The sequence below is a fragment of the Aeromonas sobria genome (genome assembly GCF_000820145.1).
Classification (GTDB): domain Bacteria; phylum Pseudomonadota; class Gammaproteobacteria; order Enterobacterales; family Aeromonadaceae; genus Aeromonas; species Aeromonas sobria.
Window position 1 is genome coordinate 402,985 of the sequence record NZ_CDBW01000006.1, and the last position, 112,881, is coordinate 515,865.

A 112,881-nucleotide genomic window follows, 5' to 3' on the forward strand; every position below is an offset into this window, starting at 1 on the left:
TCTCGGCTCTACCGGGGGCGACTGGCAAACCTGACCGAACTCCCAGAACACCTGACCAAGCTGCGCCAGCGCCACAACGTGCCTGGCACCCGCATCAACATTCAACTGAGGTATCGCTAATCATGACCACGACAACCACCCACACAAATGGCCAACAACCTGCCGTTCCAGACCAGCCAACGCGGATTTTTGCGCAGTGGGGCTTGCCCCACACCGTTACACCGCGCTTTGGCGCTCGTCTCATTCAGGAGCATCATCGCCTACACTTGTTGTCAGACCGGGCCTCATTGATTGGCGAATGGGAGGAGGTGGCTATCGACAGGCTGGAAGCAGCATTCCCTACCATCATCATAGAATTGGAAAGCAAACTGCTGACTGGCGAGCTGGGTGCCCGATGCCAGCAACGAATCACCATCCAGCATTGTGGGTTTACCTGCGAAGCAGATACCTTGGGCAGCCATGGCTATGTCTATATCGCGATTTACCCTGCGACGAGCATGGACGCCAATCCTGACCGCAAGGCGTGACCACACATCCGCTTGTGGTAACATTTTTACACCTACTCGTCCGTGAAAAGTGTGTAGGTCGTGGGGAAGGCCAATACGCGGCCTTCCCTTTGTTTTTTATGACCTTAACCTGGGCGGCATCATCACGTCCTGAACCTGACTGGCTCCAACTTTTCCGGTATCATGAGTGCCATATTTCATTAGAGAACAAGGTGCCGACATGCCATTTTGGAATTGAGTAAATAAGAATCAAGCTAGGGAACTTGGCACCAAAGTGCCATACAACCTGCTGCAAGCAGAGGGGAGATTTGGACCCCATTGATATTCCAAGATGATAACCGGCTGGAACTACACGCCTTGATACGCCACTCATGACAAGCGAGATTCATTTACCTCCCACCAATTTGAATGCGATAATGACAAGCTGAAACGGCGCCATCCACACTTGGTCATCAATGGTCTTGAGACACAAGCTCTACTCCATCAGACAAGTAAGTACAGGACTAGCTAACATCAAAGAGATATGATTGTCCGAGCTGAAATCAGAGTTAAGCAAGCACAGGGCTATTACAGGAAGACTCCCAAGAAAATGTACTAATGATGAGCAAAAAAAACGAATAAAATAACCTAAAAGTCTCTCCTGCTTTGTAGAATCTCTAATTTCGCCATCGCGAGTTAAATCGAAGTAAAACTAAAGGGTTCTGGTATGGATAAAGTACACAATAAAAGCTGCGTAGATAGATGGCGATTTACCCTCTCTTTCTTTCTTTCTTTCTTTCTTTCTTTCTTTCTTTTTATCTGGATAATAACCTGCGCCTTAATCACAGTTAAGTATCTTTTCCTTACTTGGACTGGAGATTATACCTTTCTAACCTTATTACTTCAGCCCGCTGGCGAGTTGGTGATTAGTGATGAAATAAGATTGGCTACATTTACGATTGCCGGTGCTTTGCTTGGTGGTTCAACCCTCAGCATAACTTCGCTGCATAAGTATTCGGCAGTAACTAAAACGTTAGATATAGATCATGTATGGGGTTATCTCATGGCTCCAGTACTTTCAATTGTAATCGGTTTACTTATATTCTGCCTGCTCTATAGCGGATTAATGGTTCTGAACGGTGGAGCTAGTGTAAATTCCGAATTATCCAGTGTTAGGATTGGATATCTTTCTCTTGGGGCAATTTGTTCTTATAACTGGGATGTATTTGTACTAAAACTACAAAGATTATCAAAACATGTCGACAATGGGTAAAGAGGGCATCGTTCTCTTTACCCATTACTCTAGTTTACTGTATGCCTGAACCCATATTGGTGTAATAGGGTTTTAATTGCGTACACCAAGACTTGAGGGTATTGGCTCGCCGTGAAATCGTGTCTCCAGAAAGAGATGGACAGCATTGGCTTAAGAACTCCATCGCAGTACTGGCATCAATGTCAGCCAGACTTGTAATGTCACAATAATTCATCCATGCCCAAGCACACTCGCTACCCTCAAAGGCATTCGCTGTAATTCGATATCTTGTACTCTCATCAGAGAGCGCCAATCGCTCACCCTGAGGGGTTAATTCTCCATTGTATTCTAGGAATCCAAGAATAAGTGCAGCATGGCGATAATAATCAACCAAGCGTTTATCTACATTCAAACTTTCCGCTGTGATTGGCTCATTTCTCCATTTTAGCTCAACATACTGAAATACTGTTTCAACATTATTTCCCTGTGGGACCTTTATGGAGGAAATATAGGTCATAGCTCGTGACTTAAGCTTCGACAAATATAATTCAGCATCAAGCTTATAGAGCTTAATAATCTGTTCTGGTAACGCTGATGACCGAAGCTCAAAGTCAACACTTGATAACTCAATTGCTTTCAAAAAATTAAGAAAAACCTTGATATCGATATCATTTGATTCCAATAGATGGATGATATCCTTCTTGTGGATCATGAGTGATGATACTTGACCTAAAAATTCTTCAAATTTTGAGAGCTCTTCTGCATGTAACGAAATAGCGAAAGAACCATAACGCGCATTCAGCGCCTGCATATTTCCTTTCACACCTATTGAGCGATTGAAGCCGAATACCAACTCACTGAAGCGATCACACACTTGACTCATGTGTTCAAGTGAAACATTTTTCTTCGCCTTCTTATTATATTTTGAGACAATAATTTCATGTGTAGGCACAAGATTGTCATTCAATAAAGTAGGTGAATAGGCCACAACTCGTTTAACAAAAATCCCTAGTGCTGGTAGAGTGATTTCCGCTATTTTGTTTTTATGCTTAAATTCAAAATTTAACGAAAGCTCTGTTGAAAAAGGGAGTGCCAGTGCGCAAAAATAGTCTTGCTCTTGACGTTCAAGCATATCACGCAGACCGACCTTTGCTTTTTCATAAGCAATTATCCGAGCTTTAGAACATGGGATGATGTACCAATTTTCATAATCAGCATCATCGCCTACCCAGTAAACGAAGAAGGTTGAACCACTTTCATTTTCGGCATAGAAAATCTTAGGTCCCTCAAAATCAAGATAGACGTTAACTATTCTAAGCTGACCTAATGCTGGGAAACTGGCAAATATATCCATTTATTTCACCTCGCTAAAATTCAGGTGAACACGACTGTTCTTTTTGAGCCACAGCGTGAAATGCCCCGTAACTAGCGTTTTACGTATCTTCCCCACACCCGCACTTATCGTGCCACATGCGAGTTTTCGCTCCTTTAAAGCCTCGGGCAATGAAGCCATAACCTCAACTAATAAATCTTTGCTATTCCACACACTGGTACCATAAACAGCCTGCTTTTCCTCCACTGTGTGACAGTGTTTATGCCTATTTGGTTGCTCCTGATGAGTACATAGAAAGCATTTCTCAGTCGGAGGAATCGACTTGACTAGTCTATACACCATTTCCTCTGCATTTGCATCCGAAGCATCCTTTGGAGGAAGTGCCAGATCGGAAGGGTAGAAATCCGGCCAACCATCCTTATCATCGTTTTTCTGCACTTTGTTTCTTTCTCTAGCAAGTCTCAGGAATATGCTTCTACAACCCATCAAAAAGTGAAAAGCATTATAAAATCAGTTAGATGTTTTATCGCGATAACGTTCATTTAATGGTCTCGCATTATAAATGGATTCGTAAGTAAAGAAAATTTTTATTCGTATACAATCTCTACAAAACTTACCATCTGCATACATCTGGTAAGCGTCGACTAGGGGCTGACGTCTTGAACTGATGAATTTCGGTACAATACCTGCTCCGTTAATGTAAAAATCATCGTCTCATGTCAACACCCACCCTTCGTCGCTTTTGTCGCTGGCGCGACAAGGGTATTTGGGCCCACCTTCAAGAACGGCCTATGATTGACGCCAGCCATATCAAGGTCCATCCCCTCAAGGTCCATCCCCATGCCAGTGGTGCTCAAGGTCGCAACTAGGATATGGAGGTCACCAAGGGGGACCAAACAGAGCAATCCATTTGGAAATCAACGGACATGGCAGGTCGATAAAATGCATGATTACAGCAGGAACGACAGCGGATTGTACGCAAGCCGCGACCTTGATTGACGACCTGGATGCTGCCTATTTATTGGCAGATAGAGGATATGATGCCAATGCGTTGATCGCGTTAGCCAAAGCCGGGGGAAAGAGTCACTAATTCCTTCGAAACGTAATCGCAAGGAGCTACGAAAGCATGACAGGGAGCTTTGCAAGGCAAGGCACTTGGTCGAAAACGCCTTCCTTCATCTGAAGCAATGGAGGGGAATTGCGACAAGATACGCCAAAAAGACAAGCTCGTTTGTGGCAGCAATACAGCTTTGCTGCACGTACTTTTGGGCCGAGGTCTCATGACGACAGCCTCTGGACAGTCCAACGGAGTACAAGACAGTTCCGTACCAGCCGACATCAAATGGCATAGTGGATGGCATAACGAAAAACGCACATAAAGAAAAAGCCCAAGCAATTCAATTGCTTGGGCTTATCATTTGGCGGTGAGGGAGGGATTCGAACCCTCGATACGTTGCCGTATACACACTTTCCAGGCGTGCTCCTTCAGCCACTCGGACACCTCACCAAATTTTGGTCTGTGGTTTAACGTGTTCAGCCAACACGTTGTTCGCTGCGCTGTTGCGCTGGAACGGGGCGTAATTTAGGGGAAAGGGCTGTGTGGGTCAACCTCTTTTCCCCTTATTTTTCATAATCTTTTCCGAATGCCTAACCCTTGCGCAGAATGCCGGTTTTTTAAACCGGATCAGGGCTTATCGAGGATGATCAGACTGTCCGGCAGCTCATTTTGATCCCGGGTGGCCGGGAAGGCATCGGTCAAAATGGCGCTGACGCGCGCCACGCACTCCAGAAAACCCTGTTCGATCTCCTTGTTGCGCACTCGCGCCACGAAGTCGTCGATGATCTCCTGCCACTGGCCATTGTCGATATGCTGGGCGATGCCGTCATCCACCAGTATTTCTACATAGTGCTCGGCGGCCGAGACGAAGATCAGCACCCCGAGCCGATCACGGGTGCGGTGCAGCCCCTGCTCGACAAATTGCAGCCGAGCCATCAGGGCTGCCCGGTGCTGGCTGACCTTCTTCGGGATCAGCCGCATCTTGATGGGCGTCCAGTGGAACAGCAGGCTGAGCAGCAGCCAGACTGACCACTGCACCAGCAGGATCTCGTACCAGCCGAGCCAGAAACCGAGCTGGAACACCAGCAGCGGGGTAAGCATGGCCAGCAAGGCTGCCCAGAGGGTCGGAATGTAGCGATAGCCATCGCTGGCTGGGGCCAGCACGGTGACCAGCTCGGCATCAGTCTCTAGCTCCGCCTCGCGAACCTTGGCCTGAAGCGTGTGGAAGAACTGTTTAGAAATCATGATTTTTCTCTTTACTCCTGTTACCAGCCACCGGAGGCACCACCGCCACCAAAACTGCCACCACCACCGCTGAATCCGCCACCACCAAAACTACCTCCTGAGGAACCTGCACCAAAGCCGCCGGCCGTGTAGGCTGCCCGACGGCGTCTGCCGGACCCACCACCGCCCCCGCGCAGGTTATGGAGCACGATCATCGCAATCACCATCAGAACAAACAGCCAGAATCCGCCGGACTTGTCATCTTTTGGTTGTTCGACCGGCTGATACTCTCCTGCCAGTGCCTTCATGATGCTCTGGCTGCCCGCCATTATGCCGGCCACCATATCGCCGCGCTTGAAGGCAGGCAGGATGCGACCATGGATGATGTTGGCGGCGATAGCGTCGGGCAGGGCGCCCTCCAGCCCGTATCCCACCTCGATCCGCACCTTGCGTTCATCCTGGGCGATCAGCAACAGCACGCCATTGTTTTTGCCTTTCTGGCCGATCCCCCAGTGGCGACCGAGCTGGTAGCCGTACTCCTCGATGGTCTCCCCATCGAGGCTGTCGACGGAGACCACCACCAGCTGGATGCCGCTGCGCTTTTCAAAGGCGGCCAGCTGTTGGGTCAGTTGATGGGCCTGTTTGCGGGACATCAGCGCTGCCTCGTCCACCACCCGTCCGCTCAAGGCCGGAAAGTTCGGCGCGGCCTGCAGCGCTGCCGTCCAGAGCAGCAAAAAAGGGAGCAGTGCACGCAGCATCATCTTCATTGGAAGCTGACCTTGGGTGCCTCATCGGCGCCGGGCTTGGCACTGAAACTGGGTTTGGCTGCCAGATCCGAGTAGAGCAACTTGGACCAGATGACGCCGGGGAAGGTGCGGATCTCGGTATTGAACTGACGCACCGCCTCGATATAGTCGCGGCGGGCCACCGAGATGCGGTTTTCGGTCCCTTCCAGCTGGGCCTGCAGGGTCAGGAACTGTTGGTCCGCCTTGAGGTCTGGGTAGCGCTCTACCACCACCATCAGGCGGGAGAGGGCGCTGGAGAGCTGGTTCTGCGCCGCTTCAAACTCCTTGAGTTGGGCAGGATCGCTCACTTGCACGCTGCCAACCCGGGCGCGGGCATCGGTGACCGCCTTGAGGGTATCCTGCTCATGGCTGGCGTAGCCCTTGACGGTGGCCACCAGATTGGGGATGAGATCGGCGCGGCGCTGATACTGGTTCTCCACCTGTCCCCAGCTCGCCTTGACCTGCTCATCCAGGGTCGGAATGTTGTTCATGCCGCAGCCAGTCAAGCCGAGCAGCAGGGTCAGGGTCAACAGGCTCTGCGTGGTTTTGCGCCAGAGTGATGTGGCCATCTTGTTGTTCTCCTTTGAAATGTCGAGCGGATAGAGCACTACCACTGGGTCGGCCGTGCGCGACCAAATAGCGCACCACCATACCAGCTTGGGGTCAGTTGCCACAACGCGCAGGTAGTTCAGGCCGCTTGTTGATGCCGGAAACCTTGGGCAGTTGGGGTTTGTCTTTGAGCCAGGAGGTGAGCTCCTCGCCGCAGCCGTTGCCGGGAGGAATGGGGGCCTGGGGCTCGCAATCGGCGCTGCCCACCGGGCAGCGTAGTCGCACATGGAAGTGGCTGAAGTGGCCGACCCAGGGGCGCAGCTTGGCGACCCAGGGCTCATCGCCCGCTTGCTTGCAGACTTCGGCCTTGATCACCGGATTGACAAAAATGCGGGCCACATCGGGTTTGCTGGCGGCCAGCCGTAGCAGGGTGAGCTGCTGCGGGCCAAAGCGCCCCGGCAACATCTTGTAGCTGGGTTCGTCGATCAGCGCCCACTCCTTGGGAGCATCCTGCTCCCACTTGCTAATGGGGCGGTTGGCCATGCGAAACCAGATATCGGCATCGAGACCGGTCTGGTGGCTGCGATGGCCGGAAGTAAAGGGGCCGCCATGGGCCATCGCCAGATCGGCGATATAGAGATCCGGCAGCCCGGCCATGCGGGTCTGGTTGGCCAGCGTCTGCAGATAGTGGATAAGGTCGGGGTGGCCGTAGTAGCGCAGCCGCTTGGTGCGGATCACCTGATAACCGGGCCCTTCCAGAGGCAGGGATACGCCGTTTTTCAGGCAACCGGCGGCATAACCGCCGATGGCTTCCGCTTGCAATACGGTCGCCAGCAACAGGGACGTCAGCATCAGTGGGCTCCTTGTCTTGATTCGAGTCGGCTCAGCAGCACGAACAGACTCAAACATATTAATAAATAGGCCGCCGCCACCAGCAGCCAGATCTCGTAGACCAGTCCGCTGGAGTTGGCCATCTCGGTGCCAACGAAGGTGAGCTCCTGTACCGAGATAAGCGAAACGATGGCGGTATCCTTCACCAGCGCGATGAGCTGGCCGGTGAGGGGGGGCAGCATCAGCAGCATGGCCTGCGGCAGGATCACATGGCGCAGCCGCACCCAAGGGGAGAGCCCGAGGCTCTGCGCCGCTTCCCACTGGCCACGGGGGATGGCGGCCAGCCCGGCGCGGACGATCTCGGCGACGAAGGCGGCGCTGATCATCCCGACACAGAGGGTGCCTGAGATGAGGTTTTCCCAGCGGGCTGGTGGGCCAAACAGCGCCTCTTGCCATGGGGAGAGCGAAACGGTGCCAAGCCAGCGGGAGAGGCCGCTCGTGGGCAGCAGCTGGCTGGCGATAAAAAAGTAGAAGATGAAGATAAAGACCAGCGGCGGCAGATTGCGGATCAGCTGGATAAACAGGGTCGCGGGCATCACCAGCCAGGGGCTGCGGCTGAAGGCGGCCACCCCCAACGCAGTGCCGAGCAATAGCGCCAGCACCATGCCGAGCAGGGCGATGCGCAAGGTGGTGAACAGACCGCTAAAAAAGTAGGGCAACTCGCCGTGAGGGCCAGGGGTGAACAGCAGATCGAAGGCCTGATGCCAGCGCCACTGATAGGCCACCCCGATGTGCAAGCGGCTGGCCAGCCAGAGGCCAGCCAGCAGCAGGCTCAGCGCGATCACCCCATCCAGCCAGTTAATGTTGTGAAATGGCTTCCGGACTATGCGCCGGATGGTGTGTTTGAAGGCAACCAGCATCAGGGATTGGCGACCTGCGCTTCCCACGCCAGTGACTTGAACCAGTAGTCATGGCGCGCCTTGAGCCAACCATCGGCCTGACGGGCGGCGATCCACTCGTTGAACTCTTCCGCTAACGCATCATCCCCTTTGCGCAGGGCAAAACCTTCATCGCCTTGTGCCAACGGCTCGGCAAACGGCATAAAGAGGGCATCCGGGTGGCGCAGTGCTTCTTGCTCCGGTTTGGGTGAGGAGGAGAGGGCGCCGTGGGCGCGGCCGTTCAACACCTCCTGAAATACCTGTGACTCGTCATCAAACTGGCGCAGGGTGGCCTTGGGGAAGTGCTCTTTTGCTACCTGTACCGGTGAGGCGCCACGACGTACCGCCAGGATCACCCCGCGCTGGTTGAAGTCCGCGATGGTTTTCTTCGCCTTGGCTTGTGTACTGGAGGCGGCCAGCTGCACCCCGGAGTGGGAGTAGGCCTGAGTGAAGCGCACGCTCTTCTCCCGCTCGGGGGTGATGGTGAGGCCGCCGATGATGACGTCATACTTTTTCGCCAGCAGGGAGGGGATGATGCCATCCCAGGCGGTAGGCACGAACTCTACCTGCCAGCCGTTGTCGGTGGCGAGGCGACGGGCCACGTCAATCTCGAAACCAATCAGGGCGCCTTGTTTGTCCCGCATCGCCCAGGGGGCGAAGGTGGACATGCCGACCCGCAGGGTACCGCTCTGCTCGATCTGTGACAGGGTCGCCGATGTTTCTTCTGCCTGGACAGGGGTTACCAGGGCGGCAGTAAACAGCAGGGCTGCGCCCGACAGGGCGGTCTTTAATGATAAATTCATGGTTAGCGTCCTTGTTGGTCCGGATTCAGGTGACGTGCCAGCGCCCGTGAACAGGCGGACAGCGTCAGGGTTAACAGCAAATAGAGGGCGGCCACGGTAAACCACACCTCAAAGGTCAGAAATGTATCGGCAACCAGAGTACGCCCTTCGTTGGTCAGATCGAAGATGGCGATCACACTCACTAGCGCCGAATGCTTGATAAGCGACACCAGCTCATTGGTGAGCGGTGGCAAGGTGATGCGCACCAGCTGGGGCAGGATCACCTTGCGCAGGGTGATGGCCCGCGACAAGCCAAGGGACTGGGCCGCCTCCCACTGCCCTTTGGGAATGGCTTGTACTCCTGCGCGCAATACTTCGGCGGTGAAGGCTCCCTGATAGAGGGATAGGCTCAACACGGCGCAGGCAAGGGGGGCCAATCCCAGCATGGGGCCCAGCAAAAAATAGAGAATGTAGAGCTGCACCAGCTGGGGCGTGGTGCGCACCAGCGCCAGATAGGCGATGGCGAGCCAGGGGCCGAGCCGGGAGGGCAGCAGCCGCAGGCTGACCACGCACACCCCGACCGCCAGAGTACCCAACAGGCTGAGCAGTGCCACCTGCAGGGTGACTAACAGGCCGTTTAGCAGGGGGCCGGCATAAAAGGCTCCCTCATCCCACTCGCCGAGAAAGGGCAATACTCGTGGCCACTGCCACTCATAGCCCATCTGGCGAGCGCCGCTATAGAGTGCCCAGCCGAGCAGCGCAGAGAGCACCACAGTGCCTGACAGCCAGCCAAGCAGGCGGGGGTGTTTGAGCCTAGCCATGATAGCTGAGCACCTGTTCGAGGAAGGCTTGGGTGCGCGGGTGTTGGGGTGAGCTGAACAGCTGGGCGGGCGGGGCCGATTCGATGATCTTGCCTTCGTCCATAAAGAGCACTCGATCTGCTACCTGACGGGCAAAACCCATCTCGTGGGTGACGCAGATAAGGGTCATCCCCTCGTCAGCCAGCTCGCGGATCACATCGAGTACTTCACGGATCATCTCGGGATCGAGGGCGGAGGTGGGCTCGTCAAACAGCATCAGCTCAGGTTGCATGCAGAGGGATCGGGCAATGGCGACCCGTTGTTGCTGGCCGCCGGAGAGCTGGTGGGGGTACTTGTCGGCCTGCGCCTGAATGCGCACCCGCTCGAGCAACCCGAGCGCTCGGGCCTTGGCCTCTTGGGGTCGCAACCCCAGGGTATGCACCGGCGCCACCATCAGGTTCTCCAGCACCGTCATATGGGGGAAGAGGTTGAACTGCTGAAACACCATGCCGACCCGACCTTGCAGGCGGCGCAGGTAGGCGGGGGTCACCGGTTCGCCAAACAGGAATAGCTGGCCGCCATCGATCCCCTCCAGCCCGTTGATGGTGCGGATCAGCGTCGATTTACCCGAGCCTGACGGGCCACAGATAACCCACTTCTCTCCCCGTTCAATGGTGAGATCGATGTGATGAAGAGCCTGAAAGTCGCCATAGAATTTGTCGACGCCACAAAAGCGCACACAGGGTTGCGAGCTGGTCAAGAAGCGGGTTCCACTGAGAATCATTTACGCCATGGTATTGATTTTATAGGGGGATGACAAAGAAAACCCCCTTGTCAGTATCCTGATGCCTATTCACAATGGCGCCATTTCGTGATGACAGGAGCTTTTCATGCGTATTACATCCTTGCTTGCCGGTTCGCAGGTGCAGCTGTTGATGCCGCCAGCGGTTCGCTATCGCTGCGTCATTTTTTTGCTGTTGCTGGTGAGTTGGGGCGTGGTGGCGGCCTCCTTGTGGGATGGCTGGGGCGCCATGGCGCTGCTCAACTGGGTGGGCGTGGTGTTTGGTGGCATCACCGGGATCATGGTGTCGCTGCCCCGCAGCTGGCAGCCCTGGCGCCTGGCGGAGCTGGGGTGGGATGAACAGCATATCTATTTGCTCAATGGCAACAAGGATGAGGCGCTGGCGCTGCCCCGCAGCCAGCTGGTGGCGCTTGAACGGGAGCGGCGAGTGGGCCACGACGGCCAGTGGCTCGACTTCAGCCTCGATCTGCAACTGAGTGAAGAGGAGCTGGCGGCGGCCATGGTCTTGCTGGATCTCAAGGCAGAGGAACTTCATCTGGTGAGCCCGTCGGTCTATCGTTTCGGCTTTAAACGGACCTGGCACGGTCGCCGGATGCTGGCGCGGCGATTGTCAGATCTGCAATCGGTCTGAATCGACTATTTTCTCGACAATTCCCGGCAAAGCTCAGATACTGCCAGTGACTCGAATTGATCTTGTCTGCACTGTTAACCCAAGAGATCAATCACTTGAAGACAGTGTAGTGAGGGCCACGGCATGACGCCATGGCAGGTCCGGCAGAGGGGTTGTGCCCTTACCGTTATGCCGGGAATTGCATAGAGAAGGCACCTTGAATCGAGAGTGGATGGCATGAAGATTTACGTAGGAAATCTGTCGTACCGGATGACGGCCGACGAACTGAAAACCCTGTTCAGCCAGTTTGGACAGGTCGACAAGGTTGATATCATCATCGACCGCGATACCGGCCAGTCAAAGGGATTTGGTTTTATTGAAATGCCGGTCAATGGTGATGGCGAAAAGGCCATCGCTGGTCTGCATGGCACGGAAGTCGGTGGCCGTACCATCACCGTCAACCAGGCCAAACCGAAGACAGATGCTCCCCGTGGTCGCCCGCAACAGCGCCACCGCTAAGGTGCCTCGGCAATGAAAAACGGCATGGGTTTCCCCCATGCCGTTTTTGTTTCTGGACGTTTTGCTGTTATCAGGGAACGTCGTAACCGAGCGCCGCCTTGCGGATGCGGAACCACTGCTGGCGGTTGAGCTCGATGGATTCGGCGGCCACGGCAGCGGCAATCCGTTCCCGCTTGCCGGAGCCAATCAATGGCAGCGGCTGGCTCGGCAGCATCATCACCCAGGCGTAGACCACCTGCTCGATAGTCTGGGCGCCCACTTCCTGGCGGATCTGCTCCAGCTCGGCGCGCAGCGGCGCACAGGCGTCATCGCTGAACAGTCGGCCGCCGCCAAGACATGACCAGGCCATCGGCTTGATACCAAGCTGCTGACACTGATCCAGGGTGCCATCGAGGGTCCCGTCCTGATGGAGCGGCGAGATCTCCAGCTGGTTGGTGACCAGCGGGAAGGGGAGGCGCGATTGCAGCAGTTCGAACTGACGGGGGGTAAAGTTGGATACTCCGGCGTGTTTGATTTTTCCTGCCTGTTTCAGGGTGATAAAGGCGTCGGCCACTTCATCGGCGTTCATCAGGGGATCCGGGCGGTGGATCAGCAGCAGGTCCAGATGGTCGGTGCCGAGCTTGCGCAGCGAGGCCTCGGCGCTGGCGATGATATGGCCCTTGCCGGTGTTGTAGTGGTTGAGAGCATGCTCCGGTTTGGCAGTGAGGGCGATGCCGCATTTGCTGACGATCTCCATCCGCTCGCGCAGGGAAGGTTCGAGACGCAGGGCGTGACCAAAGGCCTCTTCGCACTGGTAGCCGCCATAGATATCGGCGTGATCTATGGTGGTGACCCCCAGATCCAGATGATATTTCATCAGATCAAGCAGAGCGGCCGGAGAGAGTTGCCACTCCATCAGGCGCCAGTAACCCATGATGAGGCGAGAGAAGGTGGGGCCTTGCGGGTGCAGGGCGACACGGGATACAGACATGGTTGACTCCTTGACAAACGAGATGCGAAAACGATGTGCAACATAGATGACTGCAGGCATCTTGGCCTCATGTGGTTGGCAAAGCAATAATGGGTAGTGGCATGATTCGAACTTTAGTTCTGACCAGAGAGGCATAGGGAGAGAGATAGATGGAAGGATTTGCCGAGCGCTTGCAGAGCTTGATCGGGGAGATGAGCGTGAGTGCCTTTGCCCGCAAGGTGGGGCTCAGTGAAGCGCTGATCCGTAAATATTTGAAAGGGGCCGAGCCTGGCCTGGCGCGGGCCAACCAGATCGCCATGGGGGCAAACTGCTCGCTGGAGTGGCTGGCAACCGGCTGCGGTTATCTCTACCGTCAGGCGGAAGTGGTGGACAGAGAGGCGCTGGCGGCGGCGCAGCAACTGCTGGGCGAGCAGCAACCCGGGGTAGGGTTGCCCGATGAGGAGGCGCTGGTCACCCTGCTTGCCTATTACCAGTTTTTGCGTACCCACAAGAAAGCAGACGGTTTTCTCGATCTGGCGTTGGCGCGGGAGTTTGGCCGCCATCTGGGGGAAGCGTGATGAGGGGCGTATTACCCTTTGGTCGTGTCACGGCCGGTTGATTATTCTGATACGCTCTAAGCAAGATAACTCTCCATGGAATGGGCGATGAGCTACTTGATCCTCGGAAGTGGTGCGCTGGGCTCGGCGCTGGCAAGAGAGCTGATGGCAAGGGGGGAGTCCTTCCTGCTGGCCGGGCGCACCTATCCAAAAGGGATCGAGATGGGGGCCTTCTTCCCGCTGCAAGAGGTCGATGCCATCTCGTTCGATGCACTGTTTACCCTCTACGATACCGATCCGCTTCCCACTGTGGTCATCAACACCATCGGCGTGTTGCACGATGTCAGCTTTATGCCGGAACGGCGGGTCGAAGAGGTGCACCCCAAGTGGCTATGCGACAGCCTGCTGGCCAATGCTTGGCCAACGCTGGCGCTGGCTGCCCGCTTCAGCCGGTTGATGGGGAATGACCATCCGCTGTGGCTCTGCGCCATCTCCGATCTGGCGGGATCCATCACTGCCAATCAGGAAGGGGGGCGTTACAGCTACCGGATGAGCAAGGCGGCCCTCGATATGGGGGTGAAAACCCTGGCCCTTGAGTGGGCGCAGCGTTTCCCGCAGGCGGGGGTGGTGGCGGTGGCGCCCGGTTTGATGGACTCCCCGATGAACGCTCCCTTTCTGAGCGAGTTGCCTGCGGAACAATTGCAGGATCCTGCTCTGGTGGCGGTGAAACTGCTCAATCTCATCAAGGGGTTATCGTTGACTCAATCGGGCCAGCTACTGGATCTCAACGGTCAGCCGCTGCCCTGGTAAATTCTGCCTGCGGGTTCCCCTGACGCCCATTTGCTTCACATTCTGCTCATGCGCCCCTTGCCAAGCGAGGGGCGCATGGCTAACGTCACTCTCCTGTTTCAGGAGGGATCTCATGCGCTATATCGATTTACGAAGTGACACCGTCACCCAGCCTACTGATGCCATGCGTCAAGCCATGCTCCACGCCGAAGTCGGTGACGATGTCTATGGTGAAGATCCGGGCGTCAATGCGCTGGAGGCCTATGGGGCCAGATTGCTGGGCAAACAGGCGGCGCTGTTTGTGCCATCGGGCACCATGTCCAACCTGCTGGCGGTGATGAGCCACTGTCAGCGCGGTGAGGGGGCCATCCTCGGCAACGCCGCTCACATCTATCGCTATGAAGCGCAGGGGAGTGCCGTGCTGGGCTCCGTGGCCCTGCAACCCTTGCCGATGCAGCGCGACGGCACGCTGGCCTTCGATGATATCAAGGCCGCGCTGGCCCCTGATGATGCCCACTTTGTCCAGACTCACCTTATCTGCCTTGAAAACACCCACAACGGCAAGGTGCTGCCGCTCTCCTATCTGCAAGAGATGGGGGCATTCGTTGCCGAGCGCGGCTTGAAGCTCCATCTCGATGGCGCCCGGCTCTTTAACGCCGCCGTGGCCAGCGAGACCCCGGTCGCGGTGATCGCTGCGCCGTTTGACAGCATCTCGATCTGCCTCTCCAAGGGGTTGGGGGCACCGGTTGGTTCGCTGCTGGTGGGCAGTCACGACTTCATCGCCCGTGCGCGCCGTCTGCGCAAGATGTTGGGAGGCGGCATGCGTCAGGCGGGCATTCTGGCGCAGGCCGGTCTGTTTGCCCTCGAGCAGCATGTGACCCGTCTGGCGGATGATCACCGCCGTGCCAAACGGCTGGCCGAAGGGCTGGCGGCGCTGCCGGGCATCGAGCTCGACCTCTCGCTGGTGCAGAGCAACATGGTGTTCCTGCGGCTGCGTGAGGGGGAATCCACCCCTCTGCTGGTCTTTATGAAGGAGCGGGGGATCCTCTTCTCCGGTTACGGCGAGCTGCGGCTGGTGACCCATTTGCAGATCAACGATGACGATATTGAAGAAGTGATCGACGCTTTCACCGAGTATCTCGGTGCGTGTTGAGACCGTTTGGTAATGCAGAAGCCTGTTTATACCAAAAGTGGTTTAAACCGAAACAACAGAGGGCGCCGCGGCGCCCTCTGTTGTTTGCAGCAAGCTTAAGCCTGCCGCTGGCCGCTCATCAGCATGGCCTCATCAGTAGCGTCGTAGATCATCACCGCGATGTGAGTCACCTGACCACCGAAATCGGCCAGTGGCACCAGCGTCAGGTTCTGGAACATGTGGGGGGCCGAGCCGGTAATGGGGCGATAGTTGGAGAAACGCAGCAGATAGGGCTTTTGCTCCCAGGTGCTGAAGGCGCGGTTGTTGAGCTTGAAGACCATGTTGGCCTTGCGCTCGAACCAGGCTTTGTCCACATCGGGGAACAGCTCGAACAGCACGCCGTCGCGCACTTCACCGGCCAGTCGGCCGCTGTGGCTCTCCATAAAGCCGTTCCACACCTGAACCTTGTAATCCTTGTCGAGCACCACCAAGCCTACGTCCAGGTTCTGGACTATGTTCATCAGCCAATGAAATTCACGGATTTCCATAGTCACTCCTAGAGCATGTGCATGATTTTGTTGTTCATGGTGGCGATGGAATCTTCGGTAAATAGCAGCAGCAGATCACACTGCACCGCGTAATCCTGGATCCGGTAGTTGATCTCGATGGCGAGCGTACGGCGCCAGCGACTCTTGTTGGTGTTGATCAGTTCGTTAATGGATCTGTGCTGGCCAAGGACCACAGGATGCCCCTGACTGAAGGGGGTATCGAGCTGGTTGGCGTAGCCGCGCAGGAAGGCGCCGATCAGCACGTTGGCGGTATCCATCAGCAGTTCCAGTTCGGCGGTGCGATCCAGCGTCCCCTGATGGTTCATCAGCTTGGCCAAATCTTTGAAGCTGGAGTCATGGAACAGGATCAGCGCTTCGCCGGCGATCCCCGCCCCGATAAACCCCTGACAGACGGCGGAGAGGGTATCTGAATCCGCGGCCGCCGAGAGGGCCATGTGCAGCTCGGAGACCTCCAGCACGTTGACGTTGGGGATGGGGAGGACCACGAAGGCGTTGAGCAGCCGAGCCAGCAAGTCGGCCGCCTGACCCATGGAGACGTTGGCCAGCTCCTGATAGACGTCACGAATCTCCGGGGTGATGATGACGCCCGCATCGGCTATCACGCCGCCGGGCAATTGCTCGGTGGCGCTCGGCTGACCGCTTGGGGCTGCGCTCCAGAAACCATGTTGTTTGAGCAGGGCGAGCAGGGTGTCAGGGGCGGCAGGTTTCTTGATGAAATCGAGCGCCCCCAGCCCCATGACCCGCTGATAGGCTTCCGGCTGGATATCGCCGGAGACCACGATCACCTTGTTGCGCAGTCCCTCCCGTTGGAGGGTCTCCAGCACGCCGTAACCGTCCATCTCTGGCATGGTCAGATCGAGGAAGATGAGATCGCCATGACCCATCAGTACCTGTTCGATCCCTTCGAGACCATTGGCCGCGTAGTGCAAATCGACTTTCCAGTCGGCGGGGAGTGCCCGCGCCAGCTGTTTGCGGGCGAACCCGGAGTCATCACATATCAATACATTCATGGCGTTAGGCAGGCTCTGTTGGCAAGGATTGCTATAAGTGTGGCCCGCTAACGGTCAGATGCAATGGGTGAGGGTATCACCTTGTGAAAATTGGTTGTCCCATTGCCGATTGCGATAGCGCGCTGAGTATTTTTCAACAAATTCAACGAACATCTTAACACGCAACGGGGCGAACTGGTGCTGGCAACACAACATGTAGAAGGGGCGATTGCCGGTTTGCCAGTCAGTCAGTACCGGCACCAGCTGCTCGTCATGGAGGAAGCTGTTCAAATAGTGCAGGGGGGCATTGACGATCCCCAGATGACGCCTTGCCGCCCGCACCGCAGCCTGAGTTTGATTGACGGTCAGCTTGGCAGTGCGTTTGATGCAGACACTCTGGCCATCCTGGTCGGTCAACTGCCAGTGTTGGTGCGGCCAGCAGTAGATGAGATCGTGCTCTTCCAGCTGATTGGGGTGGGATGGAGTTCCTTTTTTGGCCAGATAGAGCGGCGAGGCAAACAGGCCGTACTCGATATGACCGAGACAGATCGCATTGGGCAGCGATTGGGGCAGCTCACCATTGAAGAACACCAGATCCCGATCATTGTCGAACAGGTGCTGGTGATCATTGGTCTGGGTGATATCGAACTGCACCTCGGGATAGTGCAGCCCGAATTCGGCCAGCATATCGATCAGGATGGTGTTGGAGAGCGCGATTGGCGCCGCTATCCGGATAAGCCCGGTGATGTCGGCTTCTTTGCCCTGGATCTCGCTGGTGGCCTGTTCGATTTGCGCGAGCGGCGTGCAGATCCGTTCGTAGTATCTGAGACCCTCATCAGTAAGCCGGATTTTGCGAGTAGAACGATGTAGCAGGGAGCAACCCAGTTGCTCTTCCAGCTGGGATATGCGTCGACTGATGGTGCCTGTTGGCATGCCCAGTGCGGCGGCAGCGTGGGAGAATCCCCCCTCTTGCACCACCTTGACGAACAGGTAGAACTCTTCAATGTGCTTCATAAACGCTGTTCTGGGTGTAACAAGGGGGCAACCATAAAAAGAGCGTCCAGGGTTGGCAAGCGTAATTCAGCGTTTAATTGATCTGGATTCGATTTCTGCTGATACCACTTTTGCAGTGGCTTGTTAACTAAATGATTACATCCAGGTGGTAATATGGCACTCGTTACGTTTGCTGAGTGCGATATGGTCAACCGCAGAGTCGGTGGGCAAAGGGGATGTGACTCGGTTGTGTGATGCTGTCGTTTTGGTATAGCAGTAGTGGCGTGCTGAGTGATCGCCGCATCGGCCTCCGATAAAAATGAGATCACGATCACGTATTCACATTTTTCCCCTGTTTTGCCGGAGAATGAATATGGTGTATTTCAGAATCATGAATAATGCATAAATATTGTCCGCATGGGTGTGTTTTTGTCTGTTTCTCCATCCACTTGGTTAATTAATGGATGTTTTGTGAAAGGAATGACGACTATTTTTGTCGCTGATTAAACTGTTAATAAGAAAGTCGCGGCAGCAAAACAGCAATTCGAGTTGAAAGGGCTCGACTGAGAATCTCTTAGTGCTTGTTTTTAATGGAGAAAAAAGTTAAAAATTGACAATGTAACGCACTTGAATTAGCTGTGAAAATTGGCATTTCCCTTCGCTCTATTGCTGGAAATGCCTTTTTGTTACTGATTTTTGAAGTCGTGTTGTCTGCTCTTGGCCATATTAAAAATGGTGGTCGAGCGGTGTTTGCTCCTTGCATTCGACCTCTGGCAGTTTGCTAGATTTCTCTCTTGGTTAGCCAGTGACCATCCAGCAGGAATGACCTTGATCTGATGAATACCCTTGACGAACGGTTACTGAAAACCATGGATGTGCTACATACCCCGATTTGGGTGTATGACATCGAGCATCATCATATTTTCTGGGCAAATCGTGCGGCTCTTCCCGTCTGGGAGGCCTCGTCCCTCGCGGAGCTCTGTGCCCGCGATTTTTCGGCAGATATGGCCACCGCCATCGATCTGTTGTTGCAGCGCTATCTGGGGGATTTCCAGCAGGGGCGCAGTTACAACGAGTGGTGGACCCTCTCCCCAAAGGGGGTCAAGAAGCAGATCTATCTGCGCCTCTCCGGCATTCAGCTGGCTGGCCGTCTGATGATGATGACCGAGGCTGTGCTCGACTCCGATACCCTCTATCAGGAGTCCTCTCTGGCGACCGGCGATACCCTAGCCTGCCTGTTCGATAGCCACGGTGTGTTCGAGAGTGGCAACTACCACTTCGAGATGTGTTTTGGTCACCAGATCGCCAAACTCTCCCAGATCTTCTCCGGCAATGACGACAGTTTTTACCAGAAGCTTTCTCGCCTTGATGAGGTGGTGACCGAGGGGGAGTGCCGTACCCTCAAGGGGATGCGCTGGTTCCAGTATCAGTTCCGCTATATCCAGCAGGGAGCCCGTATTCTGCTCACCATGCGGGACATTACCGACCGCAAACTTGAGGAGCTGGAGCATCGCCACCTCGCCTGGCACGACTCCCTGACCGGTCTGCTCAACCGTTATGGTTTGATGAAATCCCTTGAAGCCTATTGCGGTCTGGGTGAGCGTTTCGCGCTGGTATTCATGGATTTGGACAACTTTAAGCTGGTCAACGACAACTACGGCCACAAGGCGGGAGATCGGCTATTGGAGCGGGTCGCCGGTCGCCTCAAACAGATCTGCCCGCGGGATGTTGAGCTGGCTCGCCTCGGTGGCGATGAGTTCACCGCACTGGTGCCGCTGGGCAATCAGGGGGATCGGGCACAAGAGGTGGCCGATCAGATGCTCTCCCAGATGACCAAACCGCTGCAGCTGAGCGGGCTGCCGGAGGTGACCATCGGCGGCAGCATCGGCATCGCCATCTATCCCGACGATGCCGATGATGGGGATAACCTCATCACCCGGGCTGATATGGCGATGTATCAGGCCAAGCAGATGGGGCGGCTGCGCTGGCAGCGTTTCACCCCCAGCATGCAGCAGACCCTGCAGCGCAAGCTCAACCTCAAGCAGTTTCTGGCCAAGGCCATCGGCCGTCAGGAGTTGAGTCTCTGTTACCAGCCGCAGGTTGATGCGGCCAAGGGAAGGTTGATTGGCTATGAAGCGCTGCTGCGCTGGTACAACCCGGTACTCGGCCATGTTTCACCGGTGGAATTTATTCCGCTGGCTGAAGAGATGGGGTTGATCCGCGAAATTGGCAGTTGGGTGCTCTCCACCGCCCTGGCTCAGATGGCCAGTTGGAAAACGCGCTTTGCGCAGCGAGTGCCGGTCTCCGTCAACCTCTCCGGTTTTCAGCTTTCATCTTCTCTGCCGGGAAAAGTGCGCCAGCAGTTGGTAATGCACGGGGTCGATGCCTCGTTACTGACGCTGGAGCTGACCGAAACCGTGCTGATGCTTGATATGAAGGGGTGTCTCGGCATTCTCGATGCGTTGAGCGAGCAGGGGATCAAGATTGCCATCGACGATTTTGGCACCGGCTACTCATCCCTTGCTTACCTGAATCGCTTGCCCATCGACACCATCAAGCTGGACCGATCCTTCGTGGTTGGCCTCAACCTGCCGGTGATCCGGGCAACCGCCGCCATGGCCACCAATCTGGGGTTGGAGATCATGGCGGAAGGGGTTGAGGAGCCCCACGAACTGGCTGCCCTGCAGACCCAGGGGTGTCAGGTATTCCAGGGCTACCTGTTCAGCAAACCGCTGACGGTGGCGCAAGTTGAGGCGAGCGGTTTCGTGGTTGAGTGTCAGGTCGGGCGTTATCCACTGCTTGACGCCGTAATGGCAGAGTAAAAAAGTGTGCGTTAGGCCACAATTTGGGATTTTATCCCGCCATATTTAATCAATATTAATCGTGTTTTTGCGGCCCGTCATGGGACGGATTGGCAGGGATTGCTAGCATGCGACCTCGTTTCTAGGGAAAGGAGTATCGCAATAATGAGTCATGCTGCTGTCAATGACCGTCCAGCCAGCCCTCCCAACGGCTGGCTGAACCGTTTCCTCAATGGCGTCGAGAAAGCCGGGAACAAATTACCCGACCCCGCCATGCTGTTCCTTTACGCCTTGCTGATCGTCTGGGTCGGCTCCTGGGTGTTGTCTCAATTCCAGTTTGATCTGGTCAATCCCCGCACCGGGGAGGCCGTGGTGGTCAACAACCTGCTGACCGGCGCCGGTCTGGCCGAGTTTCTCTCCACCATGGTGACCACCTTCACCGGCTTTGCCCCTCTTGGTATCGTGCTGGTGGCCATGCTGGGGGTCGGGGTGGCCGAGCAGTCCGGTTTTATCAATACCGGTCTGAAAAAGTTGCTGAAAGTGACACCTGCCCGTTTTCTCACCCCCATGCTGATCCTGGTGGCGATCGTCAGCCATACCGCCGCAGATGCGGGTTATGTGCTGGTGATCCCCATTGGCGGCATCATCTTCCACGCGGCCGGGCGCCATCCGCTGGCGGGGATTGCCGCGGCCTTTGCCGGTGTCTCCGGTGGTTTTGCCGCCAACTTTTTGCCCTCCGGCGGGGATGCGCTGCTGCAGGGCTTTACCCAGTCAGCCGCGCAGTTGCTCGACCCTGACTACATGGTCAATACCCTGTGCAACATCATCTTCACCGGTGCTTCCTCCTTGCTGATCATCTGCGTCGGCTGGTTTATCACCGAAAAGGTGGTGGAGCCGCGTCTCAAGCATGTGGCACTTAACGAGGATCTGGAAAGTGCCGACGAGATGGGCCGCTACAGCGCGCAAGAGAGCCGGGCGTTCAACTGGGCAGGGTTTGCCATGCTGGCGGCCATCGTGCTGCTGGCGATGGCCTTGTCGCCGGCTGATTCCCCGCTGCGTGCTGCGGACGGCTCCCTGACTACCTTCGCCGCGCCGGTGATGAAATCCATCGTGCCGCTGATCTTCCTGCTCTTTATCCTGCCCGGGATTGTCTACGGCTTTGTCGCTGGCAGCTTCAAGAGTGGCAAGGATGTGATCGACGCCATGTCGGCCACCATGAACAAGATGGGCTCCTACATGGTGATGGCCTTCTTCTGCGCGCTCTTTATCAAGGCGTTTGGCGACTCCAATCTTGGCACCCTGTTGGCCCTCTCCGGCGCCGAAGTGCTCCATGCGCTGGCGCTGCCTGGTCAGGTCACCATCGTCGGGATGATCTTGCTTACCGCAGCCGTCAATCTGGTGGTAGGGTCGGCATCGGCCAAATGGGCGCTGATCAGCCCGATCCTGGTGCCGATGCTGATGGCGGTGGGGATCTCCCCCGAGCTGACCCAGGCGGCCTATCGGGTGGGGGATTCTGCCTCCAACATCATCACGCCGCTGATGGTCTTCTTTCCGCTGGTGGTGGTCTATTGCCAGCAGTATGTGAAGAGCACCGGGATCGGTACTTTGGTCTCCATGATGCTGCCTTACTCGCTGGCCTTCCTGGTTAGCTGGACCATTTTCCTGCTGCTTTACTGGGCGCTGGGTTTCCCGCTCGGGTTGCAAGCCCCTTATGTCTATCCTGCCCCTTAAACAGGGTTATGCGAGGGAGCCTTGGGCTCTCTCGTTTTTTTCGCTATGGTGTGACCTCATTTTGGAGGTGCCATGAATCAGACCATCGATCTTATCCTTTCCCATCGCTCCATCCGTCAGTTCACTGCCGAGCCGATCGCCCCGCAGCAGCTGGATGCCATTCTCGCCGCGGCCCAGTCAGCCTCGACCTCGAGCTTCATGCAGGTGACCAGCATTGTGCGGGTGACCGAACCCGAGGTGCGTCAGCAGCTGGCCATGTTGGCTGGCAATCAACCCTATGTGGTGCAGGCGGCCGAGTTTCTGGTGTTCTGCGCCGATTACCATCGTCACAGCCAGATTGTGCCCGAGGCCCAGACCGGTTATGCGGAGCAACTGCTGATCGGTGCCATCGACGGGGCCCTGATGGCACAGAATGCCCTGCTGGCGGCCCAATCGCTGGGGCTGGGCGGTGTCTATATCGGCGGCATTCGCAACCATCCGGCCGAGGTGAGCGAGCTGCTCGGCTTGCCCCATCAGGTGATCCCGCTGTTTGGCCTCTGTCTCGGTCATCCGGATCAACAACCAGAGCAGAAACCCCGTCTGCCCAAGGCGCTGGTGGTGCATCAGGATCGCTATCAACAGCGGCTGGATCGCGATCTGCTGGCCCGGTACGATCAGCAGATCGCGGCCTACTATCAGGCGCGCAGTAACAACAATAAGCAGCAGACCTGGAGTGGCCAGATCCGCACAATTTTAAGTAAAGAGTCCCGCCCTTTCATGATGGGCTTCTTGCAATCGCGGGGCTATAACCTCAAGTAATGGCGCTGATGGGCGATACTATGGGGAAGTGGCCACCATGGTCATCATCCACTGATCATGCAATCTCTCCCTGAGACCGGGGGTACAGCTTGGCGACAAATCGTGGGCAAGGGGGGATCTGCAGGCTACCTTAAGTGGGTAAGCTGTTGTAGGATCACGCAATTGGATTGGGACAGGGGTTTGGACATCCTATGATTTTAACTTTGGTATTGCTGTCTATCGGCGCACTCCTGTTTTTGGTTATCGCCTATAACGTGGTGCAGCAATATAAGCAGAAGGCTGAGGCGGACAAGCGTCACGCCGTTGCCAGACACAAGACGGTGGCCGACGAGACCGAAGAGGTGCTGCTGAACGTCAATCTGGTGCCTTTTTCCAAGAACATGGTGTTGCTGTTGCAGCACCGGATCCTCGATGCCTATCGTGCCATCGCCCAGGTGATGCCCAACAACCAGATCAAGCAGCGCATCGCCGATGTGCAGACCCAGATCAAGAACGTGCAGGAAAACTACAGTCCTCATGATGAAGGGCATTTCAAAACCCCTGAGTCTGATCGCCAGGCGATCCAGATGCTGCAACTGGTCAAAAAGATGCGGGCCGTGCTGCGAGTCGAGCACAACAAGGGCAAGATTGACCCGCAGGGGTTTGCTCAGGAAGAGCGCCGGCTCGAGCTGATGCAGCTCAAAATCAATATCTCCAATTTGATCAAGCGGGCGATGGATGCGCAGATCCAGGGCCAATTCGGTACCTGTCGCCAACTCTATACCAAGGGACTCGCTGCCATCAGCAATGTCGGCGACAAAGATCCGTATCTGGTTGCCCGAGAAGAGGATATGCGGCAGGGTCTCAAGGCGCTTGATGAGCAACAGCAACAGAACAGCGCGCAGGATCTGCAGAATATCAAGGACAAGGAAACCGACGAGCTCGATGTTCTGTTTCAACCCAAGAAGAAATGGTAAGTATGTCTCATTCACTCGATTCCACACTGGGGCCAATGGCCCCATTTGTTTCTCAGCTGTTGGCCGAACTGGCCGCCACTGGCATCACTATTCCCCAGCCAACGGTCGACCACCTCTGTTATCGGGCTGCTACGTTGCAGGAGTACCGCGCGCTATGCGCTGTGCTGGCTGAGGCGGGCACCTTGCTGGTGGAGGGGATGATCGGCGGTCGTCCCATCGTCACCTATCAGCTGCATCAGTCGGTGCAGGTTGGCGAGGTGCAGGTGCCCTGTATCGAACTGGCTGCGCCGAAACCGGGTCGCGTCCATCAGGCTGGGCTTGAGCATATCGAGCTGGTGGTTGCCTCGCTCCCTGCACTTGTGGCGCGCTATCCCGAGCTGCCGTTCAAAACCGGCAATATGCAAGATACCCGCAATCCTGATATCGGCCTGATGTTGCCCTCCGGCCAGATCAAGTTTCACCTGCGCCCGCTGGCTGAAGTGATCGCCGAAGAGGTGGCGACCGGCGCTGTGGTGGCGGTGCCTGCGGATTATTTCGAGCAGGATTGATTTTGCGCACAATGCATCGCGCGAGCCTGACAGGCTCTTGAAGTCCGCAGCAAAAGGGGTCACCAGCGTGACCCCTTTTGCTATCTGGCTGTGCTTTTTGCTATCTGGCTGCGCTAGACCACGAGATGGTTATCGGGTCGTGGGTGACCCTGTTTGCGCTGATCCCGTTACCCGTGCCGGTGGGGTTGCTGGGCGGGCAGCGGCGATTCGCTTCGCTGCTTGAGGCGGCCGAGCCAGAGGCTCAAGCTCGCTGTCAGGATGAGGACCAGCTCAATCCCCATGACCAGCCCGCCAAGCTGGCCTTGTTCCCAGAACGGGTGCAAGTAAAGCCCCCCCAGACTCGCCCCTAGATAGTAGGCCACCAGATAGAGGGAGGAGGCGAGGGCGCGGTTGTGTTCAACATGATGACCCACCCAGGCACTGGCGCAGGCGTGTGCCAGGAAAAAGCCGAAGCTGGAGACCAGCAAGCCACTCAGGATCCCGGGCAGACTACCCAGCAGCAGCCACAGAGTGCCGACGGCCATCAGTGCGATCCCGACTAGCAGCATGCGTTGTGCCCCCCAGCGGTTGGCAAAACGACCGCTCAGGGAGGAGGCAACCGTCCCCGAGAGATAGGTAAGAAACAGCATGCCGAGCCATTGGGTAGGCAGAGAGAAGGGGGGCTTGGCCAACAGGAAGGTGAGGTAGCTGAACTGGTTCAGAAACACCATAAAGTTGAGCCCCCCGATAAGGTAAGCCCCAACCAGCAACGGGTTGGTCAGGTGTTGCTGCAAGGCGCGGGCAAATTGACCGCGAACGGGGGCGCTTGCCACAAAGCGGGTCTGATGGGGCAGCAGCCAGAAGACCAACGGCAGCAGCGACAGGCTGATAACACCAATCCCCAGAAAGGTGTGCTGCCAGTCGCCAAACCAGCCTGCCAGCAGGCCGCCCACCACCCGACCGGCAATACCACCGAGGGAGTTGGCGGCAATATAGACTCCCACCGCCGAGAGCAGTGCCCGTTTGCTGAACTCTTCCCCCATGTAGGCGATGGCGGTGGCTGGTAGCCCAGCCAGCAGCGCCCCCTGTACAATCCGCAGCAATAGCAGGGAGGCAAACTGTTCAACCAGCGGGATCAGCAGTGAGAGTAGGATCGCCAGGGTCAGCGTGCCCAGCATGACCTGTCGACGACCATGGCGATCCGCCAGTCTGGCGCAGATCAGCAGAGAGGCTGCGAGGCCTGCAGTGCATCCGGCTAGCGTCCAGCTGGCCGAGAGGGCGTTGACCGAGAAGACCTCGGCAATCAGGGGTAACAGGGGGTGGGTCTGGTAGAGATTCAGAAACACCAGAAAAGAACCCAGGCTGAGTGCCAGGGTTGCGCGTATCCATTCGCGACTTCCGACTTCAATCATTGCGTATTGTCCTGACTGCTTTTGGTCAGGGTAGAGCCCTTGGCGTTATAAATATAATATATTTAAGTTATCCATCTCATAAGATGAATTGATACATGGATCTGAAACAGCTCACCTATCTGCTGGCGGTCAGGGATGCCGGCTCGTTTACCAAGGCTGCCAACAGTCTGCATGTGGCACAACCGGCCATCAGCATGGCTATCGCCAAACTGGAGCAGCAGCTTGAATTACGGCTGTTTGATCGGCAGGACCGAGCGATACGACTCACCCCGGAGGGGGAGGTACTCTGCCGCCATGCCGAGCGTCTGTTGCTGCAGATGCATCAGGCTGAGTCCGAGATGGCAGAGCTCAAGGGGCTGGAGCGGGGGGAGGTGCGGATCGGGATCCCCTATATGATGGGCTCCTACTATTTTCCCCCTCGCCTGATGGCCTTCAAGCATCGCTACCCCGGCCTCAAGATCCGGGTCGAAGAGGCCGGCACCCGCGAGTTGCTCAGCCGGATGGTGGATGGCTCCCTCGACCTGGCCATTCTCATCACCAGTGATCTGCCGCCCGCCATCGAGGGGGCACATCTGCTGAGTGAAGAGATGCTGATGGTGGTGGGGGACGATCACCCCTTGCGCGGCGAACCGGCCGTGACCCTCTCGCAGTTTTTTGCTCAGGAGCTGGCGCTGTTTCGCCGTGGTTTCTACCACCGGGAGCATATGGAGGCGCTGGCACAGGGCCTTGGCGTCGAGCCCGACATCGCTTTTGAGAGCAATCTGATCCCTCTGCTCAAGGCGGTGGTGCGGCAAGGTTTTGCGGTGACCACTTTCTTGCGGATGGTGCTGGAAGAGGAGCCGGATCTGAGTGGTGTGCCCTTCGACCCGCCTATCTACCTCGATCTCTGCGTGGCATGGCGGCGTGGCGATCCGCTCTCCATGGCCAACCGTGCCTTGCGCGATTTTCTACTCAAGGATCGCCCGGCCTGATGGTGGCGGGCCAATGCTGAAAGTTTGTTACTATTAAGGGTGGGTTCGCTTGAGGGCTACACCATGAAACTGCAGCAATTGCGCTATATCGTCGAGGTAGCCAACCACAGGCTGAATCTGTCGGCCACCGCCGAGAGCCTCTTCACCTCCCAACCCGGGATCAGCAAACAGGTGCGGATGCTGGAGGATGAGCTGGGGATCCAGATCTTCGAGCGTAGCGGCAAACATCTGACCCAGATCACCCCCATCGGTCGGGATGTGATCAAAGTGGCTGCCGAGGTGCTGGACAAGGTCGCTACCATCAAGGTGATGGCCAAGCAGCATGTGCATCCAGAGCAGGGAACCCTCACCATTGCGGCCACTCATCTGCAGGCTCGTTATATTCTGCCTGCCATTCTCAAGGGCTTCATGACCCGCTTTCCCAAAGTTGCCGTAACTGTGATGCAGGGGAGTGCGGCGCAGTGCCGTGCAGCCGTGTTTGATGGCGTTGCCAATCTGTTACTTGTTGATGATCCGCAAGAGGGGAGCGATCTGCTGATGCTTCCCTGTTTTCAGTGGCAACGGGGCTTGGTGCTGCTAAAGGCTCATCCGTTGGCCAAAGCGACATCGCTGACCCCGGCCGAGCTGGTCGAGTTTGCGCTGGTGACCGATGGAAGGGCGCTCTCTGTCGCTCATGGCACCGATTGCGCCCATGCCGAGAGCCGGATCGCCTGTAGCGCGAGTGACAGCGATGTGCTCAAGACCTATGTCAGACAAGGGATGGGCATTGGGGTGATGGCAACCTTTGCCTGGGAGCCCCAGCGCGATGGCGATCTGGTGCTCAAAGCTGTGCCCTGGCTACCTGGTGGTGTGGCCGCTATCGGTCTGCGCAGAGGGGCCTTTTTGTGCGGCTATCTGTACGAACTGATTGAACGTCTCGCGCCGCAATTGAGCCGAGTGCAGGTCGATCAATGCTGCGCAGCCCGCACTGGTGAAGAGCTTGATGCGCTGCTGGCCAATCTGACTGTGCCCCAACGATAGCTTGGGTCGATGTGTGACAGCCACAAGAAAAACGCCTCCAAATGGGAGGCGTTTGACTATCTCTAATTCGTCAATGCATGCTCACTTCTTTAGCATGTGATCCAGCTTGTTGGCCTTGGTCGACAGATAGAACTCGTTGTGGGGATTGCGCCCTTCCTGCAGTGGCACCCGTTCGGCGACCGGAATGCCGAAGGACTCCATCGCCTTCATCTTGCGCGGGTTGTTGGTCATCAAGCGTAGGGATTTCACCTCGAGCTGCTTGAGCATATCGGCGCAGATGGTGTAATCGCGCATATCGGCAGCAAACCCGAGGGCTACGTTGGCCTCGACCGTGTCGGCCCCCTGATCCTGCAGGTGATAAGCGCGGATCTTGTTGAGCAAGCCGATACCACGGCCCTCTTGACGCACATATAACAAGACACCACGGCCTGCCTTGGCAATATTTTCCATGGCGGCTTGCAACTGGAATCCGCAGTCGCAACGCAGACTGAACAGGGCGTCACCGGTCAGACATTCAGAGTGGATACGACCCAACACAGGGTCATCGCCGGTAACGTCGCCCATCACCAGTGCGGCGTGATCCTTGCCTGTGCCGGTTTCCTGAAAACCTACCAGCGTGAAGGTGCCCCAAGGGGTTGGCAATTTGGATTTGGCCACGAGGGTAACGCTGCTCATAGGTTGCTCCTTACTACTCACTGCTCAAAAAAGGGGGGCCAGTTTAACGTGCCTTGTCGGGAACAACCATAAGAACAAGTCCCTGCATTGCTTACTGAAATTTCCAAACGTGATACTGGACTGCCACGAAGTGGCGCTTTTCAGTCTTTGTGCCGATTGATGACTGCCAGGCACATCACATTCGGGTATAATCGGCGCCCATTAACCCACCCCTTCGGGATGGGAGCAACACAGTGCAGGAGAGAAATTATGCCTCAGATGGCCCCCGTAATGACAATTGATGGCCCCAGTGGTGCAGGTAAAGGCACCTTGTGTCAGCTGCTTGCTGAAAAGCTGGGTTGGCACTTGCTGGATTCCGGCGCCATCTATCGGGTGTTATCCCTGGCCGCTCTGCATCACGACGTGGCGTTGGATAGTGAAGCCTCACTGGTGCCGCTGGCCGCCAATCTGGATGTCCAATTTCAGGTGGAAGGCGATGCCGTGAAGGTGATCCTGGAAGGGGAGGATGTGTCACGAACCATTCGTACCGAAGAGGTGGGTAATGCCGCCAGTAAAATCGCTGCTTTTCCCCGGGTGCGTGAAGCGTTATTACGTCGTCAACGGGCATTTCGTCAAGCTCCGGGTCTGATTGCCGACGGTCGAGACATGGGCACCGTGGTTTTTCCAGAAGCTGAAGTGAAGATTTTCCTCGATGCCAGCGCTGAAGAACGGGCCCAGCGCCGCTATAAGCAGTTGCAAGATAAGGGCTTTGATGTTAACTTTGAGCGTCTTTTAACCGAGATTCGGGAACGTGACGACCGCGATAGAAATCGCGCCGTAGCGCCCCTTAAAGCGGCAGAAGATGCTCTGGTGGTGGATTCTACCGCCATGAGCATAGAGGAAGTGCTGGCAACAGTACTTGCCTATGCAGAGCAACAACTTGGTGATGCCAGCGCAAGCTGACATCCGGTCGTCTGCACCATGGATGGCGCAGATTATTTAAAACAGCCCCGCTTGTGCCGGATTGCAAGTGGATGTTTCATTTGTGACATAAACAATGATCGAATCTTTTGCTCAACTCTTTGAAGAGTCCCTGAACTCCGTTGAAACCCGTCAAGGTTCCATCGTCAAGGGTACTGTCGTTGCTATCGAAAATGGTTTTGTACTGGTTGACGCCGGTCTGAAATCCGAGTCTGCCATCCCGGCTGAAGAATTCAAGAACGCCCTGGGCGAGCTGGAAATCAGCGTGGGTGACACTGTTGACGTAGCTCTGGACTCTATCGAAGATGGTTTCGGCGAAACCAAGCTGTCCCGTGAAAAAGCCAAGCGCCACGAAGCCTGGCTGCAGCTTGAGAAGGCTTACGAAGAGCAAGCTACCGTTATCGGTATCATCAACGGCAAGGTTAAGGGTGGTTTCACCGTTGAACTGAATGGCATCCGTGCCTTCCTGCCGGGTTCTCTGGTTGACGTGCGTCCGATCCGTGACACCGCTCACCTGGAAAACAAAGAACTCGAGTTCAAAGTCATCAAGCTGGACCAGAAGCGCAACAACGTTGTTGTTTCCCGTCGTGCTGTGATCGAGACCGAGAACACCTCCGAGCGCGAAAGCCTGCTGGCTAACCTGCAAGAAGGTCAAGAAGTTAAGGGTATCGTTAAGAACCTGACCGACTACGGTGCATTCGTAGATCTGGGCGGTGTTGACGGCCTGCTGCACATCACTGACATGGCGTGGAAGCGCGTTAAGCATCCTTCCGAAATCGTCAACGTTGGCGACGAGATTGCTGTCAAGGTTCTGAAGTTTGACCGCGAGCGTACCCGTGTATCCCTGGGTCTGAAGCAGCTGGGCGAAGATCCCTGGGTTGCTATCGCCAAGCGTTACCCGGAGACCACCCGTCTGTCTGGCCGCGTGACCAACCTGACCGACTACGGCTGCTTCGTTGAAATCGAAGAAGGCGTTGAAGGCTTGGTACACGTATCCGAGATGGATTGGACCAACAAGAACATCCACCCGTCCAAAGTTGTTAACGTTGGCGACGTGGTTGACGTGATGGTTCTGGACATCGACGAAGAGCGTCGTCGTATCTCCTTGGGTCTGAAGCAGTGCAAATCTAACCCATGGCAGCTGTTTGCCGAAACTCACGCTAAAGGCGACCGTGTTTCTGGCAAGATCAAGTCCATCACTGACTTCGGTATCTTCATCGGTCTGGATGGCGGCATCGACGGCTTGGTTCACCTGTCTGACATCTCCTGGAACAACCAGGGCGAAGAAGCCGTGCGTGAATTCAAGAAAGGCGACGAGATCGAAGCCGTTGTTCTGCAAGTGGATCCGGAGCGTGAGCGCATCTCCCTGGGTGTCAAGCAGATCGAAGAAGACCCATTCAACAAGTACCTGGCTGATAACAAGAAAGGTGCTATCGTGAAGGGTAAGGTTACCGAGGTTGATGCCAAAGGTGCCGTTATCGAACTGGCTGACGGCGTAGAAGGCTACCTGCGTGCCTCCGACGCTGCTCGTGACCGTGTAGAAGACGCCACTCTGGTGTTGTCTGTTGGTGACGAAGTTGAAGCTCGTTTCATGGGCGTTGATCGTAAGAACCGCACTGTAAGCCTGTCTGTCCGTGCTAAGGACGAGGCTGATGAGCGTGTTGCTATCGATAGCCTGAACCAACAAGAAGAAGTTGTGTTCAGCAATGCTATGATGGAAGCATTCAAAGCCGCCAAGGGTGAGTAATCCTTGATGCATAAAAAGGGCGGCATTGCGCCGCCCTTTTTTATCTTGGCATAAATGAATATTGCATGTGATCGGGGAAGGAGATTTAACGTTATGACCAAATCAGATCTCATCGAACAACTGGCATCCAGCCGCATGCATATGCCGGCCAAGGATGTCGAAGCCGCCATCAAGGAAATCCTTGAACAGATGGCGTCGACCTTGCAAAACGGCGACCGGATTGAAATCCGCGGATTTGGCAGTTTTTCACTGCATTATCGTGCGCCCCGAGTGGGACGTAACCCCAAGACTGGGGACAAGGTTGAACTGACCGGAAAATATGTTCCGCACTTCAAGCCTGGTAAAGAGTTGCGCGAGCGCGTCAACATCATCGAATAATGTAGAAATGGGCATACCTGAGGTATGCCTTTTTTGTTTTTGGCATGGATTCCTGTGCCAATCGTCTTGTTTCTGAAACTCTTTTCCCATTCACGCTAGAGTCTGCCTGCGATTTTAAGGATAATCAGCCTCTCATTAGATACTGACAGGGAGCTCTTATGAAGCGTATCTTGGCACTCATTCCGTTGGTGTTGGCATTCATTCTGACGCTGGCGCTGGGTTCACAAAATGGCCAGCTGGTTCAGTTCAATTACCTGATCGCTCAGGGTGAGTTCTCACTTGCCATGTTGTTGGGCTTCTTTTTCGCTGGCGGTTTTTTGCTGGGCTGGCTGGTATTTGGCCTGCTGTTCCTGCGCCTGAAGATGCAAAACCGCACCCTCAACCGCACCATGCGTCGTCAATCCCGCGAGTTGGAGCTGGCCCGTTCACCGGGTAAGGAATAATGTTCCTCCATGCTTGAACTGCTTTTCCTGCTGTTGCCGATTGCCGCCGGCTATGGCTGGTACATGGGCCGCAGGAGTGTTCGCCAGGACACCCAGAAACAGAGTAACCAGTTTTCCCGCCAGTATGTGGCGGGCCTCAACTATTTGCTGTCCGATGAATCCGACAAGGCGGTGGATCTCTTTATCCAGCTGCTTGAGGTGGACAGTGAAACCATCGAAACACACCTCTCCCTCGGCAACCTGTTTCGCCAGCGTGGGGAGGTCGATCGTGCCATCAAGATCCACCAGAACCTGGTAACCCGCCAACTGACCCGGGAGCAGCGTCAACTTGCCCTGCAGGAGCTGGCTCGCGACTTTCTGGCAGCCGGTTTGCTAGACCGTGCTGAAGCGCTCTGGAATGAGCTGTGTGACGACAGCGACTATGAAGAGACGGCGCTGGCACAGCTGTTGATCATCCATCAGCAGTTGCGGGATTGGGACAAGGCCATCGATGTGGCGGTGCGTCTGCAAAAATTCCAGGGCAAGAAGCTGGCCGACCCCATCTCCCATTTCTATTGCGAGCAAGCCGAAATCGCGCTGCGTGAGGGCAATAAAGGGGAGGGGCTGGCCAAGCTCAAACGGGCGCTCAGTATCAATCCGACATGTGCCCGGGCCAGTTTGCGCCTCGCTGAGCTCGCCATGGCAGAGGGGGAGTATGAGCAGGCCAGCAAGGAGCTGCTGCGGGTGTTCGAGCAGGATATCGACTTTGCCTCCGAGGCAATGCCCAAATTGCTCGAGTGCTATCAGCAGTTGGGCCGCACGCCTGCGTTGATCCCGCTGCTTGAAAAGGCGGTGGAAGATCATGCCGGTGTCAGTGTGACCCTGGCCCTTGCCAAGCTGGTTGAAGAGCGTGACGGCCTGAGCCAGGCCCGTTCGTTGGTGCTGCGTCAGCTGCGTCGTCATCCATCGATGAAAGGTTTTTACCAGTTGGTGGGTTTTCAGCTGGCCAGTGCGGAGGAGGGGCCTGCCAAGGAGAGTCTCGAACTGCTGCAACAGCTGGTTGGCGCGCAGATCAAAATCAAGTCAACCCACAAGTGTCGGCAGTGCGGCTTTGCCACTCACTCGCTGTTCTGGCAGTGCCCGTCTTGTCGTCAGTGGGGTTCCATCAAGCCGATCCGTGGTCTGGACGGTGAATAACAAGCAATAGGATGTGAGATGCAAGATCCCAAAGTACTGGTAGCGCTGGATTATCAGCACGAGGCAGATGCCTTAGCGTTCGTTGAACGTATCTCTCCGGCCCAGTGCCGTCTCAAGGTAGGCAAGGAGATGTTTACCCTGTTTGGCCCACAGTTCGTACGTCAGCTGGTGGCCAAGGGATTCGATGTCTTTCTGGATCTGAAGTTTCACGATATTCCCAATACCGTTGCCAAAGCCGTGGCAGCCAGTGCCGAGCTTGGTGTCTGGATGGTCAACGTGCATGCCAGTGGTGGTGAGCGGATGATGCGTGCCGCCAAAGAGGCGCTGCTGCTTTATGGCGACAAGGCGCCCCTGCTTATCGGTGTAACCGTGCTGACCAGCATGGAGCAGTCCGACATGATCCCCCTTGGTCTGGATGTGAGCCCGGCCGAGCAGGTGATCCGGCTTGCTACCTTGACCAAAGCAGCAGGTCTGGATGGGGTGGTCTGCTCTGCCAACGAGGCCCATGAGCTGAAAGCCTTGCTGGGCGCAGATTTCAAGCTGGTAACCCCAGGCATTCGCCCGACCGGTTCGGCTGCGGGTGATCAGCGCCGGGTGATGACACCCAAAGCGGCGGTCGAGGCGGGTGCCGATTATCTGGTTATCGGTCGCCCCATTACTCAGGCTACCGATCCGGCCGCCATGCTGGCCAGTATCAATGCCGAGCTGGCTGGTGCGTAACAGGCTCACTCAGTGATACACGGTGCAGGCCAAGCAACAGGCCTGCACCTGCCCCGATAAGATGAGATCCGATGTGTACCCTGGCATTGATCAGGGTGGCGATCGGGCTATCTCCTGCGTTGTAGAAGTCCATCACCAGCTTGAGCCCCATCCCCGCTAGCAGCAGCCAGCCCGACGTGCGGCGTCCGTGGCGGATATCCTGCATCGCCCCCCAGACAAACAAGCCATGCAGCGAGCCGGATAGCCCCATGTACCACTGGGTCTGCGGGCACCACCACCAGATCCCCAAGCCCACTGCCAGCCAGAGCAGCAACATCAGCAGCGGCAGGCGAGCCTGACCCAGGTAGTCGCGAAACAGGCTATAGAGGATGGCGAGGCCGCCCAGATTGAGCAGCAGGTGCCACAGATTGGTATGGGCCAGATTGCCTGTTATGATCCGCCACCCTTCGCCTTCGGCGATCAAGGGCCGATCGAAGGAGAGCTGAAGATTGGGAACGGTAAAGAAGAGTAGCAAGCTGGTGAGAGAGAGCGTGATAACCCAGAGCAATCCAGATTTGTCTGACAACATGAAACAGCCCAACGACAAGAACAGTCGATACTGTACACGTTGCACCCGAGCCCTCAAAGCCTGCCTGTGCGATTATATTGTGGCGGTTGACAATCACACGCCTCTCTACATCTTGCAGCACCCCAACGAGGTGGCACATCCCAAGGGCACTGCGGCGCTGCTGGCGGCCTCTTTGCTGCAGTGCGAGATCCATGTGGGGGAGGACTTTTCCCGCGATGAGTGGCTCAACGCACTGCTCACAGACACTTCCCGTCGCTGCTATCTACTCTGGCCGGATGAGGATGCCATTTCGCTGACCGATCTTCGCCAACAGCGGGAGAGTGAACCCTCCGACGCGGCGTCCGTCGCCTTTATTTTGCTCGATGGCACCTGGCGCAAAGCCTATCGCATGTTGCAGAGCAACCCGGCACTGGCCCGCTTGCCCCGCATCGGCATTGGCGCCATTGCCGGTCAATATGCCATTCGCAAGAAACCCTTTCCCGATGCCCTCTCTACCATAGAGGCGGGCTATCACCTCTTGTCCCGGTGGGAGGGGAGGCCGGAGCGCTATGCGCCCTTACTGACCCTGTTCAACCGGTTGAATACCCAGTGGCAGGACTTTGCCGAAGGCCGCCGCTCGTGACATTTCAAGGAGTTATCAAGATGAAAAAAGCAGTCGTGGTTTTCAGTGGCGGTCAGGACAGCACCACCTGTCTGGTGCAGGCATTGGCGCAGTATGACGAAGTGCACGCCATCACCTTTGACTATGGCCAGCGTCATAGGGAAGAGATCGACACCGCGCGCCGTCTGGGCAGTGCGCTGGGGATCGCCGCCCACAAGGTGATGGATGTGACGCTGCTCAATGAGCTGGCGGTCTCTGCCCTGACCCGTGACGACATTCCGGTCAGCTGCGAGCTGCAGGATAATGGCCTGCCCAATACCTTCGTGCCGGGTCGCAATATTCTGTTCCTGACCCTGGCCTCCATCTATGCCTATCAGGTCGGCGCCGAAGCGGTGATCACCGGGGTGTGCGAGACCGATTTCTCCGGCTATCCCGATTGCCGTGACGAGTTCGTCAAGGCCCTTAACCAAGCGGTCTCGCTGGGGCTGGGTCGCGGCATCCGTTTTGAAACCCCCTTGATGTGGCTCGACAAGGCCGAGACCTGGGCGCTGGCGGATCACTATGGTCACCTCGACACGGTGCGCCAACAGACCCTGACCTGCTACAACGGCATTGCCGGTGACGGTTGCGGCACTTGTCCGGCTTGCGAGCTGCGCAGTCGCGGTCTGAACAACTATCTGGCTGACAAGGCGGGCATCATGACCAGGCTGTTTGAAAAAACCGGGCTGGGTGAGAAAAGCGCAGAGTGAGCCTGCGTCTTGCCGTGGCTTGGGGTATAATCCGCGACTTTTGCAACAAGCCGTGATCGAGATGCACTACCCAATCAACGAGATTTTCCAGACCATCCAGGGGGAGGGCATCTTTACCGGCCTGCCCGCCATCTTTGTTCGCCTGCAGGGTTGCCCGGTGGGCTGCCCCTGGTGCGATACCCGTCATACCTGGGTTGTTGATCCGGCTCGTGAAGTGGGTCAAGAGGCGGTGCTGGATCGCTCCAACGAATCCGATTGCTGGAGCCAACTCAGCACCGCGCAGATCATAGCCAGCTTTAGCGATCTGGGTTATCAGGCGCGCCATGTGGTGATCACCGGTGGCGAGCCCTGTCTCTACGATCTGCACGAACTCTCGTCAGCACTGCTGGCGGCGGGTTATCAGGTGCAGATTGAAACCAGTGGTACCAGCGAGATCAAGACCCATGAGCAGACCTGGGTCACTGTCTCCCCCAAGATTGGCATGAAAGGGGGACTGCCTGTGCTGGTCTCGGCGCTGGCGCGGGCCAACGAGATCAAGCATCCGGTGGCAACCGAGCACCATATTGAAGAGCTGGATGCGCTGCTGGCGACCGCGGCCCTGCGTCCGGATGTGGTCATTGCCTTGCAGCCGATTAGTCAGAAACCACGGGCCACCCAATTGGCGATGGAAACCTGTATCGCCCGTAATTGGCGACTTTCAATCCAGACTCATAAATATCTGGATATCGATTAATATGGATTGGCTATCCGACGAACAGGTGCTACTGACCCTGACCAACAAGATGCCTTACGGAAAATATCAGGGGCGGCGTATCATCGATATTCCCGAGCCCTATCTGGTGTGGATGGCACGCAGCGGTTTTCCGGCGGGTAAATTGGGCCAGACCCTGGCGTTGGCTTACGAGATCAAACTCAATGGACTCGAGTCCATGATTATTCCCATTATTAACAGGATGTCGGTATGAGAATATATACGAGGCAGGGTGACAAGGGCATGACTCGGCTGGCCGATGGCATCCAGCTGGCCAAGGACCATTTGCGGGTCGAAACCTACGGTTATATCGATGAACTCAACTCCCATATCGGCCTGCTGATTTGTGACGTGCCGTCGCAAGAGGCCGGTTTATTGGCTGACTTGCAGTTGCTGCAACAGGAGTTGTTTGATCTGGGGGGCGAGCTGGCATTCTCCAGTGCTGCCCAGAATCCATCTATTTGGCAAGTCAATGCAGCCTGGACGACTCGTCTTGAGCAGCAGATCGATCGTTATAGCGAGCCATTGCTACCGCTGCGTCAATTTATATTACCCGGTGGTTCCCGTGCCGCGGCGCAGGCACATGTGGTGCGTACCCTGGTACGGCATTGCGAGCGCTTGCTGCTGACATTGAGTCATGCAGAGTGCGTTAATCCCGAGGTCTTGCCCTATCTGAACCGGATGAGTGACTGGTTCTTTACCGTTGCCCGCTATCTCATCTGTGTGGCGGGGGAGCGTGAAGTCGTGTGGGTCAAGGCCGCAGATCGCCCGCAATCGGCTATCTGATATTTCACGTTTAACCGCCAATAAAAAACCTCGCCGAGGCGAGGTTTTTTATTGGCAAAGCAAGTGGGGTCAGATAGCAAAATCTTCCAGTGATTTACCTGCTGCCACGGCGCTGGCAATTGCCGAAGGCATACGACCCTGGCCGGTCCAGGTTTTTTCTACGCCATTATCCTGATAGCGATATTTGGCTGGACGTGGCGCGCGCTTGGCTTTCTCTGATTTACCGGGAGCGGTAGCGACAACGTTAACCAATTCTGCTGGATCAATACCAGCCGCTTTCAGCATTTCGCTGTATTCGTTAATCTTACGCTGATGCTCTTCGCGTGCCTGACGCCCAGCGGATTCATCCTGCTGACGTTCTGCGACGATAGCAGAAAGTTTTTCCAGTCCTTCTTCCAGTTGCTCCAGAGAAAGTTCGCGGCAGGTTGCACGCAGACTGCGGATATTAAGCAGTACCTTAAAAAATTCATTCATACAATTTACCACGCCGAGTCAGAGGGGAATATAGATTTCCTCCTGATTCTTGCGTGGCAATTTAAATAAGTCAAGAAGTGCAAAATATTATATCGAGGAGGAGTCACTTGCCGTGGATATACCATACGCAGAAATTTATGTATGAGGCTTGGATACCTATGAAACCATAATAGATGAAAATAGCGCCAAAACTGGGATTGTTGCATCATTTGACTACCAATTATCGGTGTTGATGTTTTTATCATGAACATTTAATCAAAAAACTTGCTATAAGCTGCCATGTCGATAGAATGACCGGCGAATACCTTTAAGTAGAGGCGCGCTGCCTATGAGTATTTGTGCGGAGGGTGATGCCTGGGATGCACAAGGAAAGGAGTCAGCGCCGAAGTGGCCAGGCCATCATACCGGGCTGCTGGTTCTGCACCTAACAGATGCAGGACTGCCATAGTCATCCACTATGGAGCGCTACCTGAAGGGGCTGAGGAGTATAACCTCCCCATAGGTTTTGTTTCTTTAGATCCTCTCGGTAGATCTCCACCTGTCTTTTTAGGTGCAAAGAGATCATGGACATTAGTCATTTTGCCGACTCCGGTTGGTCAGTACTTCCCCCTTTGTTAGCTGTCGCTCTGGCGATCACAACCCGTCGTGTATTGCTGTCCCTTGGCGTCGGTATCGTGACCGGCAGCCTGCTGCTCAATCAGTTTTCCCCTCTCGACTCCCTGCATTACATGTTGAATACCGTGCTCAAGATCTTCTGGGTCGACGGTGCGCTCAATCGTGACAACGTCAACATGCTCCTGTTCATGCTGCTGCTGGGCGGGCTCATCAGTCTGATGAGCGTGTCGGGCGCCACCCGTGCTTTTGCCGAGTGGGCCGAGCGCCGCGCCAAGACCCGCAAGGGGGCCAAAGCGCTCACCGGCATGATGGTGTTTGCCTTCTTTATCGACGACTTCTTCCACAGTCTGTCGGTGGGTGCCATCTGCCGTCCGGTGACTGACCGCTTCCAGATCTCCCGTGCCAAGCTGGCCTATCTGCTGGATTCGACCGCCGCGCCTGTCTGTGTGTTGATGCCCATCTCCTCTTGGGGTGCTTATATCATCGCCCTGGTTGGCGGCATCCTGGCGGCGCATGGCCTGACGGATCAGAGCCCCATCGCGGCGTTTGTCGAGATGATCCCGATGAACCTTTACGCCGTCTTCACCCTGATCATGGTGCTGGTGGTGATTGCGTTTCAGCTTGATATCGGCCCGATGCGTCAGCACGAAGCCTGGGCACTGGAAGGCAAGCTGTGGGATGAGTCCAAGGGGCGCCCCATTGGTCTGGACATGGAGAGCCCGGAGGAGAGCAACGGCGGCATGATCGACATGGTGTTGCCGATCCTGACCCTGACCCTGGCGACCGTCTACTTCATGATTGACTCCGGTGCTGCTGTATTGAGCGAGAAGGGGCTGCCGTTCAGCGTGCTCGGCTCGTTCGAAAACACCAACGTCGGCTCTTCGCTGGTGTATGGCGCACTGTGCAGTCTGGTGGTCTCCATCGGTTTGGCGATGCGTCTCAAGCTGGGTGCCAAGAACTGGATGAAGGCTGCGCCGCAAGGTGTCATGGCCATGCTGCCGGCGATCAATATCTTGCTGTTCGCCTGGACCATCGGTGCCGTGGTGCGTGATGTGGAGACCGGCAAATACCTGGCTTCGCTCGCCAATGGTAATCTGCCGGTCGAAGTGCTGCCCGCGGTGGTCTTTGTCCTCTCTTGTGCCATGGCGTTTGCCACCGGTACCAGCTGGGGCACCTTCGGCATCATGCTGCCGCTGGCCGGTGACATGGCCGCTGCCAGCGACATCAGCCTGATGCTGCCGATGCTAGCCGCCGTGCTGGCTGGCTCTGTGTTCGGCGATCACAGCTCGCCCATCTCCAGCACCAGTATCCTGTCGGCCACCGGTGCCGGTTGCCATCATATCGACCACGTGATGACCCAGCTGCCTTATGCGCTGGCTATTGCGTTCGGTGCTGCCATCGGCTATCTGGCCATGGGCATGATGCACTCGGTGTTGGCCGGTTTTAGCGTGAGCGCACTCTGGTTTGTGGTGTTTACCACTTATCATCTGCGGAAAGCGAAAACCCATGCCGTCTTGGCAACCGCATAACGCACATAAAATACACTTTACGCGCAGGGGCCTACGGGCCCCTTGGTTTTGTCAGGGGCTTTGGTTAGCATGCGCCCCATAAATTCAGTTTCGGAACAGTATCATGGCTTCACTGCACTACAAATTTGCCACCATGAATTCAGGCAAATCCACCCAGCTTATTCAGGCGCACTTCAACTATCTGGAGCGGGGCATGCACCCGCTGGCGATGACACCGGCCATTGATGACCGTTTTGGCGTCGGGGTGATCAGTGCCCGGGTTGGTCTTGAGCTGAAAGTGGATGTATTTAGCGATAGCTGCGATCTGTTTGAAATGGTGAAGGTGCGTCATGCAGAGAAAGCCATCGATGTCTTTATCGTCGATGAGGCCCAGTTCCTGACCCGTGAGCAGGTTTACCAGCTGGCGCGCATCGTCGATGAGCAGGATATTCCGGTGATGGCCTATGGCCTCAAGACCGATTTTCGGGGCGAGCTGTTCCCGGGCTCCTACCATCTGCTCTGCCTGGCCGACAAGTTCGAAGAGTTGAAAAGCATCTGCTGGTGCGGCAACAAGGCCCACATGAACTCGCGGGTGAGCGAAGCGGGTCAGGTGATGCGTGATGGTGAACAGGTGGAGATTGGCGGCAACGATCGCTATGTGTCGCTGTGCCGCAAACACTATCTGGAAGGGCGAGCCTACAAGTAGTTAAAAAGTGAGAGAGCCACAGTTAATCAGCAATCTGTGCTATTGAGGCTTGCTGGTGATGGGGTGAAGCAACGTGCCCCTGATGCAGACTTGAAGGGGATGGTGGTGTTCAGATCACCGAGCCTTAATGGGTTCCATTCAAGCTCCATCAATTTAGGGAATTAGCAAAAAGGGGAGCCAGGCTCCCCTTTTTGCATATGGATGATCAGATGACGGCTGGCTAGAACCAAAAACCGATGATAAAGGAGCCTGCCAGGGTCAGCATCACGTTGGCCACCGCATAGGTGCCCGCGTAGCCAAGGGCTGGAATCGAGCTGTTGGCCGCCTCATTGACCACATCCATCGCCGGAGCACAGGTACGGGCGCCGGTGATGGCCCCGAGCAGCAGAGCCGGGTTCATCTTCAATACCCAGACTCCAAACAGGTAGCCAACCAGTACCGGCAAGGTGGTCACCAGCATGCCAGAGAACAGCACCACCATGCCCACCTCACTGAGGTGATCCAGGATGCCGCCACCGGCTTTGAGGCCGGTACTCACCATAAACACCGCAAGACCGAGATCTTTGGCCAAGCGTAGCGCGCCTGGCGGTACATAGCCGACCGTCGGGTGGTTGGCACGCAGATAGCCCATCAGGATTCCCGCCAGCAGCAAGCCGACGGCGTTACCCAGGCCAAACTCAAGCTGGCCAAACACCAGTGAGACGGAGCCGATCAGCAGGCCCAGGACAAAGAAGGTGGTGAAGGCCACCAGATCGGTGGTTTGGCTGTGGATGCTGATAAAGCCGATCTTGTTGGCCAGCAGTTTGACCCGCTGTTTCTCGCCGCTGATCTGCAACACGTCGCCTTTTTGCAGCATGATGTTGCGATCGAACGGCATCTCGATCTGGGAGCGCACCACCCGGTTGAGGAAGCACCCTTTCTCGGTGAGGTTGAGCTCCACCAGATGACGACCCACCACCGAGTCGTTCTTTACCACGATCTCTTCGGTGACGATCTGCAGGTCAAGCAGGTTGCGATCAAACACCTCTTTACCGTTGCGGTAGTTGACGTCCAGCTTCTCGTGGCTTTCGGGATACCCCACCAGTGCAATCTCGTCCCCTTCCTGAATAACGGCATCCCCATCGGGACTGGCCAGAATGCCGTTACGGCGGATCCGTTCGACATAGCAGCCGGTGTGCGGGTAGATGCTGGTTTCGCGCAAGGTTCGGCCACCGATCCAGGCTGCCAGCTCGGGACCGACCCGATAGGCGCGGATGATAGGCAGATAGGTCTTGCGGTTGTCACTATCAGAGAGCCCTCGCTCACGGGCAATTTTCTGGGCTTCGGTGTTGAGATCAAGCCGTGCCAGGGAGGGGAGGTAGCGCACCACCAGCATCAAGCCCACCAGTCCCACCAGATAGGTCAGTGCATAACCGATACCCATATTATCGAGTACTGCCTGCATATCGGTCTGATGGGGCAGATTGAGCAGGCCGCTGCGCAGCGCATCCTGGGCACCCACCAGCGCCGGGGTGGAGGTGAGGGAACCCGCCAGGATCCCCGCTGCCATGCCCGGCCCCAGGTTGAAGAACTTGGCCAGCCCCACCGTCAGTAGCAGGGCGGTCAGCAAGATCACCAGAGTCAGGGTGATGTAGTGGATGCCATCGCGCAGGAAAACACTGAAAAAATGCGGTCCAGCCTCTATCCCCACGCAGAAGATAAACAGCATAAAACCGACGTTTTCGGTGGTGGCGGTAAACTCGAAGCCCATCTGGCCAAACAGCAAGGCCGTAAACAGCACGCCAATGGTGTTACCAATCTGGAAGTTGCCAAGCCGTACTTTGCCAAGCAGCAGGCCAAAGGCCAATACCACGAATAGCAGCAGGGAGTCACTTTGATGTAGCAGTGTCACGAAATCTATGGTCATGCCCGGGGAAACCGAGAGAAAAGTGGGGTCGATATTGTGCCGGAACTATCGCCAATAAAGAAGCGCAAGCCACCGATTAATCGGGAGTTATCAGACACTATTTCACCGGCAAGAAGTTTGACAGTAAAGCGGATGGTTGAAAGTTAGTGTTTATTGCTGAGAGTCGGGCTGTCAATTAGTGAAATCTGCTGATGACCCGCGATCATCACGGGGGGAGGGGGGCCACTTTAGATTGTGCTGCTTTAACGTACCTCCCAGCTCTGTTTCAGCAGATTCAACCAGGTGCACAGGCTGCTGGTGATGGACGAAAGTGGTGCCGTTGTTACCCGATCGCTGATGCACCAAGGTCTGGCGAAAAGAGATCGGAGTAAAGGGTCAAAAGAGCCCTGTAGCAGAGGGCCATGAGTGCGTTGGCAAAACAGCATAAAATCAGGTTGATGGGTGAAAAGTACCCCAGCAGGGTGGGATTACTGGCAATCCCGCGTCCTGACAGGGATTGCTGCAGTTACCCACAGAATCTGTGGATAACCCTGTTAATGAATCTTGCGCATTGACCGGAAAGCCGCGCCAGTACTGGGATGCAAGTACTGTTCAAAAAATACCGCATTAAAAAAGTTGGTATAAAAATCATATAGTTAGATGCGACGGCAGAAAACACTGTCGCGCATGGATAGGTAACAAAAGAGGAAGCCTGCAGCAAGAGGGGACTTGTGCATTAAAATCGGAAGGAGAGGCTACTAAAGTGGATAACTTGCACCGAGATGGTGAGGAATTGGCTCCCCCGACTGGACTTGAACCAGTGACATACGGATTAACAGTCCGCCGTTCTACCGACTGAACTACGGGGGAACATCAGGCAAGGAGGAGCACTATACAGAAGCAGTCTTAGGGGGTCAAGCCATTCTCGGCAGGAGACGCACGGGCAGCGCGCCTGTGTGTACCGGTGCCAAACCCTCGGTTACACTGCGCTTCTGCGGTTTTGTGTCGGGAGTGTTCATGAGCAAATTGTTCAAACTAGTCAGCCAGTTTCAACCTGCCGGCGATCAGCCAGCGGCAATCAGCCAGCTGCTCGATGGCATCGAGTCCGGCCTTGCCCAGCAGACCCTGCTCGGGGTGACGGGCTCTGGCAAGACGTTCACTATCGCCAACGTGATTGCCACCCTGAATCGCCCCACCATGATCATGGCCCCCAACAAAACCCTGGCAGCCCAGCTTTATGGGGAGATGAAGGAGTTTTTCCCCGACAACGCGGTAGAATATTTCGTCTCCTACTACGACTACTACCAGCCTGAAGCTTATGTGCCAACCACCGACACCTTTATAGAAAAGGATGCCTCGATCAACGATCACATCGAACAGATGCGGTTGTCGGCCACCAAGGCGTTGTTGGAGCGGCGGGACGTGATCATCGTCGCCTCGGTGTCGGCCATTTATGGTTTGGGGGATCCCCAGGCCTACCTCAGCATGATGTTGCACCTCAAGGTGGGGGATGTGATCAATCAGCGGGATATCCTGCGTCGTCTCGCCGAGCTGCAATACACCCGTAATGACATGGCCTTTCAGCGCGGCACCTTCCGGGTGCGAGGGGAGGTGATCGATATCTATCCCGCCGAATCAGACAAATTGGCCTTGCGGGTGGAGCTGTTTGACGAGGAGATAGAGCGGCTCTCCCAGTTTGATCCATTAACCGGTGCCATCGAGCAGACGGTGGTGCGTTACACCATCTATCCCAAGACCCACTATGCGACCCCGCGCGAAACCATTCTCGGTGCCATCGAGCATATCAAGGAGGAGTTGCGCGGGCGGCGTGAGCAGCTGTTTTCACTGAACAAGCTGGTAGAGGAGCAGCGGATCAGCCAGCGTACCCAGTTCGACATGGAGATGATGCAGGAGCTGGGTTACTGCTCCGGCATCGAGAACTACAGTCGCTATCTCTCCGGCCGTGCGCCGGGGGAGCCGCCCCCCACCCTGTTTGACTACCTGCCGGGAGATGGCCTGCTGATCATCGACGAATCCCACGTCACTGTGCCGCAGATCGGCGCCATGTTCAAAGGAGACAGATCCCGCAAGGAGACCCTGGTGGAGTATGGCTTCAGGCTCCCCTCGGCGCTGGACAACCGCCCCCTCAAGTTTGACGAGTTCGAAGCGCTGATGCCGCAGACGGTGTTTGTCTCTGCCACCCCGGGCCCCTACGAGCTGGAGAAATCTGGCGGCGATCTGGTGCAGCAGGTCGTGCGTCCCACCGGCCTGCTCGATCCCGAGATCGAGGTGCGGCCGGTGACCACTCAGGTGGACGATCTGCTCTCCGAGATCCGCAAGCGGGTGGCCGTGACTGAGCGGGTGCTGGTGACCACCCTGACCAAGCGGATGGCGGAGGATCTGACCGAATATCTGGCAGAACATGATGTCCGGGTGCGTTACCTTCACTCCGACATCGATACGGTGGAGCGGGTGGAAATTATTCGCGATCTGCGCCTTGGCAAGTTCGATGTGCTGGTGGGGATCAACCTGCTGCGGGAAGGTCTCGACATGCCGGAGGTGTCGCTGGTAGCGATTCTGGATGCGGATAAAGAGGGCTTCCTGCGCTCTACTCGCTCGCTGATCCAGACCATAGGTCGGGCGGCGCGCAACCTCAACGGTCGGGTCATTCTCTATGGGGATACCATCACCAACTCGATGCGGGTTGCCATCGAGGAGACTGATCGCCGCCGCGCCGTGCAGCATGAACATAACCTCAAGCACGGCATCACCCCTAAAGGGCTCAACAAGTCAGTGGGGGATGTGATGGACATCGGGAGCAGCCGCACTGCCGGCAAAGCGGGTCGCGGCGCTCGTAAGGCGGCTGAACCACAAGGGGAGTACCATGCCCGTTCGGTCAGCGAGATTGCCAAAGAGATCAAGCGGATGGAGGAGCAGATGTTCCAGCATGCACGGGATCTGGAGTTCGAACAGGCCGCTGCGCTGCGGGATCAGATCCAGCGGTTGCGTGGCGAGTTGATCGCATCATGAGTGCGAAACGCTGGCTGGTCTGGCAACGCCTGCGCCGTCTCTATCGGGGCTTTCGTCATCCGGCCACCCCCTGGTGGGCCAAAGGGCTGGTCATCCTTATCCTGCTTTATGGCATCAGTCCGGTGGATCTGATCCCCGATGTGGTGCCCCTGCTGGGGTGGCTTGATGACATGACCTTATTGCTGGTGTTGCTGTGGGGCTGGGAGCGTTGTCTGCCAGAACAGGTCAGAAAGGGGTTGCAGCAGGGTGAATGACCTGGTGATGCAAGGCATTTATTGAGTCTGTCTGCTCGTTGATTAAAAAGCCCGCAAACAGGTGATTGTGACCCGGATTGCATTGGCGTAGACTCCACGCCGTTCACTTTATGAGTATGGAAAAATGGATCTGATCCTGTTTGCTATCGATTTTATTCTGCACGTTGACGTGCATTTGAGAGAACTGTTCGAAAACTATGGCGTGTGGGTTTACGCCATCCTGTTTCTGATCATCTTCTGTGAGACCGGGCTGGTGGTGACGCCATTTTTGCCCGGTGATTCTCTGCTGTTTGCTGCCGGAGCGCTGACCGTGGGCAGTGTGCTTGATGTGCATACCTTGGCGGGCGTGCTGATCGTGGCTGCCGTGCTGGGTAATGTGGTCAACTACACCATCGGACACTTCTTCGGTGAGCAGCTGTTTCGCAACCCGGATTCAAAAATCTTCCGTCGCGACTATCTGGATAAGACTCACGCCTTCTATGCCAAGCATGGTGGCAAGACCATTATCATCACCCGTTTTCTGCCTATCGTGCGTACCTTTGCACCGTTCGTGGCGGGGATGGGTGCCATGACCTATCCGCGTTTCCTGACGTTCAATCTGGTCGGCGGTCTGTTGTGGGTATTGTCGTTTGTCTACGCGGGCCACTTCTTCGGTAACCTGCCAGTGGTGCGTCACAACTTTACCCTGCTGATCTTCGGCATTATCGCTATCTCGCTGTTGCCTATGGTGTTTGGCATGGTCAAAGCCAGGATGAGTGCCGCCAGGGCGGGCTGAGCGGTTGATGGATAAGGGATAAAAACGGAAGCCATGATGGCTAATGCCAGTCAGTTAATCCTGACTGGCATTTTTTTATTGGTTCTTATGCACTGTGCTGTTGTGGCCCTGGCTTCACGCGTGGGGATAAGGTCGCGTCCTTCGCGCGAAGCAGGGCGATAATGAGCTCGGCGCATGACTCAAGCCGAGCAGCATGGGTGGCGTGAAGTCAGTCGGGAGCCTGTTCGATAGAGATAAAAAATCCGAAACCAATCAACAGGTTTCGGATTTTTACAGATCATAAGGCGCGATGAATGGCGCCTTGACTGATTTGGCATCAGGCCATCGGAGGCCTTTTTGCTGCTTGTGGAGTCCGGTTTAGACCAAGGCTTTACCCTTGAGCAGCTTGCGCACCCAGTAACGGGCCGGGTGGAGGGCCTCCAGCAGATCGGCAGCCAGCGGCAGGGGATCGCCGCAGATCTCGCTGGCGAGCAGCTCGCCACAGAGCGGGGCCGAGCAGAGACCCCTTGAGCCGAGCGCCCCCAGCACATAGAGGCCGGGGTGAAGGGGCAGCGGTTGGGCATTGTGCTGATCACGCTGCAGATGGGCATAGTGATCCGCCAGACCTTGCAATCTGGCCACTGGCCCCACCACTGGCAGGTGATCCCGACTGGCACAGCGCACCCCTACGCGCGCCTCATTGCCACTGATATCCACCTCGGCGGGCCACTGCTGATCCGGCAGGCAGGCTTGCAGTCGCGCCTGATTCTGGGCTTGTTCATCGGAGCGAAACTCAAGGCTGCTCTGGTTGCGGCCATAACTGGCACCGATACAGTGCTGCTCGTTGTGCATTGGCGTGAGGTAGCCATCGTAGCAGAGCACTGTCTTGAGTTGGCGCAAGCTGGCCGAGGTCGGCACATGGCTCACCTGACCCCGTACCGGATAGAGCGGCAGCTCGGCAAAGGGGAGCAGTGCGGGCAACTGGTGACCGGCGGCGACCACCAGATTGGGGCTCTGCCAGTGGCGGCCATCCTCACTCTCCAATCGCCAGCCATCCGCCTGCTCGGTAATGGCGCTCACCCGGGTATTGTATTCAACCTGCAGCAGGCCGCTGGCTTGCGCCTCCTCGATGGCGGCGCGGGTGAGATCGGCGGGACAGAGCCAGCCCCCCAGCGGGTAGCTGACCCCTTCATGACCACTGGGCAGGCCAGCGACCGTTTCGGTCTCAGCGGCGGTCAGGGGCTGCATCAGCGCCGGGGGGAAGGGGCCCTGACTCATCTTGGTCAGCTTGGCGCGGGATTTGTCGTCATAGCCCAGTTGCACCACACCGCACAATTCAAAAGCGATGGGATGGCGCTCGGCCAGCGCCAGCAGCCGTTGGCGAGCGTAGCCAAAGGCCAGCGAATAGAAGCGCGACAGCGCATCGTGCTCGCCATTGAGCAGCGGGTAGAGCGCGCCCTGGCGGTTGCCGGAGGCGCCGGTTGCCGGTTCGCCATCTTCGCACAACAGGGTCACCTTGCGGCCCCGCTCCACCAGCGACAGGGCGGTCATGGCCGAGGCTACGCCACCGCCGATGATCACTACCTCGCCCTCCCGCCCGGCAGGACGGTCATAGCAGGGGGCAATGCTCTGCTGCGGGAGCTTGTCTGCGCGCTGGCCTGCCAGCATGGACCACTTGCTGCCGAACCCCTTGATTTTTTTCGTGGCAAAACCTGCCTCAATCAGGCCACGGCGTACAAAGCCGGCGCAGGTAAATGTGGTTAGCGTGGCGTGGGGGCGAGCAAGGCGTGCCAGGCCTTGAAAGAGTGTCTGGGTCCACATCTCGGGATTTCTGGTTGGGGTAAAGCCATCCAGATACCAGGCATCGACCAGCCCTTGCGGCCCATGAGGCACGCGCGGCAGCATCTCTTCGATATCTCCCAGCCACAGATCGAGCCGCACCCTGCCATGGGCAAAGTGCAGACGATGGCAGCCAGAGGTCGCGATCGGCCACTGGGCAATCAGCTGCTGACTCAAGGCGGCGAGTTCTGGCCAGGCACCATGCGCCTTGCGCAGGTCCTCGGTAGCAAGGGGGTATTTTTCAAAACTGATGAAGTGCAGGCGAGCGCCGTGGCCCGTATCGGGGGCTTGGGCCAGAAAGGCTTCCATGGTCGCCAGAAAATTGAGACCGGTGCCAAAGCCGGTTTCGCCGATGACGAAACAGTCGCGATCGTGCTGTGAAAAGCGCTCTGGTAGCCGGTTTTGCAATAAAAAAACGTAACGGGTCTCACTGAGACCGTGGTTATCGGCAAAGTAGACATCCCCGAACTCGCTGGAGATAGGTGTACCTGTGTCGCTCCAGTCCAATCGGGCATGCTGTAAGGTTGTTTGACTCACGTTTTCCTCGGCTCGCGTCACACAAATCGCGGGCATTCTACGTGATTACCATCCCCCCTGCACAGAATGGCCGTCGATAACCGGTTTAAAGCGACATAGTGCCTTGCTGAGTGCCTTGCTGACCTCGCCGTAGCCCAAACCGCTTTGGCCAGTGGCAGTGCGACGAGCACGCGCAATGTTTAAACCCTGTGGCGCTGGTTTGCTGTGCTCCTGTCTTGCCCCTATTAGCCGGGAGGAGGGCTGTCATACCGGCGCAACCCGCGGATGCATATCTGCTGGTTATAAGGGGTATAACCAGCGCGTGACAGCATGACTCTTTATACTGCACCCCTCAAAACAGCAATTTTTCAGGCGGTGCGTTTATGGTGATTACTCCGGGTCCACAGTTCAACGGCAAGGCATCCAAGCGGATGCATGTGATGGCCAAACCGATCGGGGCCGTGTGTAACATCGACTGCACCTACTGTTACTACCTCAGCAAGCAAGAGCTGCTGGAGTACAAAAAGGGCTGCTCCCCCGAGATGGATGAGCAGACCCTTGAAACCTATATCCGCCAATATATCGAGGGGCAGAATACCCCCGAGATCATCTTCTCCTGGCAGGGTGGCGAGCCAACCCTGCTCGGGCTCGACTATTTTCGCAAGGTGGTCGAACTGCAGCGCAAATATCAGCCGCAAGGGGTGGTGATTGCCAACGATCTGCAGACCAATGGCATTTTGCTCAATGACGAGTGGTGTGAATTTCTAGCAGCCAACAACTTCCTCATCGGTCTGAGCATCGATGGGCCCGAGCTGCTGCACAACACTTACCGGGTCAACCGTGCCGGGCGTGGTACCTTCCGCCAGGTGATGGCGGCGGTGGCGCTGCTGCACAAATACAAGGTGAAGTTTGCCACCCTGACCTGCGTCAACAACCTCACCAGCAAGAATGCGCTGGAGGTCTATCGCTTCCTGCGTGACGAGGTGAAGTCGCCCCAGATGCAGTTTATCCCCATCGTCGAACAAAAGAGTTTTCGCACCACGGCGCCTCAGACCTGGCAGCCGCAGGAGCAACTCAAGCAGGGCGACAAGCGCCTCAACCCCTGGCACAAAAACTCGGTGGTCGAACCCTGGTGTGTCTCGGCCGAAGGGTGGGGGGATTTTCTCATCACCATTTTCAACGAGTGGGCAGAGCGGGATCTGGGCCGGGTGTTTGTGCAGTATTTCGAAGCCAGTGTCGAGACCTGGATGGGGCGTAAGAACCCGCTCTGCACCCTGGGGGAGATCTGCGGCAAGGGGCTGGCGATGGAGCCTAACGGCGATGTGTTCGCCTGTGACCACTATGTCTATCCCAAGTACCAGATCGGCAATATCCACCATCAGCCGCTGAACGAACTGGCCTATTCACCGGCTCAGCAAGCATTCGGTTTTGCCAAGTCACGTACCTTGACCCGTCAGTGTCAGCAGTGTGACTACCAGTTTGCCTGCTATGGCGAGTGCCCGAAGAATCGCTTTATCCGCACCCATGAGGGAGAAACCGGTTTGAACTACCTCTGCGCCGGCTGGCACAAGTTTTTCAGCCACATCGATCAGTCGATGGCCTTCATCCTGCGCCGGGCCGGTTATCCGGTGGCGCACGGTAAATTCCGTGATGCGGTGATAAACAGTGTGCAGGGGAAATAGAGCAATGAGCATGTTGAGCAACATAGCGGGTCGGCAGCGACGTGCTGGTAGCGTTCGCACCTTGTGGCTGACCCTGGGGTTGGTCTCTTCCTGCGCCGCACTGGCGGTATCGACGAGCGGACCGGCAACCCCGGAGCCGCAGAGTGCGGCAGTCACTGCGCCGGCTGCCGCCAGTGCGCCGTCAGCGACCCAGATCCAGCAGTGGGCTTACAGCGCCCAGGATCTGTCCCAACCCGAGACAGTGCGGGCCGATGCCCTGCGCCAGCTGGCGGCTTATCCGAACCAGAACAGTCTGGTGGCGGTGGCCAGAAGCCTGCGTGACGAGAGTGCGCTGGTGCGCGAGGCGGCGGTGATTGCGGCAGATCCCTATCAGTTTACCCACCGCTGGCGGCTGCTCTCGCCGTTGCTGGCAGACAGCAGTGCCGAGGTACGTCGCGCCGCCACCCTCAATCTGGCGCGCGATTATGGCGCCATGGATGAGGGACAGCTGAGCGCCATTCGTCAGCCGCTGGCGGAAGTGAGCGGTTATCTGGCCCGGCAGCAAGATCCGGCGCTGCAGCAGTTGCACGCTGACCTGTTGCGCTGGACCCGACAGTGGGCCAAGGCACAGGCAGGCTACGAGCAGCTGCTTGCCACCCAGCCGAATAATCCCCAGCTCTGGCTCGGCCTTGCCGACAACCTGCGGGCCCAGCAGCAGGATGCGAACGCGCTGGTTCTGCTCGATAAAGGGATCAACGCGGTGCCGGAAAATGCCAGCCTGTATTACGCCAAAGCGCTGACCCAAGTCCGGCTTGGCGATAAAACCGCGGCTGCGGCGACCATGGAGCAGGCGGCAGAGCTGGCCAGCAATAACAGTTACTTCTGGTATCTCAACGGGGTGCTGCAAGAGCCGCTGGATCTCGATAAAGCCATCGGTTCGTTCGAGCTGGCCTATCGAATTTCCGGCGCGCCGGAGCAGCTCTATGCGGTGTGCGATATCTATCTGCGCCACGCTCACCCCAAAAGTGACGCTTGTATGACTGAGCTTGGCAAGATAGCGCCCCCCGAGGTGCTGGCGGAACTCAATGGCAAGCGGGTGAGCAAGGTTGGCGCTTCCCCTGTTTCTGCTGGCCAATAACGGCGGCACTCCTTTTTATTGCACAGGTCAGATGATGAAAAATAGCGCATTCAAATTCGCACTTCCGCTGCTGGCCACCACAGTGCTGGTGGCAGGCTGCACTTTCTGGGTAAGCCGGGCCAATAAACCTATTCATCCGTTGCAACAAAAAATTGAAGCGGACATGGTGCTGGTGGAGGGGGGGCGCTTCGAGATGGGCTCTGAGGAGCCCGCCGCCAAAGCGAGCGAGGGGCCGGTTCATACGGTATCGGTCAACAGCTTCTACATGGCGAAGTTCGAGATGACGCAGGCGTTGTTCGAAGCCGTAATGGGGCCCTCGATCAGCTATTTCCAGGCACCCAGTGTGCCGGTAAACAACTTGAGCTGGCAGCAGGCCAACCTGTTTGTGGCAAAGCTCAACGAGCTGACCGGTGGCCACTACCGGTTGCCGACCGAAGCGGAGTGGGAGTATGCCGCCAAGGGGGGCAAACTCAGCCAGGGTTATCGCTATAGCGGGTCCAATGATATTGATGAGGTGGCCTGGTACAGCGACAACGCCAAGAATCGCGCTTATCCGGTGGGGCAGAAAAAGCCCAATGAGCTGGGGCTCTATGACATGACCGGCAATGTGGGGGAGTTTGTGTCCGATGCCTATGAAGAGACCTTCTACCGTCACAGCCCGCAAGATAACCCGAACAATGCCCAGCAGAGCAAGATCCACCTGGCCCACAAGTCAGTGCGGGGCGGCAGTTACTCCTACGAGGCGGAACTGTCGGAAAACTACCGGCGTGATTTTGCCAGCCAGTCGGTGATGATGGCAGATATGGGATTGCGCCTGGTGCGTGATGCCCGCTAGGGCGGAGTCATTGCGCCGCTTGGGAGGTGATCAGCCCCAGCTCGTTGATCACCTCAAACAGCTGCTGGCGTAACCAGCGGTGCCCCGCTTCGGCACTTCTGCTCGGGTGCCAGATGGCCGAGAGGCTGAACACTGACTCCGCAAAGGGGAAGGGCAGCGCTCGCACATCATACATATTGCTAAAGGTATCTATGGTGGAGTGGGGCAATACCCCGATGATCTCGCTGCGCGCGATGATCGGCAGCATCTCCATGGCGGTGGGTACCCGCACCACGATATTGCGATTGGCCATTTGTGGCAGGTGTTCGGCGGTGATCATGCTGCCTCTGACCTGCCACTGGGCCAGCGCCACATGCTCCTCGGAAAAATACTCCTCTACAGCCAAGGTCGTGCCCAGTCGCGGGTGCCCGCTGGCACATACCACCTTGACTTGCTCGGCATAGAGCACCTCACTCTTGAGCATGCTGCGCCCGTTCGGCGTCATGTCGATGATGAGATCATAACGCTGCATGCGCAGATCGCTTTCCATGTCTTCGGTAAACAGCGGGTGCACTTCCAGCGCAATACCCGGTGCCTGCGCTTTGATCTTGCAGAGCAAGGCCGGGATCAGGTTGGCACTGACCAGGGTAATGCAGGCGATGGAGAAGACCCGTTGCGAGGTCTTTGGATTAAAGGTGCGCGAGGTTGACAGGGTCGAACTGAAATTCTTCAGGGCAGCGGCCATCGCCGGGTAGATGTCGATGGCAAACGAGGTGGGTTCCATCCCCGCCACCTTGCGGTGAAACAGGGGATCATCGTAGATCTCCCGCAGTCGCTTGAGGGCTTTGCTAACGGCAGGTTGGCTGATCTCCATGCGTGTTGCCGCGCGGGAGAGGCTGCGCTCTTCATAGATGGCGACAAAGATCGGGATGAGATTCAGCTCGGTACTTCTGATGTCAAGCAAAGGGGGCCTCGTTACATGTTCGTAAAATAGATCACGCGGCCGCCATGATTGCTTGGTAGCAAGGGAAAGAAATGCTGCCGCGCCAGTGCATTGGCGCGGCAGCAGGCCGGTGTCCAGTCTCGGCAGTGTAATGAAGTGCGTCTGCGGGTACAACCATCCAGGGGCCGGGTGGTGGCTTATCTCTCCTTGTCGCTGGCTGGGAGGCCGGTAGTAGCCGATTTGTCCACCCTGGTTGTCAGCCCCGGCAAGGCGGGTCGCCAGCCAACGGTGCGACACAGCCGGGCAACGCCATCACCGGTCGGCAATGACAACCGCTTCACCAGTGCCCATCCCATCTTGAACGCTTGCGGGCGGTCGCCATCTGCTTGCTGAAAGGCCGCCTGTTGCTGCTGCCACGCCGGATCACTGCTGATACTGGCCAGCTCCAGCGACCCGCGTCGGGCCCGCAGATAGCGATAGGCCAACACCCGCACCGTTCCCCACTGTTTGCGCCAGATGGCGGTGCCGTATTGCCAGCTGAGCGGGCGAGGGTGGTGACGGTAGTAACGGGCGATGGCCAAGCGTGTCAGTGCCAGCAAAGCCAAGCCGCTTGCCACCCCGATCAGCCAGGGCCAATAGGCTGCCAGCCAGGAGGCGGGAGTATGGTGCACCCGCAAGGTTTGCCCTGGGAGGGTCAGGGTTTCCAGTTGGCCGAGCTGGCTGTTCCACCATCTCAGCTCCAGTGGGGGCAGGGTCAACGCTCCCCCTTGCTGCACTATGTAGGTGGTCTGATCTTCCCGGGTCGAGAGGTACTCCCCCCGCTCCTGGGTGTCGCTAAGGCGAGGCTGCGCCGGATAAGCCTGCAGGCCAGTGCTCTCGAGCGTCGGGATCAGCGCCGGGATCAGTACCGAGAGGGTATCTTGCCCGCTGGCGGTGACGGTGCGGGTGATGGCATCCCCCACCCGCAGCTCGCCCGCGTCGCTACCCTTGTCATCCTCGGCCCTGTTGTCGCCGGAGCTGCGCCATGTCTGGTTCAGGGTGAGCTTGCTGGCGCTCAGCCAGCGTCCCCCGACCGTCAGGGCGGGGTCGGGCAGGGCGGCCGCAAAACGCTGGGGCCGGGTGGTGAGGGTGATCTGCCGGGAGCCCCCTTCAGGACGAGCAACCGTAGCGCGTACCGCAATTGCGGGGATCTCGAACTGGCCAGATTGCTGGGGGTAGAGGCTTAACTCCCAGCGCTGGTGCGACCAGGTATCCCCGTCTTGGCGCTGGGTGAAGTTGGTGGCCATCTCACTGCGCTGCTTGACCATCACCCCAGGCAGTTCGAACTGGCTGATGCGGGTACCGGCGGTAAACCAGCGGTTGGTGGCCAGTTCCAGATAGAGAGTGATCTGCTGGTTGACCGCATACGGGCCATGTTCCGCTGGCTGATCTTTCAGCCAGCTTTTCAGGGTGATCTGGGTCGCAGGTTGCGCCTCTGCCCCTAGGGTAACCGGGGCCAGCAGCAGGGTGCTCAGCACTGTGGTCGTGGCGAGCAGCCAGCGGCAAATGTTATTGCGCCTGTTGCACATGGGCAGGCTCCTCGGTGGTGGCTGCGGGATGAGGGCGTGAGAGCGCCTGAGTCTGCCGCGTGTGTAACTGCAGGCGGAATTTGGCTTGCAGAAAATCAGCAGGGTCGGATTCGACCCGGCGCAGCCATTTTTCGGCCTGGGCAGGATTGGCCAGGATCTGGTCCGCGGTCAGGGTTTCACGCTCCATCAGGGCGGCGGCGACTTTCTCCTCTGCCCCTTCGGCGGTGCGTGGTTCATTTTCGGGCAACTCACGGGAGTGGTCAGGCCCGTCGGGTGTACCGGTCTGGCTCTGGCTGGCGCGGTTGATCTCATCGACGATCCCCCTCATCACCTGATAGTTGTGGGCGGCTGATTGACGCACCGTGGGGTCATTGGCTTCGTCAGCCAGTTGCTGGAACAGCCGGCGGGCGGCCAGATACTCCCGTTGTCTGGCAAGGGCATTGCCCGCATAGAGCAACGCCTGTTCGGTATCGGCTTGTAAAAAGGCCGACTGGGCCAGCGCAAATTCGGCGCCATAGTAGTAGGCCACCCCCTTGTAGAGGGGATCTTCATAGCGTTTGGCCGCTTCGAGATAGTCACCGCGCTGGAAGTACCACTGCCCTTGCTGATCCGGGGTGAGCCAGAGATCGAGCCACTGCTGTTTCAGCTCCTCTACCCAGTGATTGGTCGCAGGCTCTGTGGGCTCTGCGGAGGCCAGTGAAAAGGTGGTGGCGTGCGCCGGTGCCGCTTGCAGCAAGGAAAAGCTGACTGCCGCCACCAGACCCCACTGCACCAGCCACCCTTTGCGAAACCACAGCAGCAACAGGGCCACAACCGGAAACAGCAAGTTGTAGCCGATGTCATGCCAGGGCATCAGGGAGTCGCTGTGGATCAAGAAGTGGCGAGCAATCGCCCGGTTGATGCTCTCTACATCGTCATTATCCACCGTCATGGTAAGCAGGGTGGCGTTGCTGTCGCTCGCCAGTCGCCGCAATGAGGCCAGCTCCAGCGGGCGTTTGCCACTGAGGGCCGGATCGCCGGCAGCCAGGATCAGCAGTTGATGGGATTGCGCCTTGAAATAGTCAGCCAGTGGGGCAATGGCCGACGGGCTGATGCCGTCACTGATCAGCAAGACGGTGCTGCCAGCTTCATCGGCCAGCTGTTCGCTGAGCAGCGGGATCACCTGCTCGGTGTGCTTGCCCGCTTTGGGCATGATCGCGGGGCTGATGGCAGCGAGAAACGGGGTGAACACCGTATTGTCGCGGGTCAGCGGCATGGCGGTATGGGCCGAGCCGGCAAACACCACCAGACTGGTGCGTCCGCCACTGCGGGTGGCCAGCAGATCACCGATCTTCTGTTTGGCACGGGTCAGCCGGTTGGGGGCGATATCCTCTTCCAGCATGGAATCACTGTTATCGAGCAGGATCAGCAGTGCGCCCTGATCTTCACCAAAGGGGGAGGGCTCACGGCTCCAGGTCGGGCCGGCGCAGATCAGGATGGCAAGCCCCATGATCAGTGCCAGCGCCTTGAGGGGCAGGTTCTTTTTCCAGCCCTCTTCCCCCAGGGTCAATGCCTTGCGCAGATGAGATGGCAGTCGCTGTTGCCAGTTTTTCGCGTCGTCCATGCGCCAGCGCAGCAGGATGATGGCGGCAAGGGGGATAAAGGCAAGCAGCCACCAGGGGCGCAGAAAGTGGGCATTTAACCAGAGCTGTTGCCAGAACAGGGTATCAATCATGGGTGTCTCCTTGGCGAGCAGGGCGCAGGCGGTAGCGCCTGAGGGTCAACAGGGAAAAGAGACCGAGATAGAGGCCGACGCTGGCGGCAATCAGGTAGTGGTGCAGGCTTTCGCGGGTCTGAAAATGGGTGCTCTCGTAACGTTGCGGTTCCAGGGTATCGATCACCTGATAGGCCTGCGCCAGCGCGGCCTGGTCGAGGGCTTGAAACAGCTGGCCGCCGGTCAGGGTTGCCAGTTGCTGCAGGGTATCGAGATCGAGCGCCTGTTCGCCAACGGTCGCCGGATCCCCCATGGCGATGGTGTGCAGCCGCACCCCGTTGACCGCGGCCACCCGGGCCGCATCGCGGGGGCTGACGAAACTGCCGGTGTCGTTGCCATCGGTGAGAATGATGGCGACTTTCTCCCGTTTGCTGGCCATTTGGGTATTCGGCTCAGTGCGATCACTTTGGTTGAACACCTTGATAGCCAGCCCGATGGCATCCCCCAGATGGGTGCTCTGGCCCGCCATGGCCACATCGGTCTCTTGCAGCAGGGTCTGCCAGGTGTCGAGATCGGCGGTAAACGGTGCCTGAATAAAGGCGGCATCACCAAACAGAATGAGCCCCAGCCGATCACCTTGGCGCTTGGCGGCAAATTGGGTTAGTACCCCTTTGGCCGCCTCCAGTCGATTGATGGGCTTGCCGGGGTCCGGTGAGAAGTCGGTTTCGGCCATGGAGCCGGAGAGATCCAGCACTATCATCACATCCCGCCCGAACCGCTCCCGTACCTGAGGCGGTCCATAGATGGTCGGTTTGGCCAGCGCCACTACCGCCATCAGCCAGACCAGCAGCAGCGCGATCCGTTGCCACCAGCTGGCGGTGAGCTGGGTTGCCCCCTCTTGCGGCGGTTCGTCCAGCAGGGAGACCAGCAGATCGAAGAAGGGCACCTTGATGGCACTTTGCCGGGTGCGATAGGCCGGAATGAGGCGAAACACCAGCAAGGGCAGGGGCAGCAGCCAGAAGCAGTGGGGGTGGGCAAACTCGAGACCGGCATCAAGCATGACGAGCCTCCACCGTCAGCGCAGTGCTGGGGCATGGCGCTTGATGATGTTGCAGCCAGTCGCTGCACAGGGAGACCAGACAGAGCTGATCGCCGACACTCAGCACCACCTGATCACACACCAGCGACACCAGCCAGCGCTCACCCAGTTCGGTAGCGAAGCGGGATTGGCGATCAGGCATGGCGCTGTCGAGGGTCTGCAGCAGAGGGGTGCCGAACAGCTTGGCGTAGCCGGGTGAGAGATGGGTCAACACCTCTTTGATGATGTGAAACAGTGTCAGGCTGGTGTCCGCATGGGACCAGTTGAGGGTGTGCAGGGCGGCCAGCGCCTCACGGCGGTAGCGCTGTTGCCACCACAGTTGCACCCTGTGATAGATCCAGAGCAATGCCAGTGATCCGAGGATCATGGCCAGCAGTCCCCAGCCAGCGGTTTGTGGTTGCCAACTGATGGCTGGCAGGACAGTCACATCCTGCAGTTCACGCAGCATATAGGTGCCGGGCAACTTGTGGATCATCGATGATTTCCTCCCAATGCGGTGGTGAGATGGGCGAGGTGGTGGCCACGGGTGTCGAGGGTGATAAGCGGCAATCCTTTGATGGCCATCAGCCGCAGCAACTGATCTTTTTTCAGCTGCTGCTGGCACGCCAGACCCTGATCCAGCAGGGGCAGTTGATGAGGGGCGATATTGAGCTGGTATTGACCATTGCCGACCACCCAGCTGGCGTCAGAGGCGGTGCCAGACAGGGTTGATTCAAGGGGATCGGCGATGTGCAGGGCCAGCACGTCGTTATGCTGCTGCAAATAGCCGAGGCGAGTCAGGTCGGCCTCGGTGACGCCCGCCCAGTCGCTCAAAAAGATCAAGGTGGCATTTTTGAGCTTGAGGCGGCCCAGCATCGCCAGCAATGGCGCCAATCCAGTCGCCTCGTGGTCGTGGCTGCTGACCGAGAGGGCGTGGTTGGCCGCACAGAGCTGGCGCAAGCGGGCCAGCCAGTGGCCGCGAGAGCGCTGTGCTCGCATCCACTCCACGCCGTCACTGCGCATGATGGCAAGCCCGACCCGATCGTTCTCTTTAAGCACCTGCCAGCCAAGCAGGGCCGCCACTTCAGCAGCCACCACTGACTTCATCACCTCGACCGAGGAGAAGAACATGCTGCTGCGCTGATCAACGCAGAGGATCACATGGCGATCTTTCTCTTCGCTGTAGCTACGGACATGAGGTCGGCCGGTGCGCAGGGTCACCTTCCAGTCCAGGGTCCGGATATCGTCCCCTTGCTGGTAGTGACGCAGCTCCTCGAAGTTGAGACCACGGCCACGAAAACGGGATTGATGGCGACCGCACAACACGCTGCCGCTGTTGCGCCGAGGCAGCAGGGAAAACTGCCCGACCAGACTCTGTAGCCGGACCAGCCGCAAGTAGTCACAGTGGATCCGTGGATCTGGCTGGGGGGGCGTTGCGCCATGGGGCAAGGTACGGTGATCCATAGGATGGCTTACCCGATGACAACGTGATCGAGCAGCGCCATCACCACCTGCTGGTGATCCACCCCGTCTGCCAGTGCGTCGTAACTGAGGGTAAAGCGGTGACCCAGCACGCTGGGCACCATGGCCCGCACATCATCCGGCAGCACGTGGTTGCGGCCCTGCAGCCAGGCGTAGGCGCGGGCACATTTATCGAGCGAGATAGAGGCGCGGGGGCTGGCACCGACCGCAATCCACTGGGGCAGCCCTGTGTCCGGGTAACGGTCGGGATGGCGGGTTGCCATCACCAAGCCGATGATGTAGTGCTCCACCAGCGGTGATACCGTCATGGCCGAGAGCTCTGCTCTTGCCTGCAAAATCAGCTCAGGGGAGAGCGGGGCGAAATGGTTGCCTTGCTGGCGGTTGCCACTCTCTTCGGCGCGCACTAGCCGAATGATGGCCAGCTCGGCCTCATCATCGGGGTAGGCGACCGAGACCTTGAGGGCAAAACGGTCCATCTGGGCTTCCGGCAGCGGGTAGGTGCCCTCCTGCTCGACGGGGTTCTGGGTGGCCAACACCATAAAGAGCTCGGGCAGGCGATGGCTCTTGTCACCGACGGTGACCGTGCCTTCGGCCATCGCCTCCAGCAGCGCTGCCTGCACCTTGGCGGGGGCGCGGTTCACTTCATCGGCCAGTACAATGCTGTTAAAGATGGGGCCGGGCTGGAAGCGCAGCTGGTGGGCACCTTCATGCTCCTGATACATCTCGGTGCCAGTCACATCGGAGGGGAGCAGATCGGGGGTGAACTGAATGCGGCCGAAGCTGGCATTGAGCGCCTCGGCCAGCGCCTTGACCGAGCGGGTCTTGGCGGTACCGGGTAAGCCTTCAAGGAGCACATGACTATTGGTCAGCAGACCAATCACCAGGGCGCGGATCACATGGGACTGGCCGACCACGCTTTGACCAACCTGTTCGATTAGTTGAGAGATCTGTTGTTGCAAGGGGTTCATAGGGATTTCCAGTGCAGATAACGAGGCGATGAGAGATGTTTGACAGACGAGTCAACGGGTTTTCAATTTTCACAGGGTTCGGGACGAGCCATGTGGAAATTGAAAACGCCCACCAGAGATTGATGGGCGTTGGAGTCACCGTCTTACTTGATGGTGGCGACTTTCTGCTTCAGTGCTTCCAGCTCGGCGAGCTTGCCCTGCAGCATCAGGCTCTGGGAGCTGATGTTGGCTGGGTTCATCTGGAAGCTCTGCTGCATCGGGTAAGCTGGCAGGGTGTCGAAGAACCCTTTCAGGATCCCCTGTACCGGTACGAACAGCCACATGTTGTCAGCCATCCAGCGCATGTACATGCCTGACTCGTGCGGTGCCTTCTCGAACGGATCGGCGCGTAGGTTGATGATTTGCGGCCAGTTCGGGATCACGCGGGTGGCATCGGAGATGTTGCCCTGCATGGTGGCGAAGTTCAGCTTGAAGTCATTCCAGCGCACGGCGTTCAGCTCGCCGTTGGCAGAGAAGTAGAGCATGGAGTTGCGCGGTGCAGTCTCGGTTTTACCAGACAGGTACGGCATGAAGTTGTAGCCGTCCAGGTGTACACGCCACTCTTTGCCGTTAGCCTTGTAGCCTTTGGCCAGCTGCTCTTTCACATCCGGTACACCGGCGGCGGCCAGCAGAGTCGGCATCCAGTCCTGGTGCGCCATCATGGCGTTGACCTTGGTACCCGGCTTGATCACGCCCGGCCAGCGAACCAGCTGAGGTACGCGAGTACCGCCTTCCCAGGTGGTGCCCTTCTCGCCGTAGAACGGAGTGGTACCACCATCCGGCCAGCTGCCGGTCTCGGCGCCGTTGTCGGTGGTATAGATAACGATGGTGTTGTTGGCGACACCCAGCTCGTCCAGCTTGTTGAGCAGGATACCTACGTGGTCATCGTGCTCCAGCATGCCATCGGCATAGATGCTGATGCCGGATTTGCCCTGATACTTCTCTTGCAGGCGAGTCCAGACGTGCATACGGGTGGCGTTGTGCCAGATGAAGAAAGGCTTCTTGGCCTTGACCGCTTTCTCCATAAAGGCCAGTGAGGATTCGAGGAACTCCTCGTCAGCGTGCTCCATGCGCTTGCGGGTCATGGGGCCGGTATCTTCAATCTTGCCGTCAGCAGAAGACTTGATTACGCCGCGCGGGCCGAACTTCTTCTTGAACTCCGGATCTTTCGGGTAGTAGTAAGTTTCCGGCTCTTCTTCCGCGTTCAGGTGGTAGAGGTTACCGAAGAACTCGTCAAAGCCGTGTTTGGTCGGCAGATGCTGGTCACGGTCACCCAGGTGGTTCTTGCCGAACTGACCTGTCATGTAACCCTGCTCTTTGAGCAGATCACCGATGGTGGGAGCCCATTCTGGAATACCTTGGGTAGAGCCCGGCATGCCGATGGTCAACAGACCGGTACGGAACGGCTCTTCACCGGTGATAAAGGCGGCGCGACCGGCGGTACAGGATTGCTGACCGTAGTGATCGGTAAAGACCGCACCTTCGCTGGCGATACGGTCCAGGTTCGGGGTCTGGTAGCCCATCATGCCCTGGTTGTAGGCGCTGATGTTCCAGTAGCCGATGTCATCACCCATGATGGCAAGAATGTTGGGTTTGGCGGCTGCTGCGGCACTCCCAGCAGTGGCCATTAATGCAAGGCTCATTGCTATTTTGTTTAAATGAATGGCCATTATTGGCTCCCACTCCTAATTTGATGTGATTTAGTACACAAAAATGCTGTATGAAAGCAGATAAATAATGTGCTGTTATCTTTATTCCGAATCAGCGCAGACACCGAAACAGACACCGAAATAGCAATCTACTGTGCATATATTGTTACGGCGGCGGGCTATCCCATCGGGGAATTAAACACAATAAGCTTTCAACCGTTTTACTCTATGCAGTTCGGGGTAAGTTGTCGCCTTATAGCGAATATAACTGGTGGTTATCCGAGGGGCGTTTTAGCCGCTAAAATCGTGGCTGGTAGGGCAAGATGGTGGCCTGGGCACTGTCGGTGCCCTGGTCATGGCACCGTGGTTATAGCGCACTGTCGGCGGATATTCATCCATCGCTGTGCATTATAAAACCTGAAAAAAAGTGGCCTGTTTTCTTATAAACAGACAACCATTAAATATCTTGTATTTGATAATTAAGTGAAGCTTCATGGTTGGTGTGATGCGGTGCAAAAAATATTATTTCGCCTGCCTGAAACAGGCATCCATCATAGCGATGCCCGCTTTTATTAGCGGGTGTTTCAGGTCGGGAAATACCTTATCGGATAAGGGAAATGGTCAGCCATCTGCGATGGCTTTCTGGCCCGTCACGAAACCCTTGAGCCGGTGGTATGAGCCGATGGAACTTGACCGTGACCGTGACCGTGACCGTGACCGTGACCATGACCATGACCATGACCATGACCAGCGGCCATATGGTCAGGGTCTCGTGGTCGCCAGTGGCTGTCGGTGGCCATGGTTGGCGGGTTGGGATTTGCCAACCGTTGCGGTAGTCTGAAAGCTCTGTTACTCACAGGAGTTCAAGATGATCCTCTCGACCACCCCCACGCTGGAAGGCAAAACCATTCGTGAATACCGCGGCATAGTGGTAGGCGAAGCCATTCTCGGCGCCAATATCTTCAAGGATCTCTTTGCCGGGATCCGCGACATCATAGGTGGCCGCTCCGGCGCCTACGAAAAAGAGCTGGCTCGTGCCCGCGAGATCGCCTTTGACGAATTGAAAGAGCGTGCCGCCGCCCTCGGTGCCACTGCGGTAGTCGGCATCGATATCGACTACGAGGTCGTGGGGCAAAACGGCAGTATGCTGATGGTCAGCATCAGCGGCACCGCCGTGGTGGTCTGATATCCTGTCGCCAGCTAGCTGTGCAGGCCAAAGCCGATAACCGGGTTATCGGCTTTTTTGATGTCCCATTGCGGGCAAAGAGGAGTGGCCGAGGCGTTGAAAAAATGCCATCAGTGACGGTAACGTCATGATTTTAAGCATTTATATTTTTTCATAACTTGCTGGCGCGGGTTTTATTTTTTTTAACTGGGTCCCCCTGAACCGCTGGACTAGATTAGGTGCCATCAGGACGACACCTCTCACGGATGAACCCCACTTTGCTTGAACCACTATTTTTTGGCTTGCACCACAATTTTTGAAGGCGTATCAAGATGCACAAAAAATCTGCTCTGTTGACTGTTATCACACTGGCCATCGCCGCTTATGCCGGTAGTGCCGCCGCGGCCGTTCCCAACTTTACCGCCAGCTGCCCGATGAATATTCAGGTCAAGGCGCAAGGGGGCAATGTCTTTATCAATGGTAAAAAGGCCACCCTGAAAACCGATGCGCCGACCGCCTATAGCGCCCAGAGCGGCAAGATCATGATCGGCATTACCTCTGCATCGGCCAACAGCGAACCCAGCGTTGATTACGCCATCAAGCATGACAAGCGGGCCAACGGCATCTGTACGGTCAGCGCCTGGTCGGCGGGCAAGGATGCTGCGCTGCCGATGGCCAAGGGGGACTCTCCCTATCAGGGCAAGTGGACCGCCAAAAATAGCGAGACCGGTGCCACGGTGGCCAATATTCAGATCGATGGCAAGGAGCAGGTGTGGGTCAACGGCGTGAAGGTGAAAGCCAAGCGCACCGACGGCGCACTGCAATTTCGTCAGGGCACCATCCTCTACACCTTGCAGGGGGACCCGCGTATTCGTAATGAGAGCGACTGGAATGACAGCGATGCCCAGAATAGCGGCCCCATCACCCTGCAGTAACGGGCGCGCGGTTTAGCGCATATATTACTGATGAAAAAGCAGACACCGGTTACCCGGTGTCTGCTTTTTGGCCTCTGGGGGGCTAAGGGATTAGCCCGCCGCTCGGCGCGCCTGCCGGATTAGACCCCGATGATGGTATTGGCCTCCCCATACCAGTCCAGTTTGTCGGCCAGGGTGACCACCGAGCCGATGATGATAAGACTCGGGCTCCTGACTCGCCGGGCCAGTGCCGCCAGTTGTTGCAGCTCGCCGCGCACCACCCGCTGGCTGAGCCGGGTGCCTTGCTCCACCAGTGCCACCGGGGTGTGGCAGGGCATGCCGTGGGTTTGCAGCTCATCCTGAATGCGGGCGGCGTGGGCCAACCCCATGTAGAACACCAGGGTCTGGTGAGGGGCGGCCAGCGCCGACCACTCCTGGGCGATATTGCCCTCCTTGTCGTGGCCGGTAATGAACTGCACCCGCTGGGCGTGATCGCGGTGGGTGAGGGGAATGCCGCTGTAGGCGGCGCAGCCCGAGGCGGCCGTAATGCCCGGCACCACCGAGAAGGGGATCCCTGCCTCGGCCAGGGTCTCCAGCTCCTCACCACCCCGGCCAAAGATAAAGGGATCGCCCCCCTTGAGCCGCACCACCTGCTTGCCGAGGCGGGCCTGCTCCAGCAACAGCTGGTTGATCGCCTGCTGGGGCACGCAGTGGCGGCCCGCCTCCTTGCCGACAAAGATCCGCTCGGCGTCCCGGCGAACAAGGGCCAGCACCTCTTGTGAGACCAGCCGGTCATAGACCACCACATCGGCCTGTTGCAGTTGCTGCAAGCCATTCAGGGTGAGCAGCCCCGCATCGCCGGGGCCCGCGCCTACCAGGGTGACGCTGCCATGACTTTGCTGTGGTTCGTCCAGCAGCTTGTTGACGCTTTGCTCGGCGGCCTGCTGCTGGCCACGGGCCAGTTGGCGGGCGAGGCGATCGTGGCGGAACAGCCGCTCCCAGAAGTGGCGGCGGGCCAGCTTGTCCGGAATGAGCTTGACCCGCTCGCGCAGCTTGCCCGCCAGCGCCGCGAGCTGGCCGAGGTGCTGCGGCAGCATGGCTTCGAATTTTTCCCGCAGCTGGCGGCTCAGTACCGGTGCCGCGCCTGCGCTGGAGATGGCCACCATCAGCGGCGAGCGGTCGATGATGGCGGGCATGATGGCGCTGCAGTGGGCCGGAGAGTCCACCACATTGCAGAAGATCTGGCGCAGGCTCGCCTCGTGAAATACCTGATGATTGACCTCTGGCTGGTTGGTGGCGGCGATCACCAGCCACTTGCCATCGAGCAGCTCGGGATGAAAGCCGGCGGCGCAGACGGTCAGGCGACCCTGCTCGGCCCAGCTCATCAGCTGGGGTTCAAGGTGCGGGGCATTGATGGTGATCTTCGCCTTGGCATCGAGCAGCAGGCGCACCTTGCGCACCGCCACTTCACCGCCGCCGACGATAAGCACCGGCTTGTTTTGCAGCTGACAGAAGAGAGGGAGAAAGTCCATAACAGGCTCCGGATGCTGGCCCGCTCGCAATGTCGCGCCGGGCGAGATAGCAGGGCGCGCCGTGACGCACCCCGGATGGTTGGGGGAAAGCTCCCCCAACGGGAATAAAAAAGGGGAAGGGTGATCTACGCCCGGGCCAACGACAGATCCCCACCGGTGTCGGCCACTTGATCACGCTTCCCCAAACGAGGTTTTTCTATTGCACCGCTTTGACGTGCATGTTGGCGACGTACTGATCTTCGGCCCAGAAGATGCGGTCAGCGACCATGGCTTCCGGGTTGAGGGTGACGCCGCGCAGCACCCGCTCCTTGAACTTGTGATAACCGGCCCGGTCGATAAGGTGACCCATGTGCAGGTAGATGGGTTTGCCATCCAGCATCTCGGCCTCGAACTCGAACAGGTTCTTGATCACCGCATGCAGTACCTCTTCGGTCACCCAGTTGAGGAACAGCTTGCCGGTACGGGGGGTCTTCTTGCTGGTGCGTCCCCCCAGCTTGACCATGTAGAGCTGCTTGGGATCCCGCTGCCAGGCCATAGTCGGGCAGGCCAGCACGCACTCGCCACAGCCGATGCACTTGCTCTCCTCCTTGACCGCCTTGCCATGCTTGATGGCGAGGCAATCCACCGCGTGGTGGCTGCACGCCTTGACGCAGGCGCCGCAGCCGATGCAGCGCTCGGCATTGAAGTTGATCTTGGCGATGCCGAGGATGCCGAAGTCGGCCATGTTGGCCTTGGCGCAGTCGTTGGGGCAGCCGGCGATCACCATTTTGAGGTGATAGGGGTTGGGGTAGAGGTGTTTCTCCATCCGCTGGGCCAGCCCGGTGCAGTCGATATTGCCCTTCTGGCAGATGGTGTTGCCCTGACAGGCGACGATGTTGCGCCCGCCGATGCTCTGGTAACCGGCTGTGGTGTCCGCCACCTCGATGCCGCAGGTCTCCACCTCGATCTCCTTGATAAAGGGTTCGAGGGCGGCGTTGACCTTGTCCATGTCCTGATACTTGATGCCGGGCATCGCCAGCTTCTGGCGGGTGGTGAGGTGGATCAAGCCGTTGCCGTACTGTTCGGCGATCTGCTGGGCCACTGCCAGCAGGTGGGCGGGCATGATCCCGCCGGGAATGCGTACGCTGATCATCGCTTCGCCGCGCACCTTGGAGAGGCGGTATTCGTTTTTGGCGCGGGCCTTGATGATGTCGATATCGAGACTCATGGTGTTCTCCCTCAGTCGATCAGATGCTGGGCCTGGTCAAAACGAAAGACCGGGCCATCCACGCAGATATAGGTGTCGCCCATCCGGCAGTGGCCACACTTGCCCACGGCGCAGGCCATGCGGCGTTCGTAGTCGACCCAGATGCGATCCTTGGGGATGCCCCGTTCGAGGAAGGCGAGCACCACGAAGCGGATCATGATGGGGGGGCCGACCACGATCACCTGGATATCCTCCTTGTCACAGAGATCCAGCTGGTCGATGTAGTCGGTGACCCGACCGATGCGAAACTGCTCGCTCTCCTTGCCCTCGTCCAGGGTGACGATGAGGTTCTGCTGCTCGGCCCAGAGCGGCATCTCGTGGCGATAGAGCACCGCCTGCTCGTTCTTGAAGCCGAGGATCATGTCGAGGGTTTTCACCTGTTCCGGATGTTTGCTGAAGCGGCGCAGCAGCCCCTTGACCGGGGCGACGCCGGTGCCGCCCGCCACCACGATGAGGTGCTGGTTGCGGTAGGTCTCCAGCGGATAGCCGTTGCCGTGGACGCCGCGCATCCACACCTTGTCGCCCACATCGAGGGCAAACAGCGCATCGGTCACCTTGCCGACTTTGCGGATCAACAGATCCACATAGCCATCGCCATAGTCGGAGACCGAGATGGGCGCCTCGCCGACGGTGGGCAGGGAGATCTCCACAAACTGGCCGTAGTGGACATCAAAGTCGCGGGAGACCCGAAAGTTCCACTCCAGTTCGGTGTGGCGCTCGATCGCCAGAATGGTGTAGGCCTTGGGCAGCAGGCGATTTTCGACCACTTCCTGCTGCTGTTCTGCTGTTGCGGTTTGTTGGCACTGGCACATATCAGTTCGCCCCCTGCGCGTGGTCGGCTGTGATGGTCTGTTCGACCACATCGGTCATCTTGTTGATGATGTTGCTAAAGGAGATGTAGTGAGGGCAGCGATCGTCACAGCGGCCACAGCCGACGCACATGTGCTCCTCCCCCTGACGGGCCTTGTAGTCGTTGACCTTGTGCAGGGCGCGATAACGCAGGCGCTCGCCATGTTTGGCGCGAAAACCGTGGCCACCGGCCATGTCGCTGAAGCCATCCACCATGCAGCTGGCCCACTGGCGACGGCGTTCACCCTGTTTGGGGTTCTCCGCATAGGTGAGGTCGTGCACGCTGTAGCAGCTGCAGGTCGGGCAGGAGGTGGTGCAGCGGCCGCAGCCGATGCAGCGACTGTCATACTCGGCCCAGACCGGATGGGCGGTGAGGATCTGGCGGATCCGCTGCGGGTCGTCACAGACGCTGTCCGGGGTGCGTACCTTGACCGGGTTGCTCTGGACAAATTCCGGGGTGAAGTCATCGGATTCGCCCAGCTCGGCAAAGTAGCCGAGCAGCTCGGGATCCTTGACCTCGATGCGGGCACCCTCATCGCTCAGACGAATGGCAGCGGTGTAGTCCCGGGTCTCGTTGCTCCCCATGGAGACGCAGAAGCAGTTCTCGAAGCTCTCGCGGCACTCCAGCAGCACCAGCTTGAGCTTGCTGCGCAGCCGGGCGTAGTAAACGTCGCTGTTCTGGCCGTTCTTGAGATAGACCTGATCCAGTCGGCGCAGGGCGTGGATATCGCAACTGCGCAAGAACAGCAGGGTGGGCTTGGCCTCCACCTTTGATTCGCGCAGCTCCAGATTGTCGAAGTGGAACAGGGTCTGGGTGATGGGGAGCACCACCTCTTTCGGGGAGAAGTGGGACTTCTCCTGCCACACCAGATCGGCCGGATGACGGATGCTGTGGTAGGTGACGTTGTCGGTGTCGGAGAAGCGGCCGCCCCGATATTCGGCCGCGGGCGCCATGATCCGGTAATCGGGTAGCAGCCGCTCGAACAGCTGCGCCAGCGCGGGATGGGTGAGAAGAAACGACATAAATAAACACCTTGTATGAGGGTGAGATGCCCTGGCATAGGGATGAGGCGCAAGCCGCTCAGAGTGTCTGGCACCGTTCTGGCCGCGCTTGCCTCGCCACGGTCTGTTTTTATGACTCATGTTGCTCAACTGACCCGATTGTTGTTGTGGGCGGCGCGTGCGTCGCGGCAGGTCGGGTCATGCCTGTAAAACCCTTATCAATTGAGCAGGGCGGCCTGATAGCCTGCGCACTTGCCCATCACGTATCCCATCTCCAGCTTGTTGATATCGCGGGTAAAACGGGAAACGGGGAAGTAGTCGGCCGGGGCGATCACCTCGATCTGGCAGTCCTCCGGCGGATTGGCGATAAAATCGAGCGCCTCGTTGTAGCTGCGATCCCGCTGCTCCAGCGCCTGTGCCAGCGCGGGGCGGGTCTTGAGCAGGGTGCGGATCATCCAGGGGAAGGGCATCGGCTTGAGCCGGTAGCCAAGGGGCTCGGAGAGGATCACCGTCAGGTGACGGGCACCGCGACGGTAGGCCTCGATCACCGGGATGGAGTCGGCCACCCCGCCATCTGTCATCGGTACCCCGTGTACCTCCGGGTATTCGTGGGAGGCGAGGGGAATGGCGCAGCTGGCCGGCAGCACCTCGTTCATGTTCTCCGGCTTGACCCGGATGTACTCCGCCTTGCCGGTCAGGGTATTGGTCACCACCGCATAGAAGGGGATGCCGGTCTCCCGGTAGGCGTGAATGTCGAGGGGATACTTGCGGCAGCTGGTGTTCCACAGCCAGTGGATATCCACCAGATTGCCCCCCTTGGCAAAACGCAGGGGATCCATAAACTGCTGGCTGCAAGCCAGTTTGGTCAGGATCTCGTGGCTGCGGCCATGTTGGCTGGCGAGATAAGCCAGCAAGTTGGTGGCCCCCGCCGAGACACCGATAGCGAAGTCAAAGGGGCGATAGTCATGCTCGATAAACGCATCCAGCACGCCGCTGGCAAATATGCCGCGCATGGCGCCGCCTTCTACAACCAATGCGCTGGGGGATGCGTTTTTGTTCATGACAGGCACCTCATTGATAAGTCAGAGAGAAAAAGTGGGAAAGAGAACGTTCGGGCTGTCAGGCCGACCATTCTGACAACCAACCGGGGTTGGCCATCGCAATGAGGTCATTCTAGGAAGGGGATGGTGTTTAGAATATCTGTTAATAATGAATCAAGTGTTTTGTATTTCTAAACGACAGTGATAAACCCGTTGTGATCAAAGGGATTGTGTAGGAGTCTCAACAACTCTGTGATGGCTGGATATTGGCAAGGATGAGTGTGTCATGACGTTATTGGTTCCCCCGCTGCTCCAACGTGGCGATACCATTGGTTTTTTCTCCCCCTCCAGTGCGGCGACCGTCTGGGCCCCCAACCGTTTTGCCCGCGCAAAGGCCTTTCTCGAAGGGCAGGGCTTCCGGCTCAAGGCGGGCAGCCTCACCGGCCAGCAGGATCACTGGCGCTCTGGCTCCATTGCCGCACGGGCCGAAGAGCTCAACGCCCTTATTCGCGACCCGCAAGTGCGCTGCATCATGTCGGTGATTGGCGGCAGCAACTCCAACTCCCTGCTGCCCTATCTCGATTTTGAGGCGCTACGGCGCGATCCCAAGATCATCGTCGGCTACTCCGACGTGACGGCGCTGCTGCTCGGCATCTATGCCCAAACCGGCCTGGTTACCTTCTATGGCCCGGCGCTGGTGGCCTCGTTCGGTGAATTGCCGCCGCTGGTAGACGAGACCCTGGCCAGCTTTTTACAGATTGCATTGGCCGATGAAGTTGGCGTCCCTTGCGCTCTGCCCACCCCCGCGCAATGGAGCGATGAGCGACTGGATTGGGAGAACCAGACCCGGGCCAAGCAGTGCAAGCCCAATCGGTTGATCTCGGTGGGCTCTGGCCGGGTTGAGGGACGGCTGATTGGCGGCAACCTCAACACTATTGCGGGGATCTGGGGCTCCCCCTATATGCCGACCATCGAGCACGGCGACATTCTGCTGCTGGAGGACAGCCTCTTATCTGCCGAGACGGTGGAGCGCTCCTTCGCACATCTCAAGCTGTGCGGGGTGTTTGATCGGATCGGCGGCCTTATCCTCGGCAAGCACGAGCTGTTTAATGATCGGGGCAGCGGCAAGCGCCCTCTCGATATCCTGCTGGAGGTGGTGGGGGAGCCGGATTTCCCCATTCTGGCGGAGTTTGATTGCGCCCATACCCACCCCATGCTGACGTTGCCGCTGGGTATCGAGGTGGCGCTCGATCTCGATAGTCAGCAGCTCACGCTACTGCAGCCCTGGTGGCAAGGCGGGTGAGCGCGCAACTGATGTGAACAAACATGGATGTCAAAAAATGGATGTCAAAAAACAAGGCCGCTGATGCGGCCTTGTTGTTGGCGAAAGGGATCAGGGCAGGGCATCGGGCCGGAAGCTGGCACGGATCTGCGGCACCAGGCTTGAAGGGTCGAATCCCTTCTCTTCCCCCAGCACCGGATGGAGCAGGGGCTTCTCTTCGATGGGGGTGATATCCCCCGCCAGCAGTTGGCGGGTGGCCTGACCCATCTGGTAGAGCTGGCGCACCGGGGCAAACTGGGTCGCCAGATTGAGGGGATCATCGGCGCGGGCAAAGGCCATCATGGGGATCTGGTAGGTTGCATCCCGCGCCGGTTTGTCACCGTGAATGCCCTTGCTGGCGGACATCAAAAACGGCTGGTGATCGCCAAAGGCCACCACCAGATAGCGCTTGCCTGACTGGTCGAGGGTCTTGAGCAACCGCTCCAGCGAGGCCATGGCATCCACCACCCCGGTGTAGTAGGTGTTGAGTAACTGAGTGTCGCTCTCGCTCTGGTTCGGGCAGGCGCCGCTGCGCTCCTGCCCCTGATAGCGGGGACCATCGAAGGGGCCGTGGCCCTGCATGGTGACCGCGTAGGCAAACAGCGGCTTGTCATCTTTATCGCTGCGCTTGAGCATGTGGTCGATCAGCGCATCGTCGGAGATATAGAGCCCCTTGTGCTCGAGGGTAGTGAAGCGGGTATCGAACCAGCGCTCCTCGTAGCCGAGCGCCGGGATCGCCTTGGCGCGGCCCCAGAACTTCTCCACATAGGGGTGGGCGAACAGGGTCTGGTAGCCGCTCTGTCTGGCGCTCTGGGCCAGCCCCGGCACCTGCTCCGAGAGGTAGTAGTAGGGCACTACCCCTTGCTTGAGTAAGCCCACCGGCAGGCCGGTGTTCATCTCGAACTCCGCCAGCACCGTCATGCCGCCGGTGGTGGGGGAGTGGATGGTCTTGTGCCACTGCTGCACGCTGGCGGGCAGGGAGAGGGTGGGGGCAGGGGCGCAGATCCGCCCCTGCCAGTCGAGCCATAGCGACTCATATTGCAGCACGATCACCAGATCCCAGCGCGCCGCTATGCCTTGGGGCGGATGGCTCAGCTGTGGGGTCAGCTCGTTGATCTGCAAGGGGTAGCGAAATACGCTGCCGCTTTGCAGCATCTCGTCCACCAGATTGAACAGATAGAGGCCGGGGCCGGAGCGGATGATGTCCCTGTGGTAGTTGACCGCGCGATCCACGTAGCGAATGTTGGCCCCCAGCAGCTTGTTGCCGGTCTGGGTGGCAAAGACGCACAGCGCAAAGAAGGCGACGGTGGCGGCGGCGGTGCGCAACACCCAGCGTGACAGGGCAAAGCGCCAGCAGAGAAACAGTGCCAGCAAAACGGTGAAGATGGGCAGGATGGGATGTTGATCGAGCAGGATCCGCAGCAGCGCCAGCAGGTTGCCAAAATCATCCCCCCCGAGCGGCACGCCGTAGATGGCGATCTTCATAAAGTTGGCGAGCAGCCCTATGCCCGAAAGAGCGGTAAAGACCAGCCCCATATAGAGGTTGAACCCGGCCAGCGCGCAGAGGCTCCAGCCCAGCACCATGCTGCCCCAGGCGAGGTAGTAGTGCTCCGGTCGAAAGCCTGACCAGAGCAAAAATTCCCCCAGCTTGAACACCACGAAGCCGTGCAGCAGCACGAAGGTGAGGTTGCCCAAAAGCAGGCTGCCGATGATCCGCCAGCGCAGGCTGCGGCGCAGCTTTGGTAGCACAGTTTTGAGTACGGCGGCGCTCAGGGCCAGCACCAGCGTCAGGCTCACCACCAGATAGGTGAGGTTGAAGCCCTGCTCCGGCAGGGTTTGCAGGATCTGGCTGAAATCGCCGCTCTCGGGGCGATCTTTGAGCAGCAGGCCGATGCGCAGTTGATAGCGGCTATCCAGCGCATCGTCCGGGGCGCGCAGGGTGCTGTTGAGATCCAGGGTGCAGCGGTTGTTACGGCAAACCTGACGTTTATCGACCCCCTGACTGAGCTCGTCTATCCGCTCCCCTTTGTCGTTGAGCAGCTCTACCCGCACCTTGTCCCCCGCTTGCAGCGGCACCCGCAACTGCCACTGGCTGCGCACCACCAGATAGAGGCCGCGGCTGTCGCTTTTATAGAGCAGGGCGTGGCGGCTGAGAGTGGCCAGCGGATTGTCGGCAGGCCCCAACACCAGCGGTTGGGCACGGCCCAGCCAGCTGCCGGGATTGACCAGCGGCAACAGCAGGGTCAGCAGCAGCAATCCGCCTAGCAGAGCGAGTACCACAGAGGGCAGACTCAGGACGGGTTGGCGGCCTGAGGAGGGACGATTCATATAAGCTCATCCTTTGAGCGAGTGGGGGAGAGATCGTTCATCCGTATAGGGTTTGACCCGATGGTGCGGGCCTTGTTCCAGCTTGTCAATTTAATGACCGTTTAATGAATATTTGGTTACTGTTCAACCCTGCAAATTGTGATCCCGATCGAGGGGTTGCACGGAATATGTGATGAAAGCGTCATCATGGGGTTTTGCCGCTGGCCTGGGAGGGGAGCGCTGTTTAGTCTCTCAATAGCGACAGGAGGTATATGTATGAATCCTAAGGTGATGGCGCGTCAGGCCAGATTGCTGCGCATGCTGGAGAGCAAGGAAGAGATCCGGATCGGACGCGAGCGCGACTGCCCGCTGCCGCTGGCTCAGCTGGTCAGACTGAAGGATACCCATCCGACCGTGATCAAGGTCTATCGCCACGGTCTCACCGCCGAGGTGTTTCACCTCAAGGTGGAGGGGCATCACTGGTGTCTCAAGCGGCGGCGTCAGGCTTCGCTGGTGGCCAACCTCGATGGCAAAACTGCCTTTCTGACCGAGCTGGAGCGGCGGCGCGAAATCGAGGCGCTGCGCGAGCTGCACCCCACCATCCTCTCCCATGTGGTCTGTACCAGCTTTGGCTCTGCCCGCGCCGGGGTGCTGGTCTCACCCTGGCTGCGGGGCGTGCCGGTCCATCAGCTCAACGAGCGCAATCTGGCCCAGATGCTGGAGGTGCAGGGGGAGCTGGCGCGCTGGGGCTGGTTTGACTGGGACCCGAGCCCGGGCAACCTGCTCGACGACGGCGAACAGATCAGTGTGTTCGATTTTGGCTACATGTGGACCTTCGATCCTCGCTTTGAATACAACTCCAACGGTCTGGTTGATCCGCAGTTTCATGTGCCGGAGCGGCTGGAGACCCGCACTCTGTCAGGGCTCTGGCTCGATGAGGCCGATCCCTTGCCGCAGTTTCGCTACTGGCGCGAGCTTTGTCTTCAGTGGGTCAAGCGCGAGATCCATCACCTTACCCGCGAAGGGGCCAGTGCGCCGGTGCTGGCCAGACTGCATACCTTGCAAGGAGAGTGGAGTGCCGCGCTGGCGAGCGACGAGGCGCTGGTTGCCAACTGGTGGCGGGACATGTATCGCAGTCACCGGCTCGATGTGGCAGACGATCTGAGCGGCAAGAGCTGTGGCCCGCTGACCCTGCGCCGTCTCGACTGGCTGTTGCAGGCGGTGACGGATCACTATCTGCTGCTGGTGGATAATCTATCCCCTCAGGAGACGGAGCTGGGCCAGACCGGACTGCGCGCCCGCTTGCAGCAGCTGCGCCGCGAAGCCGTGGCCTGCCAGCTGCCTGCCACGTCTCTCGCTTGAGTTACACGGTTTAATACAGGGTTCAATAACGGATCTGGCTAAAAACCGGGTCTGCCAATAAACAGGGCGCCTTTTGCTGGTTTAGCAAAAGGCGCCCTGTTGTATGCCGCTCTGCGACCCTTATCTGATCAGCTTGCTCAAGTGGTTAGTCCAGCAACTCCTGATGGAGGCGGTTGACGATATTGCCCGCCTCGCCCTCTTTGACGAGGAAGCAGAGGTTATGGGCGCTGGCGCCGTAGCAGATCATTCGGATGTTGTGCTCGCGCAGGGCGTCAAAGACCTGACTGCCCACCCCGTTCACTTCGCTCATCCGGTTGCCAATCAGCGCCACCAGTGCCAGACCGGTTTCCACCTCCACCTTGCAGAGTTGCCCCAGCTCGGCTAGTACCTTGTCGCTCAGGATCGGCTCGCCGTTGCTCTGGCTGCCGGTGTGATCCAGCGTCAGTGACACGCTCACTTCCGAGGTGGTGATGAGATCCACCGAGATGCGGTGACGGGCCAGAATGCCGAACACTTCGGCCAGAAAGCCGTAGGCGTGGAACATGTTGAGGCTGTGCAGGGTTACCAGCACCTGTTGGCGGCGCAGGGCAACGGCGCGAAACAGCGGACTTGAATCTGTGCTGGCGCGGATCCAGGTGCCACCGGCTGCGGGATCCTTGGCGGAGCCGACAAACACCGGAATATTCTGGCGCACCGCCGGTTGCAGGGTGGCGGGGTGCAGCACCTTGGCGCCGAAGGTGGCCATCTCGGCCGCCTCGACAAAGCTGATTTCGGGAATGGGGCGGGCACGGGCGACCAGGCGCGGATCCGTGGTGTAGATGCCAGGCACATCGGTCCAGATCTCGATACTGGCGGCATTGAGCGCTTCGGCGAGCAGGGCCGCGCTGTAGTCAGAGCCGCCGCGACCGAGCGTGGTAGTGCGACCATCGCCATCGGCGCCGATAAAGCCCTGGGTGATGATCAGGCTGTCGCCAAGCTGCGGGCCCAGTGTCTGCTGGCAGAGGGTACGGGTGGTGGCCAGATCGACGGTGGCCTTGCCAAAGCGGCTGTCGGTGCGCATCAGCTGGCGCACATCCTGCCAGTGGGCCTTGACGCCGCGCTGGCGCAGCAGCTCGGTAAAGAGGCGGGTAGACATCAGCTCGCCGCAGGCGATGAGGCGATCCGCCAGCTCTGCATCGGTATGTTGATGCGCTTGTTGGGCCATCAGGCGGATCTCGTCGAGCTGGCCATGAATGAGGGCGCTCACATCGCCGGGGTTGCCGAGATCCGCCAGAATGGCCTGCTGGATCCCTGCCAGTTTGGCCAGCTGCTCGTCGCGGCCCGCTTCGTCCAGCTCCCCTTGTGCCAGGGCGACCAGCAGGTTGGTGACACCGGCACTGGCGCTCAGTACCACCACCTGGGTAGCGGGATTGGCCAGTACGATATCGGCGCAGTGATTCATGGCCGCGGCGTTGGCGACACTGGTTCCGCCAAACTTGGCGACATTGATCGGGCTCATTGCTTACTCCTGTCTTATTTTAAGATTCCGGTTCCATCGGGCAAAAAAGAGAGGAGGAGGCTGAAAATGGCAGGAATGAACGAAGCTATCCCGGCCAGAAGCACTCCACCTGCAGAGCCCATCCCGTACCGCCCCTGACAGGGCGCGGTGTGGGATGATCACTACCGATGACAACCCGGGGGATTCAGCCCCCGCAGCCGACGTTGAGGTCACCAGTCTCCTCACTCGTCTCGGCGCTGCTCCCCCTGACCCAAGTTCACCGGACGCTGGCGTCCTCCCTTGAGCTGCCTGGGCAGCGCTCCTCTTCTGGCTCCACCATGGCGGTGGAGTGCATTTAGAAATACCCTGCGTTGGATTGCACTGTCAATCGAGTTTGTGAAAAAGTTCAAATTGTCAGCTAACTCAACACAGAATCAACGGCTTAGACAATGGTCTTTGACAAAACCTTGGAGCGGCGCTGCCAGTTGTAGAGACGCTGGCGCGCCACCGGCAGATCTTCCACTTCCAGCGGATCGAAGCCCCGCTCCCGGAACCAGTGAATGGAGCGGGTGGTGAGCACGAACAGGCGACGAATGCCGAGCCGCTTGGCCCGCTCGGCCACCTTGGCCACCAGCTGATCCCCCCGGTTGGAGTTGCGATAGTCGGGGTGGATGGCAACGCAGGCCATCTCTGCCATCGCCTCTTCCATAAAGCAGTAGAGCGCCGCGCAGCCGATGATCAGGCCATCGCGATCTATGATGGTGAACTTGTCGATCTCCATCTCCAGCTGCTCGCGGGAGCGGCGCACCAGAATGCCTTCTTCTTCCAGCGGGCGGATCAGATCCAGAATGCCGCCGATATCCTCGATGGTGGCGGCGCGGGCCTGCTCGGCACTTTCCCGCACGATCTGGGTGCCGAGGCCGTCGCGGCTGAACAGCTCCTGCAGCATGGCGCCGTCATCCTGATAACTCACCAGATGGGAGCGGGGCACCCCGCCGCGGCAGGAGGCAATGGCCGCGCGCAGGTAGCGGGCGGTGCCGGACATCTCTTCCCCCGCCTGCTCCAGCTCCACCAGCAGCTCTTCGGCCTGCTCGGGGAAGAGCTCGGAGATGGCTTCGCCGCGTCTGTCCATTACCCCCTGGGTGCTGCTGAAGCAGATGAGCTTGTCCGCTTTGAGATCCACCGCCACCCGGCGGGCCACCTCTTCCGAGCTGAGGTTGAAGCTCTCGCCGGTGACCGAGCAGCCGATGGGGGAGATCAGCACCAGGCTCTTCTGATCGAGCTGGCGGGTGATCCCCTCCACGTCGATGCGGCGCACCCGGCCGCTGTGGCAAAAGTCGATGCCATCATCCACCCCCAGCGGCTGGGCGGTGACGAAGTTGCCACTCACCACGCTGATCCGCGCCCCCTGCATCGGGGTGTTGGCCAGCCCCATGGAGAGCTGGGCTGTGATGTCGTATTGCAGGCCGCCACACACCTGCTTGATGATGGCGAAGCTATCACCATCGGTAACGCGAGTGCGTCTGTGGTATTGGGCCTCGATGCCCGCATGGGCCAGCGCCTCGTCATTTTGCGGCCGTGAACCAAACACCAGTACCAGACGTATGCCCAGTGTCTGCAGCAGGGCGATATCGCTGACGATATTGGCAAAATTGGGGTGGCTGATGGCTTCTCCCCCCATCATCAGCACAAACGTGGCACCCCGATGCACATTGACATAGGGGGTGGATTGCCGAAAGGCATTGACCAGACTGGGTTCGCGTTCACGCACTTGATATTTCTTCCATAAAAAAACAGCGATTGGCTCAATATATGAAAATTAATTCACAAATCAAGACTAAATATTGATTTTGGCTGTTTCTGGTCTACTTGGGGCGGCCGAGCCGTGCGGATCGGGAAAAGGGGGTAGGGAGGTGCAGATGGCACTATGGGGCGCGCGGGGAGGGGGCCCGCCGGTTGATCCGGCGCGATAAACTGCTATCTTCGATGCTCCTTTTCGTCAGCTGTGTGATTTCACAGGGTTTTATACAAGGACAGGATTCATGGAACAGATTATTTCACCGGCAGATGCCCTGCCGGGACGACGCGAAGCGATGGTGATTGGTCAGCAACATGGGGTGAACGGCAACCCGACCCAGGGCCCCTGGCCGGAGGGGATGGCGGTGGCCTGGTTTGGCATGGGCTGTTTCTGGGGTGTGGAGCGCCTGTTCTGGCAGCAACCGGGGGTCTATTCCACCGCGGCCGGTTATCAGGGCGGCGTCACCCAGAATCCCAGCTACAAAGAGGTGTGCAGCGGGCTGACCGGCCATGCCGAGACGGTGCAGGTGGTGTTTGACCCCGCTGTTATCAGCTACGGCGATCTGCTGAGACTGTTTTGGGAGCAGCACGATCCGGCGCAGGGGATGCGGCAGGGGGGCGATGTGGGCACTCAGTACCGCTCGGTGATCTTCTATGGCGACGAGAGCCAGCAGATCATTGCCCAGCAGAGCATGGCGGCCTATCAGCAGGCGATGGCGGCAAGCGGCGACAGTCGTGCCATTACCACCCGCATTCTGCCGCTGGCGCCCTTCTATTACGCCGAGGATTACCATCAGCAATATCTGGCGAAGAACCCGGACGGATACTGCGGATTGGGTGGCATTGGCATCTGTTTGCCGCCAAGTCTGAACCGCTGAACCGCGCTGTAGGGATTTTCTTAAAAAAGTGAAAATAAATGCTGTCTGGCGGGAACTTATTGCTATTAGGCGGGACTAACTAGGTAGCGTCCATGGATCGGATGCAAAGTCCAGACACATTTCTTGCCTTGATAACCACCCAATGAATGAACGCATGGGGGGATTGAAAGTGATAGCAAGCAGGGCTGCCCACCAAGGCGGCCCTTTTCATATCTGCGTGTTTTAAAACCTTGCGTTGGACGGGAGAACCGGGCGGCAGATCAGGCGATCGCGCTGTCGAAGAGGTTCTTGATAAGGTCAATAAACTCGATGAGGAAGGCTTTTTGTTCCGGGGTCGGGGCGCGCAGCCAGACGGCAGAGAGCACCTCTTCCAGATCGGCGACCACGGCGTCGGCCTCCTGCATGATGGCAAAACGCACCTTGGGATCGATCTGCGGGTTTTGCTCGCAAATAGCCATCAGGTTGCTGGCAACACGGCCACTGACCAGATCTTCGATGGTCTCTTCACCGTTGCTCTGCTGTTGGGATTCAAACAATCCCAGACTCTCCACCAGATACTCGATCAGCGAGATATAGCCTTCACTTTCTACCACCATGGTTGCTGCCTCAATACAGTAACAATACGAAAATTAAGCGTATTTTAGTGACTTGACCTAGCTTGGCAAGCAGCAGTGCAGGCGATGGCGCGTAAAACTGACTCCGCCCCGCTCCACGCACTCCAGTCCGGTCAACACAAAGCCATGTCGTAAAAATAGCTCATAACTGAAGGCGCTGGCCTCGGTGGTGATGCGCTGCAGACCCTGTGCCCGGGCGCCCGCCAGCGCCGTGGTGAGCAGCAGATTGCCCAACCCCTGCCGTTGATGGTCGGCGCCCACATAGAGCAAGCTGAGGTGGCCATCCGCACTCAGGGTGACAAAACCGAGGGGCACATTTCCAAGCTCCGCCACCCAGCCGTGATGCTCGCGCAGCTGGCTGACAAAGCCGGGATGGTGCGCGCCGAGTGCCCACTGCTCCACCTGTTCGGCGCTGTAGTGCTCGGGGCCGCTGCGCCGCACCGCCTGCTCAAACAGGGTAACGAGGGCGGGAATATGTGGCTCGCTGAGCGGGACAATACGCAGTGCTGGGGTCATGGGGCCTTGCCGTCAGTAGGTTGGAGGGGTTGCGGCGCCTGCGGCCGTTTGGCTTTGGGCAGACCCGCGATAACCCGTTCATAGGAGTGGTGCACCCAGCCTTGCCAGAGATCGTCCGGCAGTGCATCGGTTAAGGTCACCGTGTTCCAGTGCTGCTTGTTCATATGCCAGCCTGGTTTGACTTCGGGGTGGATCTCGCGCAGCAGCAGGGCTAGTTCGGGCTCGCATTTGAGGTTGATGGTGAGCGGTTCGGCCTGCCAATCCACCAGCGCGAACATCTTGCCCGCGATGCGGTAGACCAGGATCTCCGGGCCAAACGGGGTGTCTTCCTGCGTGCCAGGCAGGGTGAGCAGAAAGGCCCTCAAACTCGTCAACTCCATCCTCACGCTCCTTGCCGGTTACCATGTAAACGTATTTTTTTGCTGAAATTATCTGCTAAGATGCGCGCCTACTATACCCCAATGCCGTCGATGAGGGAGTCGCAAGATGCTGTATCACAAGACCTTTGAGCTTGGCCCCGAACGGGATTGGGTCGTGTTTGTCCACGGCGCCGGTGGCAGCTCCTCCATCTGGTTCAAACAGCTGCGCGCCTATCGCGAACACTTCAACGTACTGCTGCTGGACTTGCGTGGCCACGGCCAGTCCCACCAGCTGCAACAGGTGGTCAAGGGCCATTACAGCTTTCGGGAAGTGACCGAAGATATCGTTCGGTTGCTCGATCATCTCAATATCCGCCGCGCCCACTTTGTCGGTATCTCCCTTGGCACCATCCTTATTCGCCATCTGGCCGAGCTCTGCCCGGAGCGGGTCAAGAGCATGGTATTGGGGGGCGCCATACTGCGGCTCGATATCCGCTCGCGGGTGCTGGTACAGCTGGGCCGACTCGGCCAGCATATCCTGCCCTATATGTGGCTCTACCGGCTGTTCGCCTTCATCATCATGCCGCGCCAGCGCCATCAGGAGTCGCGCAACCTGTTTGTGCGCGAGGCCCGCAAGCTCTGCCAGAAAGAGTTCAAACGCTGGTTCCGCCTCGCCACCGAGGTCAACCCGCTGATGCGCTACTTCCGCGAACGCTCCCTGCCCATTCCCACCCTTTATGTGATGGGGGAAGAGGATCATATGTTTCTGGCGCCGGTACGCGAGCAGGTGGCCCGCGATGCCAGCTCCTCGCTGGCGGTGATCCAGCAGTGCGGCCATGTCTGTAATGTGGAGCAGCCGGAGCAGTTTAATCGCCGCACCCTGGCGTTTATTCAATCGCTGGGGGGCGGGAGGAAGTGAATTTTCGCCAATATATCTGTACATACAATTCATGTTTTTAAGCTGAAGTCTAAAGACCATGAAATATTTATATGTCGAGTATGGTTCATCAATATGGTAATGAATTTTTAAATTATATTCGACGATACTATATCTCCATATAGTATCGTCGTAAAACGGTGGTTAAAAATGGTTAACCATATGAAAAAATGAAACGTTGCAATTTATATGTTGTGTTCACGTATTTAATGTATGTCGGTTAAATTTTCTGACGGTTCGCGCTCTTGATAACAGCTTCTTTTTCTGATGCGAATTTTTCTAAAATTGCCGGTATGAACGCTGTCTGCTCATCCCCAAAAAGACGTATCTCCTCCTCCTCTTCTTTCAAAAGATATTTAATAAAAACCTCGGCTTTTTTCAATCTAGTATTTACTCTCTCTATTCGTTTTCTATCTTTGAACAACTTAAAATCATCAATAGACAGTGAAACTATATCGTTAGCTATAGTTTCATCAAATATCCCACAATCTGAGGAAACAAGCTCTATATAGGTAAAGAATGATGAAAGATTATTGTAGATATAGAGTCCATAGTTCGTGATTTTTATACTATCCACTTCATTAGAGTAGCTATCTAGTCGATTATTGGATTCGACAAGGTCCCACTTCAGAAAAATATCAATGTTTTTTTCAAAATCATCGACCATATTATATCTTTCTGAAAAATGCTCTTTTAATTCACCGATTGAGAGATAGAATGGATTCGATGGGTCAATGCCATCAGAAAGTTTCTTCAGAATTCTTAATCCAGTAAAATGTGAACCATTTTGTTTATTTCTAATTTGAAAAATATTAGGGATGCTACTTTGAGATTCATCATAGAAAAATCTATATGGAATCATTACGGGTTTTAATACTTGGTGTATCTGTAGAGTCCATAGTTTAGTTGTTGATACCATTTCACCAACATTAGTGTAACCAGACTTTAAAAAATCTCGAAATAGCTCAAGTGCAAGTCTAATGTTCCCATGCGCACAAGCATTTAAAAAATCTGTTAATGGTGAGTTAGTTATATTTGAAAATTCATTTTTTAATATATGGAAAAGCCGCTTAATATCTTTTGCTTTTTGCGAAGTTGCATCAACCCCAAATTCTGCCTCACAAAATTCATCGCTGTTAATTCTAGCAAGTATATAGTTTATTCTTTTTTCAAATACAGCTTGTGTTATTGGAGAGCTAATATGAAATCCTGAATTTTGATATGCATCAAGAGTTCCATGGATTCGTGATGCATGAAAACGTTCCTCTCTCATTGATATTACAACTAAACACTCTAAAGTGTCGGCAATTTCATGTGCTGTAGTGAAACAGAAGTCTTGTAAATCATGAGGGTATTGATCTGTGTTATCTACTGCAATTATGCAACCTTTATGTTTTTTTCTCCAATACTCAACAAGGCGCGATGCAACATACTTGCGGTCATTTTTCCATTCTCTGACCATATCGTTGAGTTTAATATTGTAGTTTTCAGTTTCTTCATTGATTCCATAAAGTAACTGACGCTTAGCCATATCATATCTATCATCAAATAGACTCAAGAGTGTTGATCTATCTCCCTTAAGTAGCTCATCGACATCAAGATGGTTAATTATTTGCTCCCATATTGAATCATGAATTTTAGATTTACTTTCTGGTACTTTAAGCAAGTCTGCTATTGCAACTCTAGAGTGCTTAGATAGATATTGTGGCGGGTTGTGATAGAGTAATTTTCTTAAGAAAGTTGACTTTCCTGCCCCTTTTCCTCCAAATAAAATTATAACATCTCCCGTTTTTTTATTTTGCAAGCTCTTTGCTATTCGATTTCCAAAAGCCCCTCCCTTTTCGGTGTCTACTGAATCCTGGATGCCTCTCTCTTCAAAATATGGAGACAGTGTGTCTTTTATAATTCCTCTAAAGTTGTTGAATGCATTTTCATAGTCTCTATGAGTTACATAGCAAGACTCCATAAATTCTCGTGCAGAGACATCAATTGCACCAAAATATTTCTTTGCAAAAGGTCTCAGTTCTTTTGCATATTCGTTTGAGCTAACCTCACTATCATACGAGGATATTTTGTCCTTCGGATAGAATAATTCTCTATTTTGTCGGCCGATAGAGCCTGTTTGGTGTTTTAGTGCTCCAGATTTTATTGATTCATATCCAAGTATATTTATTGCGTCAATAAATTCTTTAGAAAAATACGAGTTATCCTTAATCACTAAGGCCTTTAAATTCCTCCAGTTTTTTCCTTTCTCAAATGTCTTAAAAAATATCCATTCATGGCCATTAGTTATTCCTGCAAATTCACAACCTTCCTCCATGCAATATGTACGTACTTGTTCCATAGCCTCTTTTATATTATTGTCAGTCAGCAATGTTTTAACTAAAATGTGCCTTGATAGTTTATGACCGTTAAAATTGTTTGGGAGGTTAAAGTATACTCCTTCTTTCTTAGCTTCTAAGAATATTAAGTCATCACCATTGGATCGTTTCAGCCTGTAATCAGCATAACCCGGAGAAATGTAGCTTTCATGAAAAGTATGTGTTTTTGGCCAACATAACACACCATGGATGATTTCATCTATTATCTTATGCCGAGTATCAGCCTCATTATAGGCTCTGGCTTCATATTTCTTGGATATTTCAATCGCTAATTCATGAGATGTTTTATTCATTTTATATGTAAACCGTAGGCAATTAAATATTGATGTTTATTTAAAATCATATAACTTTAAATTTCTTACATATATCTTTTTAAGATGTATTTTCATTTGGGTGGATTGTTAATAAATGTTTTCCATTAAATTATTTTAACAATATGTCATATAATGATTTTCTGTCATAAATATAAGTATTATCTAATATATTATTTGTTGAACGATATAGCTACCGCACGGGGTTTCAGCTCCCTGAGTGCTCTTTTTAACCAAATTGAAGATGGATAAACCATAACCACTCCTTGGCTGCCTTTGGGGCTCTAAGGGTCGGATGAGTAGCCTATCAAACGCTGACCTCTCTTGTTGAGTAAAAACACAGCCGTTACGTGGGATTTGAATGAAATCTTGATGGCGGTCAGATTTTGACGTGGAAAGGTCGAGAGAAATGGGAGGAGGGAAGATGGCTTCTCTTCTTGTTGCTGCTCCGCTCGGCCAAGCACGTCATGTGTTATCTCTTGCTCATCAATGCCTTGTAACCGCTGGTTACAGATCTTGCGTCGATCGGCGGACCCTTACTCCAGTAAATTCAGCAGCGATTGAATGCACCACAAAGCCGTGCTGGCCATCGCCTGCACCGCCGCCCTGTCCGCCTGCGACAGCGAGAAGGCGGCCAACAGCATCGCCAAACGCGCACCGTTGCCCTTGTCCGATGCCGGCGTCTATGAGGCGAACCTGCTCAGCCGCGATGGCGATCAGGGGCCGCTCAAGATGATCAAGGGGCTGGAAGGATTGGCGCTGGTCTATCCCAAGGGGGATGACCAGCAGCACTGGGGCATCTGGGTCGAGAACGATGGCAAGTCGATTACCTCTTCGCAATGGATCGGGCAGGTTGCCCAGAAAGAGAACAAGGATGGCATCTATCCGGTGCTGCTGGAGCGCACCTCGGTGCGGGGCAAGCGGCTCGATGCCCAGAGCAACGACCACAACCTCATCAGCTTTCAAGACAAAGCGGTAACCGATCTGGATGGCAAGGAGGTCAAGCGCTGGACCTTTGACTTCAGCCGTACTGGCACCCAGTTCCGGGATCCGGATCAGAGCACCGCCCTCTATCGCGACTGGATCGGCCACCTTGCCGTGAACAAGCTTGCCACCCGGACGATCACCAGCGACAGCTGGCGGGTGGCAGAGGACGCCGGCTTTGGTGATGCCATGGTGGGGCTGACCCGCAGCACCAACAACGGCGGCTCCCTGACTCTGGGGATCGAATTTCCCAAGGCGGGCTGTACCCTGACCGGCAAGGGCAGTGCGGAGTCTGGCAAGGGGCTCAGCAAGCTCATCCTGAGCGGGTTTGGCAAGTGCAGCTTCAAGGCATCAAGCGATCTCAGCCCGCTTGAGAACAAGTGGATGCTGGGCCTGGCCAAGGCCAAAGAGGGGGCAACGGCCTACGTCGCCGCGTTCGAGATGCCGGATACACGCAAGACGACCCTGGTGGTGGGCTTCCCCGAACAACATGGCCTGATGATGGTGGGCGACAAGCAGCCCTGATCCCGTCTTGATATCCCGCCCCAGCACTGTGTTGTTACCCCGGCCTGGCCGGGGTTTTTGATGGCGAGTGGGCTGCCATTAGAGGGGAGAATTGGGCAAGGCTCAGTAGCCCGTCATCTCCAGATAGCCGACGCCCTTGGCATCTCCCGAGACCGAGACCGCACCCTCCCAGTAGTCAAAGCGGCCGGTCATGGCCTGATTGGGCTGACGGGCTTTGATGGTGAGGGTCATTCCGGCGGCGTTTAGCTGCCACTCGACGGGGTACGCTTGCCCCTTGGGGCCGCGCCAGGTGTTGCCCGGAGTGAGGCGAATGGCGTCGGGGGCGAGCACCCGGCTGCTGCCATCTTGTTCAATCAAAATGCCGTAACGGTTTTCGGGCTGGTTTTCGGGATTAGCGCGGCCCGCCTTGGTGCGCAGGCGAAACAGCATCAGCTCGCGGCCATCGGCCAGTTGCAGCGAAAACCAGTCCCAACCCGATTGCCACTCGGCCAATACCGAGCTGCTCCACTCGTGATCAAACCAGCCTTGTCCGGTGACGGTGCGGGTTTCGCCATCGCGAGTCAGGGTGCCGCGAAGAGTGAGGCGCGGGTAGGAGTAGTAAAAGGAGGCGTTGCCCGGGCTCTTCTCGCTGTAACCCGCCTTGCCTTGCAGCACCAGCGGCTTGGCGGCAGTGACGGTGAGGTTCAGCTCGCCAATCTTGCTCTGTACCTTGAGGGTGGCGGGGAACAGCGCCGCCCCTTGGGAGGCAAGCCGCCACTCCCTGAGCCAATATTGGCCGCCGCTGGCCCCCGCCAGTCCCGGTCCCTGCCGACTGGCCCGTTCATCTTGCTGGTGGCTGCCACGGTCGAGATCCGTGATGGCAAACTGGGCCAGCCAGAGCTGGGGGGTGAGCCAGGGGTTGCTGGTGCGGAGTTCTTGCTCGATACCCTGGCGAAACAGGGTCCACTGCATGCCATATTCGCGCCCCTGTTCATCCTTGAGGTTGCCGGTGAGATACCACCACTCGGAGCGGTAATCGGGGTGTGCGGCGTGATCCTCCGGCAATTTGATGGTTTGCCCCGGCAGCACTTTTTTGAAGCTGTCGTTGCCGCCGCCGAGCAGGGCGCCCAGATCGCTGGCCTGCGCGCTGCCAATCATTGCAATCAGCGGGAGCAAGAGGGTGGCGAGCCACAGGGGCCGTAAGGAGGACAAGATCCCCCTCACCCTGGCCCTCTCCCGAAGGGAGAGGGGATGGTTCAATGCCGCACAGTGCTCTTCTTTGCGCTGAAGAAGGGGCGGAGAGAGGGACGTGGTTAATAGGAGCTTCAAGCTATGGCTGAGCCAGTGCGCTAACCGATATGTCATACCACTCTCCTTGCCGCATACCAGGAGGCCAGTGCGCCACAGACAGGCGCCAGCAACAGGGCGGTGACCGCATGAAGGGGGGCGGCCTCGAAGGCGAGGCGCCAGCCAAAGGCGCGGGGGTTGACCACCTCGATCAGCACCCAGGCAAGGCCATACCCCACCGGCAGGGCCAGCAGGGCGGTGAGCAGCCCCAATCCCGCTCCTTGCCACACCAGCAGCTGGCGGCAGTGGCGGGGGCTCAAGCCCAGACTCTGCAAGATCTGCAGCTCGCCACGGCGCGCCAGCCCCAGCACCATAAAAGCCGAGCCAATGCCGACAAAGGCGATACCGAGGATCAGCAATTTCAATAACTCGGTCACCACAAAGGTCTGGTCAAACACCTTGAGCGCCGCGCTGTGGATGGCGGGGGCGGAGAGCAGATTGATCTGCTCGCCAAAGCGCTCGCGCAGGCGATCGGCCAACTGCTCGGGGTCGTCGCTAAAGAGGGCGAGGGATTGCACCGCTCCCGCCTCGAAGGCGTGCAGGATCTGCCCCTTGTCGCTGCCGTAGTCCTGATAGACGCCGGTGACGGTGAACTGCCTTGGCCCCTGCTCGCCGCTGATCGCCAATGTCTGGCCCACCTTGACCCCGAGGCGCACCGTCAGCGGCTCGCTCGCCAGCACTTCGTCGGGGCGGGTCGGCCAGCGCCCGGCCAGCAGCGGATAGGCCGCTTTAAGCTGGGGGATAAAATCCATCTGCGCCCACTCGATGGGCTGCCCCTGCCAGCGGGCCGGATGCACCGAGCGGCGCGAGGCGGCGCTCACCAGAGGATTGGCGAGCAGGGTCTCGAGGGTTGTGTTGCTCAAGGTGCCCTTGTTGCCCGCCACCCCCTTGGGGGCGGTGACATAGAGATCGGCGGCCAGACGCTGGCCGAGCCAGATCTCCACGCTGGAGCGAAAGCTCGACACCATGACGCCGATGCCGATGGCCGCCGCGATGGCGAGCTGCAACGCCATCACCGCGATGGCGGTGCGATCGAGGTGATAGAGGGTCTCGGCCACCCCGAGCCGGGCGGTAAGGGGGCCGCCCGCGCGCCGTCGCAACCAGCCAAGCAGGCCGCGCAGGGCATCGGGCAGCCAGAGCGCCATGGCCAGCAGCCAGCCACCGGCGATAAAGAGGGCGCCAGTGAGACCGGTTTGCGGCAACCACAGGCACAGAGCGCACAGCAGCAAGATGGCGATGGCCAGCACGCGCCGTCGCCACGGGTGAGCGGGGGGACGGCTGCTGCCAGCGCGCAGTTCGAGGGGGGATTGGCGCAGCAGTTGCCACCAGCCGGGCAGGTTGGCGGCCAGCGTGCCGAGCAGCCCGATCAACAGCGCCTTGAGCAGGCTCACAGGGGAGAGGCGAAGCAGATCGATGGGGTTGGGCCCATAGAGATCGGCCAGCGCCTGGGTCAGTTGCCCCATTAGTGCCAGCGCCAACAGGCTGCCGAGCAGTACCCCGAGCAGGGTGCCGATTGTGGCGAGAATAACGAGCTCCAGGATGAGCCAGCCAAGCACCCGACTCGGTGGCATCCCCAGAATGATCAGCTGGGCCAGCTGGGGGCGGCGCACGCTCTGGACAAATCGCTGGGCGTTGAACACCAGAAACAGGCCCACCGCCATGGCGAGCAATGACAGCGCAGTCAGGTTGAGGGCCAGCGCATCGCCAAGCTGGCTGGCATCGAGCGCCGGGCTGATGGGCTCAAGCCACAAGGGCTGGTTGGGGTAACGGGTTTGCAGGGTTGCCTGCAGGGTGCGCGCCTCAGCGTCGCTTAGCTTGAAGAGGATGCGATCGAGCCGACCCGCTTTATCCAGCAGCGGCTGGGCGAGGCCGATATCGGTCACCAGCAGCCGCTCCATGGGCACGGCGCCCGGTTCAAACGTGCCTGCCAGCGTCAGGGTCAGGATTCGGGCGCTTGCGCCGTCGCTGCCCCCCAGCACAAAGCGGCGGCTCTGGCCCGGTTGCCAGCGAAGGCGATCTGCTTCGGGGGCTGCCAGCCAGACGCTGTCGGCACGGTTTAAGGAGAAGGCGGGGTCGCTATCAGGCCGGGTGCCAAACAGCTGACGCAGGGGGCCGGGGTTGAAGAGATCCATCCCCAGCAGTTGAAAGCTGCGACCCTGCTCATCCTTGAGCCAACCATGGAGCTGGGGCATGGCATCGAGGGCGGGCTGGCTTGTCACCAATTGCACGTAAAGCTGTTCATCCAGCCCGCCAGCGGGGGCCAGCCGGTAGTTGGCCTCTCCTGCCAGCTGGCTGCGGGCGGCGACAAAGTTGGTGCGTGCGCTGTGATTGAGCAGCTCGATGGCCACCACCAGCGAGACCCCCAGCACCAGCCCGGCCAGACTCATCAACAGCAGCCAGGGGTGGCTGCGATAGAGGCGCAGCAGCGCTTTGAGTGGCAACATCAGCGGGCCACCAGCAGACGCAGTCGCCGCTTAGTCATGACGGGGCCCCTTGAGTTCGATCAGCAGACCCCCTTCGAGGCGCAGCACCCTGTCGGCCAGGGCAGCGTAGGCCGGGTTGTGGCTCACCAGCAGCAAGCCTGCACCGGTGTCGCGCACCGCCGCTATCATCAGCGCCATCACCTGTTCGGCATTGTGCTCATCAAGGCTGCCGGTGGGTTCGTCGGCGAGCAGCCACGTGGGCTGATGAATGAGGGCGCGGGCTAGCGCCACCCGCTGTCGCTGGCCACCGGAGAGCTGCTCCGGCCAGGCATGGCGCTTGTGGGCCATATCGAGCTGTTGCAGCAAGCGGTCAATCCTGGTCTCATCTTGTGGCAGACCGTTGATGGCCAGTGGCAGGGCCAGATTCTCGGCCACGTTCAGGGTCGGCAGCAGGTTGAAATCCTGATAGACGATGCCGAAATGGCGGCCACGCAGCCGTGCCCGCTCGTCGGGTGATCGGGTGTCGATACGGGTCTCTCCCAGCCAGATCTCCCCTTCGTCCGGCGCAATCAGACCGGCGATCAGATTGAGCAGGGTTGACTTGCCGCAGCCGCTTTGGCCCAGCAACAGGGTGATCTCGCCAGCGGGGAGGGCGAGATCGAGATGGTGGAACAGCGGCAGTCGTTCACTGCCGTTATCAAAGCTCTTGCAGAGGTTGCGCAGGGTCAGCATGGGATAACCGTTTGATGGTCAATGGCTTTCATCATGGTAGTTACGCTACCACGGCCGCCAATGATCAACACAGCCTTGCTGTTGATCAAGAGTGCCAGTTAGTGATCAAGGCGGCAAAAGAGCAGTGGATCCTCGCTGGATCATGGTTGCCCGAGGTGGTTAGAATAGAGGCTTCCATGGGTCACAGGATGAGCAAGGATGTTACACAAGCAAGTCAGTTTTATCATCGATAGCAAGGGCAACAAGCAGGCTGCCGTCGTCCCCATCGAGATCTACAACGAGCTGATGACCCTGCAAAAGGCACTCGCCGACAACCGGCCGGGGGAGCGCGAGCTCTACCACTTCAACGGCAAGGGGGCCGAGGCCCACGGTTATCCGGTGGGCAAGCGGCAAAATCCGGGCTTTATGGTGCTGGCGGGATCCACCGCCAATGGCGAGGATGCCGCCTCTTTGCGCGAAGCGGTGATCGAGCTGCGGCTGGAGTTGTTGGAGAAGGGGATCATTGTGCCCCGCAGTCAGGGCGGTTTTGTCTTTACCGCCGATCAGCTGTTCAACAGCCCGAGTCTGGCGGCCAGTCTGGTGGCGGGCAATAACCGCAGCGGTCTGGATGCCTGGCAAAACAACGCAAGCTATACCCTCAAGCAGTCGGGTTTTGGCAAGAAGTAACCCGACGCTATCGATGTCACATCATTTGACCATGTCTTGACCCGGGTGAGCTGGTGGGCGCTGGCAGTCCCTGACTGCTGCCGCCAGCCTGGCCAACCTAGTGTGATGCATAGTGCTGCGGATGGTGCGCCCCATGTAGGGCGCCCTGTTGAGGGCAACCAGAGGCAAGCTGCCAGCGGCAAAATCACCAAAACAGAAGGGAGGCGGATGCCTCCCTTCTGGTTGAGCGGTTTATCACCTGATCGAGGGATCAGGGGAGTGAGCGCGAATGTCAGGCCTTAACCGCCTGTTGGCGCTCAGTAACCCAGGGTAAAGCGCTGACGCAGGTGAGCCGGTTTTTCCGCCTCGTTCAGCACCCCATCGGCCAGATCACCGGCGGTGATCCCGGCGGGCTGCTCGCCACTAAAGAGCACCTGATCGCCACCCAGTCGATAGCCGCCGCGCTTCTCACCCGGTTCCAGGAACACCGGGGGAGAGACAAAGCGCCAGTCGAGGGCAGTTTCACGGCGCAGGGCAGTGAGACCGTCGCGGGCCGCCAGTGCGCCTTGTTTCCACTCGGCCGGAAATTCCGGGGTATCCACCAGTTGCACGCCGGGGGCAATCTCCAGACTGCCAGCACCCCCTACTACCAGCAACCAGCTGTTGGCCTGCACGGCGGCGGCTACGATGGCGTTGGCGCCTTTCAGATACTGCTCATAGATATCCGGTGTGGTCCAGCCCGGGTTGTAGGCGCTGATCACCCGATCGTGCCCCTTGAGCACCTCGGCCAGTGCATCCGGGTTCTGGGCATCGACCGCCACGGCGGTGACTTGCGGATGGGCGGCCACCTTGCTGACATCGCGGACGATGGCGGTGACGTGATGGCCGCGGCTGACGGCCTCGTTGAGGATGGCTGAACCGACAAAACCGCTGGCACCGATCAGGGCAATCTTCATGGGGAACTCTCCTTCACTGTTGGAATGAGGCTATCCTACGCCCTCGGATGTGATTTAATAATCAACTCAAAAATGCATTCACTTATAAGCTGGATTTAATAATGGAGCAGCTCAGACGTTACGCCATCTTCGCCGCCGTGGTGGAGGCAGGCAGCATGACAGGTGCGGCCAAATCCCTCGGCATGACCCCCTCTGCGGTCAGTCAGCATATTAGCCAGCTGGAGAGCCTGCTCGGGCTGACCCTGCTCCATCGCTCTACCCGTCGCCTCAGTCTGACCGAGGCGGGAGAGGTGGTGTGGCAAGGGTGCAGGGCGTTGCAGCAGACCCTGAGCGAGACCGAGCTGCGCCTTTCCGAGGTGCGCGACGCCCTGCTCGGTGAAGTGCGGATCACCGCCCCGGTGGGGATGGCGGGCCAACCGCTGGCACTGGCCCTCTCGCCGCTGTTGCAGGCCCACCCCGGTCTCACCATCCAGATCATCGCCGACGACGAGAAGCGGGATCTGATTGCCGAGCGGATCGACGTGGCGCTGCGGGTCGGCAGCCTGCCCGACTCGACCCTGGTGGCCCGCAAGCTGGGCCAGACCCGGATGTTGCTCTGCGCCGCCCCCGCCTATCTGGCGCGCAAGGGGACGCCACGCACGCCCGCCGATCTGGCGACTCACGACTGGCTCTGTGGCGACATGCTGGGCAACGGTTTGCTGCTACTTGATGAGAAGGGGGGCGAACACAGGGTCAGGTTCAAGCCCAAGGTGCTCTGCAACAACGTGTTGCCGCTGCGCCAGTTTGCGCTGGCGGGGCAGGGGATCTCGCTGCAACCGGAGGGGGAGATTGGTGAGGATCTGGCGCTGGGGCGGCTGCTCGAACTGCTGCCCGGTTTTCGGGTTGCACCGATGGAGATCCACGCCATCACGCCGCAGCGGGAGATCCCGGAGAAGGTGCGGCGGGTGGTGGAGGCGCTGCGCAGCTATTTCGGCACGACAATGTCGGCATGAGCTGCGTCCCAATGGCTGGCAGAGCGCGCCCGATTATCCTGAAGTGGAATTGTCCATAAGGCCGCTTGCCCAGAAGAGCGATAGCCCAGATAAGTAGATGGGTGGGCTGAATTGTGAAGCAAGCTTAAAACGAGCAGACATTGCGCACTTGCTGTTTGAGCCAGTTCAGCCCCGCATCCTGATTGGAACTTTTGTGCCAACTCATGTAAACCGGGCAATCTTCCGAGACCCAGGGGAGGGGGTAGCTGGCCAGCGCCAGGGTATCGCCCAGCATATCCATGTGCCACTGGCTGGCAACGCAGAGCCAGTCGGTACGGCTCACCAGATGAAGAGCCGTGAGCAGGGAATCGCTCTCGTAGGCGATCTGACGGGGCGGCAGCGGTGCCTTGGTCAGGGTGTTGAGTAACAGGTTGTCGAGCCGTCTGGCCTGCAGCACCACATGCTTTTCGTTGAAGAAGGTGGTCATGTCGGGCGCCTGGCGGATCCGCGGGTGATCCTTGCGGCAGGCGATGCGCAGGGGCTGGGACATGATCTGCTCGTTTTCAATACTCTGCTCGACCATGGGTTTGGTCGCCAGCACCAGGTCAATGCTGTGCAGATAGAGACTGTTCTGGCGCAAGGCTTCATCCTGCACCTGGGTGTTCCACTCCAGCTGGCAGTTGGGGGCTTGGATCTGCAGCAGGTTGTTGAGTTCCGGCAGGAAGAAGACATCGATATCAGGGACGCCCGCGATGCGAAAAGTGCGCCGACTGGTATGGTGATCAAAGAGATCGGTGCGTTGCAGACTGCGCTCCATATCGTGCAGCGGCACCATGATCTCGTGGTGCAGGCTTAGCGCCCGTGCCGTGGGGGTAATTCCCCGCCCCTGACGAACAAACAGCTGTTCGCCCACCAGCGCCGTCAGGCGGCTGATGGCCTGGCTGATGGCCGAGGGGGTCATCTCCATCATCTCGGCGGCGGTGGTGACGCCCCCATAGCGGATCACAGCATCCAGGACGCGAAAGAGATTCAGATCAACGTGGGACATGATGGCTACCGTTAAGCAACGTTAAAGCATCAGGATACTGTTCTGCCCCTTGTCAGGCCAGCATTGCCTGCGATAACTGTGATTTTTCCCTCTCCTCAACCATTCCCCATCTTGTTGCGAATGCATTCGAACAGGCTCTGCAGGCAGGCTTGATCCCGGTCGGCAGCCCGCACCGCGCCATACATATGGCGACGAATACCGCTGCCGAGGGGGCGGGCGCAAAGCATTCCCTGTCTGACAAACTCCTCGCTGGCCCAGCGCGGCAGGGCGGCGACCCCGAGTCCGGCGGCGGCCATCTGCAGCATCACCGAGGTGTTGTCCACCAGCTTGCAGCGAGCGGGCTCCACCCCGGCGGGTTGCAAAAAGCGGCTGAAGATATCCATGCGGCTGCGCTCCACCGGGTAGACCAGCAGCACCTCCGCTCCCAGATCGCCCGGCTCGATACGGCTCTGGTGGCAAAGGGGGTGATCCGGCGCCATCACCAGAGTGAGATCGAAGGCAAACAGCGGCTCGAAGTGGAGATCGCCACGGGCCTGCACGTCCGAGGTGAGCAGCAAGTCGAGCTGGCCGCCGAGCAGGGCATTGATGGCATCAAAGCCCGGCACCGATTCCACCTCCAGATCCACCCCCGGCCACTGGCGGCGGAACTCGGGCAAGAGCGGCAGCAGCCACTGGATGCAGCTGTGGCAATCGAGCGCCAGATGCAGCCTGCCCGCATCGCCGCTCTGCAAGGCCTGCAACTGTTTCTCGGTCTGGGCCAGGGCGGGCAGTACCTGACGGGCGAGGGCGAGCAGCTGGCTGCCTGCCGCAGTCAGCACCAGCGGACGGCTTTTGCGCAGGTAAAGTTCGAGATTGAGGCGGGTCTCCAACTCTTTGAGCTGGTGGGAGAGGGCGGACTGGGTGAGGTTGAGGGTCAGCGCCGCACCGGCCAGCGAGCCCTGCTCGGCCAGCGCGGTCAATGTTTTCAAGTGTTTGATCTCTATCCCTGCATTGCTTGGCACTGCCATAAGATGGCTCCTTGTGAGATTGCGTATGGCGCTGATGTTGCGGTCGGCGGTGGCCTGCTGCGTTTCTTAACTCCGGCACTTCTTGCACCGGTAAAAATCGGCCTCTGTATCCTCGTGGTTAACCTGACCGGCGGTCAGTTGAGGATTCTTTGAGAGCCAGTTGAAGAGGATTCAATAGCCAGCGCCACCTTATCTTGTCACTTTGGATGTGTAAACATCTGGATGGCCAAATCATCCAGTTTCCCATCAGATGAATGAGTATAAGGAAATGAACCTATGACACGAGCACACACCCTGGGCTTCCCCCGTATCGGCGCCAAGCGCGAGCTGAAATTTGCCCTCGAATCCTACTGGCGTGGCGAGACCAGTCAGGCCGAACTCGTTGCCGTGGGCAAGACGCTGCGTGAGCGTCACTGGCAGGCCCAGCACGCCGCCGGGGTCAACCTGCTGCCGGTGGGCGACTTCGCCTGGTACGACCAAGTGCTCGGCACCAGCCTGCTGGTGGATGCGGTGCCTGCCCGTCACCGTCATGGCGAGACCGACCTCGACACCCTGTTCCGGGTGGCCCGTGGCCGTGCGCCGACCGGCCCGGCCGCCGCCGCTGCCGAGATGACCAAATGGTTCAACACCAACTACCACTATCTGGTGCCGGAATTCAGCCGCGATCAGCGCTTCAAACTGGGCTGGAGCCAGCTGTTTGACGAGGTGATCGAGGCCAAGGCGCTGGGGCTGCCGGTCAAGGCGGTGCTGCTGGGGCCGGTCTCCTACCTGTGGCTCGGCAAGGAGAAAGAGAGCGGCTTCTCTCGCCTTGAACTGCTCGATCGCCTGCTCATTGTCTATCAGGAGATCCTGGCCAAGTTGGCCGCTCAGGGGGTGGAGTGGGTACAGATCGACGAACCGGCGCTGACGCTGGACTTGCCGGACGAGTGGCGGCTGGCCTACCTCAACGCCTACGAGCGCCTCGCTGGCCCCTGCAAGCTGCTGCTCACCACCTATTTCGGTTCGGTCGCTCATCAGCGCGACATCATCACCAGCCTGAAAGTGGATGGCCTGCATCTGGATCTGGTGGCCGCCCCCGAGCAGCTGGAGACCCTGGTGCCGCATCTGCCAGCCCAGTGGGTGATCTCTGCCGGGGTGATCAACGGCCGCAACGTCTGGCGCGCTAATCTGGCCAAGCTGGCGCCGACCCTGAAGGCACTGAAAGCCAAACTCGGCGAGCGGCTCTGGGTTGCTTCCTCCTGCTCCCTGCTGCACAGCCCAGTGGATTTGACCCTGGAACTGGAGCTGGATCCCCAGACCCGCAGCTGGTTCGCCTTCGCCCTGCAAAAATGCTACGAGCTGGGGCTGCTCAGAGACTATCTGGATGGTGGCGAGCTCGACAAAATTACCGCCTACAGCCAGCCCATCGTCGATCGGGAGTCCGACAGCCGGGTGCATAAGCGTGCGGTGCAGTCCCGTCTGGCCAGCCTCACCAACAGCGACTTTGATCGCCACAACCCCTATCCGGTCAGAGCCGAGCTGCAGCGGGCCGATCTCAAGTTGCCGCTGCTGCCCACTACCACCATCGGCTCCTTCCCGCAGACCTCGCAGATCCGGGTATTGCGTCAGGATTGGCGCGCCGGTCGCATCGATGACCGCGCTTATGAGGCGGGCATTCAGGCAGAGATCCGCGATGCTATAGAGCGTCAGGAGGCCATCGGGCTGGACGTGCTGGTGCACGGCGAGGCCGAACGCAACGACATGGTGGAGTATTTCGGTGAGCTGCTGGATGGCTTTGCCATCACCCGCTTCGGCTGGGTGCAGAGCTATGGCTCCCGCTGCGTCAAGCCGCCGGTGATCACCCGTGACATCGACCGCCCGACCCCGATGACCCTCGAATGGACCAAGTTTGCCCAGAGCCTGACCGACAAGCCGGTCAAGGGCATGCTGACAGGCCCGGTGACCATCCTCTGCTGGTCCTTCCCGCGCGAAGATGTGAGCCGCGAGCAGTCTGCCCTGCAAATTGGCTTGGCCATTCGCGACGAGGTGGCGGATCTGGAAAGCGCGGGCATCAAGATCATCCAGATCGATGAACCGGCGATCCGCGAAGGCTTGCCCCTGCGCAAGCAGGATCATCAGGCCTATCTCGACTGGGCGGTGCGCGCCTTCCGTCTGAGCGCCAGCCCGGTGGCGGACAGCACCCAGATCCACACCCACATGTGTTACAGCGACTTCAACCTCATCATCGAGGCGGTGGCAGCGTTGGATGCGGACGTGATCACCATCGAGACCAGCCGCAGCCAGATGCAGCTGCTCGAAGCGTTCGAGCGCTTCAACTATCCCAATGAGATTGGCCCGGGTGTCTACGACATCCACTCACCGAACGTGCCGAGCCAGAGCTGGATTGAGGGGTTGCTGCGCAAGGCGGCCAAACAGATCCCGGCCGAGCGGCTGTGGGTCAACCCGGATTGCGGCCTCAAGACCCGCGGCTGGGAAGAGACTGAGGCCGCACTCAAAGTGATGGTCGATGCCACTAGGGCGCTGCGGGCTGAGCTGGCGTAACCAGCAAGCTGTGACCGCCATCGATAAGGTGGCGTGTTAACAAGCTGACAAGCTAACAGGAGAGGGGAAGCCACTGCTTCCCCTCTCTTTTTTCGTTGGCCACTGTTTCGCTGGCTCCTGATCCTTGCCGCAGCATGCTTTGCACTAGGCTCAGAGGTGGCAGAGGTGAATGGAGTTGCGGCCATGAGAGTCAGGCTGGGGAGCGTAATCCTGTGGGGGTTGTTGATGTGGCAGAGTGCCTTGGCAGCGCCCGCTCCCGAGTTGAAAATGGCCTACTTTGACGACTTTGCCCCATATTCTTGGCGTGACGAGCAGGGCAAGATGCGCGGACTAATGATCGATGTGATGGATCGAGTGGCGGGGCAGATGGGGCTGCGGGTCACTCATCAGGGGTATCCGTGGCAACGGGCCCAAAAAATGGTACGGATGGCGCAGGCAGATGGCTTCGTGACCATCGCCACCCGGGAGCGGCGCAGCTATACCCTGATTGTGGATGAGCCAGTCACCATGACGGTCATGACCATATTTACTCAGCTTGGCCACCCCCAGATGGCGGGGTTCCAGCGAGCCAGCCGCTTGAGCGACCTCAAGACCTTCACCTTTCTCGACTATCTGGGCAACGGCTGGGGTAAGGAGAATCTGGCTGGCTTTCGCGTGCATCTGACCATCAATGTCGATAACGTCTTCAAAATGCTGGCGGCGGGTCGGGGCGACTTGATGGTGACCGATCCACTGGTGGCGCGCTTCAAACTCAACGAACTGGGGTTGTCCGGGCAGGTGGTCGAGGTGCCGCTGCTGCTGGCATCGACCCCGTTCAACCTCTGCATTGGCAACCATTCCCGCTTTAATATCCGCATAGCCGAGTTCAACCGGGCCCTGCAACAGTTGCGTCAAAGTGGCGAGTTGGCGCGCATTGTCGCGCGCTATCGTTGATGCGCTGCTGACATCCGTTATTTGCCAGCAGCGCGTTTATCCCTGCGTCATATCGGCGATGGTTGCCCAGAAGGCATCAATCAAGGGCCCCTTGCTGTGGGGTGGACGAATAAGCCCAATGGTCCAGCACGCTTCCCCATCCCTGAGGGGCAGGGTGAGCACATCCGGGTGCTCTATGGTGGTGGAGGAGGGGACCAGGGTCCAGGCGATCTCGGCGGCCGCGGTGGCGACCCCGGCGGCGAAGTCGTTGACGTACTGGATATCGCGAAAGCGCAGCCCGCTCTGGGCCAGATAGTTCATCAGGTGATCGTAAAACGACGGCGCCTTGTCCCGGCGCAGGATCGCCAGCGGCTTGTCCACCAGATCGGCCAATTCCCTCACATCGCGGTAGCTGGCGGGCAGCACAGCGACAAAGTGGGCCTCGACCACCGGCAGGGCGTGCCACCCCTTGGGGGCGGGCAGGCGGCAAAAACCGAGGTCCAGCTTGCCTTCACTGAGCGCCAGCAATTGGTGGTGGGTGGAGAGATCGTTGAGCTCTATGGTCACCTGTGGCCGTTCGGCGCGAAAACGGGCGATGGCGGCGGGCACCAGGATCTTGGTGGCGACGCCAAAGCCGATACGCAGGGTGCCGACATTGCCCGCCAGCACGTCGCGGGCGGTGCGCGAGAGCTGCTCGCTTTGGATGACCACCGCGCGGGCATCCTCATACAGCGCCCTGCCCAGTCCGGTGAGGCGGGTGCTGCTGGCGTTGCGCTCGAACAGCTCGCCGCCCAGCACCTCCTCCAGCCGCCTGATCTGTTTGCTGAGGGCCGACTGGGTAACATGCTGGCGCACCGCCGCCTGGCCGAAGTGCAATACCTCCCCCAGAGTGACGAAGGCTTTCAGGTCCCGTAGCTCCATCAGGGCTCCTTTCATTCCTGTTGGGAATGTTGAGTGGTCATATTTGTCATTGGACGGAATTTTAGAAGTGTTGGATGCTGATGCCAATTCATTTCTGGCGCCCCGATACGGGGGGGCCGAGTTATCAAAGATGGCTGACACCATCCGCGCAGCAGGAGCAACACCAGATGCATCACCACAAGTTCAACGACTTCCCGAGCGATTTTCTGTGGGGCGCCGCCTCCGCCGCCTATCAGGTGGAGGGGGGCTGGAATGCCGATGGCAAGGGCCCCTCGGTGTGGGATCTCTTCACCAAGCTGCCGGGCAAGACCTTTGAGGGGAGCAACGGCGATGTGGCGGTGGATCACTACCACCGCATGGAAGAGGACGTGGCGCTGATGGCCGAGATGGGGCTCAAGGCTTACCGCTTCTCGGTGAGCTGGCCGCGCATCTACCCCACCGGTCGGGGGGAGGTGAACGAGGCGGGGCTGGCTTTTTACGAGAAGCTGATTGACACCCTGCTGGCGCACAAGATCGAGCCGGTGCTGACCCTTTATCACTGGGATCTGCCGCAGGCGCTGCAAGATGAATACGGCGGCTGGGAAGACCGACGGATAATCGAGGATTTCGAGCGCTACTGCGTGACCCTCTATCAGCGCTTTGCCAGCAAGGTGAAGTACTGGGTCTCCCTCAACGAGCAGAACTACAACCTGACCAACGCCTATCAGCTCGGCACCCATCCGCCCGCAGTGCAAGACCGCAAGCGCTTCTTTTCCGCCAACCACATCGCCTTTCTGGCCAATGCCCGGGTGATCAAGGCGTTTCGTCAGCATGTGCCGAACGGCCTGATTGGCCCGAGCTTTGCCTACTCTCCTGCCTATCCGGCGTCGTGCGACCCGAAAGATATGCTGGCCTACGAGAACGCCGAGGAGTTCAACAACCTCTGGTGGCTCGATGCTTACTGCTTTGGCCGTTATCCGCAGGCGGCGCTCGCCTATCTGCGGGAAAACGGCGAGGCGCCGGAGATCCTGCCGGGCGATTTGGCGCTGCTGAGAGAGGGGACGCCCGACTATATTGGCGTCAACTACTACTACACCCTGACCTACACCGATAACCCCCTGGGCGGTCAGACCCTGCAGCGGATCAACACCACCGGACAGAAGGGGACTACCCCATCGAGCGGCATTCCCGGCCTCTTCAAGACGGCCCCTAACCCGCACCTGGAGACCAGCAACTGGGACTGGGCCATCGACCCGACCGGGATGCGCATCGCGCTGCGTCGCCTCTCTTCCCGCTACGGTCTGCCGCTGATGATTACCGAGAACGGCCTTGGCGAGTTCGACCAGCTGGAGGCGGGCGACCAGGTGAACGATGAGTACCGCATCGATTATCTGCGCAGCCACGTCAAGGCGTGCCAGGAGGCGCTGCAGGATGGCGTCGAGCTGCTGGGCTACTGCGCCTGGTCCTTTACCGACATCCTGAGCTGGCTCAACGGCTATCAGAAGCGCTACGGCTTCGTCTATGTGGAGCGTGACGAGCAGGGGGGGTCACTTCGCCGGATCAAGAAAGCGAGTTTCCACTGGTACAGTCAGGTGATCGCCAGCCAGGGCAAGCAGCTCTGACGTTTTATCGCTTTGCGTAACAAGCGGGCCCGGGCCATCCCCGGGCCCGCGCTGTTTGTGGTGTAGGGGCGGGGAGCGGCCTCATTGATGACCTCGCTATCCCCCTTGTTTACTGATTTTTGTCCTGCCAAAGCCGCCGACCCCTGCTATTATCTGCGGCCAAACATGAGCCAATAAAAATCAGGATACAGTGATGACAGACCACACTTTTATTCCCGGCAAGGACGCGGCACTGGAAGACTCCATCGACCGTTTCCAGACCAAGCTGCAAGCCTTAGGGTTTGATATCGAAGAGGCCTCCTGGCTCAACCCCGTGCCGAACGTCTGGTCAGTGCATATTCGGGACAAGGAGTGCGCCCTCTGTTTCACCAACGGCAAGGGTGCCAGCAAGAAGGCGGCGCTGGCCTCGGCCCTTGGCGAATATTTCGAGCGTCTCTCCACCAACTACTTCTTCGCTGACTTCTATCTGGGCGAGCAGGTCGCCAACGGTGATTTCGTGCACTATCCCAACGAGAGGTGGTTCCCCATCGAGGGTGATCAGTTCCCGGCCGATCTGCTCGACAGCTTCACCCGCAAGTTCTACAACCCGGACGGTGAAGTGACCGCTGACATGCTGGTGGATCTGCAGTCAAATAACGAGGAGCGCGGTATCGTCGCCCTGCCGTTCGAGCGCCAGTCCGATCACCAGACCGTCTATATCCCGATGAACATCATCGGCAACCTCTATGTTTCCAACGGCATGAGCGCCGGCAACACCCGCACCGAAGCGCGCACCCAGGCACTCTCCGAGGTGTTCGAGCGCCACGTGAAGAACAAGATCATCGCCGAGGCACTGAGCCTGCCGCTGATCCCGGACGAAGTGATTGCCCGTTATCCGGGAATTGCTGCCTCCATCGCCGCGCTGGAAGCAGAAGGTTTCCCCATTTACAGCTTCGATGCCTCGCTGGGTGGCCGCTATCCGGTCATCTGCGTGGTGCTGCTCAACCCGAGCAACGGTACTTGCTTTGCCTCCTTCGGTGCCCACCCGCGCTTCGAAGTGGCCTTCGAGCGTACCGTCACCGAGCTGCTGCAGGGTCGTGGCCTCAAAGATCTCGACGTGTTCGTGCCGCCGTCATTCGACAACGAGCAGGTAGCGGATCACCACAACCTTGAGACCCACTTTATCGACTCCTCGGGCCTCATCAGCTGGGATCTGTTCAAGCAGGATGCAGACTTCGAGTTCGCCGACTGGGACTTCCGTGGCACCTCGCAGGAGGAGTTCGACCACCTGATCGGCATCTTCCACGAGCTGGAGCAGCCGGTCTATATCGCCGACTACGAGCATCTGGGTGTCTACGCCTGCCGTATTCTGGTGCCGGGCATGTCCGACATCTATCCGGCCGAAGATCTGCTGCTGGCCAACAACAACATGGGCGCCAACCTGCGCGAAGTGATCCTGGCACTGCCATCACTGGAGTGGGATGCAGAGCAGTACATGGCGTTGTTTGATCAACTGGATGAAGAGGGACACGACGAGCGCACCCGTGTGCGCGAGCTGCTGGGCATCGCCGCCGCCAAGGGCACCGCGCTGCACACCCTGCGGGTGGGCGAGCTGAAAGCCATGCTGGCACTGGCTGCTGGCGAGCTGGAGACGGCCATGGATCTTATCGACTGGACCATGGAGTTCAACCAGTCAGTGTTCACTGCCGAGCGAGCCAGCTACTACCGCGCCCTGCGTGCCTGCGTCGAGTTGTTCCTCGACGAGGAGCGGGATCCTGAGCAGTATCGCGCTGTCTTTACCCGCATGTACGGCGAAGAGACGCTGGCGCTGGCGTGGGCCAACGCCAGTGGCGAAGCGCGCTTCCACGGGCTGGACGCCGCAGACCTGTCGCTGTCGCAGTTCCCGTTACATCAGAAGCTGCTGGCGGCTTATGAGAAGCTGCAAAACGCCAAGCGCGCCCATAGCTGGGCGTAACCTTGTGGTAGAGGGAGGGGCCGTGTGGCCCCTTCTGTTTATCGCGCGGTAAGATTGGTGATTTTTATTCCAAGATGAAATAAAAAACAAAAAATACCCCTAATGGGGTTGATGAAGGGGCAGGGGATGTGCTGTCGAGCTGCAAAGATATCTTGCCAATATCATCTTTACGTGCATGGTAATAAATTGTTTGAAATCATTAAATTAAACACACAGCATTTCTGTTTCAGCTGAAACCTGGTGTAAACTGGCGCAGCCGTTGCACTAAAATATTTGTAGTAAAATTACATTCACAGTCTGATAAACTTGATCGATGTCAATTTTGGCCATTTGGCCCTTTGTTATGATTTCAACAGGCAAAACATTCAGGTAGATAAGAATTGAAAGCTGAATCCCCATTCGATTGTCTCAAGCCAGAAGCCATCGCTGCATTGGCTGAAGATATCACCTATGCCAAGGCCACCAAGCCGGCATACAAGGTCATTCCACTGGCCATTACCGCAGGCGCTTTCATCGCCATCGCGTTTATTTTTTACATCACAGTGACCACAGGTTCAGGCTCCATGTCTTGGGGCATGGCCAAGCTGGTCGGTGGTCTCTGTTTCTCCCTGGGTCTGATCCTTTGCGTGTTGCTCGGTGCCGAGCTGTTCACCTCCACCACCCTGACGCTGGTGGCCAAGGCCGCCAATCGCATCAGCTGGGCCCAGTTGCTCAAGAACTGGGGTCTGGTCTACTTCGGTAACCTGATCGGCGGTTTGCTGATGGTTGGCCTCATCATCATGTCAGCGCAATATACTGCGGCAGATGGTCAGTGGGGGCTGAATGCCCTGAAAGTGGCCCAACACAAAATTCACCACACCTTCTTTGAAGCCGTGGCGCTGGGTATCCTTTGTAACTTGATGGTGTGTCTTGCGGTGTGGATGGCCTTTGGGGCCCGCACTGCCACCGACAAGGTGATGGTAATGTTGCTGCCCGTGGCCATGTTTGTGGCATCCGGTTTCGAGCACAGCATTGCAAACATGTTTATGATTCCGGTGGGCATCGCTATCCATAGCCTGGCCAGCCCGGAGTTTTGGCAGGCCATCGGCCAGGATCCGGCGACCTTTGCCGATCTGACCGTATCCAACTTTGTCCTACACAATCTCATCCCTGTCACCATCGGTAATATCATTGGTGGTGGCATGATGGTTGGTTTGACTTACTGGTTTATCTTCCGTCGTCATCATTAAGGATGATTGCGGGATACTACATCAATACCGTGTGAGGTAATGAAAAATGGCAGAACTTAACGAACAGTTCCAAAAAGCATGGGAAGGCTTCGCGGCCGGTGAATGGCAGACTTCTGTCAACGCCCGTGACTTCATCCAGAAGAACTACACCCCGTATGAAGGTGATGAGTCCTTCCTGGCTGGAGCGACCGACGCAACCGCCAAGCTGTGGGACAAGGTCATGGAAGGCATCAAAATCGAGAACCGCACTCATGCGCCGGTCGATTTTGATACTGACATGCCCTCCACCATTACCGCACACGATGCCGGTTATATCGATCAGAGCCTGGAGCAGATCGTTGGTCTGCAGACTGACAAGCCGCTGAAGCGCGCCATCATCGCCAACGGCGGTATCAAGATGGTTAAAACTTCTTGCGAAGTGTACGGTCGTCAACTTGACCCGATGGTCGAGAAGATCTTCACCGAGTACCGCAAGACTCACAACCAGGGCGTGTTTGACGTTTACACCAAAGACATCCTGAACTGCCGTAAGTCTGGTGTTATCACCGGTCTGCCTGATGCCTACGGCCGTGGCCGTATCATCGGTGACTACCGTCGTGTTGCCCTGTACGGTATCGACTTCCTGATGGCCGACAAACTGGCCCAGTTCAAGTCCCTGCAAGCTGACCTGGAAAACGGCGTCAACCTGGAAGCCACCATCCGTCTGCGCGAAGAGATCTCCGAGCAGCATCGTGCTCTGGCACAGATGAAGGTCATGGCTGCCAAGTACGGTTGCGATATCTCCGTTCCGGCCAAGAATGCTAAAGAAGCTGTACAGTGGACCTACTTCGCCTACCTGGCGGCAGTCAAGTCCCAGAACGGCGCTGCCATGTCCTTCGGTCGTACCTCCAGCTTCCTGGACGTGTACATCGAGCGTGACCTGCAAAAAGGCGTGATCACTGAGCAAGAAGCCCAGGAGCTGATGGACCACATGGTCATGAAGCTGCGTATGGTTCGCTTCCTGCGTACCCCGGAATACGATTCACTGTTCTCTGGCGACCCGATGTGGGCTACCGAGACTCTGGCTGGTATGGGCGTTGATGGCCGTACCCTGGTCACCAAGAACAGCTTCCGTATGCTGAACACCCTGTACACCATGGGCCCGTCCCCTGAGCCGAACCTGACCATCCTGTGGTCCGAGAAGCTGCCGGTCGGTTTCAAGAAGTACTGCGCCAAGGTATCTATCGAGACCTCTTCTGTTCAGTACGAGAACGACGATCTGATGCGTCCGGATTTCAACAACGATGACTATGCCATCGCTTGCTGTGTATCCCCGATGATCGTTGGTAAGCAGATGCAGTTCTTCGGTGCTCGTGCCAACCTGGCCAAGACCATGCTGTATGCAATCAACGGTGGTATGGACGAGAAGCTCAAGATCCAGATTGGTCCTAAGACTGACATGGTGACCTCCGAGTTCCTCGACTACAACGATGTGATGAGCCGTCTTGATCACTTCATGGACTGGCTGGCCAAGCAGTACGTTGCTGCGCTGAACATCATCCATTACATGCACGACAAGTACAGCTACGAAGCCTCACTGATGGCGCTGCACGACCGTGACGTATATCGCACCATGGCGTGTGGTATTGCTGGTCTGTCTGTTGCTGCTGACTCCCTGTCTGCCATCAAGTACGCCAAGGTCAAGCCGATCCGTGACGAAGATGGCGTAGCCATCGACTTCGAAATCGACGGTGAGTACCCGCAGTTCGGTAACAACGACGAGCGCGTTGATGATATCGCCTGTGAGCTGGTTGAGACCTTCATGAAGAAAATTCAGAAGCTCAACACCTACCGTGGCGCTGTTGCTACCCAGTCTGTTCTGACCATCACCTCTAACGTGGTATATGGCAAGAAGACCGGTAACACCCCGGATGGCCGTCGCGCTGGTGCTCCGTTCGGCCCGGGTGCAAACCCGATGCACGGTCGTGACCAGAAGGGTGCTGTTGCTTCCCTGACTTCTGTTGCCAAGCTGCCGTTTGCTTACGCGAAAGATGGTATCTCCTATACCTTCTCCATCGTACCGAACGCACTGGGTAAAGATATGGAATCCCAGAAAGCCAACCTGGCTGGCCTGATGGATGGTTACTTCCATCACGAAGCCAACCTGGAAGGTGGTCAGCATCTGAACGTTAACGTGATGAACCGTGAAATGCTGCTGGACGCCATGGAAGACCCGGAGAAGTATCCGCAGTTGACCATCCGCGTATCCGGTTATGCCGTTCGCTTCAACTCTTTGACCAAAGAGCAACAGCAAGACGTCATCACCCGTACCTTCACCGCTTCTCTGTAATCGAGACGTAGTGAGTAAAAACCGGCGCCAAGGCGCCGGTTTTTTTATATGTGCGATTCAGGGGGAATAGACTTCCAGGATCAAGCATCATCGCAATCACAAACGTTGTTATGGAGTATTTGAACAGGGTTATGGCATAGCGGTTCACTAGGGTTGACCTTGGCATTACCTGTAACGCGATCACGCTTGATTCGCGCGCTATCGCCACCAGGGAGGTTGCTTTGCCTGTCACTGCGCCAGTGGCGCGTATGACCCGGCGAACTGGCTGATCAGGCTTACGGGTTAACAGAGACGCCATCACAGGTGTAAAGCAAAACCCATAAGCTTGCGGCTCTGTCATCATTTTCTGCCTCTGCCTCTGCCTCTGCCGCTATCTTCTACCAATGTACCGGTGTGTGGAGGGGGCTACGGTGATCCTGCCAGATATGCGTTGGGTTCTTCTCAATGAAGCGGAAAACCATGTCTGCAGAAACAACAAGGGCTGCACAATGTGCAGCCCTTGTCTCAATGAAAATAGGGGGGAGCGTGTCAGCTGGCCCAGGTGATGATGTGATCAATCCATTCACCTGCCTGCTCCTCGTGAATGACCTTGCCACGTACAGATTGACCTGCCTGATGCATCGCGGAGCGACTGCCCGTCAGCAGAGGATGCCACTGTGGCAGGGTGTCACCTTCTGCTAGCAAACGATAGGCGCAACTAGAGGGCAGCCAGTCATATTCGGCAATCTTGTCATGGGTGATCTGCAGGCAATCAGGCTCTTTTTTGAAACGATTGGTATAGTCAGAGCACTGACAGGTCTTGGTGTTGAGCAGGTTACAGGCGACATTGGTGAACACCAGCTCGTCGGTATCTTCATCGATCAGCTTGTTGAGGCAGCATTTGCCACAACCGTCGCAGAGGGATTCCCATTCGGACTCAGTCATCTGCTGCAGACTCTTGGTCTGCCAAAAGGGGGCTTGCATGATGCCGCTCACTTAATTCACCTGATAAAGCGCGTGGTTATACCCTGTGTGACTCACAATTTCAAGAAGAGGGTCATAATGACGGCAAAATAGCTGCCATGGTGTCAAATTGCGGCGGATCATCTTGATGTGTCTACAGGGTTACCTTGCCTTAATGATTGAGATAGATGTCTTGCTCTGCATAGGCCAGCAGAGGTGTGATTGGGCTGCTTCGTTGTGTGCCAAAGAAACGAGTCAGCACACCAGATTGTTGTCCCAGACGTTGCAGCTTGGCGTGATCCAGCTCGATCTGCTCGGGGAGCCAGGTAAACACGGCAGCACAGTGGCCGTTGCCCAGACTGCGCTCCAGAGTCTGTTGCCAGTTCTTGATTTTAGGGCTGTGTACTACCAGTACCCTCTTGGGATCTATGCCTTGCTCTTGCAGCCGCACAGCGGTGGGGCGCCCCGGTGGTGCTATCAGCAAGATCCAGCCGGCGTGAGTGTTGCCTAGCTTGGCCAATTCAGTCAGAAACTGATCATCAGACTTGATCGTCATGCCATAGTGAGCAGATTCCGCTTTGCAAGCGGTTCTGGTTGGCCATGGGTTACTCATGGCACGGTTCATCGCAAACGGCAGTGAGTGCAGAGGCTGGTTCATAGTTCAATTCCTGTATGAATGTCCAAGCTGTATGTACATACAGTAGTTCTATCCTGCGGTAGTGACAAGGTGTTTTTGCTGAAATCTGTGATGGCGTTGGCACGGGTTTTACTTATGATTTTGTTTTTAAAGGTTTTTTATAAAAACCACGCCGTGTGTTTTTTGCTCTATGGACAAATGGCGCTGCACCGCCCATGGTTATACAGGCCATTTAAAGGGAGGTGCCGCTATGGATATAAGTACCTTGCAGCGTCTGGATGCCAACATCTTGCTGGGCATCATCAATGAAAAACTGAGACTGGAGTGCGATGGGCTGGAGGAGCTGCTGGCCTATTACGATATGAGTGAAGCCCAGTTGGCAGGACGTCTGGATCAGATTGGGTACCATTACGATCCATTGAGCAATCAGTTCAAGGCACATCTCTGAGGGTGCAATGATTGCTTCATATTTATACGGTAATTTTTAAGGCGCATTGAAATCGGTTTCAATGCGCCATCTTGTTGCCTATTTTCAGGGATTTTCAAGGCTTGGCAATCTCTGAAAACCTATTCATGCCATAATATTTTCATTTACTTTATAAGTCACTGATAACAAAGGTTATGTTTGTTTTTATACAATCAGTTAAAGGAAAGGGTTTTCAAGCTTTTCAGGCTGTTTTTATCGGTTAAAGTGTGACTTGCGTTAACTTTTAATTCTGCCGCTTTAGTTAGTATTCTCACGCCGGTACATATTTTGAGATAACAACAGCGCCGGTCCCGCAAGCGGGATAACAATTTTATTTGTAACGAAGGAATATGGTTTATGGCTACCAAGAAGAAGACAGACCAGGATCTCCAACTGGATAAAGATCAGCTCAAGGCGAGAATCGTGCGTCACCTGCGTTCTACCTTGGGAACAAGCGAACAGAAAGCCTCCCCCGAAGCGTGGTGGAAAGCCACTGCTGCGGCCGTCAATGAACAGGTGTACGAGCGCCTGACCCGCACTCAGCAGACTCACTTCAAGAAAGATACTCGTGCCATTCACTATCTCTCTGCTGAATTCCTGATGGGACGATTGACCTCCAACAACCTACATAACCTCTCCCTGTACAAGGCTTGTGAAGAGGCGCTGGGTGAGCTCGGTCTGGAGCTGACCGACCTTTGCGAGCAAGAGCCCGACATGGCCCTCGGCAACGGCGGCCTGGGTCGTCTGGCTGCCTGCTTTATCGATTCGCTGGCAACCCTCAACTATCCGGCGGTCGGCTATGGACTCCATTACGAACATGGTCTGTTTCGTCAGGAGATCCAGGATGGCCGTCAGATCGAGCGTCCGGACTCCTGGCGTGAATACGGTAACCCTTGGGAAATTTGCCGACCGGAATCCGTTCAAGAGATCCCGCTCTACGGCTATGTGGAGACTGTATTCGGTGACAAGGGTGGCCTGAAAAAAGTATGGCATGCCGGTCGCAAGATCAAAGGGGTGCCTTGGGATATCCCTGTCGTCGGATTTGGCGGTAACACGGTCAACATTTTGCGCCTGTGGGAATCCCGCGCATCCGAGTTTTTCGACTGGGACGTATTCAACGCCGGTGGTTACATCGACTCTCAGGCTGAAAAAGCCCAGGCAGAAACTATCTCCAAGGTGCTCTATCCGAACGATGATACCGATGCGGGCAAAGAGCTGCGCTTGATCCAGCAGTACTTCTTCTGCGCCTGCTCCATCAAGGACATCATGCGCCGCTACAAGCGGGTGCATGGCGCTGATTTCAGCAACTTTGCCGCGCAAATTGCCATTCAGCTCAACGATACTCATCCGGCAGTGGCTATCCCCGAACTGATGCGGGTACTGGTGGACGAGGAAGATTTGAACTGGGAGGCCGCTTGGGCCATCTGCTATCAGGTGTTCTCCTACACCAACCACACTTTGCTGCCTGAAGCGCTTGAGAAGTGGTCGGTCAGTTTGTTTGAGAAGGTGTTGCCCCGTCATCTGGAAGTGATTTACGAGATTAATGCCCGTTTCCTGAGCGAGCAGGTCGAGCCCAAGTGGCCAGGCAATGATGTCATCAAGGCCAAACTCTCCATCATCGAAGAGGGGAGTGTGCGCAAGGTGCGGATGGGCAATCTCTGTGTGGTCGGCTCTTCCAAAGTGAACGGCGTAGCCGAAATCCACTCCAAACTGGTGAAAGAGGACCTCTTCCCCGAGTATGCCGAGCTGTGGCCTCAGAAGCTGTGCAATGTCACCAACGGGGTGACACCGCGTCGCTGGCTGTTGGCTTGTAACCCTGAGCTGGCCGGGCTGTATACCGAAGTGGTTGGCAAAGAGTGGCCGCTGCAGCTGGACAAACTGCGTGGGGTGGCGAAGTTTGCAGATGACAAGGCGTTTCAGCAGCAGTTTATGACCATCAAGCGTCATAACAAGGAGAAACTGGTCAAGGTTATCAAGGCGGAGACCGGTATTGATGTTAGCGCCGAGGCGATCTTTGACATCCAGATCAAGCGTCTGCACGAATACAAGCGCCAGCAGCTGAACCTTATCCACATCATGGCGCTGTATCGTCGCCTGCTGGCCAACCCGGACTATGACATGCATCCGCGGGTGTTCATTTTCGGATCCAAGGCCGCCCCCGGTTACAAACTGGCCAAAGACATCATCTATGCCATCAATAAGTTGGCGGATCGGGTCAATAACGACACCCGTATCCAGGGCAAGCTGAAAGTGGTGTTCATGCCGAACTACCGCGTCAGCCTTGCGGAGAAACTGATCCCGGCGGCCGATGTCTCCGAGCAGATCTCCACTGCAGGTTATGAGGCTTCCGGCACCGGCAACATGAAGATGGCGCTCAACGGTGCGATCACCATAGGTACGCTGGACGGCGCTAACATCGAGATCGCTGAAGAAGCGGGCGCCGAAAACTGTGCCATCTTCGGTCTGACGGTCGATGAGGTGAAGTCGTTGAAAGCGCGCGGTTACAACCCGTACGACTTCTACTATGCCAACTCCGAGCTCAAAGCCGTGCTGGACTGGTTTGATACCGACTATTTCACACCGGGTCGCCCGGGTGAGCTGGCCTCCATCAAGCGCTCCTTGCTGGAAGGGGGAGACCCTTACCTGGCCTTGGCGGACTTCCAGTCCTACTCAGAGGCACACAAGCTGATCGATACCTGGTATCGGGATCCGGCGCTGTGGGCCAAGAAGGCAATCATCAACTCGGCCACCATGGGCAAGTTCAACTCAGACCGATCCATTCAGGACTATGTGGATCGGATTTGGAACCTGAAGAGTTGCAATGTTGCGGGTTGATTAACCACTGGATATGAAAAAGCCCTCGCATTGCGAGGGCTTTTTGTTTTGGCGTAACAGGTGATTAGAGAATATCACCGACAAAATAGGCCAGCAGTGCGAGCAACACGGTAAAGACTACGTTGAGGGCCATACCGGCTTTCATCATCTCCTTCTGGCGAATATGGCCGCTGGCAAAGACGATGGCATTGGGTGGCGTGGCAACTGGCAACATAAAAGCGCAGGAGGCACCGATAGCGATCAATACCGCCATCACGATGGGGGAGACACCGAGCGCCTCGGCCACACCGGCGAACAGCGGGATCAGCAGGGCAGCGGTGGCAGTGTTGGAGACCAGTTCAGTCAAAAACACCACGAAGGCCGCCAGCATCAGCAGGATCACGAAGATATTGGCGTGGGAGAGCACGGCCGACAGGTGTGCAGCCAGAAAGGCGCTGGTGCCAGTGGCTTTGAGTATGGCGCTCAGGGTCAGACCGCCGCCAAACAGCATCAGCACGCCCCAGTCGGTGTTCTGGTTGACGTCGTCCCAACTGGCGACGCGGCTGACCACGATGGCAATGATGGCGCCCATGGCAATCAGGGTGTCGAGTTGCGGGATGCCGCCAAAAGCGTTGGAGATAGGTTGCGAGCCGATCCACAGCACCACTGTGGTCAGGAAGATAGCCAGGGTGACTTTGCGCTCGCGGGTCCAGCTGATGCTGACATCCTGGATCTCGACGCGGTGGTTGAGCTGCGGGCGGGTCACCAGATAGAGCAGGGCAATGCCGCAGGGCATCAGGATCAGCACCACCGGAATACCGAATTTCATCCAGTCGGTGAAGCCGATCCCCATCTGGGCTGCAGCGATGGCGTTGGGGGGGCTGCCCACCAGGGTACCGATGCCACCGATACTGGCGCTGTAGGCGATCCCCAGCAGTACGAATACGAAGGTTGCGCGATCTTTTTTGCTATCGAGGCGAGCCAGCATACCGATAGCCAGTGGCAGCATCATGGCGGTGGTGGCGGTGTTGCTGATCCACATCGACATGGCGGCAGTAATGGTAAAGAGCAGGATGACGCCCCAACCCAGATGGCCATTGGCCATGTGCATCACTTTGCCTGCCATCAGGGTATCCAGTCCCTGTTTGGAGAGGGCGGCCGCGAGGGCGAAACCGCCAAAAAACAGGAACAGGATCGGGTTGGCAAAGTCGGTGAGGGATTTGCTCATGTCAAACACCCCGAGCACAGTGGCCAGCAGGGGCACCAGCAGGGCGGTGATGGTGACGTGCAGCGCTTCGGTCAGCCAGAGGATGGCGATAAAGACCAGAATGCCCAGCCCCTTGTTGACCATGGGATCAAACGGGAGCCAGGCCAGCATGGCACAAAGTAGCAGGACATCCAGGATGACGATCCCTGATTTGATGTCCAGCCAGCGAGATGGCGCAGAGGGTACAGCCGATGTGTGCATAATGTTCTCTCGGTTAATTTATGGTTGTTTTTGTGTTGCCGAGGTTACATCTGTTCACCTGTATGAAACAGGTTGCATTACTCAAAATCAGTCACGACTCACAGAGTGATTGA

At 57.5% G+C, this 112,881-nt stretch carries 103 protein-coding genes, 2 tRNA genes, 1 pseudogene and 2 riboswitches (1 of these 108 only partly in view); of the genes and pseudogenes, 53 read left to right on the forward strand and 53 right to left on the reverse strand.

Annotated elements, in window-relative coordinates:
• The 3 genes from BN1135_RS04320 to BN1135_RS21365 form a co-directional block, all read left to right on the forward strand.
• A protein-coding gene (locus tag BN1135_RS04320) for a hypothetical protein (protein ID WP_042019091.1) crosses the window boundary here: on the forward strand, positions 1–120 show its 3' portion. Its footprint begins 195 nt before the window's first position; the window shows 120 of its 315 coding nt (coding positions 196–315); its start codon lies beyond the left edge, outside the window; its stop codon occupies positions 118–120.
• Between the two features lie 2 nt (positions 121–122).
• Positions 123–527: a type IV toxin-antitoxin system YeeU family antitoxin gene (locus BN1135_RS04325; RefSeq protein WP_082186722.1), complete on the forward strand. Its 405-nt coding sequence runs from the start codon at positions 123–125 to the stop codon at positions 525–527.
• Between the two features lie 685 nt (positions 528–1,212).
• The gene (locus BN1135_RS21365; RefSeq protein ID WP_175479097.1) at positions 1,213–1,758 is read left to right on the forward strand and encodes a hypothetical protein; all 546 of its coding nucleotides are present in this window, start codon (positions 1,213–1,215) and stop codon (positions 1,756–1,758) included.
• A 34-nt stretch (positions 1,759–1,792) separates the two neighbouring features.
• Here BN1135_RS21365 and BN1135_RS04330 read toward each other — a convergent pair whose 3' ends face one another.
• Both BN1135_RS04330 and BN1135_RS04335 read right to left on the reverse strand, forming a co-directional pair.
• The gene (locus BN1135_RS04330; protein WP_042019093.1) at positions 1,793–3,091 is read right to left on the reverse strand and encodes a DUF6575 domain-containing protein; all 1,299 of its coding nucleotides are present in this window, start codon (positions 3,089–3,091) and stop codon (positions 1,793–1,795) included.
• Complete coding sequence (locus BN1135_RS04335; RefSeq protein ID WP_042019094.1) at positions 3,092–3,508, reverse strand: hypothetical protein; 417 nt, start codon at positions 3,506–3,508, stop codon at positions 3,092–3,094.
• A gap of 430 nt (positions 3,509–3,938) precedes the next feature.
• On the opposite strand from BN1135_RS04335, the pseudogene BN1135_RS22650 reads away from it, so the two are divergent.
• Positions 3,939–4,160 (forward strand): annotated as a pseudogene (locus BN1135_RS22650) (transposase); the annotation flags it as partial.
• 329 nt (positions 4,161–4,489) lie between these two features.
• Here BN1135_RS22650 and BN1135_RS04340 read toward each other — a convergent pair.
• From BN1135_RS04340 to BN1135_RS04380, 9 genes are all read right to left on the reverse strand, one after another.
• Positions 4,490–4,577, reverse strand: a tRNA-Ser gene (locus BN1135_RS04340).
• A 177-nt stretch (positions 4,578–4,754) separates the two neighbouring features.
• A complete protein-coding gene (locus BN1135_RS04345) occupies positions 4,755–5,372 on the reverse strand; it encodes a TPM domain-containing protein (RefSeq protein ID WP_042019095.1) in 618 nt (205 codons plus the stop codon).
• Between the two features lie 20 nt (positions 5,373–5,392).
• Positions 5,393–6,118, reverse strand: a complete 726-nt coding sequence (locus BN1135_RS04350) for a TPM domain-containing protein (protein ID WP_042019096.1) — start codon at positions 6,116–6,118, stop codon at positions 5,393–5,395.
• Positions 6,115–6,705, reverse strand: coding sequence for a LemA family protein (locus tag BN1135_RS04355; RefSeq protein ID WP_042019098.1), 591 nt, complete (start codon positions 6,703–6,705; stop codon positions 6,115–6,117). Before BN1135_RS04355 ends, BN1135_RS04350 begins: the two co-directional genes overlap by 4 nt.
• A gap of 94 nt (positions 6,706–6,799) precedes the next feature.
• The gene (gene mepA / locus BN1135_RS04360; protein WP_042019100.1) at positions 6,800–7,537 is read right to left on the reverse strand and encodes a penicillin-insensitive murein endopeptidase; all 738 of its coding nucleotides are present in this window, start codon (positions 7,535–7,537) and stop codon (positions 6,800–6,802) included.
• Positions 7,537–8,436, reverse strand: a complete 900-nt coding sequence (locus BN1135_RS04365) for an amino acid ABC transporter permease (protein ID WP_042019102.1) — start codon at positions 8,434–8,436, stop codon at positions 7,537–7,539. Before BN1135_RS04365 ends, mepA begins: the two co-directional genes overlap by 1 nt.
• Positions 8,436–9,257 carry a transporter substrate-binding domain-containing protein gene (locus BN1135_RS04370; protein ID WP_042019104.1) on the reverse strand — a complete coding sequence of 274 codons (822 nt, stop codon included), beginning with the start codon at positions 9,255–9,257 and terminating at the stop codon, positions 8,436–8,438. The genes BN1135_RS04365 and BN1135_RS04370 overlap by 1 nt, the downstream gene beginning before the upstream one ends.
• Positions 9,258–9,259: 2 nt before the next feature.
• Positions 9,260–10,057, reverse strand: a complete 798-nt coding sequence (locus BN1135_RS04375) for an amino acid ABC transporter permease (RefSeq protein WP_042019105.1) — start codon at positions 10,055–10,057, stop codon at positions 9,260–9,262.
• On the reverse strand, positions 10,050–10,820 hold the full coding sequence (locus tag BN1135_RS04380) for an amino acid ABC transporter ATP-binding protein (RefSeq protein ID WP_042019106.1): 771 nt from the start codon (positions 10,818–10,820) through the stop codon (positions 10,050–10,052). Before BN1135_RS04380 ends, BN1135_RS04375 begins: the two co-directional genes overlap by 8 nt.
• 106 nt (positions 10,821–10,926) lie before the next feature.
• On the opposite strand from BN1135_RS04380, the gene BN1135_RS04385 reads away from it, so the two are divergent.
• Entirely contained in the window at positions 10,927–11,469 is a 543-nt protein-coding gene (locus BN1135_RS04385; protein ID WP_042019107.1) for a hypothetical protein, read from the forward strand.
• Positions 11,470–11,685: 216 nt separating this feature from the next.
• Entirely contained in the window at positions 11,686–11,967 is a 282-nt protein-coding gene (locus BN1135_RS04390) for an RNA recognition motif domain-containing protein (protein WP_082186725.1), read from the forward strand.
• A 70-nt stretch (positions 11,968–12,037) separates the two neighbouring features.
• On the opposite strand, the gene BN1135_RS04395 is transcribed toward BN1135_RS04390, so the two are convergent.
• Positions 12,038–12,937 (reverse strand): aldo/keto reductase, encoded by a 900-nt coding sequence (locus BN1135_RS04395; protein ID WP_042019278.1) that lies wholly within the window; start codon positions 12,935–12,937, stop codon positions 12,038–12,040.
• 149 nt (positions 12,938–13,086) lie between these two features.
• On the opposite strand from BN1135_RS04395, the gene BN1135_RS04400 reads away from it, so the two are divergent.
• The 3 genes from BN1135_RS04400 (at position 13,087) to ltaE (ending at position 15,415) form a co-directional block, all read left to right on the forward strand.
• Complete coding sequence (locus tag BN1135_RS04400; protein ID WP_033137628.1) at positions 13,087–13,494, forward strand: helix-turn-helix domain-containing protein; 408 nt, start codon at positions 13,087–13,089, stop codon at positions 13,492–13,494.
• Positions 13,495–13,581: 87 nt separating this feature from the next.
• Complete coding sequence (locus BN1135_RS04405; RefSeq protein ID WP_042019109.1) at positions 13,582–14,283, forward strand: SDR family oxidoreductase; 702 nt, start codon at positions 13,582–13,584, stop codon at positions 14,281–14,283.
• Positions 14,284–14,395: 112 nt separating this feature from the next.
• Positions 14,396–15,415 (forward strand): low-specificity L-threonine aldolase, encoded by a 1,020-nt coding sequence (gene ltaE, locus BN1135_RS04410; RefSeq protein ID WP_042019111.1) that lies wholly within the window; start codon positions 14,396–14,398, stop codon positions 15,413–15,415.
• Positions 15,416–15,510: 95 nt separating this feature from the next.
• Here the strand turns inward: ltaE and BN1135_RS04415 are convergent, their stop codons facing one another.
• From BN1135_RS04415 to BN1135_RS04425, 3 genes are read right to left on the reverse strand one after another with little or no spacing between them, the layout of a single operon-like run.
• Positions 15,511–15,942, reverse strand: a complete 432-nt coding sequence (locus tag BN1135_RS04415; RefSeq protein ID WP_042019112.1) for a PAS domain-containing protein — start codon at positions 15,940–15,942, stop codon at positions 15,511–15,513.
• Positions 15,943–15,950: 8 nt separating this feature from the next.
• Positions 15,951–16,973, reverse strand: coding sequence for a response regulator (locus BN1135_RS04420; protein ID WP_042019114.1), 1,023 nt, complete (start codon positions 16,971–16,973; stop codon positions 15,951–15,953).
• Between the two features lie 54 nt (positions 16,974–17,027).
• A complete protein-coding gene (locus BN1135_RS04425) occupies positions 17,028–17,966 on the reverse strand; it encodes a LysR family transcriptional regulator (RefSeq protein WP_042019116.1) in 939 nt (312 codons plus the stop codon).
• A gap of 848 nt (positions 17,967–18,814) precedes the next feature.
• On the opposite strand from BN1135_RS04425, the gene BN1135_RS04430 reads away from it, so the two are divergent.
• From BN1135_RS04430 to BN1135_RS04450, 5 genes are all read left to right on the forward strand, one after another.
• Entirely contained in the window at positions 18,815–20,767 is a 1,953-nt protein-coding gene (locus BN1135_RS04430; protein ID WP_042019279.1) for a putative bifunctional diguanylate cyclase/phosphodiesterase, read from the forward strand.
• Between the two features lie 144 nt (positions 20,768–20,911).
• Positions 20,912–22,477, forward strand: coding sequence for an AbgT family transporter (locus tag BN1135_RS04435; protein ID WP_042019117.1), 1,566 nt, complete (start codon positions 20,912–20,914; stop codon positions 22,475–22,477).
• A gap of 72 nt (positions 22,478–22,549) precedes the next feature.
• Positions 22,550–23,275 carry an oxygen-insensitive NADPH nitroreductase gene (nfsA, locus tag BN1135_RS04440; protein ID WP_042019118.1) on the forward strand — a complete coding sequence of 242 codons (726 nt, stop codon included), beginning with the start codon at positions 22,550–22,552 and terminating at the stop codon, positions 23,273–23,275.
• Positions 23,276–23,466: 191 nt separating this feature from the next.
• Positions 23,467–24,231 (forward strand): hypothetical protein, encoded by a 765-nt coding sequence (locus BN1135_RS04445; RefSeq protein WP_042019119.1) that lies wholly within the window; start codon positions 23,467–23,469, stop codon positions 24,229–24,231.
• Positions 24,225–24,779 (forward strand): VOC family protein, encoded by a 555-nt coding sequence (locus tag BN1135_RS04450; protein WP_042019121.1) that lies wholly within the window; start codon positions 24,225–24,227, stop codon positions 24,777–24,779. The genes BN1135_RS04445 and BN1135_RS04450 overlap by 7 nt, the downstream gene beginning before the upstream one ends.
• Positions 24,780–24,946: 167 nt before the next feature.
• Here the strand turns inward: BN1135_RS04450 and BN1135_RS04455 are convergent, their stop codons facing one another.
• Positions 24,947–26,170: an MFS transporter gene (locus tag BN1135_RS04455; protein WP_042019122.1), complete on the reverse strand. Its 1,224-nt coding sequence runs from the start codon at positions 26,168–26,170 to the stop codon at positions 24,947–24,949.
• A gap of 95 nt (positions 26,171–26,265) precedes the next feature.
• Here BN1135_RS04455 and BN1135_RS04460 point away from each other — a divergent pair, with 95 nt between their 5' ends.
• Both BN1135_RS04460 and BN1135_RS04465 read left to right on the forward strand, forming a co-directional pair.
• Entirely contained in the window at positions 26,266–27,141 is an 876-nt protein-coding gene (locus BN1135_RS04460; protein ID WP_042019123.1) for a LysR family transcriptional regulator, read from the forward strand.
• Positions 27,142–27,204: 63 nt separating this feature from the next.
• Entirely contained in the window at positions 27,205–28,161 is a 957-nt protein-coding gene (locus BN1135_RS04465) for a LysR substrate-binding domain-containing protein (protein WP_042019125.1), read from the forward strand.
• Positions 28,162–28,242: 81 nt separating this feature from the next.
• Here BN1135_RS04465 and ribA read toward each other — a convergent pair whose 3' ends face one another.
• A complete protein-coding gene (gene ribA / locus BN1135_RS04470; RefSeq protein WP_042019127.1) occupies positions 28,243–28,836 on the reverse strand; it encodes a GTP cyclohydrolase II in 594 nt (197 codons plus the stop codon).
• Positions 28,837–29,085: 249 nt separating this feature from the next.
• Here ribA and cmk point away from each other — a divergent pair, with 249 nt between their 5' ends.
• From cmk to pyrF, 6 genes are all read left to right on the forward strand, one after another.
• The gene (gene cmk, locus BN1135_RS04475; RefSeq protein WP_042019128.1) at positions 29,086–29,778 is read left to right on the forward strand and encodes a (d)CMP kinase; all 693 of its coding nucleotides are present in this window, start codon (positions 29,086–29,088) and stop codon (positions 29,776–29,778) included.
• Between the two features lie 94 nt (positions 29,779–29,872).
• A complete protein-coding gene (rpsA, locus tag BN1135_RS04480; RefSeq protein ID WP_042019129.1) occupies positions 29,873–31,543 on the forward strand; it encodes a 30S ribosomal protein S1 in 1,671 nt (556 codons plus the stop codon).
• A gap of 93 nt (positions 31,544–31,636) precedes the next feature.
• Positions 31,637–31,921: an integration host factor subunit beta gene (gene ihfB / locus BN1135_RS04485; RefSeq protein WP_033136607.1), complete on the forward strand. Its 285-nt coding sequence runs from the start codon at positions 31,637–31,639 to the stop codon at positions 31,919–31,921.
• Positions 31,922–32,079: 158 nt separating this feature from the next.
• Entirely contained in the window at positions 32,080–32,364 is a 285-nt protein-coding gene (locus BN1135_RS04490) for a LapA family protein (RefSeq protein WP_042019130.1), read from the forward strand.
• Positions 32,365–32,373: 9 nt separating this feature from the next.
• Positions 32,374–33,540, forward strand: coding sequence for a lipopolysaccharide assembly protein LapB (lapB, locus tag BN1135_RS04495; RefSeq protein WP_042019131.1), 1,167 nt, complete (start codon positions 32,374–32,376; stop codon positions 33,538–33,540).
• 18 nt (positions 33,541–33,558) lie between these two features.
• Positions 33,559–34,260, forward strand: coding sequence for an orotidine-5'-phosphate decarboxylase (gene pyrF / locus BN1135_RS04500; protein WP_042019132.1), 702 nt, complete (start codon positions 33,559–33,561; stop codon positions 34,258–34,260).
• Here pyrF and rrtA read toward each other — a convergent pair.
• Entirely contained in the window at positions 34,235–34,828 is a 594-nt protein-coding gene (gene rrtA, locus BN1135_RS04505; protein ID WP_175479098.1) for a rhombosortase, read from the reverse strand. The two genes, pyrF and rrtA, sit on opposite strands and share 26 nt — an antisense overlap.
• Here rrtA and BN1135_RS04510 point away from each other — a divergent pair.
• From BN1135_RS04510 to BN1135_RS04530, 5 genes are all read left to right on the forward strand, one after another.
• Entirely contained in the window at positions 34,827–35,450 is a 624-nt protein-coding gene (locus BN1135_RS04510) for a tRNA-uridine aminocarboxypropyltransferase (protein ID WP_042019133.1), read from the forward strand. The two genes, rrtA and BN1135_RS04510, sit on opposite strands and share 2 nt — an antisense overlap.
• A gap of 20 nt (positions 35,451–35,470) precedes the next feature.
• Entirely contained in the window at positions 35,471–36,178 is a 708-nt protein-coding gene (gene queC, locus BN1135_RS04515) for a 7-cyano-7-deazaguanine synthase QueC (protein WP_042019134.1), read from the forward strand.
• 61 nt (positions 36,179–36,239) lie between these two features.
• Positions 36,240–36,911 carry a 7-carboxy-7-deazaguanine synthase QueE gene (queE, locus tag BN1135_RS04520; protein WP_042019135.1) on the forward strand — a complete coding sequence of 224 codons (672 nt, stop codon included), beginning with the start codon at positions 36,240–36,242 and terminating at the stop codon, positions 36,909–36,911.
• 1 nt (position 36,912) lies between these two features.
• Entirely contained in the window at positions 36,913–37,143 is a 231-nt protein-coding gene (locus BN1135_RS04525; protein ID WP_005337126.1) for a DUF3820 family protein, read from the forward strand.
• A complete protein-coding gene (locus BN1135_RS04530) occupies positions 37,140–37,715 on the forward strand; it encodes a cob(I)yrinic acid a,c-diamide adenosyltransferase (RefSeq protein ID WP_042019136.1) in 576 nt (191 codons plus the stop codon). The genes BN1135_RS04525 and BN1135_RS04530 overlap by 4 nt, the downstream gene beginning before the upstream one ends.
• 69 nt (positions 37,716–37,784) lie before the next feature.
• Here the strand turns inward: BN1135_RS04530 and BN1135_RS04535 are convergent, their stop codons facing one another.
• A complete protein-coding gene (locus BN1135_RS04535; RefSeq protein ID WP_042019137.1) occupies positions 37,785–38,189 on the reverse strand; it encodes an H-NS family histone-like protein in 405 nt (134 codons plus the stop codon).
• Positions 38,190–38,493: 304 nt separating this feature from the next.
• Positions 38,494–38,665: riboswitch (Lysine riboswitch) on the forward strand.
• A gap of 87 nt (positions 38,666–38,752) precedes the next feature.
• Between BN1135_RS04535 and BN1135_RS04540 the strand changes: the two genes are divergently transcribed.
• Together BN1135_RS04540 and BN1135_RS04545 are read left to right on the forward strand one after the other, a co-directional pair.
• Positions 38,753–40,333, forward strand: coding sequence for a Na+/H+ antiporter NhaC family protein (locus tag BN1135_RS04540; protein ID WP_042019138.1), 1,581 nt, complete (start codon positions 38,753–38,755; stop codon positions 40,331–40,333).
• Between the two features lie 103 nt (positions 40,334–40,436).
• Positions 40,437–41,018 (forward strand): thymidine kinase, encoded by a 582-nt coding sequence (locus BN1135_RS04545; protein ID WP_042019140.1) that lies wholly within the window; start codon positions 40,437–40,439, stop codon positions 41,016–41,018.
• Between the two features lie 220 nt (positions 41,019–41,238).
• Here the strand turns inward: BN1135_RS04545 and BN1135_RS04550 are convergent, their stop codons facing one another.
• A complete protein-coding gene (locus BN1135_RS04550) occupies positions 41,239–42,924 on the reverse strand; it encodes an aspartate:alanine antiporter (RefSeq protein ID WP_042019141.1) in 1,686 nt (561 codons plus the stop codon).
• A gap of 773 nt (positions 42,925–43,697) precedes the next feature.
• Positions 43,698–43,773, reverse strand: a tRNA-Asn gene (locus tag BN1135_RS04555).
• Positions 43,774–43,920: 147 nt separating this feature from the next.
• Between BN1135_RS04555 and uvrB the strand changes: the two genes are divergently transcribed.
• The 3 genes from uvrB to BN1135_RS04570 all read left to right on the forward strand — a co-directional run bounded on the left by uvrB (position 43,921) and on the right by BN1135_RS04570 (position 46,962).
• Entirely contained in the window at positions 43,921–45,933 is a 2,013-nt protein-coding gene (gene uvrB, locus BN1135_RS04560; RefSeq protein WP_042019142.1) for an excinuclease ABC subunit UvrB, read from the forward strand.
• The gene (locus tag BN1135_RS04565; RefSeq protein ID WP_042019144.1) at positions 45,930–46,187 is read left to right on the forward strand and encodes a YkvA family protein; all 258 of its coding nucleotides are present in this window, start codon (positions 45,930–45,932) and stop codon (positions 46,185–46,187) included. The genes uvrB and BN1135_RS04565 overlap by 4 nt, the downstream gene beginning before the upstream one ends.
• Before the next feature lie 124 nt (positions 46,188–46,311).
• Positions 46,312–46,962, forward strand: coding sequence for a DedA family protein (locus BN1135_RS04570; protein ID WP_042019146.1), 651 nt, complete (start codon positions 46,312–46,314; stop codon positions 46,960–46,962).
• A gap of 357 nt (positions 46,963–47,319) precedes the next feature.
• Here BN1135_RS04570 and mnmC read toward each other — a convergent pair whose 3' ends face one another.
• Positions 47,320–49,338: a bifunctional tRNA (5-methylaminomethyl-2-thiouridine)(34)-methyltransferase MnmC2/FAD-dependent 5-carboxymethylaminomethyl-2-thiouridine(34) oxidoreductase MnmC1 gene (mnmC, locus tag BN1135_RS04575; protein ID WP_213391068.1), complete on the reverse strand. Its 2,019-nt coding sequence runs from the start codon at positions 49,336–49,338 to the stop codon at positions 47,320–47,322.
• A gap of 341 nt (positions 49,339–49,679) precedes the next feature.
• On the opposite strand from mnmC, the gene BN1135_RS04580 reads away from it, so the two are divergent.
• From BN1135_RS04580 to BN1135_RS04590, 3 genes are read left to right on the forward strand one after another with little or no spacing between them, the layout of a single operon-like run.
• Positions 49,680–50,978: an anaerobic sulfatase maturase gene (locus BN1135_RS04580; protein WP_042019149.1), complete on the forward strand. Its 1,299-nt coding sequence runs from the start codon at positions 49,680–49,682 to the stop codon at positions 50,976–50,978.
• A 10-nt stretch (positions 50,979–50,988) separates the two neighbouring features.
• Positions 50,989–52,095 carry a tetratricopeptide repeat protein gene (locus BN1135_RS04585; protein WP_042019150.1) on the forward strand — a complete coding sequence of 369 codons (1,107 nt, stop codon included), beginning with the start codon at positions 50,989–50,991 and terminating at the stop codon, positions 52,093–52,095.
• Between the two features lie 34 nt (positions 52,096–52,129).
• Positions 52,130–52,930, forward strand: a complete 801-nt coding sequence (locus tag BN1135_RS04590; protein ID WP_042019281.1) for a formylglycine-generating enzyme family protein — start codon at positions 52,130–52,132, stop codon at positions 52,928–52,930.
• A gap of 7 nt (positions 52,931–52,937) precedes the next feature.
• On the opposite strand, the gene BN1135_RS04595 is transcribed toward BN1135_RS04590, so the two are convergent.
• The 8 genes from BN1135_RS04595 to BN1135_RS04630 form a co-directional block, all read right to left on the reverse strand.
• A complete protein-coding gene (locus tag BN1135_RS04595; protein ID WP_082186727.1) occupies positions 52,938–53,873 on the reverse strand; it encodes a LysR family transcriptional regulator in 936 nt (311 codons plus the stop codon).
• Between the two features lie 176 nt (positions 53,874–54,049).
• Positions 54,050–55,420 carry a BatD family protein gene (locus BN1135_RS04600; RefSeq protein ID WP_042019152.1) on the reverse strand — a complete coding sequence of 457 codons (1,371 nt, stop codon included), beginning with the start codon at positions 55,418–55,420 and terminating at the stop codon, positions 54,050–54,052.
• Positions 55,401–57,134 carry a VWA domain-containing protein gene (locus BN1135_RS04605; RefSeq protein ID WP_042019153.1) on the reverse strand — a complete coding sequence of 578 codons (1,734 nt, stop codon included), beginning with the start codon at positions 57,132–57,134 and terminating at the stop codon, positions 55,401–55,403. The genes BN1135_RS04600 and BN1135_RS04605 overlap by 20 nt, the downstream gene beginning before the upstream one ends.
• Complete coding sequence (locus BN1135_RS04610; protein ID WP_042019155.1) at positions 57,127–58,173, reverse strand: vWA domain-containing protein; 1,047 nt, start codon at positions 58,171–58,173, stop codon at positions 57,127–57,129. Before BN1135_RS04610 ends, BN1135_RS04605 begins: the two co-directional genes overlap by 8 nt.
• Positions 58,166–58,687, reverse strand: a complete 522-nt coding sequence (locus BN1135_RS04615) for a DUF4381 domain-containing protein (protein WP_042019156.1) — start codon at positions 58,685–58,687, stop codon at positions 58,166–58,168. Before BN1135_RS04615 ends, BN1135_RS04610 begins: the two co-directional genes overlap by 8 nt.
• Positions 58,684–59,655: a DUF58 domain-containing protein gene (locus BN1135_RS04620; protein WP_042019159.1), complete on the reverse strand. Its 972-nt coding sequence runs from the start codon at positions 59,653–59,655 to the stop codon at positions 58,684–58,686. The genes BN1135_RS04615 and BN1135_RS04620 overlap by 4 nt, the downstream gene beginning before the upstream one ends.
• An 8-nt stretch (positions 59,656–59,663) precedes the next feature.
• A complete protein-coding gene (locus tag BN1135_RS04625) occupies positions 59,664–60,641 on the reverse strand; it encodes an AAA family ATPase (RefSeq protein WP_042019161.1) in 978 nt (325 codons plus the stop codon).
• Between the two features lie 143 nt (positions 60,642–60,784).
• A complete protein-coding gene (locus BN1135_RS04630) occupies positions 60,785–62,323 on the reverse strand; it encodes an arylsulfatase (RefSeq protein ID WP_223290096.1) in 1,539 nt (512 codons plus the stop codon).
• A gap of 680 nt (positions 62,324–63,003) precedes the next feature.
• On the opposite strand from BN1135_RS04630, the gene BN1135_RS22345 reads away from it, so the two are divergent.
• From BN1135_RS22345 to BN1135_RS04645, 3 genes are all read left to right on the forward strand, one after another.
• The gene (locus tag BN1135_RS22345; RefSeq protein WP_213391069.1) at positions 63,004–63,165 is read left to right on the forward strand and encodes a hypothetical protein; all 162 of its coding nucleotides are present in this window, start codon (positions 63,004–63,006) and stop codon (positions 63,163–63,165) included.
• A gap of 32 nt (positions 63,166–63,197) precedes the next feature.
• On the forward strand, positions 63,198–63,515 hold the full coding sequence (locus BN1135_RS04640) for a heavy metal-binding domain-containing protein (RefSeq protein WP_042019164.1): 318 nt from the start codon (positions 63,198–63,200) through the stop codon (positions 63,513–63,515).
• A gap of 311 nt (positions 63,516–63,826) precedes the next feature.
• Entirely contained in the window at positions 63,827–64,429 is a 603-nt protein-coding gene (locus BN1135_RS04645; RefSeq protein WP_042019165.1) for a hypothetical protein, read from the forward strand.
• 119 nt (positions 64,430–64,548) lie between these two features.
• On the opposite strand, the gene cysG is transcribed toward BN1135_RS04645, so the two are convergent.
• The 5 genes from cysG to BN1135_RS04670 form a co-directional block, all read right to left on the reverse strand.
• Positions 64,549–65,940 (reverse strand): siroheme synthase CysG, encoded by a 1,392-nt coding sequence (gene cysG / locus BN1135_RS04650; RefSeq protein ID WP_042019168.1) that lies wholly within the window; start codon positions 65,938–65,940, stop codon positions 64,549–64,551.
• Between the two features lie 196 nt (positions 65,941–66,136).
• Positions 66,137–67,147 (reverse strand): sulfite reductase subunit C, encoded by a 1,011-nt coding sequence (asrC, locus tag BN1135_RS04655; protein ID WP_042019169.1) that lies wholly within the window; start codon positions 67,145–67,147, stop codon positions 66,137–66,139.
• Positions 67,148–67,158: 11 nt separating this feature from the next.
• Positions 67,159–67,998, reverse strand: coding sequence for an anaerobic sulfite reductase subunit AsrB (gene asrB / locus BN1135_RS04660; protein WP_042019170.1), 840 nt, complete (start codon positions 67,996–67,998; stop codon positions 67,159–67,161).
• Position 67,999: 1 nt separating this feature from the next.
• A complete protein-coding gene (asrA, locus tag BN1135_RS04665) occupies positions 68,000–69,058 on the reverse strand; it encodes an anaerobic sulfite reductase subunit AsrA (RefSeq protein WP_042019172.1) in 1,059 nt (352 codons plus the stop codon).
• Positions 69,059–69,255: 197 nt separating this feature from the next.
• A complete protein-coding gene (locus tag BN1135_RS04670; RefSeq protein ID WP_005333746.1) occupies positions 69,256–70,098 on the reverse strand; it encodes a patatin-like phospholipase family protein in 843 nt (280 codons plus the stop codon).
• A 265-nt stretch (positions 70,099–70,363) separates the two neighbouring features.
• Here BN1135_RS04670 and BN1135_RS04675 point away from each other — a divergent pair, with 265 nt between their 5' ends.
• A complete protein-coding gene (locus tag BN1135_RS04675) occupies positions 70,364–71,380 on the forward strand; it encodes a S66 family peptidase (protein ID WP_042019173.1) in 1,017 nt (338 codons plus the stop codon).
• Positions 71,381–71,470: 90 nt separating this feature from the next.
• On the opposite strand, the gene BN1135_RS04680 is transcribed toward BN1135_RS04675, so the two are convergent.
• Complete coding sequence (locus BN1135_RS04680) at positions 71,471–73,726, reverse strand: LTA synthase family protein (protein WP_042019174.1); 2,256 nt, start codon at positions 73,724–73,726, stop codon at positions 71,471–71,473.
• A gap of 255 nt (positions 73,727–73,981) precedes the next feature.
• Between BN1135_RS04680 and BN1135_RS04685 the strand changes: the two genes are divergently transcribed.
• Positions 73,982–75,067, forward strand: a complete 1,086-nt coding sequence (locus BN1135_RS04685) for a protein kinase family protein (protein ID WP_042019176.1) — start codon at positions 73,982–73,984, stop codon at positions 75,065–75,067.
• Between the two features lie 145 nt (positions 75,068–75,212).
• On the opposite strand, the gene lysC is transcribed toward BN1135_RS04685, so the two are convergent.
• The gene (gene lysC / locus BN1135_RS04690; protein ID WP_042019179.1) at positions 75,213–76,565 is read right to left on the reverse strand and encodes a lysine-sensitive aspartokinase 3; all 1,353 of its coding nucleotides are present in this window, start codon (positions 76,563–76,565) and stop codon (positions 75,213–75,215) included.
• Between the two features lie 90 nt (positions 76,566–76,655).
• A riboswitch (Lysine riboswitch) is annotated at positions 76,656–76,879 on the reverse strand.
• Positions 76,880–76,986: 107 nt separating this feature from the next.
• Entirely contained in the window at positions 76,987–78,315 is a 1,329-nt protein-coding gene (gene argA / locus BN1135_RS04695) for an amino-acid N-acetyltransferase (RefSeq protein WP_042019181.1), read from the reverse strand.
• A gap of 271 nt (positions 78,316–78,586) precedes the next feature.
• Between argA and msrA the strand changes: the two genes are divergently transcribed.
• A complete protein-coding gene (gene msrA, locus BN1135_RS04700) occupies positions 78,587–79,219 on the forward strand; it encodes a peptide-methionine (S)-S-oxide reductase MsrA (RefSeq protein WP_042019184.1) in 633 nt (210 codons plus the stop codon).
• Between the two features lie 260 nt (positions 79,220–79,479).
• Here the strand turns inward: msrA and BN1135_RS04705 are convergent, their stop codons facing one another.
• Genes BN1135_RS04705 through BN1135_RS04715 form a run of 3 tightly spaced genes read right to left on the reverse strand, consistent with a single transcriptional unit; the run spans position 79,480 to position 80,729 of the window.
• Positions 79,480–79,815, reverse strand: coding sequence for a DUF3802 family protein (locus tag BN1135_RS04705; protein ID WP_042019186.1), 336 nt, complete (start codon positions 79,813–79,815; stop codon positions 79,480–79,482).
• 57 nt (positions 79,816–79,872) lie between these two features.
• The gene (locus BN1135_RS04710) at positions 79,873–80,349 is read right to left on the reverse strand and encodes a GNAT family N-acetyltransferase (protein ID WP_042019187.1); all 477 of its coding nucleotides are present in this window, start codon (positions 80,347–80,349) and stop codon (positions 79,873–79,875) included.
• Positions 80,346–80,729 (reverse strand): MmcQ/YjbR family DNA-binding protein, encoded by a 384-nt coding sequence (locus tag BN1135_RS04715; protein WP_042019188.1) that lies wholly within the window; start codon positions 80,727–80,729, stop codon positions 80,346–80,348. Before BN1135_RS04715 ends, BN1135_RS04710 begins: the two co-directional genes overlap by 4 nt.
• A 106-nt stretch (positions 80,730–80,835) precedes the next feature.
• Here BN1135_RS04715 and BN1135_RS04720 point away from each other — a divergent pair, with 106 nt between their 5' ends.
• On the forward strand, positions 80,836–81,627 hold the full coding sequence (locus BN1135_RS04720; protein WP_042019191.1) for an alpha/beta fold hydrolase: 792 nt from the start codon (positions 80,836–80,838) through the stop codon (positions 81,625–81,627).
• 238 nt (positions 81,628–81,865) lie between these two features.
• Here BN1135_RS04720 and BN1135_RS04725 read toward each other — a convergent pair whose 3' ends face one another.
• Positions 81,866–84,319 (reverse strand): hypothetical protein, encoded by a 2,454-nt coding sequence (locus tag BN1135_RS04725; protein WP_042019193.1) that lies wholly within the window; start codon positions 84,317–84,319, stop codon positions 81,866–81,868.
• A gap of 582 nt (positions 84,320–84,901) precedes the next feature.
• Here BN1135_RS04725 and BN1135_RS04730 point away from each other — a divergent pair.
• Positions 84,902–85,846, forward strand: a complete 945-nt coding sequence (locus tag BN1135_RS04730; protein WP_042019195.1) for a hypothetical protein — start codon at positions 84,902–84,904, stop codon at positions 85,844–85,846.
• Between the two features lie 102 nt (positions 85,847–85,948).
• Here BN1135_RS04730 and BN1135_RS04735 read toward each other — a convergent pair whose 3' ends face one another.
• From BN1135_RS04735 to BN1135_RS04745, 3 genes are all read right to left on the reverse strand, one after another.
• Complete coding sequence (locus BN1135_RS04735; RefSeq protein ID WP_082186737.1) at positions 85,949–87,001, reverse strand: lipocalin-like domain-containing protein; 1,053 nt, start codon at positions 86,999–87,001, stop codon at positions 85,949–85,951.
• 185 nt (positions 87,002–87,186) lie between these two features.
• On the reverse strand, positions 87,187–89,616 hold the full coding sequence (locus BN1135_RS04740; RefSeq protein WP_042019196.1) for an ABC transporter permease: 2,430 nt from the start codon (positions 89,614–89,616) through the stop codon (positions 87,187–87,189).
• A 30-nt stretch (positions 89,617–89,646) separates the two neighbouring features.
• Positions 89,647–90,327, reverse strand: coding sequence for an ABC transporter ATP-binding protein (locus BN1135_RS04745; RefSeq protein WP_042019198.1), 681 nt, complete (start codon positions 90,325–90,327; stop codon positions 89,647–89,649).
• 198 nt (positions 90,328–90,525) lie between these two features.
• Here BN1135_RS04745 and BN1135_RS04750 point away from each other — a divergent pair, with 198 nt between their 5' ends.
• The gene (locus BN1135_RS04750) at positions 90,526–90,993 is read left to right on the forward strand and encodes a DUF4357 domain-containing protein (RefSeq protein WP_042019202.1); all 468 of its coding nucleotides are present in this window, start codon (positions 90,526–90,528) and stop codon (positions 90,991–90,993) included.
• A 296-nt stretch (positions 90,994–91,289) separates the two neighbouring features.
• Here the strand turns inward: BN1135_RS04750 and BN1135_RS04755 are convergent, their stop codons facing one another.
• A complete protein-coding gene (locus BN1135_RS04755; RefSeq protein ID WP_042019204.1) occupies positions 91,290–91,928 on the reverse strand; it encodes an NAD(P)-dependent oxidoreductase in 639 nt (212 codons plus the stop codon).
• Between the two features lie 101 nt (positions 91,929–92,029).
• Between BN1135_RS04755 and BN1135_RS04760 the strand changes: the two genes are divergently transcribed.
• Entirely contained in the window at positions 92,030–92,920 is an 891-nt protein-coding gene (locus BN1135_RS04760) for a LysR family transcriptional regulator (RefSeq protein WP_042019206.1), read from the forward strand.
• Positions 92,921–93,044: 124 nt separating this feature from the next.
• Here the strand turns inward: BN1135_RS04760 and BN1135_RS04765 are convergent, their stop codons facing one another.
• Complete coding sequence (locus BN1135_RS04765) at positions 93,045–93,947, reverse strand: LysR family transcriptional regulator (RefSeq protein WP_042019208.1); 903 nt, start codon at positions 93,945–93,947, stop codon at positions 93,045–93,047.
• Positions 93,948–94,042: 95 nt separating this feature from the next.
• Positions 94,043–94,954, reverse strand: coding sequence for a LysR substrate-binding domain-containing protein (locus BN1135_RS04770; RefSeq protein ID WP_042019210.1), 912 nt, complete (start codon positions 94,952–94,954; stop codon positions 94,043–94,045).
• Positions 94,955–95,230: 276 nt separating this feature from the next.
• Here BN1135_RS04770 and metE point away from each other — a divergent pair, with 276 nt between their 5' ends.
• Both metE and BN1135_RS04780 read left to right on the forward strand, forming a co-directional pair.
• Positions 95,231–97,495, forward strand: a complete 2,265-nt coding sequence (metE, locus tag BN1135_RS04775) for a 5-methyltetrahydropteroyltriglutamate--homocysteine S-methyltransferase (protein ID WP_042019212.1) — start codon at positions 95,231–95,233, stop codon at positions 97,493–97,495.
• A 183-nt stretch (positions 97,496–97,678) separates the two neighbouring features.
• The gene (locus BN1135_RS04780) at positions 97,679–98,428 is read left to right on the forward strand and encodes a substrate-binding periplasmic protein (protein WP_042019213.1); all 750 of its coding nucleotides are present in this window, start codon (positions 97,679–97,681) and stop codon (positions 98,426–98,428) included.
• A 36-nt stretch (positions 98,429–98,464) separates the two neighbouring features.
• On the opposite strand, the gene BN1135_RS04785 is transcribed toward BN1135_RS04780, so the two are convergent.
• On the reverse strand, positions 98,465–99,328 hold the full coding sequence (locus tag BN1135_RS04785; RefSeq protein WP_042019214.1) for a LysR family transcriptional regulator: 864 nt from the start codon (positions 99,326–99,328) through the stop codon (positions 98,465–98,467).
• Between the two features lie 167 nt (positions 99,329–99,495).
• Between BN1135_RS04785 and BN1135_RS04790 the strand changes: the two genes are divergently transcribed.
• The 4 genes from BN1135_RS04790 to pflB all read left to right on the forward strand — a co-directional run bounded on the left by BN1135_RS04790 (position 99,496) and on the right by pflB (position 106,441).
• The gene (locus BN1135_RS04790) at positions 99,496–100,929 is read left to right on the forward strand and encodes a glycoside hydrolase family 1 protein (RefSeq protein ID WP_042019216.1); all 1,434 of its coding nucleotides are present in this window, start codon (positions 99,496–99,498) and stop codon (positions 100,927–100,929) included.
• A gap of 193 nt (positions 100,930–101,122) precedes the next feature.
• Positions 101,123–102,883 (forward strand): 30S ribosomal protein S12 methylthiotransferase accessory factor YcaO, encoded by a 1,761-nt coding sequence (gene ycaO / locus BN1135_RS04795; RefSeq protein ID WP_042019218.1) that lies wholly within the window; start codon positions 101,123–101,125, stop codon positions 102,881–102,883.
• 380 nt (positions 102,884–103,263) lie between these two features.
• Positions 103,264–104,112, forward strand: coding sequence for a formate transporter FocA (gene focA / locus BN1135_RS04800; RefSeq protein WP_042019220.1), 849 nt, complete (start codon positions 103,264–103,266; stop codon positions 104,110–104,112).
• A gap of 46 nt (positions 104,113–104,158) precedes the next feature.
• Positions 104,159–106,441, forward strand: a complete 2,283-nt coding sequence (pflB, locus tag BN1135_RS04805) for a formate C-acetyltransferase (RefSeq protein ID WP_042019222.1) — start codon at positions 104,159–104,161, stop codon at positions 106,439–106,441.
• Here the strand turns inward: pflB and BN1135_RS21970 are convergent.
• From BN1135_RS21970 to BN1135_RS04815, 3 genes are all read right to left on the reverse strand, one after another.
• Entirely contained in the window at positions 106,425–106,784 is a 360-nt protein-coding gene (locus BN1135_RS21970; RefSeq protein WP_139245140.1) for a hypothetical protein, read from the reverse strand. The genes pflB and BN1135_RS21970 overlap by 17 nt on opposite strands.
• 185 nt (positions 106,785–106,969) lie before the next feature.
• A complete protein-coding gene (locus BN1135_RS04810) occupies positions 106,970–107,404 on the reverse strand; it encodes a YcgN family cysteine cluster protein (RefSeq protein ID WP_042019284.1) in 435 nt (144 codons plus the stop codon).
• A 151-nt stretch (positions 107,405–107,555) separates the two neighbouring features.
• Entirely contained in the window at positions 107,556–108,041 is a 486-nt protein-coding gene (locus BN1135_RS04815; RefSeq protein ID WP_042019223.1) for a cell division inhibitor, read from the reverse strand.
• A 229-nt stretch (positions 108,042–108,270) separates the two neighbouring features.
• Between BN1135_RS04815 and BN1135_RS04820 the strand changes: the two genes are divergently transcribed.
• Positions 108,271–108,468: a DUF4250 domain-containing protein gene (locus tag BN1135_RS04820; RefSeq protein ID WP_042019225.1), complete on the forward strand. Its 198-nt coding sequence runs from the start codon at positions 108,271–108,273 to the stop codon at positions 108,466–108,468.
• A 375-nt stretch (positions 108,469–108,843) separates the two neighbouring features.
• On the forward strand, positions 108,844–111,321 hold the full coding sequence (locus BN1135_RS04825; protein WP_042019227.1) for a glycogen/starch/alpha-glucan phosphorylase: 2,478 nt from the start codon (positions 108,844–108,846) through the stop codon (positions 111,319–111,321).
• 64 nt (positions 111,322–111,385) lie between these two features.
• Here BN1135_RS04825 and BN1135_RS04830 read toward each other — a convergent pair whose 3' ends face one another.
• On the reverse strand, positions 111,386–112,768 hold the full coding sequence (locus BN1135_RS04830; protein ID WP_042019229.1) for an SLC13 family permease: 1,383 nt from the start codon (positions 112,766–112,768) through the stop codon (positions 111,386–111,388).
• Positions 112,769–112,881: the final 113 nt, after the last annotated feature.

What these genes read in the sequence shown, in the direction of transcription:
- BN1135_RS04425 (WP_042019116.1), bottom strand. Translation starts at nt 17,966, where the DNA reads ATGAAGCACATTGAAGAGTTCTACCTGTTCGTCAAGGTGGTGCAAGAG.
- queE (WP_042019135.1), top strand. Translation starts at nt 36,240, where the DNA reads ATGCACTACCCAATCAACGAGATTTTCCAGACCATCCAGGGGGAGGGC.
- rrtA (WP_175479098.1), bottom strand. Translation starts at nt 34,828, where the DNA reads ATGTTGTCAGACAAATCTGGATTGCTCTGGGTTATCACGCTCTCTCTC.
- BN1135_RS04820 (WP_042019225.1), top strand. Translation starts at nt 108,271, where the DNA reads ATGGATATAAGTACCTTGCAGCGTCTGGATGCCAACATCTTGCTGGGC.
- asrC (WP_042019169.1), bottom strand. Translation starts at nt 67,147, where the DNA reads ATGAGTCTCGATATCGACATCATCAAGGCCCGCGCCAAAAACGAATAC.
- ihfB (WP_033136607.1), top strand. Translation starts at nt 31,637, where the DNA reads ATGACCAAATCAGATCTCATCGAACAACTGGCATCCAGCCGCATGCAT.
- BN1135_RS04535 (WP_042019137.1), bottom strand. Translation starts at nt 38,189, where the DNA reads ATGAATGAATTTTTTAAGGTACTGCTTAATATCCGCAGTCTGCGTGCA.
- BN1135_RS04675 (WP_042019173.1), top strand. Translation starts at nt 70,364, where the DNA reads ATGACGTTATTGGTTCCCCCGCTGCTCCAACGTGGCGATACCATTGGT.
- msrA (WP_042019184.1), top strand. Translation starts at nt 78,587, where the DNA reads ATGGAACAGATTATTTCACCGGCAGATGCCCTGCCGGGACGACGCGAA.
- BN1135_RS04355 (WP_042019098.1), bottom strand. Translation starts at nt 6,705, where the DNA reads ATGGCCACATCACTCTGGCGCAAAACCACGCAGAGCCTGTTGACCCTG.
- BN1135_RS04550 (WP_042019141.1), bottom strand. Translation starts at nt 42,924, where the DNA reads ATGACCATAGATTTCGTGACACTGCTACATCAAAGTGACTCCCTGCTG.
- BN1135_RS04435 (WP_042019117.1), top strand. Translation starts at nt 20,912, where the DNA reads ATGAGTCATGCTGCTGTCAATGACCGTCCAGCCAGCCCTCCCAACGGC.
- BN1135_RS04445 (WP_042019119.1), top strand. Translation starts at nt 23,467, where the DNA reads ATGATTTTAACTTTGGTATTGCTGTCTATCGGCGCACTCCTGTTTTTG.
- BN1135_RS04415 (WP_042019112.1), bottom strand. Translation starts at nt 15,942, where the DNA reads ATGGAAATCCGTGAATTTCATTGGCTGATGAACATAGTCCAGAACCTG.
- BN1135_RS04745 (WP_042019198.1), bottom strand. Translation starts at nt 90,327, where the DNA reads ATGCTGACCCTGCGCAACCTCTGCAAGAGCTTTGATAACGGCAGTGAA.
- BN1135_RS04730 (WP_042019195.1), top strand. Translation starts at nt 84,902, where the DNA reads ATGCACCACAAAGCCGTGCTGGCCATCGCCTGCACCGCCGCCCTGTCC.
- BN1135_RS04600 (WP_042019152.1), bottom strand. Translation starts at nt 55,420, where the DNA reads ATGTGCAACAGGCGCAATAACATTTGCCGCTGGCTGCTCGCCACGACC.
- BN1135_RS04830 (WP_042019229.1), bottom strand. Translation starts at nt 112,768, where the DNA reads ATGCACACATCGGCTGTACCCTCTGCGCCATCTCGCTGGCTGGACATC.
- BN1135_RS04390 (WP_082186725.1), top strand. Translation starts at nt 11,686, where the DNA reads ATGAAGATTTACGTAGGAAATCTGTCGTACCGGATGACGGCCGACGAA.
- BN1135_RS22345 (WP_213391069.1), top strand. Translation starts at nt 63,004, where the DNA reads ATGAGCCGATGGAACTTGACCGTGACCGTGACCGTGACCGTGACCGTG.
- BN1135_RS04370 (WP_042019104.1), bottom strand. Translation starts at nt 9,257, where the DNA reads ATGAATTTATCATTAAAGACCGCCCTGTCGGGCGCAGCCCTGCTGTTT.
- BN1135_RS04815 (WP_042019223.1), bottom strand. Translation starts at nt 108,041, where the DNA reads ATGAACCAGCCTCTGCACTCACTGCCGTTTGCGATGAACCGTGCCATG.
- BN1135_RS04385 (WP_042019107.1), top strand. Translation starts at nt 10,927, where the DNA reads ATGCGTATTACATCCTTGCTTGCCGGTTCGCAGGTGCAGCTGTTGATG.
- BN1135_RS04450 (WP_042019121.1), top strand. Translation starts at nt 24,225, where the DNA reads ATGGTAAGTATGTCTCATTCACTCGATTCCACACTGGGGCCAATGGCC.
- BN1135_RS04490 (WP_042019130.1), top strand. Translation starts at nt 32,080, where the DNA reads ATGAAGCGTATCTTGGCACTCATTCCGTTGGTGTTGGCATTCATTCTG.
- mepA (WP_042019100.1), bottom strand. Translation starts at nt 7,537, where the DNA reads ATGCTGACGTCCCTGTTGCTGGCGACCGTATTGCAAGCGGAAGCCATC.
- BN1135_RS04810 (WP_042019284.1), bottom strand. Translation starts at nt 107,404, where the DNA reads ATGCAAGCCCCCTTTTGGCAGACCAAGAGTCTGCAGCAGATGACTGAG.
- metE (WP_042019212.1), top strand. Translation starts at nt 95,231, where the DNA reads ATGACACGAGCACACACCCTGGGCTTCCCCCGTATCGGCGCCAAGCGC.
- queC (WP_042019134.1), top strand. Translation starts at nt 35,471, where the DNA reads ATGAAAAAAGCAGTCGTGGTTTTCAGTGGCGGTCAGGACAGCACCACC.
- BN1135_RS04330 (WP_042019093.1), bottom strand. Translation starts at nt 3,091, where the DNA reads ATGGATATATTTGCCAGTTTCCCAGCATTAGGTCAGCTTAGAATAGTT.
- BN1135_RS04585 (WP_042019150.1), top strand. Translation starts at nt 50,989, where the DNA reads ATGTTGAGCAACATAGCGGGTCGGCAGCGACGTGCTGGTAGCGTTCGC.
- ltaE (WP_042019111.1), top strand. Translation starts at nt 14,396, where the DNA reads ATGCGCTATATCGATTTACGAAGTGACACCGTCACCCAGCCTACTGAT.
- BN1135_RS04750 (WP_042019202.1), top strand. Translation starts at nt 90,526, where the DNA reads ATGTTACACAAGCAAGTCAGTTTTATCATCGATAGCAAGGGCAACAAG.
- BN1135_RS04525 (WP_005337126.1), top strand. Translation starts at nt 36,913, where the DNA reads ATGGATTGGCTATCCGACGAACAGGTGCTACTGACCCTGACCAACAAG.
- rpsA (WP_042019129.1), top strand. Translation starts at nt 29,873, where the DNA reads ATGATCGAATCTTTTGCTCAACTCTTTGAAGAGTCCCTGAACTCCGTT.
- lapB (WP_042019131.1), top strand. Translation starts at nt 32,374, where the DNA reads ATGCTTGAACTGCTTTTCCTGCTGTTGCCGATTGCCGCCGGCTATGGC.
- BN1135_RS04640 (WP_042019164.1), top strand. Translation starts at nt 63,198, where the DNA reads ATGATCCTCTCGACCACCCCCACGCTGGAAGGCAAAACCATTCGTGAA.
- BN1135_RS04765 (WP_042019208.1), bottom strand. Translation starts at nt 93,947, where the DNA reads ATGTCCCACGTTGATCTGAATCTCTTTCGCGTCCTGGATGCTGTGATC.
- BN1135_RS04465 (WP_042019125.1), top strand. Translation starts at nt 27,205, where the DNA reads ATGAAACTGCAGCAATTGCGCTATATCGTCGAGGTAGCCAACCACAGG.
- BN1135_RS04455 (WP_042019122.1), bottom strand. Translation starts at nt 26,170, where the DNA reads ATGATTGAAGTCGGAAGTCGCGAATGGATACGCGCAACCCTGGCACTC.
- BN1135_RS04670 (WP_005333746.1), bottom strand. Translation starts at nt 70,098, where the DNA reads ATGAACAAAAACGCATCCCCCAGCGCATTGGTTGTAGAAGGCGGCGCC.
- BN1135_RS21970 (WP_139245140.1), bottom strand. Translation starts at nt 106,784, where the DNA reads ATGATGACAGAGCCGCAAGCTTATGGGTTTTGCTTTACACCTGTGATG.
- asrA (WP_042019172.1), bottom strand. Translation starts at nt 69,058, where the DNA reads ATGTCGTTTCTTCTCACCCATCCCGCGCTGGCGCAGCTGTTCGAGCGG.
- BN1135_RS04400 (WP_033137628.1), top strand. Translation starts at nt 13,087, where the DNA reads ATGGAAGGATTTGCCGAGCGCTTGCAGAGCTTGATCGGGGAGATGAGC.
- BN1135_RS04325 (WP_082186722.1), top strand. Translation starts at nt 123, where the DNA reads ATGACCACGACAACCACCCACACAAATGGCCAACAACCTGCCGTTCCA.
- BN1135_RS04645 (WP_042019165.1), top strand. Translation starts at nt 63,827, where the DNA reads ATGCACAAAAAATCTGCTCTGTTGACTGTTATCACACTGGCCATCGCC.
- BN1135_RS21365 (WP_175479097.1), top strand. Translation starts at nt 1,213, where the DNA reads ATGGATAAAGTACACAATAAAAGCTGCGTAGATAGATGGCGATTTACC.
- BN1135_RS04615 (WP_042019156.1), bottom strand. Translation starts at nt 58,687, where the DNA reads ATGATCCACAAGTTGCCCGGCACCTATATGCTGCGTGAACTGCAGGAT.
- BN1135_RS04770 (WP_042019210.1), bottom strand. Translation starts at nt 94,954, where the DNA reads ATGGCAGTGCCAAGCAATGCAGGGATAGAGATCAAACACTTGAAAACA.
- BN1135_RS04530 (WP_042019136.1), top strand. Translation starts at nt 37,140, where the DNA reads ATGAGAATATATACGAGGCAGGGTGACAAGGGCATGACTCGGCTGGCC.
- pflB (WP_042019222.1), top strand. Translation starts at nt 104,159, where the DNA reads ATGGCAGAACTTAACGAACAGTTCCAAAAAGCATGGGAAGGCTTCGCG.
- BN1135_RS04630 (WP_223290096.1), bottom strand. Translation starts at nt 62,323, where the DNA reads ATGAGCCTTGCATTAATGGCCACTGCTGGGAGTGCCGCAGCAGCCGCC.
- uvrB (WP_042019142.1), top strand. Translation starts at nt 43,921, where the DNA reads ATGAGCAAATTGTTCAAACTAGTCAGCCAGTTTCAACCTGCCGGCGAT.
- BN1135_RS04580 (WP_042019149.1), top strand. Translation starts at nt 49,680, where the DNA reads ATGGTGATTACTCCGGGTCCACAGTTCAACGGCAAGGCATCCAAGCGG.
- BN1135_RS04395 (WP_042019278.1), bottom strand. Translation starts at nt 12,937, where the DNA reads ATGTCTGTATCCCGTGTCGCCCTGCACCCGCAAGGCCCCACCTTCTCT.
- BN1135_RS04705 (WP_042019186.1), bottom strand. Translation starts at nt 79,815, where the DNA reads ATGGTGGTAGAAAGTGAAGGCTATATCTCGCTGATCGAGTATCTGGTG.
- BN1135_RS04725 (WP_042019193.1), bottom strand. Translation starts at nt 84,319, where the DNA reads ATGAATAAAACATCTCATGAATTAGCGATTGAAATATCCAAGAAATAT.
- BN1135_RS04785 (WP_042019214.1), bottom strand. Translation starts at nt 99,328, where the DNA reads ATGGAGCTACGGGACCTGAAAGCCTTCGTCACTCTGGGGGAGGTATTG.
- BN1135_RS04365 (WP_042019102.1), bottom strand. Translation starts at nt 8,436, where the DNA reads ATGCTGGTTGCCTTCAAACACACCATCCGGCGCATAGTCCGGAAGCCA.
- pyrF (WP_042019132.1), top strand. Translation starts at nt 33,559, where the DNA reads ATGCAAGATCCCAAAGTACTGGTAGCGCTGGATTATCAGCACGAGGCA.
- BN1135_RS04610 (WP_042019155.1), bottom strand. Translation starts at nt 58,173, where the DNA reads ATGCTTGATGCCGGTCTCGAGTTTGCCCACCCCCACTGCTTCTGGCTG.
- BN1135_RS04375 (WP_042019105.1), bottom strand. Translation starts at nt 10,057, where the DNA reads ATGGCTAGGCTCAAACACCCCCGCCTGCTTGGCTGGCTGTCAGGCACT.
- BN1135_RS04755 (WP_042019204.1), bottom strand. Translation starts at nt 91,928, where the DNA reads ATGAAGATTGCCCTGATCGGTGCCAGCGGTTTTGTCGGTTCAGCCATC.
- cmk (WP_042019128.1), top strand. Translation starts at nt 29,086, where the DNA reads ATGCCTCAGATGGCCCCCGTAATGACAATTGATGGCCCCAGTGGTGCA.
- BN1135_RS04540 (WP_042019138.1), top strand. Translation starts at nt 38,753, where the DNA reads ATGGACATTAGTCATTTTGCCGACTCCGGTTGGTCAGTACTTCCCCCT.
- BN1135_RS04825 (WP_042019227.1), top strand. Translation starts at nt 108,844, where the DNA reads ATGGCTACCAAGAAGAAGACAGACCAGGATCTCCAACTGGATAAAGAT.
- BN1135_RS04565 (WP_042019144.1), top strand. Translation starts at nt 45,930, where the DNA reads ATGAGTGCGAAACGCTGGCTGGTCTGGCAACGCCTGCGCCGTCTCTAT.
- BN1135_RS04405 (WP_042019109.1), top strand. Translation starts at nt 13,582, where the DNA reads ATGAGCTACTTGATCCTCGGAAGTGGTGCGCTGGGCTCGGCGCTGGCA.
- BN1135_RS04740 (WP_042019196.1), bottom strand. Translation starts at nt 89,616, where the DNA reads ATGTTGCCACTCAAAGCGCTGCTGCGCCTCTATCGCAGCCACCCCTGG.
- BN1135_RS04380 (WP_042019106.1), bottom strand. Translation starts at nt 10,820, where the DNA reads ATGATTCTCAGTGGAACCCGCTTCTTGACCAGCTCGCAACCCTGTGTG.
- ribA (WP_042019127.1), bottom strand. Translation starts at nt 28,836, where the DNA reads ATGAGCAGCGTTACCCTCGTGGCCAAATCCAAATTGCCAACCCCTTGG.
- BN1135_RS04780 (WP_042019213.1), top strand. Translation starts at nt 97,679, where the DNA reads ATGAGAGTCAGGCTGGGGAGCGTAATCCTGTGGGGGTTGTTGATGTGG.
- BN1135_RS04685 (WP_042019176.1), top strand. Translation starts at nt 73,982, where the DNA reads ATGAATCCTAAGGTGATGGCGCGTCAGGCCAGATTGCTGCGCATGCTG.
- BN1135_RS04605 (WP_042019153.1), bottom strand. Translation starts at nt 57,134, where the DNA reads ATGATTGATACCCTGTTCTGGCAACAGCTCTGGTTAAATGCCCACTTT.
- BN1135_RS04460 (WP_042019123.1), top strand. Translation starts at nt 26,266, where the DNA reads ATGGATCTGAAACAGCTCACCTATCTGCTGGCGGTCAGGGATGCCGGC.
- ycaO (WP_042019218.1), top strand. Translation starts at nt 101,123, where the DNA reads ATGACAGACCACACTTTTATTCCCGGCAAGGACGCGGCACTGGAAGAC.
- BN1135_RS04590 (WP_042019281.1), top strand. Translation starts at nt 52,130, where the DNA reads ATGAAAAATAGCGCATTCAAATTCGCACTTCCGCTGCTGGCCACCACA.
- BN1135_RS04420 (WP_042019114.1), bottom strand. Translation starts at nt 16,973, where the DNA reads ATGAATGTATTGATATGTGATGACTCCGGGTTCGCCCGCAAACAGCTG.
- BN1135_RS04715 (WP_042019188.1), bottom strand. Translation starts at nt 80,729, where the DNA reads ATGGAGTTGACGAGTTTGAGGGCCTTTCTGCTCACCCTGCCTGGCACG.
- BN1135_RS04680 (WP_042019174.1), bottom strand. Translation starts at nt 73,726, where the DNA reads ATGAATCGTCCCTCCTCAGGCCGCCAACCCGTCCTGAGTCTGCCCTCT.
- BN1135_RS04625 (WP_042019161.1), bottom strand. Translation starts at nt 60,641, where the DNA reads ATGAACCCCTTGCAACAACAGATCTCTCAACTAATCGAACAGGTTGGT.
- BN1135_RS04620 (WP_042019159.1), bottom strand. Translation starts at nt 59,655, where the DNA reads ATGGATCACCGTACCTTGCCCCATGGCGCAACGCCCCCCCAGCCAGAT.
- cysG (WP_042019168.1), bottom strand. Translation starts at nt 65,940, where the DNA reads ATGGACTTTCTCCCTCTCTTCTGTCAGCTGCAAAACAAGCCGGTGCTT.
- nfsA (WP_042019118.1), top strand. Translation starts at nt 22,550, where the DNA reads ATGAATCAGACCATCGATCTTATCCTTTCCCATCGCTCCATCCGTCAG.
- BN1135_RS04430 (WP_042019279.1), top strand. Translation starts at nt 18,815, where the DNA reads ATGGATGTGCTACATACCCCGATTTGGGTGTATGACATCGAGCATCAT.
- lysC (WP_042019179.1), bottom strand. Translation starts at nt 76,565, where the DNA reads ATGAGCCCGATCAATGTCGCCAAGTTTGGCGGAACCAGTGTCGCCAAC.
- BN1135_RS04345 (WP_042019095.1), bottom strand. Translation starts at nt 5,372, where the DNA reads ATGATTTCTAAACAGTTCTTCCACACGCTTCAGGCCAAGGTTCGCGAG.
- BN1135_RS04710 (WP_042019187.1), bottom strand. Translation starts at nt 80,349, where the DNA reads ATGACCCCAGCACTGCGTATTGTCCCGCTCAGCGAGCCACATATTCCC.
- BN1135_RS04510 (WP_042019133.1), top strand. Translation starts at nt 34,827, where the DNA reads ATGAAACAGCCCAACGACAAGAACAGTCGATACTGTACACGTTGCACC.
- BN1135_RS04545 (WP_042019140.1), top strand. Translation starts at nt 40,437, where the DNA reads ATGGCTTCACTGCACTACAAATTTGCCACCATGAATTCAGGCAAATCC.
- asrB (WP_042019170.1), bottom strand. Translation starts at nt 67,998, where the DNA reads ATGTGCCAGTGCCAACAAACCGCAACAGCAGAACAGCAGCAGGAAGTG.
- BN1135_RS04350 (WP_042019096.1), bottom strand. Translation starts at nt 6,118, where the DNA reads ATGAAGATGATGCTGCGTGCACTGCTCCCTTTTTTGCTGCTCTGGACG.
- BN1135_RS04790 (WP_042019216.1), top strand. Translation starts at nt 99,496, where the DNA reads ATGCATCACCACAAGTTCAACGACTTCCCGAGCGATTTTCTGTGGGGC.
- BN1135_RS04570 (WP_042019146.1), top strand. Translation starts at nt 46,312, where the DNA reads ATGGATCTGATCCTGTTTGCTATCGATTTTATTCTGCACGTTGACGTG.
- BN1135_RS04760 (WP_042019206.1), top strand. Translation starts at nt 92,030, where the DNA reads ATGGAGCAGCTCAGACGTTACGCCATCTTCGCCGCCGTGGTGGAGGCA.
- BN1135_RS04720 (WP_042019191.1), top strand. Translation starts at nt 80,836, where the DNA reads ATGCTGTATCACAAGACCTTTGAGCTTGGCCCCGAACGGGATTGGGTC.